A 115,343-nucleotide genomic window follows, 5' to 3' on the forward strand; every position below is an offset into this window, starting at 1 on the left:
GACAATACGACATCGGTCTCAACATCGATGCGGAAGAAGCAGACCGCCTGGAACTGTCACTGGACCTGATGGAAGCACTGGCGGCTGATGCGGAGCTGGCTGGCTATAATGGCCTGGGCTACGTCGTACAGGCTTATCAGAAGCGCTGCCCTTACGTTATAGACTACCTGACAGACCTGGCTCGTCGCAGCGGCACAAAGTTCATGGTGCGACTGGTCAAGGGCGCGTACTGGGATACTGAAATCAAGCGTGCACAAGTCGATGGCTTGTCCGGCTATCCGGTCTATACGCGGAAAGCGTATACCGACCTCTCTTACCTGGTCTGCGCGCAAAAACTGCTGGCTGCCAGCGATGTTATCTATCCACAATTTGCCACCCACAATGCGCTGACCTTCGCCACCATTTATCAACAGGCGCAGGCCATGCAAGTGACAGACTATGAGTTCCAGTGCCTGCACGGAATGGGCGAGACCTTATACGACCAGATTGTCGGCGCCGAACATTTGAATGTGCCCTGCCGTATCTACGCACCGGTCGGCACACATGAAACCTTGCTGGCCTACCTGGTACGAAGACTGCTGGAGAATGGAGCCAATTCATCATTCGTCAATCAAATCGTCGATGACAACATCAGCATAGCTGAGCTGTTGCAAGACCCGGTCGCACTCGCTGCACAGTTCGCAGGTCAGCCACATCCCGCGCTACCCTTGCCCGCCGATTTGTATGGCACGGAGAGGCGTAACTCAAGCGGTATAGACCTGAGCAATGAACATGCGTTGCGCGCACTCAGCGCCAGCTTAAGTGCATATGGCAAACAGCAATGGCATGCACTCCCGCTGACGGGCGCAGCGATATATGGCGCGGCGATCACGATACGCAATCCGGCAGATCACAGCGATGCAGTCGGCACTGTCGCCCACGCGAACAAACATGATGCCGGGCAGGCAATCGAGTATGCGTTAGCTGGCATGGCTACATGGCAAGCGCACACTGCAGGCCAGCGAGCCACCATCCTGCTACGTGCAGCAGACCTGTTCCAGCAACATACAGACGAATTCATTGCGCTGGCCGTACGAGAAGCTGGCAAAACCTTGTCGAATGCAATCGGCGAAGTGCGTGAAGCTATCGACTTCCTGCGTTACTACAGCGCGCAAGCGATCGCATCGGAAGCAGCCCCGCCGCTAGGAGTAGTCGCCTGCATCAGTCCATGGAATTTCCCATTAGCCATATTCACCGGACAACTCAGTGCAGCGCTAGCGGCAGGCAATGTAGTCCTTGCAAAACCAGCTGAACAGACACCACTGATCGCTTTCCGCGCGGTACAGCTATTGCACCAGGCTGGCGTGCCGGAAAATGCTCTGCTCTTCCTGCCCGGCAATGGCGAAACCATCGGTGCGCAATTGGTCGCGGATGCACGCATCTCAGCCGTCGTCTTCACTGGTTCGACGCAAGTCGCGAAAAGTATCCATCGCAAACTGAACCTACGCAGCATCGCGGAAGCCAGAGATATCCCGCTGATCGCAGAAACCGGCGGCCAAAACGCGATGATCGTGGATTCCTCTGCCTTGTGCGAGCAGGTGGTACGTGACGTCATTACGTCGGCATTCGATAGTGCCGGCCAACGTTGCTCTGCCTTGCGTGTCTTATGCCTGCAAAGCGACATCGCCGGGCAAACCCTGCATATGCTGAAAGGCGCGATGCAGGAACTACAAATCAACCACCCTGATCGCCTGCTGACAGATATAGGGCCGGTGATCGATGCAGAAGCACAAGGACATCTGCGCGCTTACATAGCGCAAAACGCAGATAAAAAAATCCATGAATTAGCTTTACCGGAAACAGCTGCAAACGGCACTTTTGTCGCGCCTTGCATCCTGGAGATAGACAACATCGCCGAATTGAAACGAGAAGTGTTTGGCCCGGTGCTGCATGTACTGCGCTATCAGCGCGACGACTTGCCACAGTTAGTTCGGGACATCAACGCCACCGGTTTCGGTCTGACTCTGGGCATACATACACGCATAGACGAAACCATAGATTACGTCGTGCGCCACGCCCATGTCGGCAATATCTATGTGAACCGCAACATCGTCGGCGCAGTAGTCGGCGTGCAACCATTCGGTGGCGAAGGCTTGTCTGGCACCGGCCCCAAAGCAGGCGGCCCTTTCTATCTGAAACGCCTGCAACATAGCAGTGCCGTGAATATAGAAAAAGCGGATGAAGAGGACAGAGAAGAAGCACGGCACATAGAAACTGCACTGGCGGAATTGCTGACATGGAGTATTCCGCACAAAGAACAAACACTCAGCCAGCTCATCGTCGAATACATACGTACCAGCCCGTCCGGGAAGATCATCCGCTTGCAGGGTGTCACCGGTGAAACCAACACCCTGCGTTTCGCTGCACGCGGTGCAGTCCTGTGCGTAGCTGAGACAACTCCGGCCTTGCTGAATCAATTGCTTGCCGTCTACGCCACCGGAAACCAGGTCGTCTTATTACAAAGTACTGCATTGCTGGTTCCGCCAGATTTTCCTGCGCACTTGCGCGCCAGCATGACTGTCATCGAGCATCAACACGTTGCTAAGGATTTGCGCCTCGCCCTGTTGGAACGCGGACAGCACAAAGCTGATCTGCGCACGGCGCTGGCAGAGCGCGAAGGCGCCATCGTGCAGGTCGTGACGACAGAATTCCCTCTCCCTATCCCGCTGTGGCGTCTCGTCCATGAACGGGCGCTGTGCGTCAATACAACCGCGGCTGGCGGCAATGCCAGCCTGATGACCATAGGCACCTGAGCGCCACATAAAAAAACCCGCCATGTGATGAACATGACGGGCTTTTTATTACTTCATGCAGTTAGGGATGCATTTACATCTTTTTGGTGAACACCAGTTCGCCATCTCTCACATCAAGCGAAATCACATCCTTGGGACCAAACTTCCCTTCCAGGATAGCCTTGGACAAAGGATTTTCGATCTGCTGCTGGATCGCACGTTTCAGGGGGCGTGCGCCATACACAGGATCGAATCCGGCTTCTGCGATTTTCTGCAAAGCGTCTTCGCTCACGTCCATGGACATATCCATGCGTGCCAGGCGTTGCTCCAGCACTTGCAACTGGATCTTCGCAATCGAACCGATGTTCTTCTCATCCAGTGCATGGAAGACCACGATTTCATCGATACGGTTGATGAACTCAGGACGGAAATGACCTTGCACTTCCGCCATGACGGCCATCTTGATCAGCGCAGGCTCATTGCCTTCCATAGCCTGGATCTTGTGCGAACCAAGGTTGGAAGTCATGACGATTACGGTATTCTTGAAGTCCACCGTACGTCCCTGTCCGTCCGTCATACGACCATCATCCAGCACCTGCAGCAAGACGTTGAAGACATCCGGATGCGCCTTCTCGATTTCATCGAGCAGGATCACCGAGTATGGCTTGCGACGTACCGCTTCGGTCAGATAACCACCTTCTTCGTAACCGACATAACCTGGTGGTGCACCGATCAGACGTGCGACCGAATGCTTCTCCATGAATTCACTCATGTCGATACGTATCAGCGACTCCTCGGTATCGAACATGAACGAAGCCAGGGCTTTACACAGTTCGGTTTTACCGACACCGGTAGGCCCGAGGAACATGAACGAACCATAAGGCCGATCAGGATCACCAAGACCTGCACGCGAACGACGGATCGCATCGGAAACCGCAACGATGGCTTCATGCTGGCCGACCACGCGTTTATGCAGCGCATCTTCCATCTGCAATAACTTCTCGCGCTCGCCCGTCATCATGCGCGAGACCGGAATACCGGTAGCACGCGACACGACTTCCGCGATTTCTTCCGCACCGACCTGAGTGCGCACTAGTTGCGGCTTGCCGCCGGATACTTCGCCTTTAACGGCATTCTTCAGTTGCGCTTCCAGTTGTGGCAAGGTGCTGTACTGCAGTTCCGAGACACGCTGCCAATCGCTCTTGCGCGTTGCCTCTTCCATCTGCAGACGGACTTTTTCAATTTCTTCCTTGATCTGCTGGCTGCCCTGGGCAGACGATTTTTCCGCTTTCCAGATTTCTTCCAGATCGGCGTACTCACGCCCCAAACGATCGATTTCTTCCTCGATCAGGGCCAGGCGTTTTTGTGAAGCTTCATCTTTTTCTTTCTTGATCGCTTCACGTTCGATCTTCAACTGGATGACGCGACGATCCAGCTTATCCATTACTTCAGGTTTGGAATCGAGTTCGATCTTGATCTTGGATGCTGCTTCATCGATCAAATCAATCGCCTTATCCGGCAGGAAGCGGTCAGTGATATAGCGATGTGACAATTCAGCCGCCGCGACAATCGCCGGATCGGTGATGTCTACGCCATGATGCAACTCATACTTTTCCTGCAAGCCACGCAGGATAGCGATGGTTGCTTCCACGCTTGGTTCAGCCACGATGATTTTCTGGAAGCGACGTTCCAGTGCAGCATCTTTCTCGATGTATTTGCGGTATTCATCCAGCGTGGTCGCGCCTACGCAATGCAGCTCACCACGTGCCAATGCAGGCTTGAGCATATTGCCGGCATCCATCGCACCTTCGGCCTTGCCTGCGCCAACCAGCGTATGCATTTCATCGATGAAGACGATGGTCTGACCTTCATCTTCGGCCAGCTCGGTCAGAACTGCTTTCAGACGCTCTTCGAATTCGCCGCGATACTTGGCACCTGCCAGCAGCGACGCCATATCCAGCGACAGCACGCGCTTGCCTTTCAGGCTATCCGGTACTTCACCGTTGACGATACGTTGCGCCAGGCCTTCGACGATGGCGGTTTTACCAACACCAGGTTCGCCAATCAGGACCGGATTGTTTTTCGAGCGGCGTTGCAATACCTGGATCGCGCGACGGATCTCGTCGTCACGACCGATAACCGGATCCAGCTTGCCGATACGGGCACGTTCGGTCAGATCCAGCGTGTATTTTTTCAGGGCTTCGCGCTGGCCTTCGCCATCTGCCGAATCCACTTTTGAACTGCCACGCACGGCCTTAATTGCGGCTTCCAGCGCTTTGCGCGTCAGGCCGTTTTCACGTGCAATTTTGCCGGCTTCCGATTTGTCTTCGGTCAGCGCCAGCAAGACCATTTCGGTAGCGATGAACTGGTCGCCGTGCAGTTGCGACTCTTTGTCAGCCAGGTTCAGCAGCGAGCTGAGATCCCGCCCTATCTGTACTTCACCGCCGTTGCCGGAAACCTTGGGCAGGCGATCCAGTGCGCTGCGCAGCGCGGTGGTCATGCCATTGATGTTGGCACCGGCACGCTGCAACAGCGAACGCGTGCTGCTGTCATCCTGACTTAACAGGGCGACCAGTACGTGTATCGGTTCTATATATTGATTGTCGTTACCGACTGCATGGCTTTGCGCATCAGCGAGCGCTTCCTGCAGCTTGGTAGTTAGTTTATCGAGACGCATTGCATACTCTCCAAAGAAGAATTCATTAATGGAAAGAAAATTGGGTCAAGCAACTACTTTTCAAGCGGGAGATGGTGGAATAGCTGTAATAAGCCCGCAGTATGGCCCCAAATGGGCAGAAATCGTGGAAAAAGACGCGATATCAGGTGATACAGCTGCAATCAGATTCCAGGCCAGTCCAAACGCGGCTGGCAGCGTCCATAGTAGTCTATGCCGCGAATGCGCGGTAGGTGGCAAAACCGGCAATACAGCAGGCGATCGAGCCAACTAGGTGCAGCGTGGTATGCGCCAGTGCCCACATATAATCACCGCGCTGCAGTAGCAGCACAGCTTCGGCCGAGAAGGTAGAGAAAGTTGTCAGGCCGCCGAGGAAACCGGTGATGGCAAACAGGCGCCATTCCGGCGGCACGCCCGGATGGCCGCTGAAGAAGGCAACCGCCAGACCGATCAGATAACCGCCGATCAGGTTGGCCACCAGCGTACCTAGGGGTACGAAATTATTGACTGCATTGAACCAGAGACCCAGCCCCCACCGCAGCCATGCCCCCAGTGCTGCACCGAGGCCGACTGCGAGCCAGCTCACTTGCCTGCTCCTGTCGCAGTGTCAGGCAGCTTCCATTTGGCTAATGCGGTGTCGTCGGTGGTACGGGCATCAACCCAGCGCGCGCCTTGTGGAGTTTGCTCTTTCTTCCAGAACGGCGCGTCGGTTTTCAGGTAATCGATGATGAATTCGCAAGCGGAAAACGCCTCACCGCGATGCGCAGAAGTAACCGCAACCAGCACGATTTGCTCGAGCGGCAGCAAAGGTCCGATGCGATGGATCACCAGCGCATCAAAGATCGGCCAGCGTGCCTTCGCCTGCTCAACGATGTTTTGCAAGGCTTTTTCCGTCATGCCGGGATAATGTTCCAGCTCCATTTCGGCCACGCTGGAGCCATCATTCATGTCGCGTACAGTACCGATAAAGGTTACGACTGCGCCGACCTGCGGACTATTTGCGCGCAAGGCAGCGACTTCCTGGCTGACATCAAAATCTTCGGTTTGTACACGTACTGGCATCTGCTCTGCTCCGTCTGATCAGCCGCCGGTTACCGGAGGGAAGAAAGCGACTTCACTGCCGTCTTCAATTGCGGTGTCAGCACCTGTCATTTCCTGATTGTAAGCCATGCGCAGGGGGCGGCTGTCCGCCAGTGCTTCAGCCCAGACGCCGCCGCGTTCACGCAGGAAGGCGCGCACATCGCCGACGGTTTTAACGGTGGCAGGCACGGTGACTGATTCTTGCGCCACCTTCAGCGCTTCACGTACGCTGGCAAAAAAACGAAGTTGAATATTCATATCACTATCAGTACATCAAATCGCTGAATGAAATAAAGCGCACGGTATCGCCAGCCGCTATCGTCTTGCCCGGCGGATGATCGATCAGGCCGTCGCCCCACACGGTAGAAGTCAATACACCGGAACTCTGGTTAGGGAATAAATCGAGGCCACCTTCGGCATTAATCTTCGCACGCAGGAACTCATTGCGCTTGTCGGCTTTGTTCAGGTTGAAATCGGCGCGCATCGGATAGACCTTGGGCCGCACGTTGTCCACACCTTGCAGACGCAAGATAAATGGTCGCACAAACAGCATGAAGGTGACGAAACTCGACACCGGATTGCCCGGCAAACCGAGGAAGTAGGCGGTACCAGTCTTGGCGCCACGATGCACTTCTCCGAATGCCAGCGGCTTGCCCGGTTTGACGGCTATCTGCCACATATTCAAATGGCCTTCGGCTTCGACCGCAGGCTTGATGTGATCTTCTTCACCGACAGAAACCCCACCGGAAGTAATGATCAGGTCATTTTCAGCTGCGGCACGGCGCAAGGTATCGCGCGTTGCGGCCAGCGTATCCGGCACGATACCGAAATCGCTGATGTCGCAACCGAGGTTTTCCAGCAGGCCACGCAGCGTAAAGCGGTTGGAATTATAGATAGCGCCTGGTTTCAGCACTTCGCCCGGCATCGCCAGTTCATCACCGGTAAAGAAAACAGCAACGCGCAGCTTGCGCACCACCGGCAATTGCGCCAGACCCACCGAAGCTGCCAGACCCAGTTCCTGCGCCCGCAAGCGCTGACCTGCAGTCAGGATGGTGCTGCCAGCACGGATATCTTCACCGGCACGACGTATCCATTCGCCCGAGACTGGACTGTGTTTAACCGTTACCAGATCGCCGTCCGCATCCTTGGATGCTACGCACACTTCCTGCATAACAACCGCATCAGCGCCTTGCGGAATCATGGCGCCGGTAAAAATGCGCGCGGCACATCCGGCTGCCAAAGGCTGGCCGACATGTCCGGCAGGAATACGCTGACTGACGCGCAAGACCGCTGTACCACTGGCGCAATCGGCTGCACGCACAGCGTAACCATCCATCGACGTGTTATCGACTGGCGGCACATTCAGTTGCGACTCCTGTGCGACGGCCAGGATGCGACCATTCGCATCCAGCGTAGCCAGGGTTTCAGTCTCGGTAATTTTTTGGGCGGAGGAAAGCAGGAAGTCGAGGGCTTCGGCCACACTCAACATCGGTTTAGGTTCACTCATGCTGGGCTCGCTAATGGTTCATAGGACGATAGTAAGCGGAAACATTGCATTCCGCTTGCCCTGTCGATTGCCGCGCTCGGTCTGTAATCCCGGTATTACAGACCTGTATGCGTAGCGATGAAGCTCTTCATCTGGTTAACATCCGCAGGCATGACTTCAAAACGCTGCGGCAAGTCTTCAATATTTTCAAAACCGGCCGGGCGGTCAGCATCACGTCCCAGCGCTTCGCGTATGGTTTCGTTGAACTTGGCCGGCAATGCCGTTTCCAGCACGATCATGGTGACACCCGGCGTCAGGTGCTCACGTGCAACTTTGACGCCATCTGCAGTATGCGTGTCTATCATCAGGTCGTACTTGTTCTGCAGGTCGCGGATGGTAGCGACACGATCGCTGTGCGTCGATTTGCCGGAAGCAAAACCAAACTTCGCAATATTCTTGAACTCATCTCCGTCGCTGCCCGGTTTGCCGGACAGATCAAAGCCGCCATGCGTTTCCACTTTCTGGAACAAGGCACGCACACGATCGCCATCACGATTGAGCAGGTCATAGACGAAGCGCTCGAAGTTGGACGCCTTGCTGATATCCATACTCGGGCTGGTGGTGTGATAAGTCTCAGCCGATTTACGTACGCGATACACACCGGTGCGGAAGAACTCATCCAGCACATCGTTTTCATTGGTCGCTGCGACCAGCTTATCAATAGGCAAGCCCATCATGCGTGCGATATGGCCTGCGCAGATATTGCCAAAATTACCGGATGGTACGGTGAATGATACTTTTTGTTCGTTGCTGGTGGTCGCGCTCAGGTAACCGCGGAAGTAGTAGATCACTTGCGCCACGACGCGCGCCCAGTTGATCGAATTCACGGTACCGATTTTTTGTTGTTGCTTGAAGCTGTGATCGTTCGAAACTGCCTTGACCATATCCTGGCAATCATCGAATACGCCTTCGACCGCGATGTTGAAAATGTTCGGGTCTTGCAGGCTAAACATTTGCGCAGTCTGGAACGCACTCATTTTTTTGTGCGGCGACAGCATGAAGACACGTATGCCCTTCTTACCGCGCATCGCGTACTCGGCCGCGCTGCCGGTATCGCCGGAAGTGGCGCCAAAGATATTCAATTCGGCGTGTTGCTTGGCCAGTGTGTATTCGAACAGGTTGCCCAGCAATTGCATAGCCATGTCCTTGAAGGCCAGCGTCGGGCCGTTCGACAAGGCTTGCAATACCAGTTTGCTGCCATTCTTTTCTTCTACCGTACGCAAAGGTGTGATGCGCGCAGCTTCTTCGCCATGACGCACATTGCGATACACATCGGCGGTATAGGTTTTATGCACCAGTGCCTTAAGGTCGGCATCCGGAATATCGGTCGCGAACTTGCGCAGCACTTCATAAGCCAGGTCGGCGTACGACAGGGTGCGCCAGGCATCCAGCTCAGCGTCACTGACCTGCGGGTAAGTCTCAGGCAGATACAAACCACCGTCAGGCGCCAGACCGCCCAGCAAAATTTCAGAAAACGACTGTGCCGGCGCCAGGCCGCGAGTGGAAATGTATTGCATAGAGTAATTGACTTGGTTGGTGGCCGACTTGCTCAGGAAACAGGATGATACCTGCAAGGCAGCACATTACATACAGGGCACTATTATAGCGTCCGGAACAGGCGTAGGGAGCAGAACAGGGAGAGTTGCCCGGGGCAGGCGAGCCAATTTCGATGAAATCAGCCGAATCAGCGATAAAGTTCGGGATAAACAGACACGCTGAAGCCGGATTTAGCCGGCTTCAGCGCTGATGACAGCAGGATCAGCTCAGGTGTTCCAGGCGGATCTTGGTCACTTTGCCGATAACGGTAGGCAAGGCTTCGATTTTCTTGATCGCTGCCTCGACGTTCTTCTCTTGCGTCTGGTGCGTCAGCATGATGATGTCGGTCTGGGTTTCACCCAGCGCTGGTTCCTTTTGCAACATGGCGTCGATCGAAATCGTCGAGTCCGCCAGGATGCTGGTGACATTTGCCAACACGCCCAGTTTATCCGCCACATGCATGCGCAGGTAGTAGCTGGTAGTGACTTCCGAAATCGGCAGAATAGGCGTATCAGCCATCGCATTAGGCTGGAATGCCAGATGCGGTACGCGATGCGCTGGTTCTGCATCAGCCAGGCGGGCGATATCGACCAGATCGGCAATCACAGCCGATGCGGTAGGCTCGGCGCCTGCGCCCTTGCCATAGTACAAAGTCGCGCCAACGGCGTCGCCCTGCACCAGCACAGCATTCATCGCACCTTCGACGTTCGCGATCAGGCGCTTGGCCGGGATCAGGGTCGGATGCACGCGCAATTCGATGCCTTGCGGTGTGCGCTTGGCGATGCCGAGCAATTTGATGCGATAACCGAGTTGTTCCGCATAACGGATGTCAACTGCTTCCAGCTTGGTGATGCCTTCCACGTGTGCCTTGTCGAACTGCACCGGGATGCCGAATGCAATCGCCGACATCAGGGTCGCCTTGTGCGCAGCGTCCACGCCTTCGATATCGAAGGTAGGATCGGCCTCGGCATAACCCAGGCGTTGCGCTTCTTTCAGAACGGTGTCGAAATCCAGGCCCTTGTCACGCATTTCGGACAGGATGAAGTTGGTGGTGCCGTTGATGATGCCGGCGATCCATTCGATGCGGTTAGCGGTCAGACCTTCACGCAAAGCCTTGATGATAGGAATGCCGCCAGCTACTGCCGCTTCATACGCAACCATCACGCCTTTGTCTTGCGCAGCTTTGAAAATTTCATCGCCGTGGGTCGCCAGCAAAGCCTTGTTCGCAGTGACCACGTGCTTACCGTTGGCGATCGCTTTCAACACCAGGTCTTTCGCAATGCCGTAGCCACCAATCAGCTCAACCACGATATCAATGTCAGGGTTAGAAACAAGCAGATTGCCGTCGTTCACCACTTCACAATGCGAACCAACCAATTCCTTGGCGCGTGCGACATCCAGATCGGCCACCATCACGATTTCAATACCATGACCAGCGCGACGGGAAATTTCTTCCTGGTTACGCTTCAGAACATTGAATGTACCTGCACCGACGGTGCCGATTCCTAACAAGCCAACTTTGATGGATTTCATAATCTCTGTATAAATAATGTCACATGAAAAACAGCGCTCTCCAAAACGGAGAGCGTGGTGACTGAAATAGAGTCCGGGGCTTAGCCCAGGCGCTTGCGATAGCCTTCAAGGAAATGCGCGATTCGTCCGATCGCGACCGTCAGATCGTCCGAATTCGGCAAGAATACTACCCTGAAATGGTCGGTCGTCGGGCAATTGAAGCCCGTACCCTGCACGATCAATACGCTTTCTTCTGCCAGCAATTGATGTGCGAAGTCCTGATCGTCCTTGATCGGATACATCTTCGGATCAAGGCGCGGGAACATGTACAAGGCCGATTTAGGCTTGACGCAGGTCACACCCGGGATCTCGGTCAGCAGCTTGTGCGCGAGGTCGCGCTGGCGCAGCAAACGGCCGCCCGGTGCGACCAGATCGTTGATGCTCTGGTAACCACCCAGCGCAGTCTGAATTGCGTATTGCCCCGGCACGTTGGCGCACAGACGCATCGAAGCCAGCATGTTCAGGCCTTCGATGTAATCACGCGCATGGCGTTTTTCACCGGAAACCACCATCCAGCCGGCGCGATAGCCGCAAGAACGGTAGTTTTTCGACAAGCCGTTGAAGGTGATGAACAACACATCATCCGCCAGCGATGCCAGCGATGTGTGCGTGTTGCCGTCGTACAGCACCTTGTCATAGATTTCATCTGCAAACACAATCAGTTGATGCTGACGCGCAACTTCAACGATCTGTTCCAGCAGCTCGACCGGATACAGTGCACCGGTCGGATTGTTCGGGTTGATGACGACGATCGCCTTGGTATTCGAATTGATCTTGCTCTTGATGTCTTCGATGTCCGGGAACCAGTCTGCCTGCTCATCGCAGACATAGTGCACCGGCTTGCCGCCGGACAAGCTGACTGCCGCCGTCCACAGCGGATAGTCAGGCGATGGCACCAGTACTTCGTCACCGGTATTGAGCAAGGCATTCATGCTCATGACGATCAGCTCGGACGCACCGTTACCGAGGTAAATATCATCGATAGTCACGCCGGTAATTTTCTTTTCCTGCGTGTAGTGCATGATCGCCTTACGCGGCGCAAACAAACCTTTGGAATCCGTGTAGCCCGAGGCGTTCGACATATTGCGGATCATGTCTTGCACGATCTCGTCTGGCGCATCGAAACCGAATACGGCGAGGTTGCCGATATTCAGCTTGATAATCTTGTGACCGTCTTCTTCCATTTGCCGCGCTTTTTCGAGCACGGGGCCGCGAATGTCGTAGCAAACATCATCCAGTTTTTTCGATTTTTGAATCGGTCGCACAGCTACTGTTCCTTGTGAATTTCAGAACTTGTCTTTACTAAGCTCTAATTGAAACGCCTGCTCCCTGCTATCTGTAGCCGCAGAGTATAGGCCTAGGGGCAAGCGAAAAATGACGGTGGCAATGGTGCACCGCGAAAGAGATCCATTTTGCCGAAAGGAAGCGATTTTATCAATCGATAAAGGCTGCTTTAAAGCTGAAAACGTTACAATAAGCCTTCTTTACCATCCAATTATTCGGAAACCTGCGGAAACCCGCTCCGACTCTCGACCGCCAAGCCATGAAGTTACACAGCACCGCTACCCAGCAATACCAGACCGTCACCTCGTATGATGAAAATGGCATTGAAATCAATTTAATCCCATTCAATTACAGTCTGGTCGTATTACCTGAAATCAAGCCGACTGCGTGGCCGGTGACTTCGTTCGACGCGCTGACGGCAGAGAATTTCGAGCAAATCAATGCCGTCGCACCGGATGTCGTCATCCTCGGTACAGGCGCCACGCAGCGCTTCGTCCACCCACGCCTGACCGCCTCGCTCACGTCCCGCCGTATCGGCGTCGAATGCATGGATAACCAGGCTGCCTGCCGCACCTACAACATCCTCATGGCCGAAGGCCGCAAGGTCGCACTGGCACTGATCCTGTAAGGCTGAGGCAAGCTGCAGGGATTAAACTCGATCACATTGCGAGCAGAACCAAGTCGGGAAATAATTGTCTTTTCAATAGTGCCCGACCTGTCTTAACGAATATTTCACGCATGAAATTAAATTAATTTCATTGCTTGAAGGATAAAAACTCGCCCCCATCTGTGTGCTCGGCCGTATTGCTCATTACGTATTTTTCCCATGCGTACGCCGAACTGGCAGCAAATCGATCGACCATCAGCCCTGCGCCTGCAGCGCTGCACTATCGGCAGAGAAAGTGAGATAAATGGATCAAGCCACTCCTGTAGCAGAACGCCCTTCTGCCCTGAACAAAATCGTACCGGATTTTTCCGCGCCCATGACTGGCGAGCAGACCTTTCAACTCGCTGATTACAAAGGGAAAAAGATCGTCCTGTACTTCTACCCGAAGGACAATACGCCGGGTTGCACCACTGAAGGCATACACTTCCGCGATCTCCATGAGCAATTCCGCGCCGCCAATGCAGAAGTGTTCGGTGTCAGCCGCGACAGCCTGCGTTCGCATGAAGGTTTCAAGACCAAGCTGGCACTGCCCTTCGAACTGATTTCCGACCCGGACGAAACGCTGTGCACCATGTTCGATGTCATGAAGATGAAAAATATGTATGGCAAAAAAGTACGCGGTATTGAACGCTCTACTTTTATTATTGACGAGTCAGGTAAATTGGTGAAAGAATGGCGTGGAGTGAAAGTGCCTGGACACATCGATGACGTACTGGAGTTTGTGAAGGCTCTTGCTTAGGTTTGCAAAACCCATTGAATTCAAAAGAATTTTTCTCGAAGAAAGCCGTTTGCGGATTAGGCCATGAGCCTTCCCAAACGGCTTTTTTACTTTTTGATTTGTACACCCTCATCCTGTCGGCATTTTCTTTTGCTGTTTTTTCTGTCCTACAACGATTTTCTGTGCCTGCATCACCGTTAGTACCCGTTGTAAATGTTCTCAAACTTTCTAGATCGAGGTCCTGATGCCCCTGCCTAAACTACCGACCAAGCCTGCCGCATTGCTGTCACCGCAAGACTATCCGAAGGCGGATAAGGACAAGATTGTCAAATCGCTGACTCTGATTGAACCGGTAGCACGCAAAACCGAAGCAGCCCCAGCCCCGACGCCTGTCCGCGCGAAAATCGCAGACAAAGCCCCGGCTACCAAACCGCGCGCCGCATCCTCTGCACAAACCGTCGCGCTGGCACCAAAATCCGGCACCCGTCGTCCAACTGATAAATCCGGCGTCACCAAGCTCTTTGTCCTCGACACCAACGTCCTGATGCATGATCCGACTTCGCTGTTCCGCTTCGAGGAACACGACGTCTATCTGCCGATGATGACGCTGGAAGAACTCGACGATCACAAGAAGGGGATGTCCGAAGTCGCACGCAGCGCCCGCCAGGTATCCCGTTCGCTGGACGCCCTGGTTAGCGGTGTGGAAGAAAACGCGATAGACGAAGGTATCCCGCTGTCCAAACTGGGCAACAAGGATGCCAAAGGTCGTTTGTTCTTCCAGACCAAGCTGCAAAACGTCTCGCTGCCGGAAGGCCTGCCTATGGGCAAAGCCGACAACCAGATCCTCGGCGTGGTACGTGCACTGGAAGCCCAGTATCCGGGCCGTGCCATCGTGCTGGTATCGAAAGATATCAACATGCGCATCAAGGCACGCGCCATGGGCCTGCCGGCAGAAGAGTACCTGAACGACCACGTACTGGAAGATACCGACCTGCTCTACTCCGGCATCATGCAATTGCCGGACGACTTCTGGATCAAGCATGCGAAAGGCATGGAATCCTGGCAGGAAAACAAACACGGTACCGGCTACACCTTCTACCGCCTGAGCGGCCCGGTCGTGCCTTCGATGCTGGTCAATCAGTTTGTCTTCATGGAACCGCAAAACGGCGAAGCGTCGTTCTACGGCCAGGTGCGACAAATCAATGGCAAGACCGCAGTCATCCAGACCTTGCGTGACTATGCACACACCAAGAACAGCGTCTGGGGCGTCACGGCGCGCAACCGCGAGCAGAACTTCGCCCTGAACCTGTTGATGGATCCTGAGTGCGACTTCGTCACCCTGCTGGGTCAGGCCGGTACCGGTAAAACCTTGCTGGCACTTGCTGCCGGCCTGGCGCAGGTACTGGAAACCAAGCTCTACAGCGAAATCATCGTGACTCGCGTCACGGTGCCGGTCGGTGAAGACATCGGCTTCCTGCCTGGCACGGAGGAAGAGAAAATGTCGCCATGGATGGGCGCATTCGACGACAACCTGGAAGTGCTGAACAAGTCCGACAATGATGCAGGCGAATGGGGTCGCGCAGCAACGCAAGATCTGATCCGCTCACGCATCAAAATCAAGTCGCTCAACTTCATGCGCGGCCGTACCTTCGTCAACAAATTCCTCATCATCGATGAAGCGCAAAACCTGACGCCGAAACAAATGAAAACCCTGGTCACCCGTGCAGGTCCGGGCACCAAAATCATCTGTCTCGGTAACATCGCTCAGATCGATACGCCATACCTGACCGAAGGTTCGAGCGGTTTGACCTATGTGGTCGATCGCTTCAAGGGTTGGGGTCATAGTGGCCATGTCACCCTGGCACGCGGCGAACGTTCCCGTCTGGCGGATCACGCCAGTGAGGTGTTGTAAGCATTACCTTGCTTCGGTACTGACAAAAAAGCCCGCATCAGCGGGCTTTTTTATTAAACGAGCATGATTACAAAATCATCGTTCCCAACCACCATGCAATCGCAGCCATAAACGCCGCAGCCGGAATGGTGAAGATCCAGGCCCAGATGATGTTACCCGCTACACCCCAGCGCACAGCCGACATCTTGCGCGAAGCACCGACGCCAACAATCGCACCCGTAATCGTGTGCGTAGTCGAAACCGGCACACCCAGCGCAGTCGCCAGGAACAGGGTAATCGCGCCACCGGTTTCAGCGCAGAAGCCGCCGACTGGTTTGAGCTTGGTGATTTTCTGACCCATGGTTTTCACGATACGCCAGCCGCCAAACAAGGTGCCCAGGCTAATCGCGCTGTAGCAGCTGATGACTACCCACCATGGCAACGGATCTTCAGCCGTGGTCGCACCAGCGGCGATCAACAGCATCCAGATGATGCCCATGGTTTTTTGCGCATCATTACCACCGTGACCCAGGCTGTACATCGCTGCCGACACCAGCTGCAGGCGCCGGAACCAGCGATCCACATTGCGCGGCGTCGATCTGACAAAGAGCCATGACACCAGCACCATCATCAGCGAACCAAAGAGGAAGCCAAGCAACGGCGACAAGACGATGAAGGCGATGATTTTGATCAGGCCGGACGCGATGAGTGCGTCGGTACCGGCTTTAGCTACCGCAGCACCAACCAGGCCGCCGATCAGGGCGTGCGACGAGGACGACGGCAAACCGAAGTACCAGGTCACGACGTTCCAGACAATGGCGCCGACCAGCGCACCAAAGACGACGTAGTGATCAATCACGATAGGGTCTATCGTGCCCTTGCCTATCATCGATGCGACTTTCAGGTGGAATACACCAATCGCGATGAAGTTGAAAAAGGCTGCCATCATGACCGCGGTCTGCGGTTTCAGGACGCCGGTAGAAACGACCGTCGCGATCGCATTTGCCGCGTCATGAAAGCCATTCATGAAATCGAAGACCAAAGCCAATATGATCAAAAAGGCCAGGACATAAAAGCTCATGTGAAGAGTTTGCATGGATATTTATTTCTTGTTGATTCTGCGTACGTCGCGGACAAATACGTCAGCAACCGCGAAACTTTATGGCACAGCCTTGCACGTTCAGACACCTGCGCAAGGCGGGCCGGGTTGCGCCGGACTTAAGCGTTCTCGACAATAATGCCTTCGATGATATTTGCTACGTCTTCGCAACGGTCGGTCACGGTTTCCAGCAATTCATAAATGGCTTTGAGTTTGATCAGGTTGCGTACGTCCGGCTCTTCACGGAACAATTTGGACATCGCTGCGCGCATGACGTGATCCGCATCCGATTCCAGGCGATCCACTTCCTGGCAGATGGTCAGGATTTCACGCGAGTTATCCATGTTGTGCAGCAGGCCGACTGCAGCCTTGACCTTTTCGGTACATGCCAGGCACAGCTCGGCCAGACGCTTGGCTTCCGGTGTGATGGCCTTGATGTCGTAGAGCGAGATCGTTTGTGCCGCATCTTCGAGCAAGTCGAGGATGTCATCCATGCGGGTAATCAGTTGATGGATGTCATCACGATCCAGCGGCGTGATGAAGGTTTTATGCAAGGCGTCCAGCGTCGCATGTGTCACCTTGTCTGCCTGTTTCTCGATGCCTTCGATCGCATGTACACGAATTTCCAGGTCATCGAAATTGGTCATCAATGCGACCATTTCACGCGCGCCCTTAACGCAAAATTCGGCATGCTCATTGAAGAGGTCGAAAAATTTACCTTCTTTCGGCAGAAGTCGTCCAAACATGATTACTCTCTTTGAATATTAAAATGTTGAAATACTGCGATGACCAGGACACAGATCCCGGCCAGAATTCCTAAAACAAACTGATATCCCGCAAACTGACACCCTGCTCAACTAAGCTATTAATCACCTTGATACAGGGCGGCGGTACCGGTGTAATTCTCAAACTTGGTGAACTGTCCGAGGAAGGTCAGCCGTACCGCACCAATCGGGCCGTTACGCTGCTTACCAATAATGATTTCGGCAGTACCTTTATCCGGCGAATCGGGGTTATAAACCTCGTCGCGATAAATAAACAGGATCACGTCAGCATCCTGCTCAATAGCGCCGGATTCACGCAAGTCGGACATGACGGGACGTTTGTTCGGACGTTGCTCCAGCGAACGGTTCAACTGCGAGAGCGCAATCACCGGGCAATTCAATTCTTTGGCCAGACCTTTCAAGCTACGCGAGATCTCGGAAATCTCGGTAGCGCGGTTTTCACCGGCGGAGTTGGCTGACATCAGTTGCAAGTAATCGATGATGATCAGGCCCAGCTTGCCGCATTGACGCGACAGACGACGCGAACGGGCGCGCAACTCGATCGAGTTCAAGGCCGGGGTTTCATCGATGTACAACTGCGCATCGTTCATTTTCTGGATCGCGTGCGTCAGGCGTGGCCAGTCTTCATCGGCCAGGCGACCGGTACGCAAACGATGTTGATCGAGACGACCGACCGAACCCAGCATACGCATCGCCAGCTGTGCGCCGCCCATCTCCATCGAGAACACAGCAACCGGCAACCCGCTTTCGATCGCCACCGTTTCACCAATATTGATCGAGAACGCCGTCTTACCCATCGAAGGACGACCGGCGACGATAATCAGGTCGCCCGGCTGCAGCCCGGAGGTCATGCGGTCAAGGTCAGCGAAGCCTGTCGGCACGCCGGTAATGTCGTTCTGAACGTCGCGGTTATACAACTCGTCAATACGCTCCACCACCTGCGTCAGCAAGGGCTGGATTTCCTGAAAGCCTTGTGCGCCACGGGCGCCCTCTTCCGCAATCGCAAAGATCTTGGATTCAGCTTCGTCCAGCATCTGCTTGACTTCCTTGCCTTGCGGATTGAAGGCATTGCCGGAGATATCGTCAGCAACAGTAATCAGTTTGCGCAACACACCGCGGTCACGCACGATTTCAGCATAGCGACGGATATTGGCAGCGGATGGCGTGTTCTGCGCCAGGGCATTGAGGTAGGCGACGCCGCCGACCTCCTCCGCTTTGCCGCTATTGGTTAATGCTTCGAATACGGTGATGACGTCAGCCGGTCTGGAGCTGTTAATCAGCTTGACGATGTGCTGGAAGATGATCCGGTGATCGTAGCGATAGAAGTCGTCCTGATTGACGAAATCGGCAATACGATCCCATGCCGCATTGTCCAGCAACAGGCCGCCGAGGACAGATTGCTCGGCTTCTATCGAATGCGGGGGTACGCGTAGGGATTCTAATTGCGGATCGGCACGGGTGTTCATGGCGCGAATTATACCTGTTAGGAGCCCACCCTTTCAGAAATTGGGCAATAAAAAAGCCGGGAAAACCCGGCTTTTTTATGGGCAACGAGTGCCCGAGGTACTTAGCGACGACTTAAGCGTGATCGCCGACTACAGTGATCGTTACATCAACGACTACGTCGGTGTGCAGAGCAACTGCAACAACGTGATCGCCAGCAACTTTCAATGGGCCGGTAGGCAGACGAACTTGCGCTTTTTCTACTGCAAAGCCTTGTTTCGTCAATGCTTCAGCGATGTCGGAGTTGGTAACGGAACCGAACAAACGGCCGTCAACACCCGATTTTTGCGTGATTTGAACGGTTTGACCGGTCAGTTTCTCGCCTTGAGCTTGCGAAGCTGCCAGTTTTTCTGCAGCGATTTTTTCCAGTTCTGCGCGCTTGACTTCGAATTCAGCGACTGCAGCAGCGGTAGCACGACGTGCTTTACGTTGTGGGATCAGGAAGTTACGTGCGTAACCGTCTTTGACTTTTACAACTTCACCGAGGTTGCCGAGATTAACGACTTTTTCCAACAGAATGACTTGCATGTTTTTCTCCTATTTCAAGTCGTTAATTACGCGTTGTGCAGATCGGTGTACGGCAACAGCGCGAGGTAACGTGCGCGTTTGATTGCTGTATCAACCTGACGTTGATAGATAGCCTTGGTACCGGTCAGGCGTGCTGGCATGATTTTGCCGTTTTCCTGAACGAAGTCTTTCAAGGTGTCTACGTCTTTGTAATCAACTTGTTCTACGTGTGCAGCGGTGAAGCGGCAGAATTTTTTACGCTTGAACAATGGGTTTTGTTGTTTGCGTTTTTCTTTGAGTTTGTTCTTGTCGAATTTTTTACCGAATGCCATTTTGGGCTCCTGTATCTAAATGTGGTTCTCGAAATCTGTGAGATGGAAAACAAGGCTTTTGCTGTTACGGCTCTTGCGCGCCAGAAATCCAGTGAACTGATATGTCCCGCCTAATTCGGCTTGATTGAATCGACCTGAAATTTCACCTGCAGCTATTGCAGTCATTTCAAACTCAACCAATCGTGGGATACCTGCTTCTATCTGTTGCGAACTGTGCAGCAAAACTGCTGACACTATCGGGACACCTGCCGGTGTGTAGCGCAAAATTTCACGCTCGGCGATGGTCGCAATAAATTGAAGCTGATTCACTCTCCGTCTGGTAACGTCAAAGGGCTATTAGGCAGCAGGTGCCTCGGCGCGATGGCTCTTGGCAGCATCTTCCTTCTGCACAGCCTTCATCATTGGCGATGGTGCGGTTTCAGCCTTCTTCATTTTCACTGTCAGATGACGCAGAACGGCATCGTTGAATTTGAAGCCGGTTTCGATTTCAGCCAGCGTTTCGCCGTCACATTCGATGTTCAGGCAGACGTAGTGCGCTTTTGCCAATTTCTGGATCATGTACGCCATTTGACGACGGCCCCAGTCTTCGACACGGTGAATAACGCCGCCGCGTGCGGTGACGATACCTTTGTAGCGCTCGATCATTGCAGGCACTTGCTCGCTTTGATCCGGATGAACGATAAATACGATTTCATAATGACGCATGTAAGCTCCTTTTGGTCGGATTGAAAATCGCCCACCTCGGCGTCAAGACGAGTGTGGGAAGAGGAAAACCCGCAATCATACGCGCAGATACAGGAAAACTCAATGCTTACACGGGTTTATCGCCGCAATCCCGCATGAATACGTCGCAAATTTGCACCGAAAGCACACAAATCAGCTTGCATTCAGGCATGCACTGTATAAAAATACAGACTGTTCATACAAACAGTTTACGGGCGTCGCATCTGCGCCCTCAACAAAACGGGCCTACGCAATGATCAAACTGACAGCACGCCAGGAACAAATCCTGAATTTGATACGCGATGCGATCGAAAATACCGGCTTCCCGCCGACCCGTGCCGAAATTGCAACAGAACTCGGCTTCCGCTCGGCCAATGCGGCAGAAGAACATTTGCAAGCCCTGGCGCGCAAAGGCGCGATTGAAATCTCGCCTGGCACCTCGCGCGGCATCCGCCTGCGCGACATGGGCCACGGCGATGATCGCTCCTCCGCTCGCCAGATGGCCTTGCCACACCCGGCACTGATGCAACTCAGCCTGCCGCTGGTCGGCCGCGTTGCTGCCGGCTCCCCTATCCTGGCACAAGAACATATAGAAGCCACCTACGATGTGGATCGTTCCCTGTTCTCGGCCAAACCCGACTTCCTGCTGAAAGTACGCGGTATGTCCATGCGCGACGCCGGCATCCTCGACGGCGACCTGTTGGCGGTCAAGAAAATCGATACCGCGAAAAATGGTCAGATCGTGGTTGCACGCCTGGGTGAAGAAGTCACCGTCAAGCGTTACAAGAAATCCGGCTCATTGATTGAATTGTTGCCGGAGAACCCGGACTTCGAACCGATACGCGTCGACCTGACGCACGACGAGTTTGCACTGGAAGGCCTGGCGGTTGGCCTGATGCGTACCTGGAACTGAGGCAAGCGCCTCAGTTTTTATCTCCACCTTTATTCTTCTGCGCCAATATCTGCCTGGCGATGCCACGCAGGATATTGACCTCTTCTGTCTCTAGCTGGGTACGGGAAAACAGGCGCTTCAGACGGGGCATCAGCTTCTTCGGATTATTTGCATCAAGGAAGTCGATCGCTACCAGCGCCTGCTCCAGATGGGCATACATGCCGTCGATCTGCGCCATGCTCGCAGCCTCTCCCTGGAAGCCGATTTCAGTCACGGCACGCGTCTCCCCTACCGCCGCCATACGCGCTTCATAAGCCAATACCTGCACCGCCTGGGCCAGATTCAGAGATGAATAGTCCGGATTCGCCGGAATATTGATCAACACATTGCACTTTTCCACGATTTCATTCGGCAAGCCGAAACGCTCATTGCCAAACACCACTGCTGCATGCAAATTGCTCTCTTCAACCAGTCGTGTCGCCAATGCTCGCGGCGAAATCACCGGTGGCGAGAATTCGCGCAAGCGTGCCGTCACCGCTGCTGCAAAGTTGCAATCAATCAGCGCCTCCTCGATCGAACCGACGATGCGGGCTGACTGCAGGATGTCCTGTGCACCACTGGCAAATGCCACTGCCTCTTCCTGTAAAGCAGCGTCCGGAAAGCGTGGATTGACCAATACCAGCTCGGTAAAACCCATGTTTTTGATGGCACGCGCGGTGGCCCCGATGTTGCCGGGACGGCTGGTTTCCACCAGGATAAAACGAAGTCGATTGAAAAGAGGCGTGTCGGATTGTGGCTGCATCATTTAAAATAGCGGCATTGCGCGGTAGGAATCATGTCAGAAATGGCAACTCTATACCGCATCGCTCATTAATTTCAATTTAGGTGGTTCTGCTCGCCCTGCGGCGTAAGGATCGCCATTTTAACGGAAACTCTATGCATCCCATGCTTAATACGGCGGTCAAAGCTGCTCGCCGCGGCGCTGCCATCATCAATCGCGCGTCCTTCGATCTGGACCGTATCAAGGTCACCGAAAAAAAGCCGAACGACTTTGTCACTGAAGTAGATCAGGCCGCTGAGCAGGCGATCATAGAAGTTCTGAAATCCGCTTACCCCGACCACGCCATCCTTGCCGAGGAATCCGGCGCATCGGCTAATCTGCACGACGAAAACGACAACGTCTGGATCATCGATCCACTCGACGGCACCACCAACTTCATCCACGGCTTCCCGCAGTACTGCGTATCGATCGCCCTGCAACAACGCGGCCAGATCACCCAAGCTGTCGTCTACGATCCGACCCGCAATGACTTGTTCACCGCGACCAAAGGCGCAGGCGCTTATCTGAATGAAAAGCGTATCCGCGTCACCAAACGTGACAAGATTGCTGACGCGCTGATCGGCACCGGCTTCCCGTACCGCGCCGGCGATAACATTGATGAATACATGAAGATGTTCAAGATCATGACGCAAAGCTGCGCTGGCCTGCGTCGCCCTGGTTCAGCTGCGCTGGACCTGGCCTATGTCGCTTGCGGTCGTCTCGATGGCTTCTTTGAAAAAGGTTTGCAACCATGGGACATGGCAGCAGGCTCCTTGCTGATCACTGAATCCGGCGGCATCATGGGCACCTTCGATGGTGAATCCGACTACCTGTACAAAGGCGATGTCATCGCCGGTACGCCTAAAGTATTTGCGCAAATGGTTTCGTTGCTGAGCCCATACGCCAAGTAAGCAGCTCTGCACTGACAAGGGAAGTATCGCTGGCGGATTGCGCAGCATATACTTCCCTTTTTTCTTTCCGCGTTTCCTTTGCTGCATTCAGATGTAAACAACGCAGCGGCAAGTAATCCCCGGTTTCAAGGCCACTACTGCTATACTCGCGGCACACGGCATACCACCAGTCACCTTGCCGCTGTCCTGCGACTTCCGCACCCTAATCCCCGTTTGCCTGCGACTGGCGCCCACTGCGGCGACAGGCCGATAATTTTCTATTGAGTATTCATGTCTTTTTCTGACCTCGGCTTAGCCGAAGGAATTGTTCGCGCCGTTACTGAAAGCGGTTATACCAACCCTACCCCGATCCAGGCACAGGCGATTCCCGCTGTTCTGGCAGGCGGCGACTTGCTGGCCGGTGCACAAACCGGTACCGGCAAAACTGCAGGCTTCACGCTGCCGATTTTGCATCGTCTGGCAACCAGCGGCACGCCGCATGCATCCACTACCGCACAACGCCCTATCCGCGCACTGGTGTTAACGCCCACCCGCGAACTGGCGGCGCAAGTCGAAGAAAGCGTACGCACTTACGGCAAATACCTGAATCTGAATTCCGCCGTGATCTTCGGCGGCGTCGGCATCAATCCGCAAATCAAAATGCTCAAGCATGGCGTCGATATCCTGGTTGCGACACCAGGCCGCCTGCTCGACCATATGCAACAAGGCACGGTTAACCTGAACCACATCCAGATCCTGGTGCTGGATGAGGCAGATCGCATGCTGGACATGGGCTTCATCAAAGACATACGCCGTGTCCTCGCCGCCCTGCCGAAGAATCGTCAAAACCTGTTGTTCTCCGCGACCTTCTCGAACGAGATCAAGGCACTGGCAGACGGCTTGCTGAATTCGCCCGCGACCATCGAAGTGGCACGTCGCAATTCGACTGTGGAAATCATCGAACAAAAAATCCATCCGGTGGATCGCGACAAGAAGCACCCTATGCTGGCGCATCTGATCAAGAGCAATAACTGGTCGCAAGTACTGGTCTTTACCCGTACCAAGCACGGCGCCAACAAACTGGTTGAGCAACTGGAAAAAGACGGCATTAGCGGCATGGCCATCCACGGCAACAAGAGCCAGTCTGCACGTACCCGCGCCCTCAGCGAATTCAAGGACGGCAGCCTGCAAGTGCTGGTTGCGACCGACATCGCTGCGCGTGGTATCGACATCGATCAATTGCCGCATGTGGTCAACTATGACTTGCCGAACGTACCGGAAGATTATGTCCACCGTATTGGTCGTACCGGTCGTGCTGGTGCCACCGGTGAAGCCGTATCGCTGGTTTGCGTCGATGAACTGGAAATGTTGAAAGACATCGAGAAGCTGATCAAACGCAAACTGCCGTCCGAAGTTATTCCAGGCTTTGAACCGGATCTGAACGCCAAGCCGCAACCTATCCAGCGTCGCAGCAACGATGCGCCTGGTCGTCGCCCGCAAGGCCAGGGCCGCAATGCACCGGCTAAATCCGGCAAGGCACCGGCACCAAAACCGAACGGACCGTCACGTGGCGGCTTCGGCGGCAATTCGAACGCACGTCCATCCGCACCGCACCGCTCAGGCGGGCGCGGACGCTAAACCGCTAAGCTGATACCGGCCCGCCCCTTAGCGGTGTCGGTATCAGTTCATGCCCTGCTTTTCTTCCATACATCTGGCTCCACGCCTGTCTCCGCTGCATCTGATTGCCACCGCACAGTTGATTTTGGCGACTTTAAAATTTATGATGATTGCTCTTGCGCATCGCCCCTTTTCCCCTCCTAGGTGAATACCGCCTTCGTTACACGGAAGCCCTGCAAGCAATCCCATATTCATTTTTACCGTCAGGAACCATACGATGGATTACGCAATTGATTTTCCGCCTGTCACGACCTTACCCGTGACTGGAAGCGATAAACCGTTTCCGGTCGGCCGCATTTACTGCGTCGGTCGCAACTATGCAGAACACGCCCGTGAAATGGGCCACGATCCGGATCGCGAACCGCCATTTTTCTTCATGAAGCCTGCTGATGCTATCGCAGCCAACCATGCCACCATTACCTATCCGACACTGACGCAGGACTTGCACCACGAAATCGAAATGATCGTGGCTATCGGACGCGGCGGTGCGAATATTCCGGTCGAACAGGCGCTGGATCACGTATTCGGTTACGGCGTAGGACTGGACATGACACGCCGCGACATCCAGGGCATCGCCAAAAAAATGGGGCGTCCGTGGGAAATGGGTAAAGCCTTCGACAACTCGGCCCCCTGCACCGGCATCACACCAGTCACACAAATAGGTCATCCGGACAAAGGCGCAGTCTGGCTCAAAATCAATGGTGAACTGAAACAAAAAGGTGATCTGGCCGACCTGATCTGGAACGTGCCGGAAACCATCGCCTACCTGTCGAACATGATCACGCTCCGCCCGGGCGACCTGATCATGTCGGGCACACCGGCTGGTGTCGGCCCGGTACAACGTGGCAATCAGTTAGTCGGACATGTGGACGGACTGGAAGAACTGGTCGTCACTTACGCCTGACCAGGTGACAAGCGGCTTGCAGATATGTGAGCCGCCGAAATCTCTGAATGTATCAAAGAGAGCCGCGATATAGCTCATGCGCAGCAAGGCATTCTCGTACAATGATCAGCTGTTTGCCCCGCCCTCAGCACACCGCATTTACATGACAACAAGCATATGAAAACCATCAAGCCTCAGACACCAGAGGTCAGCGAAAAACATACTCCGATGATGCAGCAATACTTGCGCATCAAGGCCGAGTACCCGACCACGCTGGTGTTTTACCGCATGGGCGATTTCTATGAACTGTTTTTCGACGATGCGGAAAAAGCCTCGCGCCTGCTCGGCATCACGCTGACCCAACGTGGCGCGTCAAACGGCAACCCGATCAAAATGGCAGGCGTGCCCTTCCATGCAGTCGATCAATACTTATCCAAGCTGGTGAAGCTGGGTGAATCGATCGCCATCTGCGAACAGATAGGCGATCCGGCAACCAGCAAAGGCCCGGTCGAGCGCAAAGTCTTGCGCGTGATTACACCGGGTACCCTGACCGACTCCGACTTGCTGCCGGAGAAATCGGAGCAGCCTTTGCTCGCGCTGTACAGCACCACGCAACGCAAGACCACCACTATAGGACTGGCCTGGTTGTCGATGGCCAGTGGCGCATTGAAGCTAATGGAGTTTGCGACCGATGCGCAGAATGCAGACACGCGTCTGAAGCATGAACTGGAACGTATTGCGCCTGCAGAAATTCTGATCTCGGGCGCGGTCAATGACCTGTTCAACGAATACCCATTTGCCAAGAACACGACCGTACCCGACTGGCACTTCGATATCGCACACGGCACCAAGGCTTTGTACGAACAACTGAATGTAGGCACACTGACCGGCTTCGGTGCAGAAAACCTGAGCGCGGCCATCGGCGCAGCCGGTGCCTTGCTGCGCTATGCACAATCCACACAGGGCAAAGGCTTGCAGCATGTGCGCATGCTGACGGTAGAAACCGAAAATGAATTCATCGGGCTCGACGCCGCGACACGTCGCAATCTGGAGCTGACGGAAACCATACGTGGACAGGATGCGAATGCCGCGACCCTGTTTTCCTTGCTCGATCACTGCCGCACGGCGATGGGCTCACGCCTGTTGCGTCACTGGCTGCATCACGCACGGCGCGATCAAAGTGTGGCGATCGCACGTCATACCGCCATCAATGCGCTAATGCATGCCGATGCCTGCAGTGGCCTCGCCTCTACGCTGGCCTCGGTGCCGGATGTCGAACGCATCACCACACGCATCGCGCTGATGTCAGCACGCCCACGCGACCTGGCGGGTATGCGCGGCGGCTTGCAGCAACTGCCGTCGTTGCGCGCTTATGTATCGCTGTGCAATGCCGATGCACCATTGCTGAAGACCATACACGAGGCACTCGCAACACCCAGCGACTGCCTGGATCTGGTCGAGCGCGCAATCGCAATGGAGCCTGCAGCGATGGTGCGCGATGGCGGCGTCATCGCTCGCGGCTTTGATGCAGAACTGGATGAACTACGCGGCCTGTCGGAAAACGCAGGTCAATTCCTGATCGACCTGGAAACACGCGAGCGTGCACGTACCGGCATCAACAACCTGCGCGTTGAGTACAACAAGGTGCATGGCTTCTATATCGAAGTCACGCATGGCCAGACAGATAAGGTGCCGGACGACTACCGCCGTCGCCAGACATTAAAAAATGCCGAGCGTTACATCACGCCTGAACTGAAGGCATTTGAAGACAAGGCGCTGTCGGCACAGGAACGTGCATTGGCACGTGAAAAGTATTTGTACGAACAGGTCTTACTGCAAATGACGCAGCACATTGCCACGCTGCAAAATATCGCGCATGCACTGGCACAACTGGATACCCTGGTCGCCCTGACCGAACATGCATTGCGCCATACCTGGTGCGCACCGCAACTGGTCAGCGAGCCGACCATCACGATAGAACAAGGCCGTCACCCTGTCGTTGAAAATCATATAGAGCGCTTCATCGCCAACGATTGCCTGCTCTCCAGCGAATGCAAGTTGCTGCTGATTACCGGCCCGAACATGGGCGGTAAATCGACCTATATGCGCCAGGTGGCACTGATCACCCTGCTCGCCTACGTCGGCAGCTTCGTGCCCGCGACAAGTGCCGTGATCGGCCCTATAGACCGTATCTTTACCCGTATCGGTGCGGCCGATGACCTGGCAGGCGGACGCTCCACCTTCATGGTTGAAATGACCGAGTCGGCAGCGATCCTGAATGGTGCGACAGAGAATTCACTGGTGTTGATGGATGAAGTCGGACGCGGCACTTCGACCTTTGACGGGCTGGCGCTGGCCTGGGCGATCGCCAAACACCTGATCGATAACACCAGGAGTTTCACACTCTTCGCCACCCACTATTTCGAACTGACACAGTTGCCTGAAGTCCACCCGACTGCGGCTAACGTTCACTTATCGGCAGTGGAACATAAAGACAGTATTGTGTTCTTACATGCAGTACAAGCCGGACCTGCGTCGCAAAGTTACGGTTTGCAAGTAGCGCAGCTGGCAGGTGTGCCACAGCAAGTAATCCGGGCTGCACGCAAACATCTGGCTTCGCTGGAAGCGAATTCGATGCAGGCGACACCGCAATTTGATTTATTTTCCGGTGGCGGCAGTACTGCAGGGACAATAGACAGCGCGTCCGAACCACAAGCACCTTCGGTGCTGGATGAAGCGATCGCTGCCCTCAATCCGGATGCCTTGTCGCCGCGTGAAGCATTGGATGCACTGTATCGACTGAAGGAACTGAGCAATCAGTAAATGACTGCATGAAACTCGCTGCTACACAATTGCTGCTTAGCATTGCACTCGTACATCCGGTATGGGCGCAGGCGAACGACACGGCACCATTCAGCTTTGGCGTGATTGCGAAACCGATCAAAGCCAGCGATAGCGAAATCGTGTTGCGTGAAGCGATTACCGAGAGCGATGCCGACAACCTCGCCTTCGTGGTTGCCAGCGGCATCAAGGCAGCAGAAGAACCGTGTAGCGACAATCTCTACCGCAGCCGCAAGACCTTACTCGATAGTGCCAAGAACGGCGTAGTCGTCGCAGTCAGCGGCAATGACTGGACACGCTGCGTCAACACCAAAAATCGTTTGATCGCAACGGACCGCATGAATCGCTTGCGTGACTTGCTATTCAGCGGAGATCTTTCACTCGGCGACAGCAAGATCCCCTTGGTACGGCAGTCGACCATGCCGCAATTCCGCAGCTATGCCGAGAATATGCGCTGGCGTATCGGCGACGTGATGTTCGCCACCATCAATGTCCCGGCGAATAACAATAATTACCAGAATGCCGCAGGTCACAATACCGAATTCGAAGACCGCCAGACCGCCAATAGCGACTGGCTGAAACGACTGTTCATCACGGCAAAAATCAGCAAAGTCGATGGCGTTGTCATTTTTTGTGACGGCAATCCCTTGCTGCAGGCCGAACACTCATCGATGTTCTCATCCGGCAAACGAGAAGGCTTCGCTGATCTCCGACGCCAGATACTGGCATTCGGCGAAAAATTCCATGGCAAGATTCTGATCGTGCATAGTGATTACAACACGCGTGCTAGCGCATCGCCGAAAGGCATCAGCTGGCGCGGCAATATAGGTGCACTGCGGATAGAACCGCCATGGCGCAAGATCCATGTCAATCCTGCATCTGGCGATGTGTTCACACTCATCAATCCGATCACGGTACAAGCTGCACGTCATTAGGCCACGATCATGCGCACCCAATAAAAAACGGATGCCCAGGCATCCGTTTTTTTATGCAAGTTCCCTTTTGTTCAGGGACGCAGAATCAACTATCAGTGAATAGGATGGCTGCGGAAATGATCGCCCGCTTCGCCTTCATCATCTTCGTCGCCGTGGTGGTGACCATGTGCACCATGCACATGCTCATGGGCAATTTCTTCTTCAGTCGCAGCACGTACTTCAGTTACTTTCAGTGTGAAGCGCAGTGCCATGCCCGCCAATGGGTGATTGCCATCCAGCACAACTTTATCGTCGGCAATATCGGTCACGGTAAAGATCAGCGGCTGCTCATCTTCATCTTCGGTTTCCGGCGAACCTTCGAACTGCATGCCTACTTCCAGCGGCTCCGGCAAACGGTTACGTGGTTCGATCTTAACCAGGTTGGCATCGTATTCACCGAAAGCATCTTCAGGTTCAACCTGGATCGTATCTTCAAAGCCGGCTTCCTTGCCTTCCAGCGCTTCTTCGATCTTAGGCAGGGTATTTTCATAGCCGCCGTGCAGGTACACCATAGGCTCACGGCCTTCTTCAATCAAATCGCCTTGCGCGTCTGACAATTTGTATTCCACGGTCACGACCGTATTTTTGGCAATCTTCATGATGATCCTTTCATTAAATATGGCCGCAATTATACTCGCGCACTTATTCCGTGACACGCCAACTCTGCACTCCGGGCAAATACAGCAGCCTATATAATGGCGCCATGAAAAAATTGACCTTATTAGGCGGGATTACCGCCGCAGAATTCCTCCGCGACTACTGGCATAAAAAGCCATTATTGATCCGCCAGGCCATTCCAGATTTCCAGCCCCTGCTGACACGCGACGAACTATTCGAGCTGGTGCAGAGCGAAGACGTTGAGTCACGCCTGATTACACATGTCAAACGTGTATGGAATATGGACAACGGCCCGTTTGAAGAAATGCCGTCATTGACGCAAAAAGACTGGACCTTACTGGTACAAGGCGTCAATTTGCATGACGAAGCGGTCGATGCACTGATGCGCGAATTCAGCTTTATCCCGGATGCGCGACTGGATGACCTGATGATCAGCTACGCCACCGAAACCGGCGGCGTGGGCGCGCATTTCGACTCCTACGACGTGTTCCTGTTGCAGGCACATGGCCACCGCCGCTGGCGCATAGGTGCGCAAACCGACCTCACACTGGTCGATGGCATGCCTTTGAAGATCCTCAAGAACTTCCAGCCGGAAGAAGAGTTCATACTCGCTCCGGGCGATATGCTTTACCTGCCGCCGCAGTATGCGCACGAAGGCGTGGCGATGGACGAATGCATGACCTACTCCATCGGTTTCCGTGCACCGTCGTATCAGGAGCTGGGCGAAGCCTTCCTGGAATCGATGATAGATACCATCGACCTGCCTGGCCGCTATGCCGATCCGGATCTGAAACCAGCCAAACATCCTGCCGAAATCAGCAGCGCCATGCTGTCACGTATCGCGGCAGAATTGAACAAAGTCCGCTTTACGCAGGAAGACATCGCACTCTTCGTCGGCGAATATTTGTCCGAACCCAAGGCGCAAATCTATTTCGACGCGCCGGAAGAAAACCTGACCCGTGCCCGTTTCCTGCAAAATGCAAAGAAAAGAGGCGTTAAGCTTTCTCTTAAAAGCCTGATGCTGCATCGCAGCAATTACGTCTTCATTAATGGCACTTCGTTCGAAGTCGGAGATGAGGATTTGGCTGTTTTGAAGCAGTTGGCGAATGCCAGACACCTGAGTGGAACGCTTATCACTACGTCTTCAGACGATGTTCTTGACGCCTGCCATACCTGGTATAAAGACGGCTGGTTACTGCTGGGATGATGACAAATCACGACACAATTCATACATATTTTGTTACAAACTAGTACTTACCAAAATGTAAAAGTGTTGTGTCACGAACAAAAAGAAGCGCTATAATTACCGGTTAGGAAGGTTTCGTTTCATCGCACCGCAACATTATGGTTCGAAATACTACGAAGCACCCTATAGAGCGATAATTACCGGTAATTATTCATCGCAATTAATATCAACCTAGTTATTGAAAGATAATCATGACAAAATCCTTGCTGATCGCATCCCTGTTGGCTATCGCTTTGACCGCTTGCAGCAAAAAAGAAGAAGCTCCAGCAGCACCAGCAGCAACTGAAGCTCCAGCAGCTGCTCCAGCAGCAGAAGCTCCAGCAGCACCAGCAGCTGCTCCAGCAGCAGAAGCTCCAGCTGCTCCAGCAACTGAAGCTCCAGCAGCTCCTGCAGCAGCTCCAGCTGAAGCACCAGCAGCTAAGTAATTAATCCAGTTTCTGGATGAAAAAGCCGACCCTCGGGTCGGCTTTTTTTATGTCCGCAGCATACGTTCGCATCGCGCTGCTCAGCTCACGGCATCACGGATGCGCGACCTCGACCCAGCCGAAGCCCTCTTCCTGGCATGCAATCATGACCTCGGCCTGATCGGCCAACACTCCGGTCAAGGCTGCCCGCGCCAGCTCCGGCGTATTGTTTTTCAGGCTGAGATGGGCACCCACTATCCTTTGCAGCCGTGACTTGTCCAGCGCTGCCAGTATCTCCCCCGCCGCATGATTCGACAGATGGCCGTACTCGCCGCCTATACGCTGCTTGAGTGACGGTGGATAAGTGGAATTGATGAGCATGTCGCGATCGTGATTGCACTCCAGCATCAAGGCATCACAACCGTCCAGCGCGGCTATCATATGCGCCGTACCATGCCCGGCATCAGTCAGCACTCCCAGGCTGCGTGCGCCGTCTCTGGCAACGTATTGCACCGGTTCACGGGCATCGTGCGGCACGGTATAGGGCGACAGCTCCAGGTCACCTATCGCAAAGCGCTCACTGTCACGACAGAAGTGCAGTTGCACGCCGTCACACTTATCCTGTACCGCCTGATATGTGCCATAGGTCAGCCAGACCGGCAACTTGTGACGACGGGCGAACTTGAATACGCCGCCTACATGATCCTGATGTTCGTGGGTAACGATAATGCCGGAGAGATCCGTCGGGAGCATCTGCAATCTGGCCAGACGTCTTTCGGTTTCCTTGATGCCGAAGCCGCAATCCAGCATCAGCGTAGTACGCGTGCTGCCGGATTGGGTAGAAATGAGTAAAGCGTTTCCTTCACTGCCACTGCCGAGGCTGGCAAATTTCATGCGCAGGCCTCGTCAGCGGGCATTACCACAAATTACTTCAGTTGCTCGTTCAACAGACTCAGGATACGTTCGCCTGTTTTCGACGATTCCAGCTTGCCGTCGCTGTTCAGCACAGTGATCTGGCTGGTATCGCCGGAGCTCTTGATGGCGACGCGATAGCGCGCTGCGGCTTTATCCTTGTCTGCCTTGGAAGAACCAAAGGTGAACAGATTCGCGAAGAAACCTTTTTTCTCGGTGTTTTTCGCATCATCGCCCTGATCTACGTAACGCACGAAGTACAGACCCTGACTGCGATCACGATCTTCGACAGTGAAGCCGACGCGATCCAGCGCCAGGCCAACACGACGCCATGCACGTTCAAAGCTTTCATCGACCTGTACGTAATTGCCGCTAGGCGCCTTGATTAGTTTGGCGCGCGAAGATTGCGCCACGACGTTGGCAACAGCTGCTTTGGCACGGGTATCTTCAGCACCCAGCGCAACCATCAGGCGCGACAGGAATTCCGCTTCCAGATCAGGATCCGAAGCACGCGCGGTCCACACGGTGGTTTCCTTGTCGGTGCCGGTCAGCACTTCTTCGGCGCCGCGGTGGCTGATGTAAATCTCGGTCGTGCCGCTGGTGCCGCGTTCCAGACGGGTACGGAACTTGTCGCGCTCACCGGTCGAGTACAGCGAATCGAATACTTTGCCCAGAGTCGAGCGGATAAAATCTTGCGGGATTTTGGCGCGGTTTTCTGCCCAATCGGTTTCCATCACGCCGGATTGTGGTGCTTCCAGGTTGATCAGGAAGCCGTTGTCTTGCCAGAAATCCTTAACCTTCGGCCACAAGACTTCAGGCGCCTGATTGACCACCAGCCAGCGCTGCGAACCATCGCGCTCTACGCGAATATCGTTGAAAGCCTTGGGTGCAACAGTAGCAGCCTGTTCCGCCGGACGTGTGGTCTGTTGCGCGTTATACGAAGAAGCCGTGGCAGTACCACGGTTTGTATCCGGCAAGGCGTAACGGTTTTCACGTTGCAACTGGGTCAGATCAGGAGGAATTTCCAGCGTAGGCGTCTTTTTCACCTCGCTTTTGTAGTCGATGCGTCCTGGCTCGAGGATCGAATTGATGGAACTGCATCCAGCCAGACCACCAGTGAGCGCGAGCAAGTAAATCATTCCACGTTTTGCGAAGCTACTTTGAGCCATGTAAGAAATCTTCCGAGTAATTATGTTGAATACTTAAAAAGCTAGTTCAGCTGGCAACTTCGGCTGCGAACGTCAAATCAAGGCTGATTGAGCGGGCTTATTGTAATACACCCGATTCACGCAGCGCGGCACGCACAGTTTCGTGAAACTCTGCAGCCAGCGGCACGATAGGCAAACGCATGCCCGACGAAATCAATCCCATCTCAACCATTGCCCATTTCACAGGAACCGGATTTGGTTCGATGAACAGCTTGTTGTGCAATGGAATCATTTTGTTGTTGATTTCGACCGCTTCAGCGACGCGCTGGTTCACTGCCGCATCACACAACTGATGCATTGCACGTGGGGCGACGTTGGCTGTGACAGAGATATTGCCTTTGGCACCGCAGAACATCAGCGCCATTGCGGTTGCATCGTCACCTGAATACACCGCGAAATCTTTACCTACCTGGCGCAGCAATTCAGTGCCGCGACCGATGTTGCCGGTTGCATCCTTGACGCCGATGATGCCTGGTACTTTCGACAGACGCACGATAGTGTCGTTCGACATGTCGGCTACGGTACGACCAGGGACGTTGTACAGGATCACAGGCAAATCAACCGCTTCAGCGATTTTTTTGAAGTGCTGGTACATGCCTTCCTGGGTCGGACGGTTGTAGTAAGGAACAACCTGCAACGACGCATCTGCGCCCACATCCTTGGCGAACTGGGTCAGCTCGATCGCTTCAGAGGTCGAGTTACCGCCGGTACCGGCAATGACAGGGACGCGCTTGGCGGTGTGCTCTACCGCGACGCGGATCAGCTCGCAATGTTCTTCAACTGAGACTGTCGGCGATTCACCGGTAGTACCGACGATCACGATGCCGTCCGTACCTTCTGCGATGTGCCAATCAATCAATTTACGCAAGCCTGGTATATCGAGTGTACCGTCGGCGTGCATGGGAGTAACGATTGCGACTAAGCTGCCCTGAATCATAGTAGTGTGTGAGCGAAAAAATTGGAGAATATTAGATTGTAGCGGATCGCCTGCTTATGTGGTGTGCTCTTGCAAAGAATAGAAGCTCAATTTAAGCGCAGATTGGTGGCTTTCGGGCCTTTATCGGCCTTAATCAGGCAAATTCTTTGCACCATGGCTGGTTTCGGCTCATCGACATAACCGTCCTCATAAGCCACCACTTGCAGCCCGTACTGCCGCGCAACCTCCAGCAATTCCCCGTGCGCCAGCAGGAAATCCGGGTTGGACGGCTTGCCAAACTGCTCATTTCCCAGCGCGAAGGTTTCGTAGATCAGCACGCCATGGTCCGCCAGGCTGGCCACCATGCTGCCCCAGAGCGGGCGATGCAGGTAGTTGGTGACAACGATGCCGGCAAACCTGGCTGCGGCAAACGGCCAGGTTGCGGCCGGATCATCGGTTTCCAGATCAACTTGCATGGTCTGGATACCGGGACCCGCGGCCAACGCCAGCGCTTCTGCATTCCGGTCGACTGCCAGTACCGCATGTCCATGCTGCGCCAGCAAACGGCTATGGCGCCCTGCTCCGCAAGCCAGATCCATCACCTCACCAGCCGGAATCAGCGGTGCAAAGCGTGTGACCCAGGCTGAAGCCCGGTCCATTGCATTATGTGCGTTAGTGCCTGGCATCTGCATCATCGGTTGTTGTGACACGCAAACTCAGTTCAGTAAAAAAGTAAGGGGAGAAATCAATAGCAACAAACCGGTCTCGGCTATCGTCATGACCGGCACCATCCAGAAATGCAGCACCTTCAAAAAGACCAGCGCCAGCACGATAAAGAAGCCATATGGCTCCAGCTGCGCAAACTTGTACGCATATTTATTCGGCAGCAGACTGGTCATGATGCGCCCGCCGTCCAGAGGTGGAATCGGAAACAGGTTAAACGCAAAAATCACCAGGTTGGTCAGGATCCCGGCCTGCGCCATGCGCATGAGGAATTCTTCGGTAGAACCGAAAGCGTGCAGGAAGACTGCCAGCAACATCCACATCAGGGCCATCACCAGATTCGCAGCCGGGCCGGCCAGCGCGACAAAAGCCATCTGCTTCTTGGGATTGCGCAAATTACCGAAATTGACCGGCACCGGCTTCGCGTAACCGAACAGAAACGGGCTACCTGCGAAATACAGCACGATAGGAATCAGCAAGGTACCGATAGGATCGATGTGCTTGATCGGGTTCAGGCTCATGCGCCCTTGTGCATAAGCAGTAGTGTCGCCGAAGTATTTGGCAGCATACGCATGCGCAGCTTCATGCAAGGTAATCGCAAACACGATAGGCAATGCATAAACGGAAAAGGTTTGAATAAGATCGTTCATCGGCAGAATTTTATCAGAGGGGATGCCGTCGTTTGTGACAACGGCGTAAGCAATCGGATATATACCCCCTCAGCACAGACATGGCGGCATACAAGACGCGCTTACCGGCCAGAGCCGACAAGCGCGATGGGAAAGGTTAGAACCCGAAGGGAACGGGCTATTTGGGCGTATTGCTGCGTTGCGCCGCTTGCCAAGGGGGCCACCCTTGGCGGCGCGACACGCCTTGCACTACCTCCCAAATAGCCGCGTTCGCACGCGCGGATATTGGTGAAATGAGTTCTCATTACAGACCGAACAGTGCAACATCGCCGCGCCCCTGGCGCTGCAATACGGGTTCACCGCTGGTCAGATCGATCACGGTAGTCGGCTCAAAACTGCAGGCGCCACCATCTATCACCAGATCCACCACCTTGTTCAGGCGGTCGCGCACCTCTTCCGGATCGGTCAGCGGCTCATCTTCACCCGGCAGGATCAATGTGGTGCCCAGCAAAGGTTGCGCCAATTCTTCCAGCAAGGCATGCACGATGCGGTTTTCCGGCACACGCAAACCTATCGTCTTGCGCGACGGGTGACTGAGGCGACGCGGCACTTCCTTGGTCGCTTCGAGGATGAAAGTGTAAGCACCCGGCGTGGCCGCTTTCAGCAAACGGTACTGCTGGTTATCCACTTTGGCGTACAGAGAAATCTCACTCAGGTCACGGCACAGCAGCGTCAGGTGATGCTTGTCGTCGACATTACGGATGCGACGCAGGCGCGCCACGGCATCCTTGTCGTCAAGATGACAGACCAGCGCATAGCAGGAATCCGTCGGCAAGGCGACGATGCCGCCATCTCTGACGATTTGCACAGCCTGATTAATCAGGCGCGCTTGCGGATTGTCCGGATGAATTTGAAAAAATTGGCTCATAAAATAAGAGCGGCGGCAGCTATTAAGCCACCGCCGCCACGCGTTCCTTTTTTAAAAAATTATCGCAGGTTACGCAATGCGGCAATACGATCTTCGATAGGCGGATGACTGGAGAACAAGGCAGCAAATCCAGGCTTATCGTTGATACCCAGCGAGGCCAGACCTTCAGGCAAGCTGGTCGGCTCTATGCCGCCCAGACGCGCCAAAGCTTTCATCATCGGTTGCGGGCTACCCAGCAATTTGGCGGCACCAGCATCCGCACGATATTCGCGATGACGCGAAAACCATGCGACGATCACCGAAGCGGCAATACCGAACACGATTTGCGACACGATCACGGTAATCGTATAACCGATGCCCTGGCTGTTATTGTTGTCACGCGAGATCGCACGATCAACAAAGTAACCAACCACACGCGACAGGAACACAACGAAGGTATTGACCACGCCTTGTACCAGCGTCATGGTCACCATGTCGCCATTGGCAACGTGGGCTACTTCATGTGCGAGCACGGCTTCAACTTCTTCCTTGGTCATGCTTTGCAGCAGTCCGGTCGACACCGCAACCAGGGCGGAATCACGGAAAGCGCCGGTCGCGAATGCATTCGGCTCGCCATCGTAAACAGCGACTTCCGGTGTGCGGATACCAGCACGTTGTGCCAGCTTGCCGACGGTGTCAACCAGCCACAATTCAGTGCTCGACGACGGCGCATCAATGACGCGTGCACCAGTTGACCACTTCGCCATCGGCTTGCTGATCAGCAGCGAGATGATGGAACCGGTAAAGCCAACCACCAGCGAGAATACCAGCAGCATAGGCAGGTTCAGTCCAGCCTGCGAGATAAAGCGGTCTACGCCCAGCAGTGACAGAACCACAGACATCACCGCGATAACTGCAATATTCGTCGCGATGAACAGGAAAATACGTTTCATTCAATAGCCTCCAGAGGGGGGTTAAGAGCGATTCCTAAATAAGACCGCAATCGAAAATTTCAATAGTGTAACTCACTGTTTTTAACGAAATCTTCACAACTTTTACCACCCCCAGTTATGCCATACCGGTTTGACACCCGTTGGCAACGGCGGCAAGCCGCCCAGATCAACGCGCGATTCGCCGGGGCCATGAAAATCGGAACCGCGTGAAGCGAGGAAATCATAATCCTTTGCCACCTTCGCATAAAAATCATATTGGTCGACGGTATGACTACCTGTCGTCACTTCGATTCCGACACCGCCGAAGGATTTAAATTCCTTAAACAAGGCGTCAAATGCGAGATCAGTAAATTTATAGCGTCCAGGATGCGCAATCACTGCGATGCCGCCGGCAGCACGTATCCAGTCCACCGAGTTCTGCAAACTGGCCCAGCGATGCGGGACAAAGCCAGGCTTGCCTTCCCCCAGATAATTAGCAAAAACATCATGCAGGTTATTGCACAAACCCAGTTCGATGATGTAACGCGCAAAGTGGGTACGTGAAATCAGGTCGGGATTATCGACGAATTTAAGTGCACCTTCATATGCACCTTTGATACCTATTTTTTCCAGTTGCGCGGCAATCTCACGCGCACGTGGTTCGCGCCCGCCACGGGTACTGGCCAGACCCTGAACCAGGGTTTCATTGGTTTCATCTATCTGCAAACCAACGATGTGCACGGTCTGTCCGGACCAGGTGATCGAAATCTCCACGCCCGCGACAAAGGGTAAATCCAGCGCGGCAGCAGCAGTACGTGCTTCCGCCAGGCCGCCGACTTCATCGTGATCGGTCATTGCCCATACATCGACGCCATTTTCCTTGGCGCGTGCAGCCAGAGCCGTCGGCGTCAAAGTACCGTCAGAAAAAATGGAGTGGCAGTGTAGGTCAGCGTTTAACATGCAGATTCAATAGTGTTGCGCCAGCAGAAGCGCATAGTAGGATTGTACGCGTGATGGCGCTGATTTGCTGTACGGCAAAAGACGATAGACGGCTTCAGGCCAGGAATTGTTCCATCGCAGCAGCCAGTTTTTCCGGTTGGTCATGTTGCAGCATGTGCCCCGCATCATCGAGCAGCACTACCTGCGCATCGGCAATACAGGCGATCCGTTCAGCGATCACCGCACGCGGATCAGTACCGAAACGCGCCAGCAGTTCACTCTGCTTGCCCTCCACCCATAAGACCGGCGCCGTAATCGCACGCCAGCAAGCCAGCACCTCTTCAATGCGATACAGATAAGGATTCGATAATCGATGTGCAGGATCAGCCTGCAACTCCCACCGCCCGTCCTTATCAGGTACCGCCCAATGGACAGATAAAAATGCCGCACGTTCATTATTCAGACGCGGATTATTCTTTTGCAGACGACGCGCCACCTCAGCTGAACTGCCATAGTTACGGAGTAGCGGCGGCTCACGCAGCTCATCCAGCCAATTGGTAAATCGCGCAGGCGCATCCTGCGCTTGCGTCGCCGGCATGCCAAAACCCTCTAGCAAAACCAGGCGCTTTACCCGTTGCGAGCGCACACCTGCATAAATGCCAGCGACGTTCGCACCCAGGCTATGTCCGAGCAGATTGACCGCATGCTCCGGTGAATAATGCTGCAGGATGGCATCCAGATCGGCCAGGTAATCAGGAAACCAATAGTTACCGGCAGCGTGATCCGTCAGACCGAAGCCGCGCCAATCCGGTGCAATCACATGCCACTCACCTTGCAGGCTATCGACCAGGAACTGGAACGAAGCAGACACATCCATCCAGCCATGCAACATGAACAGGACAGGTGCATCGGGCTCGCCCCAATGCCGTATGTGGTATTGCAAACCGCGGATAGTGATCCATTCTGAATACGAAGACTTCATGCTGAATTCAATAAAAAAAACGTGGGTAAAAATATCTCTGCAAAACGACTTGCAGTGGCCGCGCATGACTACTAAGCATTTTACATTCCAGCCACAGTCATATCTGGTCCGCGTAACCGCACCAGCGTAAACAAACAAAGCGCGCCGACAGCAGAACTGGCGGCGCGCTTTGCTGATAACTGATGTTATTTGCTGGTGTTGTCTTTAGCCGAGTCTTGCATTTTCACGCCGACTTCTTCGACCTTTTTACCGGCAGCGTCAGTCATGTTTGCCGCGCCCTGGGTGATGTCAGCCTTGGCTTTTTCTGCTTCGGCACTAACCTTGGCAGCGGCTTCATCTATCTTCTGTCCGGCAGCGGCTGCAGCCTGGTCAATCTTCTGACCGGTAGTTTCCGCCGGGCCACCGCTGACTTCTTCTTTTTTCTGACAAGCGGCCAGTCCTGCGATCAACACACTTGCTGCCAGTAGCGAAATGATAGTTTTGCTTGAATTCATGATTTTCCCTTTTTATGAAGTGATACGAACAAGATGTCTCAAACCAAATTGCACTGGCTGAGAGACACCCCTACGCATTGCGATTATCGATACGACAATCTTTCCATCAGACTAAGAACGTTGAATCAAGTTTCCATTTATGCAGTAACAGGGTGTAACAAATGCAAACAACAGGTGAAGCAGAAATCTAACGTGGGTCGCCTTGCAGCGCCTCCAGCTCCAGCTCACTGAAACCGGCCGCCCTGCGCGCATCCAGATTGAAAGGCCCACGTAAAACAGGTGCTTTGTAGTGCAAGGCCAAATCAGCATAACTTGTCACCGGATCAATCCCGCGCTCATCGCACAGCACTTTATACCAGTGATTGCCTATCGCCACGTGCCCTATCTCGTCGCGCAGGATGATATCCAGTATCTCTGCCGCCGCCTGATCGCCGGCCTGCGCCAGCTTGGCCCGGGTCAGTGGTGTCGCATCCAGCCCGCGTGCTTCCAGCGTACGCGGCACCAGCGCCATGCGCGCCAGGATGTCGCCGCTGGTTTTGTCTGCCATTTCCCACATACTGTTGTGTGCCGGGAAATCGCCATATTGATGACCCAGTATCTGCAAATGCCCGGCCAGCAGCGAGAAATGCAGCGCCTCTTCACCCGCCACCTGCAACCAGTCTGCGTAGTAAGCCGCCGGCATACCGGCAAAGCGCCAGATGGCGTCCAGCGCCAGGTTGATCGCGTTGAACTCGATATGCGTCAGCGCATGGATCAGCGCAGCGCGTCCTTCGGTCGTGCGCATAGAGCGATGTTTAACAAATTTGGGCGAGATCAGCTCGGGCAAGAGCGGGCGTCCCGGTATGCTCACCTGTGCCTCTAAATTGGCACCCGGATCCAGTCCGATCATCCCCTCACCCCAGGATTTTGCCAATTCGATCACACCTACAGCCTTGGCGGTGGCGTCAGTCTGCCCGGCCCAGTGCAAGGCCAGTGCGCGCAATTCAATATGTGCGCCGGGCGCGGATGCGAGGATATTCATGTGAGTGACGTAAAATAGCGCTTTACGCTTTACTTTATTAAAGCAGCCAGGCCCGGCGCCTAAATTCATCCGGCGCGGGACTTCCAATTCAGGAATGCGACCCCATCTGGGGAGATTGATCCGGCTACGGGACTTGTAGCCTTGCCTTCAGGCACGATTAAAACCTTACTATTCTACTGACAACATGGCCATCTACCAATTAGGCGAGCACGTCCCCGATATTGCCGCCAGCGCGTATGTGACGGATACCGCCACCGTAGTCGGACGCGTCACGATCAAGGACAACTCCAGCGTCTGGTTCCAGGTTGCCATCCGCGGTGACAACGAAGACATCACGATAGGCCGCAACTGCAATCTGCAGGAAGGCGCTGTACTGCATGCAGACCCCGGCTTTCCGCTGACACTGGCAGACAATGTCAGCGTCGGACATCAGGCCATGATACATGGCTGCAGCATAGGTGAAGGTTCATTAGTCGGAATCCAGGCCATCATTCTGAACGGCGCAAAAATCGGCAAGAACTGCCTGGTCGGTGCCGGTGCACTGGTCACCGAAGGCAAGGAATTCCCGGATAACTCGCTGATCCTGGGCGCACCTGCCCGGGCCATACGCACACTGAATGAGGCGGACGTCGCCAACTTGCAGCGCATTGCCAACAGCTATGTAGAACGTGCGCGCGAATTTAAAGATAAATTGAAACGGATAGGATAAGCATGACCGATACACTACAAAAATTCATGTTCGAAAACACTGCGGTACGCGGTGAACTGGTCGATGTTTCCGAAACATGGAAGCATGTGCAGGCACGACGTGAATATCCTGCAGCGGTGAAAACAATACTCGGCGAAATGCTGTCGGCCGCTGCACTCCTGTCCGCCAACCTGAAATTCAACGGCGCCATCGTGATGCAAATCCACGGCGACGGTCCGCTGCGTTTGCTGGTGGTTGAATGTGACTCCGACCTGAATATGCGCGCAACGGCCAAACTGTCGGACACCGCAGTCATCGCCGACGATGCAACCCTGCCGCAACTGGTCAACCAGAATGGCGGCGGCCGCTTTGTCATTACACTGGATCCGAAAGATAAACTGCCGGGCCAGCAAGCGTATCAGGGCATCGTACCGCTGGATGGCGAATCGGTAGCGACCGTCATCGAAAACTACATGATGCGCTCAGAACAGCTGGACACCCGCCTGTGGCTGGCGGCTGACGCCCATGTCTCACGTGGTTTGCTGCTGCAAAAATTGCCAGGCGAAGGCGGCATCAAGTCGGCCAGCGGTGAAGAGATGGAACCATGGGATCGCTCCGTGATGCTGGCGTCCACCCTGCGCACCGAAGAATTGCTCTCGACTGATATCGAAACTGTGATGCGTCGCCTGTTCTGGGAAGAAGACATCCGCATTTTCGATCCGAAACATCCGAACTTCCTGTGCACCTGCACACGCGAAAAAGTCGGCTCCATGCTGAAGATGCTGGGTCAGGCGGAAGTGGATTCGGCGTTAGAAGAAATGGGGAAACTGGCGATAGACTGCGACTTCTGCGGTCAGCATTACGAGTTCGATCCGGTCGATTGCGCACAACTGTTCGTCAGCGAAGCACCGGTAGAAACCCTGATTCCGGCCAGCCCGATCAAGCACTGATGCAAAATACGATGCGTGTCATGCGACACGCATCATTCAACGTTTTTCTTTGGGTTCTATGACAGGCGGGGGAATGGCGACGAAGTTGGATTTCTTGCTAGGGTCAAGAATCTGCACGAACACTTCGTTTTCCTTGATCATGCCCAGCTCGTAACGGGCGCGTTCTTCAACGGCGCCGGTACCTTCCTTCAAATCCTGCACTTCAGAATTCAGCTTGGCGTTACGCGCCTTGAGCTCATCATTCTTTTTCTGTGCCGCGACCACCTGGTGATCGAGATCCCATACGCGCAGCCAGCCGCCCTTCCCCAGCCAGAGCGGGAATTGGATCAGCACTACCAGCGCTGCGAGACAAAGAATAATGAGGCGCATCAGACATCTACAAGGAAATTCCGGTCATTCAGCAAAGCTGCATGACCGGATAGCGCTTACTTCAGATTGTAGAATGCACCGCGACCTGGATAGCTCGCGATATCACCCAAATCTTCTTCTATGCGCAGCAATTGGTTGTACTTCGCCATACGATCCGAACGCGACATCGAGCCGGTTTTGATTTGCAGCGAATTGGTGCCAACTGCGATATCCGCAATGGTCGAATCTTCGGTTTCGCCCGAGCGATGCGAAATCACAGCGGTGTAACCAGCACGTTTCGCCATTTCAATCGCAGCGAACGTTTCGGTCAGGGTACCGATCTGGTTGATCTTGATCAGGATCGAGTTAGCGATGTTTTTCTGGATGCCTTCACGCAGGATCTTGGTGTTGGTCACGAACAAATCGTCGCCGACCAATTGCACTTTTTTACCCAATGCGTTGGTCAGTGTCGCCCAGCCTTCCCAATCGTTTTCAGCCATGCCGTCTTCGATCGAGATGATAGGGTATTTGTCGCACCAGGTGCCCAGCAGGTTGGTGAAGTCAGCGCTCGACAAGGTCATGCCTTCGCCGGACAGATTGTATTTGCCATCTTTGTAGAATTCGCTGGCTGCGCAATCCAGGCCCAGAGCGATCTGTGTACCTGGCTCGTAGCCGGCTTGTTCGATCGCTTGCAGGATCAGTTTGATCGCTGCTTCGTGATTTTCCACCGAAGGAGCGAAACCGCCTTCATCACCTACCGAAGTTGGCAAGCCTTTGTCATTGATGATTTTTTTCAGGGTGTGGAACACTTCCGCACCGTAGCGGATGGCTTCGCGGAAGCTAGGCGCACCGACTGGAATAATCATGAATTCTTGCAAATCCAGATTGTTGTTTGCGTGTGCACCGCCGTTGATGACGTTCATCATAGGCACAGGCATTTGCATTGCGCCGGAACCGCCGAAGTAGCGATACAGTGGCAAGCCGGACTCTTCAGCCGCTGCTTTGGCAACTGCCATCGACACTGCCAAAGTAGCGTTTGCGCCCAGGCGCGATTTGCTTTCGGTACCATCGAGATCGATCAGGGTACGGTCAAGGAAAGCCTGTTCGTTGGCATCCAGGCCCATGATCGCTTCGGAGATTTCGGTGTTGATGTTCTCACATGCCTTCAACACGCCTTTGCCGAAATAACGACTCTTGTCGCCATCGCGCAATTCGATTGCTTCGCGCGAACCGGTCGACGCGCCGGACGGTACGGCCGCACGGCCCATGACACCGGATTCCAGCAAGACATCGCATTCAACGGTCGGATTGCCGCGTGAATCAATTACTTCGCGACCAATGATGTCAACAATTGCACTCATCTAATTCTCCTAAATTACAAATTCTTTTAACGTTTGTATGAATATGGAAGCTGCTTCGATACTCGTTGCCGGGTTTATATCCCCTTTACTTCTTGGCCTGCCCTGCATGTTTGTGTGCCAGCGCCGCCTTGATGAACGAGATGAACAACGGATGTCCGTCACGCGGGGTTGACTTGAACTCAGGGTGATACTGCACGCCGACATACCAAGGGTGCGCGGTACGTGGCAATTCCATGATTTCACACAGGGATTCGGTTGGTGTGCGCGCCGAAACAATCAGGCCTGCATCTTCAACACGACCAAGATAATGATTATTTGCTTCATAGCGATGACGGTGACGCTCGGTCACTTCATTGCCATAGATTTCTGCTGCCAGCGTACCCGGCTTGACTGCACAGGTTTGCGCACCCAGGCGCATGGTGCCGCCCAGATCGGAATTGGCATCACGACGTTCTACTTTGCCGTCATGGTTTTGCCATTCATTGATCAGTGCTACCACTGGTTGTTCGGTGTCCGGATCGAACTCGGTCGAGTTGGCTTTAGTCAGACCAGCCACATCGCGCGCATATTCAATCAGCGCGACTTGCATGCCGAGGCAGATGCCGAGGTAAGGGATTTTGCTTTCGCGGGCAAAACGGGCAGAAGCAATCTTGCCTTCTACACCGCGCTTGCCGAAGCCGCCAGGTACCAGGATCGCATCGTACTTGGCCAGGCATTGCGGACCGGTCGATTCGATTTCTTCCGAATCCAGGTACTCGATATTGACGCGGCTTTCGGTATGAATGCCGGCGTGACGCAATGCTTCCGTCAGCGATTTGTACGACTCGGTCAGGTCGACGTACTTACCGACCATACCGATGGTGACGCTGTCTTTTGGATTTTCCAGTGCATGTACCAGTTTGGTCCAGATCGACAGATCGGCCGGTTTTGGCGACAAGGCGAGTTTTTCGCAAACGATGCGATCCAGGCCCTGGTCATGCAGCATTTGAGGAATCTTGTAAATCGTGTCGGCATCCCAGACCGAGATAACCGCGTCTTCCTGTACGTTCGAGAACAGCGAAATCTTCGCCCGTTCATCATCAGGAATCTGGCGATCTGCACGGCACAGCAAGGCGTCTGGCGAAATACCGATTTCACGCAGTTTTTGTACGCTGTGCTGGGTCGGTTTGGTTTTCAGTTCACCGGCAGACGCGAGGTAAGGAACCAGGGTCAGGTGCACAAATGCGGCAGCGTTACGGCCGGCGCGCAAACTCAGTTGACGGGCAGCTTCGAGGAAAGGCAACGATTCGATATCGCCGACCGTACCGCCGATTTCCACCAGAGCAACATCAAAACCTTCAGCGCCACGATGGATGTAATCCTGGATCTCGTTGGTGATGTGCGGAATAACCTGCACCGTCTTGCCCAGATACTCACCGCGACGTTCCTTGCGGATCACGGATTCATAAATCTGGCCGGTCGTAAAGTTATTCACCTTGCGCATCTTGGCGGTGATGAAGCGTTCATAGTGACCGAGATCGAGATCGGTCTCGGCGCCGTCTTCGGTAACGAAGACTTCACCGTGCTGGAACGGACTCATCGTGCCTGGATCAACGTTGATATACGGATCGAGCTTGAGAAGAGTGACTTTGAGGCCGCGCGATTCGAGGATCGCAGCGAGAGAGGCGGCGGCTATCCCTTTACCGAGGGAAGACACAACGCCGCCAGTGACGAATACAAACTTGGTCATTACAGAAGGTGCCGAATGGCACGTGCGGGAAATTCAAATTATACCGCAAACCCACCTGGTTCTTCGAGGTTTTCAGATGAATTTAAAGCCGGCGAAACAAATTCTCCGGTTTCCCTCCTGCCGCGTTCAGGCCTGTATCGGCAAAACCTTGTGGCACAAGGCTTTGCGCAAAAAACCAGTGACAGTACAAAAATCGCAACGCCAGCCGAAGTACCCTGTCAACGGCCATACCAGTAGCGCGCATGCTCGCTGCGATAATCGCTCACTTGCAGCTGCTGGCCGAAATGCAGGCTGATGGCGCCGGTATCATCGCTGCGCAGGCGTGAAATCCCCAAAGCGCCGTAGCGATCATAGACTTCCTGCTTGGGATGACGGTAACGGTTGCGGTAACCGACCTGGAACACTGCAAATTGCGGATCGACGGCACGCAGGAAAGGCTCGGTCGATGAGGTACCGCTGCCGTGATGCGGCGCCAGCAATATATCGGCGCGCAACATATCTGCCTGATTGGCGACCAGCTCCGCCTCCTGCCGCGCTTCTATATCGCCAGGCAACAGGATGGCGTGCTCGCCCAGCGTAATCTTCAGCGTGCAACTGCGCGCATTTGGCTTCCACTTGCTGCTCTCGTAACTATCAGTTGACGGATGCAACACCTCAAACCGCGCACCATCCCACTCCCAAGTCTGCCCGGCCGCACAACGCTGGTGCGGCGGCCCGCTATTCACTATCGGGTGATCGAGCGGCAGCGAACTCGACAGCTGCGCGACTTCGACTTCCTTCAATATTGACAAGGCTCCGCCCGAATGGTCGTTGTCGCTATGCGAAATCATCACACCGTCGAGCCGGTTAATCCCGCGCGCATGCAGATAAGGCAGGATGACGCGATTGCCGCCGTCCGATTCCGGCGCGTAAACCGGCCCGGTATCGTAGAGCAGGCGGTGTTTTTCCGTTTCCACCAGCAAGGCCATGCCCTGCCCTACATCAAAGGCCGTCACCCACATTTCACCCGCACGCGGATGAGCCGCAGTATTCAACAGCAAGGGCAACCAGGCAAATGCGCCCAGGTATCGCGCAGGCCAGCCACGCGGCGCCAGCATCCAGACCGTGCCAGACAGGGCCAGCGCAAACATCCACCATGCAGGAATAGGCACAGTCCAGACGGCCAATTGCCAGCCACTCATCCAGCCCAGCAATTGCGCCAGCTCCCGGATCAGGAAATGCGCAAACTCCAGACACCAGCCGGATAAAGGCGCGGGCAACACGCTGCCTGCCAGTGCCAGCGGCGTAACAAAGAAACTGACTAGCGGTATCGCCACCGCATTGGCGATCGGACTGACCAGTGAAGCCTGGCCAAACAACAATACGGTAAACGGCACCAGCCCTATCGTGACTGCGTATTGCGTCAACCCGGCGTTCTTCAATGCAACACGCCAACGCGATTGTGCAGACTGGGCGGGTGCCCGCGCCCGTCCGACGCTGACATACATGATCACTGCAACAGCGCCGAAAGAGAGCCAGAAACCCGGCCCCAGTACCGCCCAAGGATCAAGCACCACCACCACACCCAAGGCTACACACAAGACATAAGAAACGCTGGTAATCCGGCCGTACCACAAGGCCAGCGCCACCACCGTCAGCATATACAGCGTGCGCTGCGCAGGCACTCCGGAACCGGCCAGCAAGACATACACCAGAGCTGCCAGACCGCCCGCCAGCGCCGCGGCTTTTTGCGCCGGCAGCAGCAAAGGCAACCTGGCTAAAGTGAAAAAAGAACGCCGCCACAATGCAAAGACCAGACCGGCAAACATGGCGGCGATCATGGTGATATGCAAACCGGAAATTGAGATCAGATGAGAGACGCCGGTCCGGTTGAATACCGCCCAGTCCGATTGGCTGATAGCGCGCTGATCACCCACCACCAGCGCCACGATCACACCCGCATAGGGCTTCCCATCCAGCGTTCGTTCAATACGTTGCCGCAACCAGCCGCGACTACGCTCGACCACATTATTGAAACTGAACACAAACGGAGAGAGTCGCTGATTCTTCAGCTCGGCTTTTTGATCCGGACGCACATAACCAGTGGCACGGATATTCTGCTCCAGCAACCAGCGCTCGTAATCAAAACCATACGGATTGGCATTGCCATGCGGGCGCTTCAGTCGCAAGGTCAGCTGCCAGCGCTCACCGGCATGTATCTCGCTAATTGGTGTCGCATCCGCCGGATTAAAGGATGAGTACCAGGACAAAGCCAGCTTGCCCGGTATGGTCGGCACCACGCCTTCCAGCGGCAAAACTTCTTCAACCGCAAAGTTGAAACGCACACCACGTTCAACATAATTCGGCAGGCTGGAGATCGTTCCAATCACGGTGATGTCCTTGCCCTCCAGATCCTTCGCCAACTCATGCGACAAATAATATTGCGCGAATAAAGCTGCCCAGATGAAGCCCAGGATCGCACCAAACAGTACGAATAAAGGGGGCTTGAGTTTTTGCAAGATGGAGTGACGCGCCAGTGCGATCAATACACAGGCAGCAATCAGAAGCAGCAGGATGGTGAAATATTGCGGCAGCGTAGCGCGTGTTTGTAGCCAGGCGGCCCCTATGACAAAGCCGAGGATTGCACTACGCATGCCTGCAGCTAGATAAAGCCGCCCAGCCGCGGCATCACGGCAAGCGCATTGGCGGTCGTCTGGCGTGCGACGACGTCCAGCGGCAGTTCACGCAATTCAGCCAGCACCTGGCCTATACGTGGCAATTGCTCAGGACTATTGCGCTCAGGGTGCAACCAGGCCGGAGAAATATCGGGCGCATCGGTTTCCAGCACGATGGCTTCAATCGGCAAGGTCGCCGCCATGCGCCTGATCTGCAGCGCACGCGTAAAAGTCATGGCACCGCCAAAACCGAGTTTGAAATTGAGAGAGATAAAGGTTTCAGCCTGCTGGAAGCTGCCGTTGAAAGCATGTGCAATGCCGCCGACCACTTTTATGCGACGCAAGTATTTCAGGATGCTGTCCTGCGAACGCCGCACATGGAGCAACACCGGCAAGTCAAAATCACGCGCGATCTTGAGCTGTTCTGCATAAAAGAATTCCTGCTTCTCGCGCATCTCCGGCGTGGTCAGCATAGGCACAAAAAAATCCAGGCCTATCTCACCCAATGCGACAAAACGGGGATCGTTCATCGCAGCAGCCACCGTCTCGCGCAACAGCGCGAGATCACTCTCCTGTGCCTGCGGTACATAGATGGGATGGATGCCGAGGGCGTAACTGCAATTGGCATGCTTGCGCGCCAGCTCAGCCACCGTCACGAAGTTGTCGCGCGCAACCGCCGGGATCACGATCATGCTGACCTCACTTTGCGCCGCACCGACTGCAATGGTGTCTTCAACACCCGCAAACTCAGCCGCATCCAGATGACAGTGTGTATCTACCCACATATCAACGATGCGCAATCAGATGATAGAAGTGCAAATCATCCATAGCTATCCCGAAAATCAATCCGTATAAGGCTGCAGCCCCTCATCCGACAAACGCAGAATCCGGTCGCAGTGCGTCGCCAGCTCAACATCATGCGTCACGATGATAAACGCGGTGCCCAAAGTACGTGACAACTCCAGCATCAGGTCGAAAGTTTTTTGCGCAGTCGCTCTATCCAGGTTACCGGTAGGTTCATCTGCCAGTACGCAAGCCGGTTGCGTCACCAGCGCCCGCGCCAGTGCCACCCGTTGTCGCTCACCACCGGACAACTCACCCGGCACGTGTGTGACGCGATGCTCAAGACCGACCCGCGCCAATATTTTGCGCGCTGTTTCATGCGCTTCCGCACGTGGCACACGCCGTATCATCAGCGGCATCGCCACATTATCCAACGCAGAAAACTCTGGTAAGAGATGATGGAACTGATACACAAAGCCCAGCGACTGGTTACGCAAGTCACCACGCTTCTTTTCATCCAGCGTCGCAAAGTCCTGCCCCAGCAAGGTCACCGAACCTTCACTAGGCGTATCCAGGCCACCTAGCAAATGCAGCAAGGTTGATTTGCCGGAACCAGAAGCGCCGACGATGGCCACGCGTTCGCCCTTGACGATATCCAGGCTGATGCCTTTCAGCACATTGACCGCATACTTCCCTTGCGTGAAAGTCTTAGCCAGATCGCGACACGCCAATACTTGATCACTCATAACGCAATGCCTCCGCAGGTTTTACGCGGGCAGCCCACCAGCTTGGGTACAGCGTCGCAACAAAAGAAAGTACCACGGCCACGCTACCGATCGTCCAGACATCGTTCCAGCGCAAATCGGATGGCAGTTCGCTAATCAGATAAATATCCTTAGGCAGGAACTGCACCTGCAGCAAGCGTTCGATGAACGGCACGATCACATCGATATTCGAAGCGATCAGCACACCACCACCGACACCCAGCGCAGTACCTATCAGACCGACCAAAGCGCCCTGGATCATGAAGATCTTCATGATGGAACGCGGCGAAGCACCGAGGGTACGCAGAATTGCGATGTCGGCTTGCTTGTCGGTCACTGTCATCACCAAGGTAGACACCAGATTGAATGCCGCTACCGCGATAATCAGGGTCAGAATGATGAACATCATGCGTTTTTCTGTCTGCACCGCAGCGAACCAGTTACGGTTCTGACGCGACCAGTCACGTATCAGCACATTGCCGCTGATGACTTGCGTCAAATCCATCGCTACCTGCGGCGCCTGTTGCATATCCTTGATCTTCAGGCGCAAACCGGAGGGCGCCGGCAGCTTGAACATGGTCATCGCATCATTAATATGGATGAAGGCCAGCGTCGAATCGTATTCAAAGTGACCAGAATCAAAAATCCCGGCCACGGTAAATTGCTTGAGACGCGGGATTACACCTGCTGGCGTAACCTGCCCTTGCGGCGCGATCATCGTCACCTTGTCACCCAGTTGCGCGCCCATGCTGCGTGCCAGCTCATTGCCCAGCACGATATTAAATTCACCTGCGCGCAAATTATTCAGACTGCCCTGACGCACCTGTGACGCGACGTCCGAAACTTTAGGCTCTTCTGCCGGCAACACACCACGCACCGCGACACCACGCAAAGTGTCATCACGCGTCATCATGGCCTGTGCATCCACATACGGTGCAGCGCCCAGTACTTCTTTATTGGTGAAGGCTTCACGCGCAGTCGCCTGCCAGTCCGGCAACGCACCTTGCGGCTCAAAGATTTCTATATGTGAGAGCACCGACAGCATGCGGTCACGCACTTCCTTCTGGAAGCCGTTCATGACCGACAACACAATAATCAGTGCCGCCACGCCGAGCGCGATACCCGCCATCGAAATCAGCGAGATAAATGAAATAAAGCTGTTACGACCACTACGTCGTCCGGCACGCGTATAACGTATGCCGACCAGCCATTCGAAAGATAGGTTTTTTATGATGCTCAAAGAGGGCTCCTGAATGCAGCACGCAGTTTGCCATACATTCCCCCTTGCCAGCACGGCACAAGGTTGAAAAGCGGCAAGCGTACCAGCGATTGACTATGCCATATCTATTTACGTTCCCGGCAGATACAAATGCAGATAACGGTCCAGACAACGATCCAGATAGCAGCGGATCACGCAATTGCCCTACAATCGCGGCATGACTCAACTTGCACTCCTATTACCGTACGCCCTGCCACAGAAAGAATTGGCACGCGACCTGCTGCGTGAGCTGAAAACGCCCGCACTCGCCACCCTGCTCGGACGCGGCGATATAAACGAACATCAGGTATTGGACGGCTTTGCCCGCAGCCTGCCGCATGAAGCCTGGCTCGCGCAGCAATTCGGCCTGGACAGCGCGGACGACACCAGCCCCGCGGCAGCACGCAATGCCATGGCCGCTTACGGCCTGCCAGCCACCGACGGTGCCTGGTTCATCCTGCAGCCGGTGCATTTACATATCGCCCGCGACCATCTGGTCCTGACCGATCCGCAACAATTGCAATTGGCTGAAGAAGACGCACGCGCCCTGTTTGACGTCGTGCAGCCCTTGTTTGCAGAAACCGGACAAGCGCTGCTGTATGGCGATGCGCAAACCTGGTTCCTGCGCGCCGACGACTTATCTGCTTTGCAGACGTCAACTCCGGGCGCAGCCTGCGGTCACAACATCGACATCTGGATGCCCAAGGGCGAAAAAGCGCGTGACTGGCGGCGCCTGCAAAACGAAGTACAAATGCATTGGCATGCCCATCCGACCAATGAAGCACGTGAAATGCGCGGCCTGAAACCAGTCAACTCAGTCTGGCTATGGGGCGCCACAAACAGCAATAATACGGCTCCGGCACAGAAATTTGAAGAAACGTTCAGTTTATCTGCCGAGCACAATCCGCTGGTCGGCGCAGAGCTGAGGCAGCGTGCCGTGAGCTCCGCCGCCGAGCTGCTGGCCACCCACCCGCAGCGCGGACTGCTCACACTGGACAGCCTGATTGCCCCGGCCATGGCTGGTGACTGGGCGGAATGGCTGGTGCGCCTGCAAGCGATGGAAAGCATCTGGTTCGCACCTTTGCTGGAAGCACTGAAGAATGGTCAGCTCGATCAGCTCAGCATCACGCTCAGCAATAACACCGCCTTATCGACCATCACCAGCAGCAAATCATCGTTGCGCAAATTCTGGCGCAAAGCATCACTCGCACGACTGGCACCATGACCCGTATCACGACTCGCCCCTACCCCTTCCGCGACGCCGAACGCATGCTGCAAAGCGGCGTGCACCCGGTCATGGCACGTCTGTATGCCGCACGCGGCTTGCTCGACATCAAGGAATTGAATAGCGAACTGACTGCTCTGATTCCACCGCCCGGTTTGCTGCAAATAGACGTCGCAGCCAGCTACCTGGCCGACGCGATTGCCGCCAAAAAGAAACTCGTCATCGTCGCCGACTACGATTGCGATGGCGCGACCGCCTGTGCGGTTGCGCTGCGTGGTTTGCGCGCGATGGGTGCCATCGTCGACTTCATCGTGCCGAATCGCTTTGAATACGGCTACGGCCTGACGCCGGAAATCGTCGCACTCGCGGTCCGCGAAAAAACACCCGACGTCATCGTCACCGTCGACAACGGCATCGCCAGCATAGACGGCGTCGCCGAAGCCAATCGCCGCGGCATCGACGTGGTCGTGACCGATCATCACTTGCCCGCAGACACCTTGCCAGCAGCGCGCGTGATCGTGAACCCGAACCAGCCGGATTGCGGCTTCCCGAGCAAAAACCTGGCCGGCGTCGGCGTCATGTTTTACGTGCTGCTGGCCTTGCGTGCCGAAATGCGCAAACGCGGTGTCTTCGATGCGCAGACGCAACCCAAGCTGGATACCCTGCTCGATCTGGTCGCCCTCGGCACCGTGGCCGACGTGGTCAAGCTCGACGCCAACAACCGCATCCTGGTCGCCCAAGGTTTGAAGCGCATGCGCGCCGGACGCATGCATGCAGGCGTTGCCGCCCTGTTCCGCGCGGCAGGACGTGAAGCACGTCGCGCCTCACCGTTCGACCTTGGCTTTGCACTGGGGCCGCGCCTGAATGCCGCCGGTCGCCTGTCGGACATGTCGCTAGGCATAGAATGCCTGACCACTGATGACGAAGGCCGTGCCTGGGCTATCGCGCAGCAACTCGATGAAATCAATCGTGAACGTCGCACCATCGAAGCGGATATGCAGGACACCGCACTGCTCTTGCTGGAAAACTTCAATCCGCAAGACAAGACCACCATCAGCGTGTTTGATCCGAGCTGGCATCAGGGTGTAATCGGTATCGTTGCTTCACGCCTGAAAGACAAGTTTTACCGCCCGACGATTACCTTTGCCGATGCTGGCGATGGCTGGATCAAGGGTTCAGGTCGCTCAATTGCTGGCTTCCATTTGCGCGACGCGCTAGACCTGGTATCCAAGCACGCGCCCACACTGATAGATAAATTCGGCGGCCATGCGATGGCGGCTGGCTTGACGATACGGGCAGATGCGCTGGAAGCGTTTACGGCAGCGTTTGAAGCGGTAGGCAAGGACTGGCTGGATCAGAATCAGCTGGAACGCGTAGTGGAAACCGACGGCCCGCTGGAAACCGCTTACTTCACCACGCAATTCATAGAATTGATGGAAGCACAGGTTTGGGGTCAGGGCTTTGCGCCACCGGTTTTCTGCGATGAGTTCCGCGTCGTCAATCAACGCATCCTGAAAGAACGCCACCTCAAGCTGACACTGGAAAAAGATGGTGCCAGCTATGACGCTATCTGGTTCGGGCACATAGACTCACTACCGAGTCGTGCGCGTGTAGCCTTCCGTCTGGATGCAAATGAATTCAATGGCAGAACCCGCGTCCAGTTGCTGGTCGAGCATGCGGAAGCTGCCAGCTAAATCTGTTCAAGCAAGCAGGTGTCAACGCACCGGCAGAAATTGCAGGAAGGAACCACCGATCAGGTTTTGCACATAGGTGATACCGGCGCGGCGGTACTTCTCAGTCAGGAACTCGGCCATCAGGTCGAGTCGACCAACTACCTTGCCGAATTCCCGCTCAAAGCTCAGGTTCCGCCCGTTTTCGCTGATATCGTCCGCCAGCAGCAAGACCTTGCCATTACTGTCGCGCCTGCTGCCCAGCAGCCACACCGCGATTTCGATATTGCGCGCTGCATTGTAGATATGCTGCGCGTCCAGCCCGTCTATCAGGAAAAATTCGGTTTTGCCGTCATGTGCGGCAACGATCATGTCGGCACTGCTGTAAATCAGCGCCGCCACCCGGTCGCCGCTGAACTCAGGGCTCAGAGCCAGGGACAAGGCCTTGATGTCGCGCTGCCCCTGCAAGCCCGGCCAGGCCTGACGCTGCGCCACCGCCGCCCGCACCCGCTTGATGCTTTCTTCGCGGCTGGTGCCGGTTTTACGCCATTCGGCAGGATTGCGCCGGTACAGCTTATCCATCAGCAGGTACAAGCTTTCCAGATTGTCACGCATGGCGATGGTCGCGATCCGGTTGGTATCCGACTGCGCCATCTCTTTACCGCTGGCTGACATACCCTTGACTTCCCCGCGTGGCGCCGGGGTCGTGGAACAGCCTGTCAGTACCGCACATACGCAAAAAAACGCGCAAATGTGTCGCGACCGCTCCATATTTGTTACTCCCTGAGTAATATTTATCAGTAGTCTTAATATTGAAAAAACGATATCCCAAGCCAGTTTGCCCTAGAAACTGGCTTAAAAGCAAACACTAGCTCAGGTATAATTCACGGTTTGATTGCTGAAGAAATATCATGGAAGCTGAACGCTTAAACTCCCTCGAATCCCTGCTCGCCGATCTCACGACTCGCGCGGCTGAACTCCGGAGGTATCTTTGACTTCGATGTGAAGTCAGAGAAACTCGACCAGGTCAACGGTGAACTCGAAGACCCGGATGTCTGGAACGACCAGAAACGCGCCCAGGATCTGGGCAAAGAAAAGAAATCGCTGGAAGCGATTGTCCACACGCTGATCAAGATCGATGCAGAGCTGAACGACGCCCGCGATCTGTTTGAAATGGCGCGTGAAGAAAAAGACGAAGACACCATCGCCGCCATCGAACAGGATGCACAGGAACTGCTGAAGCTGGTCGAAGGCATGGAATTCCGTCGCATGTTCAACAATCCGATGGATGCCAACAACTGCTTTATCGATATCCAGGCTGGTGCCGGCGGTACCGAGGCGCAGGACTGGGCGTCGATGCTGCTGCGCCAATACCTGCGCTATTGCGAACGCAAAGGCTTCAAAGTCGAAATCCTCGAACAATCCGACGGCGAGGTTGCAGGCATCAAAACCGCGACCCTTAAGGTTGAAGGCGACTACGCCTATGGCTTCCTGCGCACCGAAACCGGCGTGCATCGCCTGGTGCGCAAATCGCCGTTCGATTCTGCCAACGGTCGTCACACCTCGTTCTCCAGCTTGTTCGTCTACCCTGAAGTCGACGACTCGATCGAGATCGACATCAATCCGGCCGATGTCCGCATCGACACCTATCGTGCGTCCGGCGCGGGTGGTCAGCACATCAATAAAACCGACTCCGCTGTGCGTCTGACGCACGGTCCGTCCGGCATTGTCGTGCAATGTCAGAACGACCGTTCGCAGCATCGCAACAAAGCCGAAGCATGGGACATGCTGAAAGCCAAACTGTTTGAACTGGAATTGCGCAATCGCATGAGCGAACAGCAAAAGCTGGAAGACTCCAAAACCGACGTCGGCTGGGGCCACCAGATCCGTTCCTACGTACTGGATCAATCCCGCATCAAGGATTTGCGTACCAACTTTGAAACCGGCAATACCAAGGCGGTACTCGACGGCGACATCGACGATTTCATCGCCGCATCGCTGAAGCAAGGCGTATAAGCAGCACCGAGTACCTCCGTCAATAAAACACATTTACATACAGATTGTTGCCTCCCATGACTACGCACAACGACGACGCTGCAGCAGCGCTACCGCAAGACGAAAACAAAATCATCGCCGAGCGCCGCGCCAAGCTGAGCACCTTGCGTGAACAAGGTATCGCGTTCCCGAACGACTTCCGTCCACAACATAAAGCAGCCGACCTGCACGCGCAGTACGACAGCAAGACGCGCGAAGAACTGGAAGCCGAGCCGGTCACCGTGACGCTGGCAGGCCGCATGATGTTGAAACGTGAAGCAGGCAAGAAAGCGGCATTCGCGACATTGCAGGATGCATCCGGACCGAAAGCCGATGGCCGTATCCAGATCTACGCAACACTGGATCTGACCGGTGAAGCGGCGATGGCAGCACTGCATCACTACGATCTGGGCGACATCCTGGGCGTAGTCGGCACCCTGTTCAAAACCAAGACCGACGAATTGACCATCAAGGTCAGCGAACTGCGTTTGCTGACCAAGTCGTTGCGTCCTTTGCCGGATAAATTCCACGGCCTGGCCGATCAGGAAACCAAGTATCGCCAGCGTTACGTCGATCTGATCATGAATGAAGATACACGCCGTACCTTCAAGGCACGTACCGCTGCAATCGCATCGATACGTCGCTTCATGGCGGAGAACGAGTTCATGGAAGTCGAAACGCCTATGCTGCATACGATACCTGGCGGTGCTGCGGCCAAGCCTTTTGTGACGCATCACAATGCGCTCGACATGGAAATGTTCTTGCGTATCGCACCTGAGCTGTACCTGAAACGCCTGGTCGTCGGCGGCTTTGATCGCGTATTTGAAATCAACCGTAACTTCCGCAATGAAGGCGTTTCGATACGCCACAATCCGGAATTCACGATGATGGAATTCTATGCGGCGTACACCGATTACAAATGGCTGATGGACTTCACCGAAGCCGTTATTCGTCAGGCTGCTATCGATGCGCACGGCACTGCAACACTGACCTACGGCGGTCGCGAACTGGATCTGGCCAAGCCATTCCATCGCCTGACCATCGTCGGCGCCATCAATAAATACGCACCGCAATACAGCAACGAACAATTGCATGACGCAGAATTCATCAAGGCTGAACTGAAAAAATTCGGCGTCAAGCCACATGCACATTCCGGCCTCGGCGCACTGCAACTGGCACTGTTTGAAGAAACGGCAGAAGCGCAGCTGTGGGAGCCGACTTACATCATCGACTACCCGGTTGAAGTATCGCCACTGGCACGTGCTTCGGATACCGTCGAAGGCATCACCGAGCGCTTTGAGTTGTTCATGGTTGGTCGTGAAATCGCCAACGGCTTCTCCGAGTTGAATGACGCCGAAGACCAGGCAGCACGCTTCCAGGCACAGGTAGCCGCCAAGGATGCCGGCGATGAAGAAGCAATGTACTACGACGCTGATTACATCCGTGCACTGGAATACGGCATGCCTCCGACCGGCGGCTGCGGTATCGGCATCGATCGCCTGATGATGATCATCACCGACTCGCCGAATATCCGCGATGTGCTGCTGTTCCCGCACTTGCGTCGCGAAGACTAAGTTTCTATCCGAAAACAAAAAAGGACTGCTGCGGCAGTCCTTTTTTTATTGCGAGAAACTAAATGTTGTTTTCAGGTGTGTATCGTTACATAGGCTTACATTTGACACAGGTTTCGGCTTTTTATTTAACTGGTGGCAGGCAATACTGCAGCTACTCGAACAATAACCACTAGCTGGGGGAACCATGGAAACGAACAACACAACTAGTCGCATACACCCGCTGATCGCCGCAGCTGCCGTCGCAGTACTGCTGGTCTGCCTGGTCGGGATCGCCGCAATGACCGGCATGCTGCCCAGCTCAAACAGCTCGGGATCACAAAAAGAAGCGATCGCTGCGCTGGAAAAAGATGCAGCCGATAAAGCTGCTGCAGCACAAGCGGCGGAAGAGCGTGCCGACCAGGCGCGTCGTGAAGCAGATGAACGTCAGGCAGCTGCCGCCAAAGCTACGAAGCAGGCTCAGGCACGTGAAAACGCAAACAATAAGCTGGCACAAGCACCTGCCCAGGTTTGCGGCAACTGCGGTCGCATCGAATCGATACGTAGCGTACAAACTGCAGCCAAACCTAGCGGTGTCGGTATCGTCGGCGGCGCTGTAGTCGGCGGCTTGCTCGGTAACCAGATCGGTAACGGCAACGGCCGCAGCCTGGCAACCGTAGCTGGTGCCGTCGGTGGCGGTTATGCCGGTAACGAAATTGAAAAACATACCCGCACCACCACTACCTATGAAGTGCGCGTGCGTATGGATGATGGCCGTATCCGCACCTTCCCGTACAACAACCCACCTAACTGGAGCAACGGTGATCCGGTTCGTGTAGTAGATGGTTATCTGCGTCCGCGTTAATCCTTGATGGCCATAAAAAAAGCGACCTGCGGGTCGCTTTTTTGTTGTCGGCTGAACCGACCGAAGAAATTATTGCGCTTCTTCTATCCAAGCCATCTGGATTGCTTCGAGGATCTTTTCACCTGAATGATCGGGCGCATCATCAAAACCGTCGAGCTCACAAACCCAGCGATGCAGATCCGTAAAACGTATCGTCAAAGGATCGATATCTGGGAATTTATCGTTCAATTCTTCCGCAATGCGGATGGTATCTGTCCATTTCATCTCAGCTCTCCCGGGAATAAATTTTAGTGATTTTCGCTGGCATGATTAATTGTATAGCGTGGAATCTCGACCACCAGGTCTTCTTCCGCGACGATAGCCTGGCATGACAGACGCGATGACGCCTCCAGCCCCCAGGCCTTGTCCAGCAAATCCTCTTCAGTTTCACCGGCTTCGTTCAACGAAGAAAAGCCTTCGCGCACGATCACGTGGCAAGTCGTGCAGGCGCAGGATTTCTCGCAAGCATGTTCGATATCAATATCGTTTTCCAGCAGGACATCACAGATCGACTTGCCTGCAGGCGCTTCTATCACGGCGCCGTCCGGGCACAAAGCATGGTGGGGAAGAACAACGATTTGGGGCACTTGGTTTACCTCGAAAGTTTAAGTTTTAATGCGCACTGCTTAGCCTGACTACTCTTCATCCACCGGATGAAGGGCGATGTATCAAATCTCGTCCAGTTTCTTGCCGGAAAGCGCAGTCCGCACACTGCGGTCCATACGACGTGCTGCGAATTCTTCCGTACCTTGCGCCAAAGCTTCCACAGCCGCCTTGATCGCATGGTGGTCGCTACCACTGCTGCTTTGCTGCACGGCAGCCAGCAAGCTGGTAACAGACTCGCGTTCCTCATCAGACAACAAGCCGCCATCTTCCGACAGCGCAGATTGTGTAGCCAGTACGATGCGTTCGGCTTCTACCTGCTCTTCGCGCAAGGCACGCAAAGCCATGTCGACATCTGCCGACTTGAATGAATCCTGCAACATCTGAGCAATCTGGTCGTCTTCCAGGCCGTAGGATGGCTTGACGCTGATCGATGCTTCGACGCCGGAACGCAGTTCACGTGCGGAAACAGAGAGCAAGCCATCAGCATCCACCTGATAGGTGACGCGTATGCGTGCCGCACCTGCTGCCATCGGCGGAATGCCGCGCAATTCAAAGCGTGCCAGAGAGCGGCAATCGCTCACCAGTTCACGTTCACCCTGCACGATATGCACCGCCATCGCGGTCTGGCCATCCTTGAAGGTGGTGAATTCCTGCGCACGCGCGCATGGAATGGTCGAGTTACGTGGGATGACTTTTTCCACCAGGCCGCCCATGGTTTCGATACCGAGCGACAAAGGAATCACATCCAGCAACAGCCAGTCGTCGCCTGCTGCACGATTACCAGCCAGCAAATTGGCTTGCACCGCGGCGCCAAGCGCCACGACTTTATCCGGATCAATATTCGCCAGCGGCGTGGCCTGGAAAAACTCACCGACCGCTTTGCGGATATGCGGCATGCGTGTTGCACCACCCACCATCACGACGCCATCGACGTCATCTACGGTCAGGTCAGCATCGCGCAATGCTTTCTTGGTAGGCGTAATGGTCTTCGCCACCAGATGCTGCGTCATTTTGACAAACTCTTCAGCCGTCACTGTCAGATGCACCTCTTCGCCCGAACCCAGCGCCGCGTCTATGCGTGTTTCTGCCTTGGTCGACAGCAATTCTTTCGCTTCACGCGACTTCACCATCAGGACGCTGAGGTCTTCATCGGACAAAGGCGACAGTTTGGCTTGTTCGATGATCCAGCACAGCAGGCGATGGTCGAAATCGTCACCACCCAGTGCGGAATCGCCACCGGTAGACAGGACTTCAAATACGCCCTTGGTCAGTTTGAGTATCGATACGTCGAAGGTACCGCCGCCCAGATCGTAGACTGCGAACACGCCTTCAGAGCCATTATCGAGGCCATAGGCAATCGCAGCTGCCGTCGGCTCATTCAGCAGACGCAAGACGTTCAGACCAGCCAGCTTGGCTGCATCCTTGGTCGCCTGGCGTTGTGCATCATCGAAATACGCGGGCACGGTAATCACCGCACCGACCAGCTCATCGCCCAGCGCATCTTCGGCCTGCTGACGCAAAGTAGCGAGGATCTCAGCCGAAATTTCTACCGGGCTTTTGACACCGGCCACAGTTTTCAACTGCACCATGCCCGGTGTGTCGAGGAAATCGTAAGGCAGGTTTTCGACGTAGGCGATGTCTTTCAAACCACGGCCCATGAAACGCTTGACCGACGCTACCGTGTTTTTTGGATCAGTATTTTGTGCTGCCAGCGCCTTGTAACCGATTTGCGCGTGACCGTTCTTCATGTAGTGCACGACGGACGGCAGCAAGGCGCGCCCTTCTTCATCGGTCAATACTTCAGGAATACTGTTGCGCACTGTCGCGACCAGAGAATTGGTAGTACCGAGATCAATACCGACTGCCAGCCGATGTTGATGCGGCGCAGTAGACATGCCGGGTTCGGCGATTTGAAGAAGAGCCATATTCGTTTGTAACTTATCTCAAGATGGGATGATGGTCATACTCCGGCCATCATCGTTAGCGCGTGATTGCTCGCTACGCGCATTAATCGGTTTTACTGCACTCGATGTACTGCCAAATCAATCCGGCAAGGCATCCAATGCATAAGAAACTTCTTCGGCAAATTTTTCCAGGAACATCAGCTGGCGCACCAGTCCGGCCGCCTGCGTAAAGTCATCGGCATCCAGCAAGGTACTTATTTCGGTTACCGTGGTTTTACGTGCCGCGCGGATTGCGCTGTCCAGTTCGTCCAGCTCATCGCTGCTTTTGTGTGCGCGTGCATCGTCCAGTGCTTCGCGCCACTCCATTTGCTGCATCAGGAATTCAACCGGCATTGCGGTATTGGATTCGACCTGCAGATCGACGCCGTTCAGTTCACACATGTAAGCCGCGCGCTTGAACGGGCTCTTTAGTGTCTGATAGGCCTCATTCGCACGGGTCGCCCACTGCATCGCCACGCGCTTTTCGGCGTCCGACGCATGCGCAAACTTATCAGGGTGAACCTGACCCTGCACGCTGTGATACGCACCATCCAGTGCCTTCAGGTCGACGGCAAAGCGCTGCGGCAGGTGGAAGAGTTCGAAGTGATTTTGCATTCTTGTGCGCTGGCTATGGGCTGGCTTTTAGTGCGATGCAATTCGTCGCATCATGGAATACTCAGGGAATATCCGGTTTATTAAATAAAAAAGCCTGCGCACATTCGACAGGCTCTCTCTAAAGAAGGCATTCCTGCCGGAGCGCACATGCTCCTGCAGCCAGCGATCAAATACGGAAGCTTTCGCCGCAACCGCATTCATCCTTGACGTTCGGATTGCGGAATTTAAAACCTTCGTTCAGACCTTCACGTGCGAAGTCCAGCTCGGTACCGTCGATGTACGGCAAGCTTTTCGGATCGACAAAGACTTTGATGCCATGCGATTCAAACACGCTATCTTCATTGGCGCTTTCGTCCACATATTCCAGCTTGTAGGCCAGACCGGAACAACCGGTCGTGCGCACGCCGAAACGAAGGCCGATACCCTTGCCGCGCCGTTCCATGTAGCGAGTAATGTGCTTCGCTGCTTTTTCAGTCAGTGTAATTGCCATGATCTTTGCTCTAAAAGATTGTCCGGACTGTGCCACGCGCATCCGCAAGGACACGCGTCGCACAGACGCTTAAACAAGCTTAAGCCGCTTCTTTCGATTCAGCTACGCCGTGCTTGGTTTTGTAATCCAGCACTGCAGCCTTGATCGCATCTTCTGCCAGAATCGAGCAGTGAATCTTGACTGGCGGCAAAGCCAGTTCTTCCGCGATTTGCGTGTTCTTGATCGACATTGCCTGATCCAGGGTTTTGCCTTTGACCCATTCGGTCACCAGCGACGACGAAGCAATCGCCGAGCCGCAGCCGTAGGTTTTGAACTTGGCATCCTGGATCACGCCGTCAGCGCCGACCTTGATTTGCAATTTCATTACATCGCCGCAAGCCGGCGCACCGACCATGCCGGTACCGATGGTTTCATCGCCTTTGTCGAAGGCACCCACGTTACGTGGATTTTCGTAGTGATCGAGAACTTTGTCTGAGTAAGCCATTTTGATACTCCTTGTTAAGCCTAATTCCTGCCATTCAGCGACAGGAACGAGAACGATATTAGTGCGCTGCCCATTGGATCGTGCTGATATCGATCCCGTCTTTATACATATCCCACAGCGGCGACAATTCGCGCAGCTTGTTGACTTTTTCCTTGATCAGCTTGATCGTGAAATCCACGTCCTCTTCCGTCGTAAAGCGACCGAAAGTGAAACGAATCGAGCTGTGTGCCAATTCATCGCTGCGACCCAGCGCTCTCAATACATAAGATGGTTCCAGACTGGCCGAAGTACAAGCCGAACCTGAAGAAACAGCCAGATCCTTGATCGCCATGATCAGCGACTCGCCTTCAACGTAGTTGAAGCTGACGTTGAGGTTATGCGGTACGCGGTGATCCATATCGCCGTTGATATAGACTTCTTCCATATCCATCAGGCCTTTGGCCAGACGGTCGCGCAAACCCTTGATACGGACGAGTTCTTCATCCATTTCTTCGCGTGCAATACGGAAAGCTTCGCCCATGCCGACGATCTGGTGGGTAGCCAGCGTGCCCGAACGCAAGCCGCGCTCGTGGCCACCGCCGTGCATTTGCGCTTCGATACGGACGCGTGGTTTGCGACGTACGTACAAGGCACCGATACCTTTAGGACCGTAGGTTTTGTGTGCAGTAAATGTCATCAGGTCGACTTTGGATTTTTCCAGGTCGATCTTCACTTTGCCGGTTGCCTGTGCAGCGTCGCAATGGAAGATGATGCCCTTGCTGCGGCACAATTCGCCGATTTCATCGATAGGCTGAATCACTCCGATTTCATTGTTGACCAGCATCACGGAAACCAGGATGGTGTCAGGGCGGATCGCTTCAGCCAATTGCTCGATGGTGATCAGGCCGTTGTCTTGTGGTTGCAGATAAGTTGCTTCAAAACCCTGGCGCTCCAGTTCACGCACGGTATCCAGCACAGCCTTGTGCTCGGTCTTTACCGTGATGATGTGCTTGCCCTTGGTCTTATAAAATTGTGCTGCGCCCTTGAGTGCGAGGTTGTTGCCTTCCGTTGCGCCCGAAGTCCAGATGATTTCACGTGGGTCAGCGTTGACCAGTGCAGCGACTTGCTCACGCGCATCCTCAACTGCCTTCTCAGCCGTCCAGCCATACATATGGCTGCGCGAAGCCGGATTGCCGAACTGCTCACGCAGGTACGGAATCATTTTGTCAGCGACCCGTGGATCGATAGGCGTAGTCGCCGAATAATCCATATAAATCGGGAAATGCGGCGCCTTGATCGTATCAATCAGGCTTTTGTCTAACGGGGCGTTCATCTTTTAAGCTCCAATAATCAAACGGCTGCGTGGTTGCGGTGCACAACCACCACGCATTGTTCAGAAATCTTTTGTTTTTGCTGGTCAACCAAATCTTTTAACGACACAGAATCGAGATAATCCACCATTTTCGCATTTAGCGTTGCCCACAGGTCGTGCGTCATGCAGCGGCCACCGTGTTCATGCTCAGGGCTGTGGCAGTTTTCCTTGCCACCGCACTGTGTTGCGTCCAGAGGTTCATCGACGGCAATAATGATGTCTGCCACCGTCACGTCTTCTGCACGACGTGCCAGGTTGTAACCACCACCTGGTCCGCGCACGGACTCAACGATCTCATGACGGCGCAACTTGCCAAACAACTGCTCCAGATACGACAGCGAAATCTCTTGTCGCTGGCTGATTCCGGCGAGCGTGACCGGACCATTGTCCTGGCGCAATGCCAAGTCAATCATTGCTGTTACAGCAAAACGTCCTTTAGTCGTCAAACGCATGAATCTTGCCTCCAGTGATCAACAGGAATGAATAAACCGAGTGGTTGATCGATTCACTCAAGTATAACAAACTTGACTGAATCTGTCAGGTACCCGCTTTTTCCAATTTGCCGGGATACAACAAGGCTTTCCCGCCAACATTTCCAAGTCGATATTTTATAAGTCACCTGGCCTGACAACATTGACCAGCGTCACTAAGCCGGATATTGCATCGCAGAAAAATCAGGTTTTTATGCACCAGCAAATGGCCGCGTGATAGCCAGCCAGACGCATGCAAACCCGGGCCGCAACCGACCCCGAATCGCCAAATCCATCTCAAATATCATTAACTCAATGCACCATTTGAATGATTATTCAATCAATTTAACTGGGTTTTCCAGAGCAAAGCCAAAAACATCAGCAATAGAAGGAAACGCATTTCACCATGGCTTATTACAAATATGACTTTGAACGAATATTCAATTTATAATTGACCCTTCGTTAATTGACTGAAACTTCGTTTCGATATCTGCAATGGCCACACGCATTTCCAAGACCCCGCAATCGCCTACCCAAAAAGCCGATAAAAAACGAATCGAAGTCCTCAAGGCAGCCGGCAAATGCTTCCGCAAAACCGGCTTCCACCAAACTTCCATGCAGCAAATCTGTGCTGAAACCGGCCTCGGTCCGGGTGCGGTGTATCGTTATTTCACTGGCAAGGAAGCCATCATTGAAGCGATGGTGGAAGATGAGCGCCGCCAGACCCGCGCCATGCTGCTGCAGATGCGCGATGCCGAATCACTACAACAAGCACTGAACAACACCACTCGGCTGTTTGCGGAACGGTATCGCGCAGGCGGCGACGCCAGCCTGATGACGGAAGTCTATGCAGAAGGTATGCGCAGTAAACGCGTAGGCACGGTGTTGCGCAAGATAGAAGCGGAATGGATCATGGGCCTGACCAACCTGTTGCGGGTTGCGCAGGCACGCGGACAAATGGATGCTTCACTGGATGCAGCGCAAACAGCCTTGTTCCTGACCGGGATGTGGGATGGGATGGTGATACGCCAGCATTTCCACGCGCATGATGATCAGCACGCGTTACCAGCGTTCTTTGAAACCATGATTTCGCGTCTGCTGACACGTGAAAGCAAACCGGAAAAACCAGGCAAAGCTGCAGCGACGCAAGCCAATGCCGCCACTCCGGCGCATGAAGCTAAAGAGCTGGCAGAAGCTACCGACCTGCGCCAGCTCAGCCTGATTTAAAACAACGCTATTTCTGCAATAAATGCATAGGGCCAAACAGGTCCTGCATCACCGCATTCGCGATAAAGCTCAGGTTATACGGGTGCTCGGAAACCTTCTTCGGGAAGCGCCCACTCTCAGGCAAAGCCTCCAGTTGCACCGCAATCTTGCCCCACAGGACCAGTGTCGGCGCAGCCTGACCTGCATGTTGCCCATGATCTGCCAAAGCGGCCAGCACCGTTTGCAGGAACGGCAACCAGGCTTTCGCATCCTTGACCGGCGCCACGTGGGCGCGGAATACCAGCGACGCATTCAGCAAGAGGAAGCCGTGCTGGGTCAGCTTGCCCTGCAACTCAGGCAAAGTCTGGATCACTTTAGTCGGTGCCGCCTGTGCCTTCTGCGATACACCCGCCAAAGCATCGCCAGTAGTCTGCTCTACCGCCAGCTGACCATCCGCGACCAGCAGCATTTTCATGAAATTGCGCAGCGAAGTGGCGCGATTGACCTGCTTGGACAAACCTTTGTCCGACCACAGCGACGACACCGCACCGTCCATAAAACAAACCCCGGTCGCACTATCCGGACGTGGATAAGGCCCCTCGCCCACCAATACATAACGCACAGCAGCCAGCGGCTGCTTGAAAGCAGCAAACAGACGACCGCCATTCGGCAGGAAATCATCACCGGCCAGCGCAGGCAAATAATCGGGAGCCGCTTGATGGACTGCTTGCAGACCAGCCAGCAGAGTAGGACGCCAGGATGCGTCAGCGGCATCCAGCATGGCAATAAAGGTAGGAGGAATTGTGTGCGACATAGCTTGATAGCGAGCGGGCGAAAGCAGCGATTGTAGCTGCTAGTTCGCCCGACACAAGCCTAAATCGCTATTGATTACCCGCCAGCGGTGTGACGTTATCAGCACCCGGCGCGCCGAACAGCTGCTCCTTGAGGATGCGCAATTGATCCCGCATCTGCGCTGCCTTTTCAAACTCCAGGTTCTTCGCGTGCACCAGCATTTGTTTTTCCAGGCGCTTGATTTCCTTGCTGACCTGCTTCTCGCTCATCGCCTCATACTTGGCGTGCTCTTGCGCTACCTGCAACTCGAGACGCGCTTCCTGCGGACTGTAGACGCCATCTATCAACTCACGGATATTCTTTTTAATACCCATAGGCGTGATGTTATTGGCGGCATTGAAAGCAATTTGCTTGGCGCGGCGCCGCTCGGTTTCATCAATGGCGCGGCGCATGGAGTCAGTCACCTTGTCGCCATACAGTATCGCCATCCCGCTCAGGTTACGTGCGGCACGACCTATGGTCTGGATCAGGCTGCGCTCGGAACGCAAAAAGCCTTCCTTATCCGCATCCAGGATCGCCACCAGAGACACTTCCGGCAAATCAAGCCCTTCGCGCAACAAGTTAATCCCGACCAGGACGTCGAACGTACCCAGGCGCAAATCGCGGATGATCTCGACCCGCTCGACCGTATCGATATCGCTGTGCAGGTAACGCACTTTGACGCCGTTATCCGTCAGGAACTCGGTCAATTGCTCGGCCATACGCTTGGTCAGCGTGGTCACCAGTACGCGCTCATTCTTCTTCACGCGATCGGTAATCTCCGACATCAGATCATCCACCTGGGTCGATGCCGGGCGCACGCTGATAATAGGATCAACCAGTCCGGTAGGACGCACCACCTGCTCGACCACCTGGTCGGCATGCGTATTCTCATAGTCGGCAGGCGTCGCCGAGACGAACACCATCTGCCGCATCTTGCCTTCGAACTCATCAAAGCGCAGTGGGCGGTTATCCAGTGCCGACGGCAAACGGAAACCGTAATCGACCAGGTTTGTTTTACGCGCCCGGTCACCGTTATACATACCGTTGAGCTGCCCCATCAGGACATGCGACTCATCCATAAACATCAGCGCATCCGGCGGCAAATAATCCACCAGCGTCGGCGGCGGATCACCGGCCTTGGCGCCACTCAGGTGACGTGAATAGTTTTCGATGCCTTTGGTAAAACCAATTTCCTGCATCATTTCCAGGTCGAAACGGGTACGCTGCTCGAGACGCTGCTCTTCCACCAGTTTGCTTTCCTGACGGAAGAATTCCAGGCGCTCACGCAGCTCATCCTTAATCGTTTCAATGGCGCGCAGCACGGTGGCGCGCGGCGTCACGTAATGCGAACCAGGGTAAACGGTAAAACGCGGGATCTTTTGTTTGACGCGGCCAGTCAACGGATCAAACAGCTGTAAACTTTCAATCTCATCATCGAACATCTCCAGTCGAATCGCCAATTCGGCATGTTCAGCCGGGAAGATATCGATGGTGTCGCCACGCACACGGAAGGTGCCGCGACCAAAATCGACCTCGTTGCGCGTGTATTGCATGGCGATCAGGCGCGCAATCACATCTCGCTGGCTGACCTTGTCCTTGGCGCGCAGGGTCAGGATCATCTGGTGGTATTCGCTCGGGTTACCGATACCGTAAATCGCCGAAACCGTCGCAATAATCACTACATCGCGCCGCTCCATCAGCGATTTGGTGCAGGACAGGCGCATCTGCTCGATGTGCTCATTGATGGACGAATCTTTCTCAATGAACAAGTCGCGCTGCGGTACGTATGCTTCCGGCTGGTAATAATCGTAGTAACTGACGAAGTACTCGACCGCGTTTTCCGGGAAAAACTCGCGGAATTCACTATATAACTGCGCCGCCAGCGTCTTGTTTGGCGCAAACACGATGGCCGGACGCCCCATGCGGGCGATCACGTTAGCAACTGTATAAGTCTTGCCGGAGCCGGTTACCCCCAGCAGTGTCTGGTAAAACAGGCCGTCTTCGATGCCCTCGGCCAATTTCGCGATTGCGGTCGGCTGATCCCCGGCCGGCGGGAACGGCTGATGCAGGCGAAACGGGGAGTTCGGGAAGGTAACGATTTTCGATTCGTCAACTGGATTGGAAACCTGGGATAAATCAGCCATTTAAATCCGACCTTTGGTAAAATAGTGAGTCGCATTTCCCGCAAGACTTTTGGCCTTGCGCTTCATACAACCCGTCTGCAACACCACCGTTTGCAGCTAACTTTTGATGTTATCACGATGAACGCACCTCTTCCTGCTTCGCTCCTCAACGCCATCGAAATGGCGCCCCGTGACCCGATTCTTGGTATTACCGAAGCATTCAATGCAGACAAGAATCCAAACAAAATCAATCTTGGTGTCGGCGTATACAACGACGACAACGGTAAGTTGCCGCTGCTGGAATGCGTACGTAAAGCCGAAGTGCTGCTGGCAGAAAAACTGTCGCCACGCGGTTACCTGCCTATCGACGGCCTGGCTGCTTACGATAAAGCAGTACAAGAACTCGTATTTGGTGCCGATAGCGCAGTAGTCAAGGAAAAACGTGCAGTGACCGCGCAGGCAATCGGCGGCACCGGCGCATTGAAACTCGGCGCTGACTTCCTGAAACGCTTCGCACCAAACGCACAAGTCTGGATCAGCGATCCAAGCTGGGAAAACCACCGCGCATTGTTTGAGTCGGCTGGTTTCGTAGTTAACAACTACCCATACTACGACGCAGCAACCCGCGGCGTGAACTTCAGCGGCATGCTGGACACCCTGAACGCGATCCCAAGCGGCTCCATCGTTCTGTTGCACGCTTGCTGCCACAACCCGACCGGCGCAGACCTGACCGACGCACAATGGGCGCAAGTCATTGAAGTCGTATTGAAACGCGGCCTGATTCCATTCCTCGACATGGCTTACCAGGGCTTTGGCGACGGCATCGAATCCGACGGCAAAGTAGTTCGTCAATTCGCAGAAGCTGGCGGCCCGGTATTCGTTTCGAACTCCTTCTCCAAATCGTTCTCGCTGTACGGCGAACGTGTAGGCGCATTGAGCATCGTTGCAGTCAGCGCAGAAGAAGCAGCACGCGTCCTGTCGCAATTGAAACGCGTCATCCGCACCAACTACTCCAACCCACCTATCCACGGCGGCCAGGTCGTTGCGACCGCACTGGCAACACCAGAACTGCGTGCACTGTGGGAACAAGAGCTCGCTGACATGCGCGTACGTATCCGTGACATGCGTCAAGCGTTCGTACAGAAGTTGAAAGAGCAAGCACCAGCGCACAACTTCGATTTCGTTATTCAACAACGCGGCATGTTCTCGTACTCTGGCCTGACCAAAGAACAAGTCAACCGCCTGCGTGACGAATACTCGATCTACGCTATCGACACCGGTCGTATCTGCGTCGCAGCTTTGAACACACGCAACATCGATTACGTCGTTGGCGCGATCGCGAAAGTCATTTAATACGTAGTAGTAAAAGCGCGATAAATATTTTTGCAAAAAACAAAGAAATTTATCGCGAAAGCTTTGACAAGTGAGAGTTCTTGATACATAATCTCTCCTCTGTTCCCTGATAGCTCAGTCGGTAGAGCGACGGACTGTTAATCCGCAGGTCCCTGGTTCGAGTCCAGGTCGGGGAGCCATCAGAATTAGTAGTAGGAAATCAAGGGGTTATCGATAAATTCGATAACCCCTTTTTCTTTGTACTATGAACCATTTCTCTTATCTCTTAACTTTTCTGGCAGTGTGACTACAAGATAACTTGTGGTCTCTCGCGTTTCGGAATTCGTTAAGCTGTAATGTTCTATTGCGCCTTCCCTTATTTCTAAATCACGACGAATCAACTTAGGAGCTTTTTCTCCTCGACTCTTTAGATCTGTAGCCATTTTAAGATCGCGATACCTGACACCTCTGTCACCCTCAAAAGCCATTGTGTGATCAAAATCACCGTCGTATATTTTTGCCGGAATACCTTGAGGGAAAGTCTTGCACTTCTTTTTCGACAATTGGTAGTGATCGCATTTTAAACACTGGATCTTAGTCAATGGCACAGTTCCCTTCTATCACTGCTTTAAGTTGAGCACATTGAGAATTAATTTCTCAATGGTGCCGTATACAAAGTTGAATGAACTACGGTCACCCGTTGGGTGACTCTATATTAGCGCGGGACTAATTCAGGGGAGCAGGTCAAAGACTCTATGTATTAGAGAAATAGTAACTTGATCGAATAAAATCGAATGCAAGAGTACAAATTCAGATGCATCGGTTAATGCTAAAAAATTCACGCCTTTACCAATAGGGAAACACGCATCAAAAAAACGAAAGTTTGAAACTGGAAATTATTAATAGAAAACTACTCAATCGGAGTCGCTATGCCTTCATCACCATCTTTACAGGACACATGCTTAACTCTGGTAGAGATTTGGTACCTACGCGATGGCAATGAATTCAACGGATTACCATTGCAGACTTTGTGTACTACCTTAGAGAAAAATTGGATCGATCTTAGGAGCGCTGTTATTGCACTGGTCAAACAGAATGACGTCAATTTATTGTGGGAAAACATCAGTGAAAACCCCCACATAAATCGATTAGGCTTTCCGCCGAAAGATCAGCAAATCGAATACCTCCTCAGTGCAATACCCCCTCTTCATCATGCATGTCTTTATCCTAGTAATAAAGTGCTACAAAAAGAAGTAAGCATCAAGGAATATATAGGCTGCCCGTATGTACTAGAAATGGCATACGGTGCGGCGCAGTTAGACTTTAAAACATTTGATTTACATGTTCTTGAAACTTACAGAAATGATCCACGATATCGGTACGACTGTTCAGATATCGGTGGGTCCATTTCGTTTACTACCGATGAATCTGGCGAGTGTGGAATTGCGAAGTCGGATCAAATCTTTCTAAAAACTTTTGGATTTGCCTATGATGACGATAAAAATAGAGTAGTTTGTGTATTCCTTCGATACCTTAGCAAACTTTCACCTGAGCACCAGCAAATCTGGAAAGCCAGAGAGGTTCATGGCTCTTATAAGCTCCATCCGGATTATTACAAAACATCTATTCTTGGTCATTGGCCGGATTATGTTTCCTTGTTCGATGCATTTGGTATGGAACTACGACTCATAAACCAAATGACTATTGCAGTCTCTGGCAAGCCTATGTTTAAGTTAGATTTTGGTGAGAATGGAGAAAATAGGCCCAAAAAATTTGCTCATCTTCTTCGCCCCACTTCCGAGGAATTCCATGCCTTTGCTCTTTTGCTTGACAAACTTTTGAGCGACAACTTATCTAAAGATTTTTTTCAAGGCGTTATTTCACTCGAAGAAGAAGTAGTACGTAAAGACGGAAAAATAGAAGTAAGAAACAAAGGTACGATTACTCTGCTCGATGAGTACATCAGAAAGAACATCAAGGCTACGGATTGGGAGCCACTGGTAGATTGCATCACTGCATTGAAGACCATAAGAAAGATAAGACAACGACCAGCTCACGCTGTCGATGAAGATAAGTTTGATCTCGAATTCATCAAAAAACAAAGAAATCTCGCGCTTCAAGGATATGAAGTTCTAAGCTTTATCCGAAACATATTTGAGCGCCATCCAGCTGTAATACGTGCTGGAATAAAAGTACCTCAACCACTAGCCGATGAGAATATTTGGCTTATTTAATGTGGAGTTTGATGACTAGCGTTACTCCCGAAATACTTTGAGCGCTACCAATAAAAAATCCCCGAATATTCGGGGATTTTTTATTCATTCAAAAACTATTATGCATGCGCGATAACATTTAAATCCAGACCTAGTGCACGGGTCAGTTTCACCACAGTGTCATAACGTGGCTTTGCACCAGGTGTGAGTGCTTTATAGAGACTCTCGCGGCCAAGGCCTGCTTTTTCCGCAACACTAGCGATGCCTTTCGCTTTGATGACGTTGCTAAGAGCAATCATTAATGCATCAGTTTCGCCTTCTTCAATGGCAGCATTTATATAGGCAGCAATTGCCTCTTCGCTATCAAGAAATTTAGCGGTGTCGAATGCTCCGATTTTAGTAACCATGATTATTTCTGCTCCTTTTGGATTTCTTCCCACATTACTTTCGCACGCTTGATGTCGGCCTTTTGCGATGTTTTATCGCCGCCATTCAACAAGAGATAGACCACACGGCCTTCGCGTACGTAATAAACCCGATATCCGGGGCCAAAATCAATTTTCATTTCCGATATCCCATCACCTACAGGTTCTGAGTCACCAAAATTCCCGCACTTTACGCGGTCAATACGGGCTAATATTTTTGCCCTGGCAATCAAATCCTTTAAGGATGCGAGCCAATCGTCGAATTCTTCTGTGCTGTGAATGTCATTCATTAGAGAACATAGTATCCGATTGGATACATAAATCAAGGAATAATTACAGATTCGCAAATTGCATTTTTGCAACATCGTGGTTATTGCAATACAGTTCCAATGGGCCTCACAATTCTCTTGAATAAAAAGCAACCAAGATGTGCGTTAATCGTACGCCCAATTGCGAGTACTACACGAACCGATATTTCCACCAGCAATATTGAGGTTTCTTGACTCAAGCAGCCCGGCATGCAGAGAGACGTTTGGGTAAAAGGACAACTAGACTAACGAGTAGTCTGGTTCGGGGCAAGAAATGTTCGGGGAGCCACAGAATATGAAGGGCCTAGTTGAAAAACTAGGCCCTTTTCTTTTGTCCGAACGCGGCAGTACAAAACTGGCTTTTAGTTCGCAGCTTCTAGCCTCCTCCTCCCCAAGCACACTTCATTGTTACCGCACATCGCATGTCCCATGATCTGGGGATGGCAGGATGACAGAGTTCGTGTGAAACTTCGCCTCGCCAGATGTAACGTCCAAACACGACTATTTGGTATTGCGTCGGTTGGATCAGCGTTTCCCGGCTTGTCACTCCACTTCCATTTCCTTCACATGAAAAAAACAATCCTTCAGTTGTTTGCAATATCCGTTTTGATATCCCTCACGCTATCCGCGCATGCAAAGGAAGAGAGCCGGCTCCCTGATCAAGGGATTGAACGCCTGACTCAGGATGGAAATGCCACCTATGCTGTTACACCGATCTTTAGTCAAATCCTCCTACATTTACGTCCCAAAGGCTTTACCGATGTATTTGAAGATATCAACCCCAGGGGATACATACGGGAAGCAGTACTGCAGGGCGAAACGCTGAACAACTGGACGCAAATGATTACGCTTACAGGCGTAAAAGATCTTGCGTTAAATCGCGATATCACACCCAGGCAAATGACCCACTCGGTAGGGCAGCGTTTTTATGCGGCTTGCCCCAACTCTTTTACTGCTTTCGCATTACCACCACAAAAATTTAGCGGACATGACGCTTTCGCTGCTGTCTACGGATGTGGAAAGTCACCCACGGCGTTCGGGGAAAAAAGTGAAACAACATTGGTGATCTCGATCAAAGGCTTGCGGGACTATTACGCCATTCAGTGGGCGGAAAGAAATGATCCTTCCGATACACCCATCCCGGCAGATCAAGTGAAATGGACGGAACGAATGAACGCCTTGTTGCCTGTCCGCCTTTGCAACAACACACCGAATGACAAGACTGCTTATGCTCGCTGCCTGGACAACAAGGAATAAGCATTTAGCGAGACGGCAAGGTGATACCGTACACAAGCACTTTAATTAAGACTTGAATAAACGACGCTACAGAAAAACAAATACGCCGTCTGATGCACAAATCAGTGACACTCGCGCTCATCTCTGTCCCTTATAAACACACGGAACATATGGATCTCATCGTTTTATTTCTTTGCGGGACGTTTGGTATGGCTGCATTGGCATACTGCCTCTATTCTTTACTTATGGGTATGAGCAAAGAACCACTGGAGAATTTCGGTGACAAGCTCAACTATCTGACGACAGCTGAACGGGGAGATATGAATGAGCAGCTCAACTTCAAGTTACGAATCGCCGCACACGGCTCAGCCTTACTGACCATAGTGTTCGCCGTTGGTGCCTTACACAACATCATCCACTATCTGTTTTAAATACGGCCATCGTCCAGCAGCTGAATTACTCATTCATATGAGGATACAAAATGGGAAGAAGTCCCAAAGTCTTTTGAATTACTTTGTTATAGATACTGGGAGTCGCGTATGTACGCTTCACACCCATGATGTAGACTCCTCCTCTTTACAGCCACATCCAACTTTCCAGCAAACAAAACGAAAGCCCTCATGGAAATCACGCCTCAAGAATTCACCGATAAAATTAATGCACTTGCCACCGACCCTCAGTACCCGGGCAGCAACCCTGACTACGGCGTTGAGCTGGTACAAAAGCCATTCGGCTACGATCTGCAAGCACTAGGCGATACAGACATGCAATTCATACGTGAGTGCTACCGCGACGTGTACAAGGAATTCCAGCCCAAACCGACGGTTCTGTTCCCCAAAGCATAGTCAACGTACACACCTGTAAATTCACACACGTTTATAGCGTGTGGCCTCATACGCGGCTTGCGCGCTCACAAGGAAAAGCAGGCCGCCGCACTCCTCCACCCAAGCGGCTATTACCAGCCACCACCTGGTAATAGCATCCAAAATATCGACTCACTTGACAGCATACCTACTAGTATGTAGAGTGCTTGAAATGAAAGCGAACAACACTTCCGAAGAAATCATCAATTGCGCCCGGTCGCTGATCGTTTCCGGGGGCTATAACGGCTTCAGCTATGCCGATATTTCCAAGGTAGTTGGCGTACGCAACGCGACCATACATCACCACTTCCCGACCAAATCCAATCTTGTACGGACGCTCGTCGTTAATTACCGATGGGAAGTTCAGCTGGGTATGGCCGAACTGGAGCGCAATGTTCCGGAACCCGTTGCACAGCTACGCGCTTACATCCAGTACTGGGAATCCTGTATCGCAGACGGAACTGCACCGTTCTGCGTGTGTGCATTGCTCGCGACGCAGTTGCCCGCCTTGCCGGAAGAAGTTGCACTTGAAGTCAGCGCCCATTTCCGCACTTTGTCTGACTGGCTGTGCTCGGTCCTGGAACGCGGTGTAGCGAATGGCAGCATACGACTGAGTGCGTCGGCCAAGGATGAAGCGGAAGGCTTTATGGCTACGGTACATGGCGCCATGCTCTCGGCACGGGCTTATGGTGACGCGCAGATATTTGGCACCATCACTCAGCCGTTATTACTGCGCCTGTTGAAAGCCTGAGACTCTCAATGTAACTGGGAGTCCATTTTTTTCACCATCATACCTACCAACTAGTAGGGAGTTTTGTTGAGTAAATTGATCTTGAATTAGCCCTGTCTTTTAGTCAAAAACGAAAGGAATCATCATGTTTGGAATATCACCTTTAGGCTGGTTACACACACTAGGCAGCCTGCCTGCTATTCCCCTCGCCCTGTATATGTTGCTACGCTATGGCAGAATCACGCCGCGGAATGGGGCCGGCACCGCCTACTTTATTTCGATGCTGATAGGTGCCGTTACCGTATTTCTTGTTGCACACCAATCCGTAAGCTACGGCATCGCCGTTGCCACCATCCTGCTGCTGGTGACGGGCTATGGAATCGCGTTTATTCGCTTCGCAGGACGTGCTGCGATTTACATCGAAACGATATGCCTGAGCCTGACCGTCTTCCTGTTGATGGTACCCAGCGTCAGTGAAACCTTGCGTCGCGTACCCGATGGTCATCCGTTCGTAACTGATCCAAAATCACCGCTGCTACTCGGATCGCTGGGCGCACTCTTCATCATTCTGATCGTTGGCGTGACCGCGCAAATACTATTCCTGCGCAAAAAGAAGAAGACTGCTGCATTTCCGTCCTAAGGTTGCGCACAGAATCACAAAATCTAAAGGCCCGTTTTTTAACGGGCCCTTTTGTTTGCTTCCTTACTACCAGAATCCCTCATGCACCTTGGCTGCCTCGTCTTCCAGCAACGGCCCCACCACCTCTACCTGGCGCTGGCCGCGCACGAAAACTTCACGGCACGGCAGCGAAAAAGTCGGGTTTTCCGGATGATCTCCGGTCAGTCCAAGCAAATTATGTTCAGACAAGGCGTACACGACACGGCCGATGCCTGTCCAATAGATTGCGCCAGAACACATACAGCACGGCTCCGCACTGGTGTAGAGCGTGCTTTTGGCAAGCTGTTCAGGGCTCAGTTTCTGGGCAGCACGTGCGGCGGCGATCAGCTCAGCATGCTGGGTCGGATCACCTTCCGGTGGCATTGAGTTATTCCCCGCCGTGACAATGACATTGCCATGTTCATCAGCCACCAGCGCGGCAAACGGATGGCGGCCACGTTGCTTCGATTCTTCCGACAGCGTGATCGATTGACGCAACAGTTCCAGATCACGGATAGACACATTTGAGGTTTCTGCGTTGCTGTCGCTATTCATTACCTGCTCCTGCTAAAAGGTTGTTGATCAAAGGATTCTTGCCTGCTACCGCATGATTCACCTTACCTGGCTGCTTTGCGTTTCTTCCGGCACTTGTGCTTGCCCGTCGCTCCCGTTGAGCAGCACATTAAGTAGTACTGCGCTCATCGCGTATCAATTACTATCAATTCGGGCTCAAACGACGTTGACCCGATCAAGTTCATTGACGGAAACCCCGGCTTGATCCAGCCATTTTTTGCGACGAGCAAACAAATCAGGCGAAGCATCATTGACTTCGGAGATAAACGCGCCCAAGTCCGCATGTTTAAGTTTGCCGTTTTCGACCAGCACCCGTCCGGCCACCATGGTCATGTCCACATCACCGCCTTGTACCGCATGCACCAGATTGTGATGAAGGTTGGCCAGCGGGCCACGCGTAATGAGTGGCGTCATCCTCGGCGTGTTGGTGCGTACAGCAATCATGTCGGCGGCCTTACCGACCTCCAGCGAACCGATCTGTTGCTCCATACCCAGTGCTCGCGCTCCGTCTATCGTAGCCATACGGCATATCGACCACGCATCCAGTGCTGCGGCGTTCAGGTTCGCGAACTTAGCCAGCAAAGAGGAGACCTTCATCTCCTCGAACATATCCAGGTTGTTGTTCTCTTTTTCACCATCGGTACCCAGGCCAACTGCCACGCCTGCTGCCAACAATTTTTCGACCGGAGCCGCACCGGATGCCAGCTTCATGTTGCTGATCGGATTGTGCGCCACACCGATATTGCGTCTTGCCATCAGCGCGATCTCGTCATCGTCGACCCATACGCAATGAGCAAGAAGAACCTTGCTGACATCGAGCAAGCCGAACTTCTCCAGTGCCTGTATCGGGCGTATTCCATAACGCCTGAGGGTTTCCTCGACGTCAAAGCGACTTTCATTGCTATGCGTATGGAAGCCGACTTGATTGGCTTTGCAGATATCCACAATACGTTTGTATGCCTGCGGCACGGCATAGAACATATGCTCCAGGCCCACCCATACACTGATGCGGCCATGCGCACCGCCATGCCAACGCTCAATCAAAGCCTCGTTGCCATCGAGGGTCTCAAAATAATTATGGTCGGGGTGTTCGGCTACGTAGGGCACCAACACCGCACGTATGCCCAGCTCGTTGGCGGCCTCTGCACTACCGTGCATATAGCGCCACATATCGACTATCGTGGTCGTGCCGGACAGTAATGCTTCGCTGTAGCACAGCATGGAAGACAAGCGCGCCTCAGCGGGTAGCAGCACCCGGTGCATGGGATCGATAAACTGCTGCAACCAATCCCATACCGGCAAGCCCTCTGCCGTCCCCCGGAGCATGCCGGAGTGGCAATGGGTATTGACCAGCCCCGGCATCAATAAACGATCGGCCATGTTGCGTACCGAAACCGCAGGATGCCGCGCGAGCAGCTCCTGGGCAGGACCGACATCGGCAATCACACCGTCCTTCACATAGACCGCGCCATCTTCGATCATAGTGTTGTGAGCATCCATGGTGAGGACGAGATCGGCCCTGATGAGTTCATTAGTCATCTTATTCATTCCTTTTTTGTTGGTTATTTTTTGCTTGTTTGTTCATTCAGCTGTCGCTCAAGGCTGCCGTACGGGCGGCCACTACTTCCGCCTCATCGTTCCTGCCGAGCCCGTTGAACAGAATATTGAGCATGAGTGCACTGCAAACGCTCAGGACAATCCCGCTTTCGGTAAAGACCCGGCTCCAGTCAGGTAAATGGTGAAAGTAACGCGGCGCAACCATAGGGATCATGCCTATACCCACACTGGTGGCCACAATCAAAAGGTTGTAACGCGAACGTTCGAAATCGACGGTAGAAAGAATACGTACACCCATCAGCATGACCATGCCGAACATCACCATACCGGCGGCACCGAGTACATACTGCGGCGTGGAAGCAACGATGTAGGCCATCTTGGGAAATAGCCCCAAGCCGATCAGAATCAGCGCGCCGGCCATACACACATAGCGACTCTTGACACCGGTCATGGTCACCAGGCCGATGTTTTGCGAGAAAGATGTATACGGAAAGGCATTGAACACGCCGCCGAGAACGGCACCCAGGCCATCCGAACGCAACCCGCGTACCAGGCTTTGACGTGTAGTCGGACGGTCAACCATCTTGCCCAGCGCGAGAAACATTCCGGTCGATTCGACCATGGTGACCAACATCACCAGGCACATGGAAATAATCGCGACTATGTCGAATTTCGGCATACCAAACGCGAACGGCGTAATCATCGAGAACCACGGAGTCTCATGTATGCCGTCAAGCACGATATCACCGCGAAAGAAGGCAATGAAGAAACCAACCAGGACGCCCAACAGCACCGCAATATTAGCAATGAATCCTTTTGCGTAACGGTTGATACCCAGGATAAGGATCAACTGTAAAAGTGAAATTGCCAGGTAAACCGGATTGCCATAATCGGGATTGGGGCTACCATCGGCCAATACCGGCTGCCCTCCTGCTGACCAGTCGATACCGACACGCATCAGACTAATACCGATCACCAAAAGCACGGTACCGGTCACCAACGGCGGAAAAAAACGCAGCAAACGCCCCATGACCGGAGCGAACAGAATACCGAACAGGCCGGATACGATAATTGCACCGTACACCCCTTGCAGCCCCAGATTCGGGTTCACGCCTATCGCGATCATTGGTGTGACCGAAGCGAAGGTCACGCCCATCATGATGGGCAGTCGTATGCCAAAAAATCGATTCCCTGCACATTGCACGAGTGTCGCCAGGCCTGCAGCAAACAAGTCGGCATTGATGATCAGGGTTAATTGGTCCTTTGGAAGTTGCAGTGCCGCACCAAGTATCAGGGGTACGATGATGCAGGCTGAATACATCACGAGTACATGTTGCAAACCATAAGTGCCTAGCTGGCCTAATGGCAGCATCTCATCAACTACATGAACGTCCTTTTCCTTGCTCATTTGCATCTCCTTTTTTCGTATAGATACGAAACCCGGGCGGCAGCGATTGCCGCCTCTGGTAGCGCTTGGCTATTTGTTCCTTCTGGCGGGAACAATTAGCTGATCGGCCCCGTTGATCTGTCGTCAATATCCGGGGACACGCCATCATCTATCGAAAGGAATCGATAATAAAATCAGTTACTATCGCTTTGATCGATAAGTAAATCAGGGGAGACAATGCGATTTTCTTTAGAACAACTTGAGACGTTTTTACTGGTGGCGGAAACCGGGTCTTTCTCTGCCACTGCAAGGAAACTCGGTAAAACACAGTCGACTGTCAGTGCCGCGATCGCGAATATCGAAATTGATATGAACCTGTCCCTGTTCGATCGCACAACGCGCAAGCCAACACTCACGGCAGCCGGAAGTAAATTGCTGATTGAAGCCGAAGCGGTCATGGAGCGCTGCATCGCATTGGAGGCGCATGCAGATAGCCTGAGTGACAGCAACCCGGCAGAACTCAGATTGGCAATCGAGATCCCGTACAACACGGTCATGCCGGTACTAAGCGCTTTTGAAGCAGAGTTTCCTTTTATCGACCTGACTATTCGCAATCCTGTTTATGGTGATGTCAGCGAACTGGTACTCAAGGGAGAGGCAGAACTGGGCATTGCTTTTGCCCAACCAGGCTACCCCAGCGAGTTGAACTTCACCCAGTTGGGCAGGCTCGTCATGGTACACATCACTCATCCTGATCATCCTCTGGCCAAGTTGAAAAAAGTTAGTTTTAGTGATCTGCACATACACCGTCATCTCGCCTTCAGCGCGCATGCCAACAAGCTCCCTACCACCGAATACCTGAGGGCCACAAAAGTATGGCAAGCAGAAAGCTATCTGGCCTTGATAGAAATGGTGCGCGCCTGCCTGGGCTGGGCCACATTGCCGCGGCAATTAATCCATCGTGAATTGGAACAAGGAGAACTGGTAGAGCTGCAACTGGAAGCCTACCCATTTACGGACTGGCTTGTCGGCGTAGATCTACTGTGGCAAAAACGCCGACATCCAGCAGAGGCAGAACGATGGTTACGAGAACAATTCCAGCAAAACAAAGTGTTTGAATTCGATAACTTCGGACAGACCACCGCACGCTAAAAGGCAGTACAACTTCCCATTACTATCCGTTTGATCCGGCATGAATCCAATTTAAAATTTCCAACAGCATTCCTTCCATCAATACAAAAACGCAAAGGTAAGCTTCATGAAAAATCATAAAATTGCAGTCATCGCCGGCGACGGCATCGGCAACGAAGTGATGCCGGAAGGTTTGCGTGTGCTGCAGGCAGCGGCACGCAAATTCAATATTGCTCTTGAGTTCACAACGATGGAATGGGCTAACTGTGAGTACTACCTCAAGCATGGACAGATGATGCCGGATGACTGGCGTCAACAGCTGGCAGGTTTTGAGGCTATTTACTTTGGTGCGGCTGGGATGCCGGCATTGGTTCCGGATCATATTTCCTTGTGGGGCTCGCTCATCAAGTTCCGCCGTGACTTTGATCAGTACGTTAATTTGCGTCCGGTACGCCTGATGCCTGGCGTGCCTTGCCCGCTGGCGAATCGCAAACCCGGCGACATCGATTTCTATGTAGTGCGCGAGAACACAGAAGGAGAGTATTCGGCTGTAGGTGGCAAAAGTTTTGATGGCACTGAGCATGAATTCGTATCGCAGAATGCGATCTTCTCGCGTCGCGGTACTGATCGCATTCTCAAATACGCATTCGAACTGGCGCAAAGCCGACCGAAGAAACATCTGACCTCGGCCACCAAGTCGAACGGTATTTCGATCAGCATGCCTTATTGGGACAGTCGCGTCGAAGCGATGGCGCCAGCATATCCGGATGTGCGTTGGGACAAGTATCACATCGATATTTTGTGCGCACGTTTTGTACTTTCACCTGAACGCTTTGATGTCGTAGTCGCGTCCAATCTGTTCGGCGATATTCTGTCCGATCTCGGGCCAGCTTGCACCGGTACCATAGGCATCGCACCATCTGCCAATCTGAACCCGGAGCGCAAGTTTCCTTCACTGTTTGAACCGGTGCATGGTTCAGCACCCGATATCTACGGCAAGAATATCGCCAACCCTATCGGTATGATCTGGTCCGGTGCGATGATGCTCGACTTCCTTGGCAATGGCGATGCGAATTACAAGGCAGCGCACGATGCCATCATGCACGCGATAGAAACGGTACTGGTGCAAGGCCCGAATACGCCCGATCTAGGCGGCAACGGCAATACGTCCGATGTTGGAAAAGCGATTGCTGCAGCAATCTGATAACCCCCCCGCTCTTCAGCACCACGAATTTTCATGACGGGAGCGTCCCTCAGAATAGAACTTCGATTTTGAGAGACGCTCCCGTCATTCATACGGTTCTTACTCAGAATCCTGCGCACCCACATCCAAATTCCCATATTCATGGGATAAAAATATACCGTTATCAGACGTTAATAGTGGAACACCCAGGAAAGTCCAGGCGATGCGTCTCATATGATGACTAACGTCAACACTTTTCTTTGAGCATGTTTCAAAAGAAGTTATATTAAAAATACATTTGCATCTGTCAGCGTCTTTGAACGGAAATTTCCCATGAAATGTCCTCCCATTCCGCCGGATGAAATTCAACGCCTGCAGGCGTTGACCGCTTATGGTTTAAGCACCGACCGGCCCCTTCCTTCCCTTGATCCTGTGGTTCAGATTGCGTCACGCATGTTCGGCATGCCTGTCGCTGCCGTCAATATGATAGGCAACGATCACGTGTTTTTTGCCGCCAGTTCAGGTGTTGGCGAAGTCGATATGTGCCGTGATGTTTCCTTCTGCGCGCATGCCATCTTGCGGAACGAGGTGATGGTGATACCCGACTCGCATCTGGATGAACGCTTTCATGACAATCCACTGGTTATCGGTCCGGCCAATTTACGCTTTTACGCTGGCGTACCCTTGCTGTCACCGGACGGTTACGCACTCGGTGCCTTATGTGTGATTGATGGTCAGCCACGGGAGTTTTCAGATGAAGACTGTGAAAGATTGCGCGAGCTGGCGAAGATGGCGGTCGATCGCCTGGAACTACGCCGCATCGAATTATCAATGGAAAAAGCACGTCCTTCGTTCGAAGAATTCGCCCGCAACTCACCTACCGCCGTAGTCTGGTTTGATGAGCAGCGCAAGATCGTCAACTGGAACCAGGCCGCAGCCGCATTGCATGGTTATACGCTGGAAGAAGGCAATGGTATGTTGGCCGATGCGCTCATGCCGGAATGTGCGCATGCTTTGTTTCAGGAGCTGGTACGAGAGGCCGTGATCAAGGGGACATTTGACGGCCTGGTGATACCCGATACGATTTATGGATTACGGAAAGATGGTACGGAGTTCCAGTTAGGCTTGTCGCTCTTTTGCTGGCAAGAGCGAGGCCAGCTGATTTTTAATGCGCACCTGCAGGATATCTCGGCAAGAAAACGCGAAGAGGCCGAACTGCATCGTCTGGCCAATACGGATCCTCTGACCGCACTTGCCAACCGCGCCTGCCTGTATCGGGAGGTTGAACGGTTGCTTGTGCTTGGCACACCCGCCTCCGTCCTGATGCTGGACATCGATGGCTTCAAGGATATGAATGACACGCTTGGTCATGCGGTCGGCGATGCGATCCTGTGTGAAGTGGCGCGCCGGCTTGAGTCCGTCATCGGCAAAACCGGTCTGGCTGCACGGATAGGTTGTGATGAGTTCGCCGTATTGCTGCCGGAAACGAGCGATTCGACATGGGTGCAGTGCATGGCGCAGGCCATCATCGATCATATCAGCACCGTTCTCCTGATCGAGGATCACTCCATACGCGTGACAGCCAGTTGCGGTTTCGCCACCGCTCCCGAGCATGCGGAAGAAGCGCTGGAGTTGATCAGCAATGCTGATTTGGCCCTGTTCCAGGCAAAACGTCTGGGTGGTGCGCAAACCTTCATGTATGTGAATCACTTGCGCATGGAAGCCGTAGCGCGTCATCTATACGGACTGGAACTGCAACGCGCCTTGCATCAAAGTGAGTTCGTGCTGTTTTACCAGCCGCAGATCCGCCTCTCCGATAATTCACTGGCTGGGGCCGAGGCTTTGCTGCGATGGCGCCATCCCGAACGCGGCATGCTGTCACCAGCCGCCTTCCTGCCTGCATTGCAAAGCGGCCCTCTGGCTGCAACGGTCGGTACCTGGGTGCTGAATGAAGCCTGTGCTCAGGCCGCCGAATGGATGCGATTTGGCGTCCGTGATTTCCGTATGGGCGTTAACTTATTTGGTGCGCAATTCCGGATGGATGACCTGGCCAGTCGGGTGATCACCGCGCTGGAAAGACATGGCCTGCCACCGGAGGCACTGGAACTGGAAATTACCGAAGACATCGTGCTCGATCATGATGATCTGGTACTTGAATCACTGCAGCTCTTGCGCAATAAAGGCGTAGGCGTCGCGTTTGATGATTTCGGCACCGGGTACGCATCGCTGAGTTTGCTCAAGCGCTACCCGCTTAGCCGTATCAAGATTGATCGCTCGTTCGTACAGGGCATGATCGCTTCGCCGCAAGATAAGACCGTGATCGCGGCAGTGCTCGATATGGCGGATGCATTTAAACTCGAAACGATTGCCGAAGGCATAGAAACTGAAGAACAACGTTCAGCCTTGCTCGCAATCGGCTGTGCGGAAGGACAAGGTTATCTGTTTTCACGGCCGCTGCCTGCTACCGAGTTTGCCGAGATTTACGATATAGCGGGCCCGCTGCAACAGCGGGCTTAAAACGGACATGCGCTGATACCGCGCATGCGTTCTCCGCTGAGCGGATGATCAAACTCCAGCGTCATCGCATGGAGCAATAGCCGGCTCGCCATATGCGCACTCTCAGGCGTACCGTAGAGATCGCATCCGAGTATCGGATGCCCTATTCCCGCACTGTGGATGCGTAATTGATGAGTGCGCCCTGTATGCGGCGTGAACAGGACACGCGTCGTGTCTGCCTGTCTGTCCAGCACTTCGTAATGACTACTGGCTGGTTTTCCGGTGTTGAAGCACACCTTCAATTTCGGAAAGTTGACCGGATCTTTAGCGATGGGTAATTCGATGTCGCCACTATCGGCAGTCATGTGTCCGGCTAATACTGCCTGATAGGTTTTGTTGACAGTACGTAACTGGAACTGGCGGTTGATGTGAGCGGCAGCGATTTTGTTCAGCGCGACTACCAGCAAACCCGAAGTGCCCAGATCCAGTCTGTGTATCATCAACGCACCCGGGAATTGCTGTACCAGACGATAATGTACTGAGTCCAGGTTCAATGGATTCTTCCCCGACAGTGTCAGCAAACCGCTGGGTTTATTGATCAGCAAGATAGTCTCATCCTGGTAGATGATTTCTATTTCATCTACGCATGGTGGTGCGACAAAGTTATCTGTGCTGACGGACATTATTGGGAAACCATCTCTGATTTAAGTACGCTGGAACCCGGCTATTGCATATGGTTCATGCAACAGTCAGGCCTTACCAGCGCACATCTTACAGAAGATATCCGTAAGCACCGTCATTCCGGGTGAAATGTACTCACCCGCAACTGTGTCAGCGATTTAGAAATCGATAGACGCAGACAACAATACCGTACGAGGCGCACCTAAAGTAATAAAGCCGCGCGATACCGAGTTCCAATAGTTTTTATTAGCCAGGTTGATCACATTGCCGCGGAAGGTCACTGCCTTGCCTGCCACTTGCGTGACATAACGTGCACCAACATCCAGCGTATGCCAGCCCGGGATACTTTGCGTATTCGTTGCATTCGCCTGTGCCCCACTGAATGCATTGATACGGCCCGTGAGGGTGACACCCTGCAGCGATTCAAGATCATATTCACCGTTCAGCACGACATTCACCTTGGGTACACCGATGGCATCCTTGCCGTTATTGGCGCCATTTAAGGTTTTGCTTTGTACCGCATCAATCAGGGTAATACCACCGAGCAGACGGACACCACGCAATGGCTGGCCGAAGGTAGATAACTCGAGACCACGGTTGCGTTGCTCACCATCAGCCCCGAATACGCCATTTGAATTGGTAAACGCGTTAGGCTGAGTTATCTGGAACACAGCTGCCGTGACACCAAAGGTCCCCGCGTTGTATTTGACGCCGCCTTCCATTTGTTTGGTAACAGAAGGAGCCAGAATTGTGCCTACGTTGGATGAACCGGCAGGTGCCGTCGCCCCTTGTGCCAGACCTTCGCTGTAATTGGTATACAGCGAGTAGCTACCCAGTTTCACCAGTAAAGCAGCGGCAGGTGTGACTTTGCTTTCGTCATAATTTTTGGTTCTGATACCCCCCGTAAACACACCACTAAACAACTCCTGCCGACGCAAACCCACAGTCAGCAACACATTGTCATTCATAAAGCCAAAGGTATTGACCAAGCCTACGCTGCTTAATTGCAGATCGCCATTTTGCGGGATCGTGCCATAGTTCACGACCGGGCGTGGACGATTAGGTACGTTGTAAACATTGCCGGTGTATTGCGGGGTTGCATGCACTGTCAGGCCATAACCGGTCCGACTAAAGTCGCTGTAGGAAAGCGCATAGTTATTGGAAACATCACCCAGCATAAACTTGCCGCGCATACCCAATTCATACGTATCGACTTCGTATGAGCCTTTGAAACCACCTGCACGCGCAGTAAAATCGCCAGCGCTATTGATGAACTTGCGGCCTTGCGTACCACCATAGTAGTACTCTTCGTTACCCCTGGACTTGCCATAGTTTGCGTAAGCGGTAAACGTCGGACTGAATTCGTACTCCACGTGTGCCATCAAATATTTCGCATTGGTTTTGATGTATTCCCAATCATCGACGTAATTCTTGTCAACTTGCGGCGGTCTGGGCAAAGCGAAACCACTATCGTAGGTAATGTTCGCCGAGTATCCATTCGTCAGACGATCCTGATTCGCAACGTCCAGGCTGGCTTTCAATTTCTTGCCGCGATAATCCAGTGCCAATGCGGCATTTTTCATATGATCGTCCTGACGATCTATCGGCGTATCGCCGTCGCGCTTGAGTACATTCAGGCGCACACCCCAGACATTGTCTTCACCGAAGCGACGTCCCAGATCCAGATGCACACCAAATTGACTGTCCGATACATAACTCCCCGTCACCCGTGTCAACGGCTTGTCATCCGCACGCTTGCTGGTCAGGTTGATGTTGCCGCCGACCACACCAAACGGGCTGATGCCGTTCAGCATGGCTGCAGGTCCTTTCAGCACATCAACACGCTCATAGAATTCCGGCGTGATGCGGCGGCTCTCGGTCATGCCATACAAACCATTCACACCGACCTGATTCACGAACACCGGAAAGCCGCGAATGATGTAGGTTTCACTATCGCCGTATTCCGCCATCGCACTGCGTATCGACGGATCAACCGAGATGATGTCGGCGACGCGGCGCGATTGCTGGTCTTGCACGAATTCTTCGGTGTAGCTTTGCGTACTGAATGGCGTATCGAATATATCCACATTTCCCAGAATACCGACACGGCTGCCCTTGGCAACCTGGCCACCCGCAAACGGCTTAGGCAAGTCGCTGGCCGAGCCGACGTCGCTGGTGACCGTCACGGCAGGTAAAGTCGCATCGGCCATCGCTGCAACACGCAGTACATAGCTCCCGTCAGGCTGCAGGATGGCCTCCAGACCGCTACCAGCCAACAGACGTGTAATGGCTTCCGGCACGGATAAATTACCCTGTACTCCTGGACTTTGCTTGCCATCAGTCAGTGCGCCATTGACCGAGACATAAGTGCCTGATTGCGCGGAAAAACGTGCAATCGCGCCACTCAGCGGACCTGCAGGAACGGCGAAGTTGCGCGTGGCAGCTTTGGCTGCGGGCAGTGGTTCTGCTGCGTAGGTATCCGCTGGCAAGGCGCTCAGCATTACCGCTCCGGCAAACAAGACGTGTATTGCAAGCGCGGCGGGTTTCAACCTGAACTCAGTGCGGAATGAGGTGATACGGCTGGGGACTTCGTATTTCATGATCGAATCTTTCGGAAAAAGTAATGGCAGTTACTGAGCCTTCAAACTGTTTTCCGTGCGAGATCAGAAAAGGGGAACCGATTGGGTGAATTTATTTTTCCGCGAGCGATGGCCGGGCACGTATCGTTACCCACCATGGAAAAGTTTCATGTACCTTGACCGGGAGCGATGCTTCCAGCATGGCCAGCGCCTGGTCGCCCCGGTTCAGCGGGAAACCGCCTACCACGCGCAAATCGGCAACAGCCGGATCGCAGGCGAGATAACCGGAGCGATAACGCGCCAGTTCTTCAACGAAATCGCCGAGAGACATATTGTCTGCCACCAGCAAACCCTGGCTCCACGCTTGCTGCGTCGGTTCAACGGCTATCGCCGGCGCCACTTCACTGCGATTGAAATCGACTTGCTGGCCGCTTTCTATGATCCTGCTGCCAGCCTGCGTATTGAGCGGAGTAATCTCTACCCTACCCTCAAATACACTGAGGCGGGTTTTACCATCCAGCTGGCGCACACTGAAACGCGTACCTATAGCGCGCAGACTGCCTTCCGCGCTATAGACGACAAACGGCCGTGGTGGTGATTGCGTATCGGGATGCGTCGCGATCATGACCTCCCCCTTGCGCAGGGTGACCCGCCGCATGCGTGCGTCATATTGCTGATCCAGCGAACTATTCGTATTAAGCCAGAGCTCACTGCCATCAGCCAGCGTCAGATTGCGTATCTCGCCGACCGCGCTCCGGTAATCGGCATTCAGGTCGGCCAGCACCGTTTGTATCGCACTGCTACGGCTCACGCCATAAGCGGCCAGGCCGGTCACGGCAAACAAGGACAACATCTTCAAGGTGCGCCGACGTTGCAGCACCGCAGCACTCAAGGCCGCGCTGGCAGCTTCCGGTGCCGCTTTCGGTAACGATAAGCCATTGCTGATCGCCTCTACCCTTTGCCACGCCAGGCGATGTTCTTCGCGCACATCCAGCCATGCATGCCACTGCCGTCGCTCCTCATCCGTCACTGCACCGGAGCGCAGCACGGCAAACCACTCGGCCGCCTGTTCCAGCGTGGCAAATTCAAATTCCTGATTGACGGGAGCAGTCCCTGCGACACTTATGCTCATGCTTAAACCAGCGCCTCTTTGAACGCTGCACCATGCATCAGGCAATGCAGCATGGCTTGCGCCATATATTTTTTGACCATGCGTTCGGAGACCGCCAGCACGCCGGCGATCTCGGCATAAGTCATATCGTGCAGATGCGCGAGCAGCAGAGCGCGGCGCGGTTTTTCCGGTAACTGCGCGAGCAGGCAATCAACTTCGATCAGTGTTTCTATGATGATGGCCTGATGCTCGGCCGAGGGCACGACAGATTCAGGATGCGCAGCCAGCGTCGCCAGCCAGGCCCGCTCGATTTCCTGACGGCGCCACAAATCGACGACCAGACCTTGCGCAATCTTGGTCAGATAAGCACGCGGATCGTAGGCACTATCCAATTGGCGTGGCCGGATGATCAGACGTAAAAAAGTATCATGTGCCAGATCCTCGGCCTGATGCGCGCAGCCCAGCTTCTTGCGCAACCAGCCATGCAACCAACCATGATGGTTGCTGTATAGCGTATGCATTTGCTGCTGCAAAGCTGGTTCGAGGGAAGACATGAAGGGAAATTCAGCGAAGATTGATGTTAATGAGAACCATTCTCATATTAACTCAAGCGAACTGCGCTACGCAATTTCTATCGCGGCAGTGTTGTTTTGCGAGCGAACCCCACGCGCGACAGCTATTTGCTATCCAGCGCGCCCTTCAGCTTCAACGCGATGCGCCGCGCATCCTTCTCGTCCGCAACATTGGCAAAACCCAGCAACAAACCCTGTTGCGGCTTCACGTTGATGTACCAGCGCGATAAGGGGTGCAAAGCCAGGCCTGCTTCACGCGCCCGGTCTGCCAACAGGATGTCGTTTTCGTGTTCCCCGAGTTGCGCCAACATGTGCAAACCGCCGGGACGCAAATCGATACGTATGCGCTCACCCAGCACCTGCTGAAATACCTGCTGCGTCACCTGCCGGCGTTCGGCATAGAGCGTGCGCATTTTTTTCAGGTGACGGGAGAAATGACCTTCCGCAATGAAGTCGGCAACGCTGGCCTGGAACAAATACGGACACCCCGCATTCAGGTTGTAAGAAACAGCCTGAAAGCGCGGCACCGCACTCACAGGTGCAACCACATAGGCCAGGCGCAAGCCCGGGAACATCACTTTGCTGAAGGTCCCGCTGTAAATAACCCGATCATTTCGGTCCAGGCTTTTCAACGCCGGCAGCGGCCTGCCCTGATAACGAAACTCACTATCGTAATCATCTTCAATGATCCAGCTCCCGGCGCTACTGGCCCAGTCCAGCAAGGCCATCCGGCGCTCCAAAGATAACGTTACGCCCAACGGACTCTGGTGTGACGGCGTCACCATCGCGAACTTCGCATAGGGACTGAGACGCTTGCCCTCCTCGACCATCAGGCCGTGCGCATCAACCGGTACCGGCACTACCTTGACGGCGGCATTTTGCAGAAAGGGGCGCGCCAGAATATAGCCCGGATCCTCAAACCAGAACGCATCGCCGGCAGTCGAAAGACTGCTCAGTGTCAGTTCCAGCGTATTGCGCAAACCGGTTGTGATGAAGACTTGTTCCGGCAGGCAGCTCACGCCGCGCGACACGCCGAGATAGGTTGCAATCCGCTCGCGTAAACGATCGTAACCAGCCGGATCGGGATAGCCCAGCCGTGCTGGTTCACTACCACGTAATCTATGCCCTACCAGTCGATTCCAGACCTTGCGCGGGAATGCATCCAGGGCAGGTAACCCCAGTTGCAAGGGCTTGGGAGCTTTGCCGTCGTGATCGAGAAAGGCGGATATGGTTTGTCCCGGCACAGGCGTTGGCGGCTTGACCGCCGCAGGCTGCGGCAACGAAGGTGAGACAACAGTCCCGGCCGCTCCCCTGACCTGCAAATATCCTTCATCAGTCAGAATACGGTAGGCCATCTCCACCGTGCCACGTGCCAGGTTCAACTCGGTCGCCAATGCCCGTACTGCCGGCACGCGATCACCTGCGCGCAAATGCCCTTGCTCTATTGCCGTCTTGAAACGCTGGCAAATCTGCATATACATGGGCAGTTCGAGCGTACGATCTATGCTCAGGTCGAGCGCAGGCCTGGATTTTTTCATGGACTAGTCCTTTTTGCATTTCTTGGCCCTTCTAACACGGCCATGATATTCGCATACTACACATCAAGGACACGCCATTTTTAATTAAATCAACCTGACTCAGGAGTTACACATGCAAACTCGCCTCGACTTCCTCACTACCGATAAAGACGCCATCCGCGTCATGATGGGTGTAGAAAACCAGATTGCCAAAGGCACACTGGACATCCTGCTGAAAGAACTGGTACGCCTGCGCGCTTCACAAATCAACGGCTGCGCCTTCTGCCTCGACATGCACGTTACCGACGCACGCAAGGCTGGCGAAATAGAACGCCGCCTGGCAACCGTAGCAGCCTGGCGCGAAGCGCCTTTCTTCAGCGATAAGGAACGCGCGGCGCTGGAGTGGACAGAATCGCTGACACTGGTCGCACAAAGCCATGTGCCGGATGCAGTATGGGAAGCGGTACGCCCGCACTTCACCGATGCAGAACTGGTCGAGCTGACCTTGTTGATTACATCCATTAACAGCTGGAATCGCTTCTCTGTCGCGTTCCGCAAAATGCCGAGCTGACTTAAAGCACACCTCAAGCAAACCCTACAAGCACACTCAGTCCCGCACGCGCGGCGGGCAGACACAGAAAGGTTGATATGAAAATCCTGGTTATCGGCGGTAGCGGCCTCATAGGCTCCAAAGTTGTCAGCAATCTGCGCCAGCTTGGTTATGACGTACTGGTCGGCTCGCCGAGCAACGGCATCAACATCGTGACAGGTGAAGGCCTGACCGATGCAGTCAAGGGAGCACAAGTCGTGATCGACCTGAGCAACTCCCCTTCCTTTGAAGACCAGGCCGTACTCGACTTCTTTGAAACTTCCGGACGCAACTTGCTGGCAGCAGAGGAACAAGCCGGTGTCAAACACCATATCGCCTTGTCGGTGGTCGGTACTGACCGCATGCAGGAGAGCGGCTACTTCCGCGCCAAGATGGCTCAGGAAAACCTCATCAGGCAATCCAAAGTGCCATACACCATCGTACGTTCTACCCAGTTCTTTGAATTCCTTGGTGGTATCGCACAGTTCGGCACTGTCGGTAATGAGATCCGTCTGTCGCCTGCGCATGTGCAACCGATCTCCTCCGACGATATCGCAGCGGTGGTTACCGACACGGCACTGGAACAGCCTATCAATGACAGCTTCGATGCTGCCGGTCCGGAAAAAGTCGGACTCGCAGAATTGATGAAGCGTTACCTGGCTGCACTGGGCGACCAGCGTGTTGTCGTTAGCGATCCTGAAGCGGCTTATTACGGCGCACAGATTAACGATCAATCGCTGACCCCGATTGGTGAAGCAAAGATTACGACGACCGGATTCTCAGCCTGGATCAGCAAGTCGCAGGCAGCGAAATAATTCAGGAGCTAGACATGCCAGCCGAAGTAGATATCAGACATATAGAAAGCGACGCCGACCTGGCGGCGTCGTTTGCAGTGATGCAGGAATTGCGACCACATCTGACAGACAGCGCAGCTTATGTGGAACAAATCAAGCGCCAGTACGCACAGGGCTATCGTTTGCTGGCAGCATGGCGTGAAGGCCGCATCGTCGGACTGACCGGGTATCGCTTGCAGGAGAGTACGATATACAGCCGCTTCGCATACGTCGATGATCTGGTGGTCACCAGTACACTGCATCGTTCCGGTATAGGTGAGCTGCTATTGCAATCGGCACGCCAGCAAGCCGCCATGTCCGGCTGCAAAAACTTTGTGCTGGATACCGGCTTGCATATGGCGCTGGCACAACGCTTTTACTTCCGGCAAGGACTGCTGGCGCGCGGCATGCACTTCGTAGAAGCGCTTTAGAAGCGCGGTAAAAACGCGATAAGTTCACCTTCAACTTTCTTCAAGATTGTTTTACAGGAATCCCATGACACGTATTTTGTTACTGAACTGCGGCCCGCACAGCGACACCAGCCACGGTTACCGCCTCGCAAGAGAAACACTGGCTGCATCCGGCATCAGCGATATACACATCACGGAACGAGATCTGGTGCAGACACCACTTCCTGCGATCGGGCGCGACTATGCACTGGCCATTACCTCGAACGCGGCGCATGACGTCAGCGAGCTGCAATGGTCGGAGCAACTCATCGCCGAGCTGGAACAACACGATGTACTTCTTATCGTCACACCGATGCACAACTTCACGGTACCGGCAGCACTGAAGCTATGGCTGGATCATGTGATCCGCATCCATCGCAGCTTCGCCGCGACGCCACAGGGCAAGGTCGGTCTGATGAAAGATCGCCCTACCCTGGTATTGGTAAGTTCGGGGGGATTCTTTGCCGGGGAACGCGCCAGGCAGGCAGACTTCCTCACACCTTATCTGCGCTATGCGCTGGCATCGATAGGTATCAACGACACCTACTTCTACCCGTTGCAAGGTCTGGTCTTCGGTCCGGATGCAGTGGCACAAGCGGTGAATGAAGTACGCCAGCCATTGTCTGAAAAATTGCTACAGGCGCTGGCGGCAAACTAAAGCAAGCATTCCGTTTAGCCGTACTTGCCGGACTCAACGTATTGCAGAGGCCGGCTCCTGAGATGCTTGCGCCTCCATCCTTTGAAGCCGCTCCAGCCTCAAGCGCTCATCACGCCTGATCTGGGCGATTTCATGATCCTGCTTCGCTTGTATTGCTCTTTTTTCCTGCAGTTTCTGCCGCTCCAGTCGCACCTGTTCGGCCAGTGCAAGTTGTTCGGCACGCTCCGCTTCCGCCTCGGCTTTCTGCACTTCCAGCGCTGCCACTTCGACTTCGGCTTTATCTGCCTGCACCTGATAAACATAAAGACAGCCCACTACCAGCATCATGGCTGCGATGATCCTGGTCCACGGGAATGGTGCACTGACGATGGCAGACTCGGTCGGCCGCACCTTGCTTCTTAATTTTTCATCGTAGGCCGCGCGCCGGTGCGGCGAAGACAAAATGGTGTAAGCCTCGCGGATGACTTTTTCGCGGATGTCGCGCTCTTCGATATTCAAGGTCGGCGGTTCTATCGCCAGCGCCGCCAGCGTGACTATATGCGCTCGCTCGATTTCAGCTGATGTCGCCTGCCGACTTACGCCCAACACTTCATAAAGCGTTCCCATAGTCCCGCCTTTCGTGGTTTTTGTTATCGTATTTATAATATATTTATTACGATAAAACCATCCCATATATATGGCACGTCACCTGAGTCTAAAACCCGCAAGATTGCCCATAAGAAAATATTGAGGCTTGGTGCAGGTCAAGTGATTAACTGAAAAAATTTTCACTACGGATTGCTGTTGAAGTTCGCCCAGCCCAAAGAAATTACGGTCATAAGGAAGTGAACTAAGCCACGCAAAATAGCCTACGCACATGCGTAAGCCATTTGTACTACCGGGTTGCCACTTGCACTAAACGGCCGTTGCTAAAGCTTAGAAGCGATAACCGACACCCACACCAATCAGCCACGGATCAATCTTGACCGCACTCAACTGACCGGCCGCAGTATTCACATCACTCCTGATCTGCACTTTTTTCACATCCAGGTTAATCGACCAGTTTTTATCGATCTTGAAGTCAACACCTGCCTGCAGTGCCAGACCCACACTGTTCTTCTCCAGACGTGCAGCGCCATTCAGGATATCAACGCTCGATATGCGCGTATAGTTGATACCGGCACCGACGTACGGGCTGATAGTTTTCTCAGGCGTGAAGTGGTACTGCAAGGTCAAGGTAGGCGGCAAGTGTTTGAAGGTACCGATCTGCGCGCCATCAAGTGCAACCTTTTGTTTTTGCGGATACGTCAGCACCAGCTCTGTCGCCCAGTTCGGTGTGAAGAAGTAGCTGATGTCGAGTTCCGGTATGACTTTGGAATTAATGGTGAGGCGATCCGATGCGCCCACGCCGCCTATCGGATCAGACTTGTTCGCCGGATCGAGATTGACTGCACGCACACGGACCAGCCACGAACCTTCTTGCGATTGCTGGGCAAATGCCTGTGAATTGAGAGCGGCCAAAGAGCACAGGGCGACGGCCAATACCGATTTCTTCATGATTACCTTCTTGGTTGGATGGGAACGCTTCTACGTTACGCCTCCGCCATTTAGGGTATTTGATATCGATCAAGTATTGTGTGAATTGCTGCGCTCAGCCAGCGCAACGAAAATGCCGCACCCTTGCACACGTGGCAAGGGTGCGGCACGAATGGCTCTGCTCAGGAAGCAGCGTAGATATCGCTACGTGTCAGCGGCACTGCTGCTTCTGCACCGCCCGGTTTGGAGGCGAGTATCTGATAGATGCCAGTGCCGCCATATTCAAACTCCAGCGCGCATGCAGCCATGTATAAGCGCCAGACGCGGTAGGCTGATTCGCCGACGTATTGCAATGCGTCTTCGCGGCGCTCTTCGAGCCGCTTGACCCATTGCCTGAGCGTGAGTGCGTAATGTGGCCGCAAGGCTTCCACGTCGTGAATTTCAAAACCGGTCTGCTCCATGCGACGCTGGATGTTGCTGACCGTATCCAGCTCCCCGTCCGGGAAGACATAGCGGTTGATGAATTCGGTATCTATCGTACGTTGCCAGCCTTCTTCATCATGCGTAATGCCGTGGTTGAGAAAGAGTCCGCCCGGACGCAATACACGCTTGATGGTCGAGTTGTACACCGGCAGATTGGCCAGGCCTACATGTTCAAACATGCCGACACTGGAAATCTTGTCGTAGACAGATTCACCTTCGAGGTCGCGATAGTCACGCAACTCTACCGTGACCAGATGCCCCAGTCCTTCCGCTTGTATGCGTGCCTGTGCATATTCATACTGCTTCTCGCTGAGGGTAATGCCATGCGCCTTGACGCCATAGTGACTTGCAGCCCAGCACACCATCGCGCCCCAGCCGCAACCCACGTCGAGGAAGCGCTCGCCCGGTTTCAGCCGCAGTTTGCGGCAAATGTGATCAAGCTTGTTTTCCTGCGCCTGTTCCAGCGTGTCGTCCAGTGAGTGGAAGTAAGCACATGAATACACCATCTGCTTGTCCAGCCATAGTTGATAGAAGGAGTTGGAAACGTCGTAATGAAAAGAGATCGCGGCCTGATCACTGCTTTTCGAGTGCTTGTGCGCGAATTCGCCCGAACCAAAAGGCGTGGTCGGCAGATTCCTCGGCCTGGACGGCAAACGCCAGGCATCACGCAAGAGCGCCCAGCGTGTTGCGAGTGAGAAGTCAAAGGAAGCGAAGTATTGTTTGAGTCCCAGCGCCGCATACAGATCGCCATCGATGTCGATCAGACCGTTGATGTATGCATCGGCCAGCGGCAAGGGACTGCGCCCGAATACCAGCTTGCGCAGCACCGTAGGATCACGCAATAACAGTGTGAACTTCGGTGTGGCAATTTCGATCTGGTCGAGTTTTTCGCCCAGGACACGGAATGCAGTGGCACCCGGGAAGTTGTGCAACAGATGTTTCAGTATGCGCAGCGCTGCTTCTATCTGCGCATTACTGAAAGAGTCAGCCAGTAGTGTTGCTGGTGTGACGAGTTGATTGTTTCGATCGTTCATCGCTTAAGCCCTATCTGAAAAATTCATGACGGGACCGCACACGTTCGTGCGGCGGCAATAAGTATGGTGTAGACAAGAAACGCGGCTCGATGTTCATTGAGCCTGTGAAGAATTGCCGCCGGTACTGGGCAGACAATATGTGCCCTCCAATCCGCAGAACGAGGCGGAGGACTTAATCCAGGTAAGCAAACAGATTTCATGTAACGCTCCCCCTTTAAAACTCATTTCAAAAATGAGTTCTCTAAAAGCAGAAAAACGATTACTTCGACCTAATGCGACACTGAAATGGCTGAGCTGGCTGCCTGCGCAGTGCCTTTTACATAAAGATTAAATTAGCGCGATCACCACCGGGCCACGGAGATGGCAAGGTGGTAAGCAGAAGCGATTATACGATCATGTTTGCAAGTGTGCATTGCAGGGCAATATACACACGAAGCGGGAGCGATCAGCAGGCGGGCAAGGGTGGATTATTTACTGCGGGCATCTATATCGGCCAGGCATTCCAGGCCTTTTTCCGTAATTTCGTGGCCACCATCTTTCGCTACGATATGCCCTTTTTTGCCGAGAAAGGTTTGCACATCGGATTTCAAAACCGTTGCAGGATCAGTCGCAATGGCACGCAAGCCATTGATACAGCTCTTGATGAACAAGGTTTGCTTACCTTTGTCAGTCAAGGCCAACTGACCGTTTTTGGCGTATTCGATATATTTGAGACCGAGCAGACGCTTGGTATTCCTTGCTACACAAGCAGATGGCCGTTCTCCGTGCTTGATACCAGCGACTATCTGCGCCAGTGCGTCGAACTCATCCGTCGTTAAATCACCACCCATTACTGCTTCCAATCTCAAATATATATGTCACTGCCGCCTGGCGACAGTTCAGAATCGTGGCAAATCTGCCAGTGTACGGCCCGGGACATCGTGGTCTATCGTGTCGATGTCTTCAATGCCGTGCTCATGTATCACGATGTGGACGCGCGGGCCCAGCACCATTTCATTCCCAACCTTGAAAGCGGTTGCCACTTCATCACCAAAGTGCAGCGCATCGACGACCAGGCTGACGTCATGCTCCGTTGTTACCGCTTCCCAACCCGGGGAGCCGTCACCTTTACGATGGCCACGCCCCATTTTCACCGCTTCTACCCTGTCGCCTGCCTCGTTAAAACGAACTGCTTCAATCAAGTGAACTGACATTGATGTCTCCATAAAAAATGTCATTGTTTTATGGCTTCATGGTACGCGTCCCATAGCCTGACAGCAAGACGCAGATGCAGGCAAACCAGGTCGGCGCAAAAGAAAAATCCTCGACCGCAGGCCTCAAGCTATCGTTTTATGGCTGGCGCGGAGCAGTAGCCGGATCTGCGCCGAAGCAGCTAAAAGTAAAGCTGGCGCGGGATAGCGCACCCTCACAGGAACAATATCATGTGAGATAAATGTTAATTTAGATGCCAATTGATTAAGACCCGCATCGATTTAACTGGCGTAATTGTTAAATTTAAAATTAAAAAAATATACAGCCGCAGCCATCTGAGCAAGCCGCAGGACGGTTTTCCCTATAGGCAACATTCATCCGCAAAATCAAATCAGTCGCATTTGTTAATTAAAGTGTCATACCACCTATTTCTCCCATATATATGGGATAACAGCAATATTTCCTAATGGCTACACTTGGTCGCTTTCAAGCATGTACGCCTACGAATAGCGGGGACAAAATCGTCGCTATAGCAGTGATCCATGTGGCACCAGACTTATGCAAAGAGACAGATAGATATTTAAATAATTATTTAATAGACAAGCTCGCTGACAACGAGAAACAGAAACGCAAGAACCGTTCTTCGACCTCCCGGACTGCACATTCGTCAGTTCCATGAGCAAGCGCAGAGTCGCATTCTTTCGCTATCGCTCGCTTACCTCGTCTAGTTTCCATCACAGAACGTAACCTATGCCCGGTTGATTATTCTTATGCATGCGAAAAACCAAGGTGATTACCCGCGCGATAGCTCACCGAAAATCAGCTTCATCCAACGGCATTTACGTCTGCTGATTCTGTGGCCGCTGTCGGCCCTGCTACTGATGGCCCTGCTGTGGGGTGTGGTTTATTCCAAGCTGGAAAACGACAAACGCATCCTGCAGGAAAATGCAGCCAAACAAGCCGTCTCCATCTCCAAAGCCTATGCGCAATACCTGACCAGGAGCATAGAACAACTGGATCAACTGGCGCAGCAAATCAAATACGGCTGGGAACAATCGAAGGGTTATCTCGGCTTTGAAGAGATGATAGGCAAAGGTTTGCTGAACGTGCCGCAGTTCTCATCCGTCGCCATTTATGACGTGGACGGCCACCCGCTCACCACCAGCATTCCGGTCACACAAATGTTCACAGTTGCTGACCGCGAGTATTTCAAATTCCATGCGCAGAACACCTCTACGGAATTGCGCATCAGCACACCGACCATAGGACGCCTCAGCAAGGAAAGAATAGTCCAGGTAACGCGCCGTCTGGAGAATGCAGACGGCACCTTCGCCGGTGTATTGGTATTAGGCCTGGCGCCTGAGTTCTTCACCCTTTTTTCCGAAGACCCTATCCTCGGACACGACGGCGTGCTGGCCTTTATCGGCAATGACGGTATTGAGCGCGTCGCACAAATGCGCGGGCGCAAAGACGACGCCTTATCGCTGGTTTCCTTTCCACTGCGCGCCGAGTACACGACACCCAACGTTATCGGCAATGCGCGTCAGTATTCAGACATAGACACCCACTTCATCGCGACACAGAAACTCAAAGGCTATCCCTTTTATGTAATGGTGGGCCTGAGCAAGGAAGACATCCTGCTGCCGTATGAAAACAATCTCGCCATGTATCGCAAGATCGCCATCGTCGGCAGCATGCTCCTGCTTTTGTTTGCCGGCACTGCGATGTGGATGTCGATCCGACTGGCATGGCGCAAACAGCAAGCGGATGCGATCCGCGAAACCTATCGCATTGCGACTGAAGGCGGCAACGAGGGTTTTTACATTCTGCTGCCAAGCCGCGATCGCAACGAATACATCACCGACTTCCAGGTCGTGGATTGCAATGAAAAAGGTGCGTCCTTCTACAATATGAGCAAGGACAAGTTCACCGGCGTCCGGGTATCTGATTTTTACTCCGGCGCATACTTTGACAACGTGATGCAGGCTTATCGTATCGCGATGGAAACCGGCTTCTTCGAAGACGATTATGAAGTCCCGCCCGACAGCCCGGTCGACGCCGAGTGGCTGAAAAGAAAATTTGTGCGCTCCGAAGACGGTCTGGCAGTCACACTGCGCGACATCAGTGAGCCCAAGCGCCATGAACGGGAAATGGCGCGCCTGGCGACAGAAGACGGCCTGACTGCCCTGCCCAACCGTCACTGGTTCATGGCTTATCTGCCAAAGGCACTGGAGCACGCCAAAGCAAATCAAACCATGCTGGCGATACTCTTCATTGACCTTGATGACTTCAAGAACATCAACGATACGCTGGGTCATTCGGCAGGCGATCAATTGCTGTGCACAGTCGCGCAACGCCTGCGCTCGGTGCTGCGCCCGACAGACAAGGTCATACGCATAGGCGGCGATGAATTCACCGTGATTCTGGAAGCCATACACAGTGAAGAAGAAGCCGCTCACATCGCGTTCCGCATTAACCAGGTTTTGCGTGAACCATTCGATTTCGCACGAGGTAACGGTTCGCAAAAAAATAAAATCGGCGGCTCCATAGGCATCAGCATCTTCCCGCGTGACGGCCAGGATGTGGAAACCCTGATCAAGAATGCCGACATTGCAATGTATGCCGCTAAAACCGGCTCCAAAGGTCAATTCCGCTTTTACGATCACACGCTGTATGAAAACATCAAGCTGCGGATCAATACAGAACAGGAATTGCAGCAGGCAATCCGTGAAGATCAATTCATCATTTACTACCAGCCACGGGTACATACCCAGACCGGCAAATTGCTGGGCATAGAGGCATTGATACGCTGGCAGCATCCGACCCGCGGCCTGGTGATGCCGAACGACTTTATCAGCCTGGCGGAAGAAACCGGGCTGATCAATCAGATTGGTGAACTGGTGGTTGATAAAGTCTGCGCACAATTGGCGCACTGGCTGAAACAAGGTGTGGACGCAGTACCGGTTTCGGTCAATGTCTCACCGCATCAATTCAATGAAGGCAAGGTCAAAAAATCGCTGGCAGCCAGCCTCGCGAAGTATGCCGTACCGGCATCGCTGCTTGAGATCGAACTGACTGAATCAGCGATGATGCGCAACATCGGCGATATCTTTGACGAACTGACCGCCATCAATCAAATGGGTATCAGGGTCCACGTTGATGACTTTGGCAGCGGTTACTCATCGCTGTCACTGTTGCAAAGACTGGATATGGACATCCTCAAGATCGACCAGGCCTTCACCTCCCAACTGGGACGCGGCAAGGATGGCGAAATCTTCTTTACGGCCATCGTCTCCATGGCCAAGGCGCTCGGCATGCGCGTGGTGGCGGAAGGCGTGGAAACTGTGGAACAACTGCGCATCCTGCAAACCCTGTCCTGCGATGAAGTACAGGGTTACTACGTGGCGTGGCCGCTACCGGCGGACAACATTGCCGACATGATACGCAAGCAAAACCTCTTCCCCTGAGCCTGCCCCGCCCTTTCCGGATCGGGCTTGCCGATTCGGCTCTTATGCCGCAGTCGCGGCTATAATGGCGGGCGCAACGCGTCTGGCGAGCTAGTCCGGTTCAATACTTGAACCTATCATTTTTTCAGGTTGCTTAAGCTGGTGTAATTTCCCCGTGGAATACACTTGTACAAGCACCATGTTTAAAGAGTTAATCAGCACTATGAATACTTCCAGTTCCCGCCCTGTCGTCCTTTGCCTTTCCGGCCATGACCCCAGCGGTGGTGCAGGCCTGCAGGCCGATATCGAGGCACTGATGGCGCAAGGCTGCCACGCAGCCCCTACCGTTACCGCACTGACCGTACAAAACTCGGTCGACGTTTCCGATTTCCGCGTACTGGATTCGGCCTGGGTACTGGCGCAAGCCGAAGCCGTGATTACCGACTTGCCTATCGCCGGCATCAAACTCGGCATGCTGGGCTCGGTTGAAATGGTGGACACCGTTGCCAGCATTTTGCAACGCCTGCCGAATGTGCCGGTAGTGTGCGATCCTGTCTTGCGCGCTGGCGGCGGCGGCGCACTGGGTAAAGATGAAGTCGGTTACGCGATGCGTGAACGTTTGCTACCGCTGGCAACCGTGGTCACACCGAATCTGCCGGAGGCACGCATACTCGCTGAATTGCCGAATGGTACGGCAGATGAATGCGCGGCAAAATTACTGCCGTTCTGTCAGCACTTGTTGATTACCGGCGGTCACGGTGATGAACAGGAAGTCCATAACCGCTTGTACTCCCGTGACGGTAGCTCGCATACCTTCACCTGTGATCGCTTGCCTGGCAACTATCACGGCTCGGGTTGCACATTGGCGAGTACGCTGGCAGGTCGCCTGGCTCTGGGCGAAGCGCCTGTACAAGCGGTAGAGAATGCCCTGGCTTATACCTGGCGCACGCTGCGTGATGCGGATCGCTCGGGTAAAGGACAGCACTTCCCACGACGTTTGCCCCTGGATTTCTGCGCTTAACAAGTAAGCGAAGCGCGCAAAACAAAAAAGCCTGACGAATAATCGTCAGGCTTTTTTAATTGAATCCTGGTGGGAAGTACAAGTTTCGAACTTGTGACCTATCGCGTGTGAGGCGATCGCTCTACCCCTGAGCTAACCTCCCGGAGTGGTCAAATTATCTCATAAAATAGTAGCCGCTCAGGATTCTGCTTCAGGCTCCGCTTCCAGCTTGCGCCAGACGGATTGTCCCTTCACTTGCTTGTCCAGGCTGTCCACCATCGCTGTATGGGCAGCGAGTTCTTCTTCGGTCGCCAGCTGCAATTGCACCGGCGCAATCGCGACCAGTTCCAGGACTTCGCCATCGCTGCCTACATCACCCGCACCCAAATCCATGCTAAGGCTGTTCTGGCCACGCGTCATCGCCAGATAGACTTCAGCCAGTAACTCCGCATCCAGCAACGCGCCGTGCAATGCACGGTGCGCATTCGAGATACCGTAACGATCACACAAGGCATCCAGCGAGTTACGTTTGCCCGGATGCATTTCCTTCGCCTGTACCAGCGTATCGATCACTTCGCCTACATGTTCCTTGAATGTAGGCGTGTTAACACGCTTCAACTCCGCATCAAGGAAGCCGATATCAAACGGTGCGTTATGGATGATGACGTCCGCACCAGCAATGTAGTCGCGGAATTCATCGGCGATTTCTGCAAACTTCGGTTTGTCGCTGAGGAATTCAGTGGTCAATCCGTGCACTGCCAGCGCACCCTCTTCCGAGTCGCGTTCCGGATTGATGTAGTGATGGAAGTTATTACCGGTCAGGCGTCGATTCACCAGTTCGACGCAACCGATTTCAATGATGCGATCACCCGAGCGCGGGTTCAGCCCTGTCGTTTCGGTATCGAGAACAATTTGTCGCATGCTTAATCAGTATTCAAAGTGTAAAAAATAATCACTGCACTCAGGCAGCGACTTCAACGCCACGGTTAGCAAGTGCATCGGCGCGCTCATTACCGGCATGGCCATTATGGCCACGCACCCAGCGCCATTCGATTTTATGACGCGCCTGCGCGGCATCCAGCTCCTGCCACAGATCCACATTCTTGACCGGTTCCTTGGAAGCGGTTTTCCAGCCGCGTGCTTTCCAGCCGTGTATCCATTCGCTGATGCCTTTTTGTACGTACTGGCTATCGGTATGCACGACCACTTCGCAGGGACGGGTCAACAGGTTGAGCGCTTCGATGACTGCCTTCAGTTCCATACGATTGTTGGTGGTGTTGAGTTCGCCGCCGAAAATTTCTTTCTCGTGTTCGCCCATCACCAGCAACGCGCCCCAGCCGCCACGGCCAGGATTGCCCTTGCACGCGCCATCGCTATATATATCTATCTTGTCCATGCTGCTTTCTTTTCTCTCTGCTACTTATTTGTGTGACTTATGTATTTTGTTGGTCGCCGGCACGCCTTGCGGCGCAGTGGCTTTTTGTGTTTTCCAGGTCGGGCCTATCAGGTGCATGCCACGCACACGCTTGACTGCCTGCACCACATAGACTGCACCAAGGTAAGGCCACCAGCGCTCACCTATGTTTTCCAGGAAATTAAAGCGATCCAGCCATTTTTGGGTTTCACACGGCGGCGCATAGCAACCGAAGTAACCACCGCTGACTTCCATATTCAACAACTTCAGCCAGTCCTTCACACGCGGCAGGCTGATGAATTCGCCTTGCTGCGGCAGGAAATACGATTCGCTCAGACGCCCGATGATTTGTCGCGCGCCCCAGAAGCTATACGGATTAAAGCCGCAGATGATGACCTGCCCTTCCGGAATCAGCACGCGCTCGACTTCACGCAGAACCTGATGCGGCTCCTTCGCGAACTCCAGTGCGTGCGGCAGAATCACCAGGTCTATGCTGGCCGATGCATACGGCAATTCTTCAAAATCCTGCACCACCACCAGCGGATGCGCTTCGTTGTCATGCCCTTTAGCCGGGAAGCCGGTATCGGTCAGCCAGGTGTGCGGCATGCGGTTGGCACGCAAGGCCTGGATCTGCGGCAAGCCGATCTGGGTGGCGTTGAAGCCAAAGATGTCTACCGTCAACTCATCCAGACGCGCGTGCTCCCAATCCCGCACATAGTTGCCGGTCGGTGTCTCAAGCCAGGGCCCGAGGGATATAATGGATTTTTCTGTAGAAGATGTTTCCATGCGTATGTTGAGTGTACTGACTGTTCCCGCTTTTAACGACAATTACCTGTGGATTATCCACGATGGCGTCCATGCCGCTGTGGTTGATCCGGGCGATGCCCGACCGATACTTGCCGCGCTGGAAGCGCATAAACTTTCCCTTGTCGCTATTCTACTGACTCATCACCATAGTGACCATGTCGGCGGTGTATCAACTTTGTTGCAGCATTTCAAAGTTCCGGTCTATGCGCCACGCAAAGATCCTATTGCCAACGTCACGCAAGCACTGGATGAAGGCGATATCGTCACCGTTCCTGAGCTCGGCCTGAAATTGTCGGTACTGCATGTACCCGGCCACACGCTGGGCCACATCGCTTACGTCGCGCCAGAGCAAGGCTGGCTATTCTGCGGTGACACACTGTTTGCCGGTGGTTGCGGTCGCATCTTTGAAGGTACGCCAACGCAAATGCTGGCTTCGCTGGACAAGCTTGCAGCGCTGCCGAATGACACCAAGGTGTACTGCGCCCACGAATACACCATCTCCAACCTGCGCTTTGCACTGGCCGCAGAACCGGCCAATACCGTACTGGCAGAACGCTTCGAGGCTGAACAGGCCAAGCGCAAGCAAAATATTCCGACCGTCCCGTCAAATATCGGCCTCGAAAAGTCGACCAATCCCTTCCTGCGTGCCCGTGAACCGGCTATCGCCAGGCAAATGGTAGCCGACGGTCGCGCCAAGAATGCTGATCCGGTCGCTGTCTTCGCTGCGCTGCGTGAGTGGAAAAACAACTTCTAGGCCATTGCCAGCACTATCAGTATTTTCTTAGCAGTACCCCGAATAATTCCCCATGAGCAAGCAAAGACCGGCAAATGCCGGTTTTTCGTGAGAAATATTATCTTTTTGATATCCGCCTTTAGTGGAAAAACAGGCGATAAACACTAGCTGTTGTGTAAATTGTCTTGACTAGCAAAATGCGCATTACTTACACTCGGCCATTATCCTTTTCAACCGGCTGCTCATGGGTCGGTATTTTTGTGAGATCCCATGCCTACATCCGATTTTAAAGTGCCCTACAAAACCATTACTGCCGCCGTCTTGCTAAGCTTCGCCGGCCTCTCCCACGCCAGCGATCTCTCGCTACCGCCCTACAACTGGGTAAAAGACGCAGCCCTGCAAGACAATCCCGCCCTCGCCAACGATCCCCTCAGTGAATTTGTTGTCACCAGTGAAGATGACGTCTGGGGACGCATCCGCAAAGGCTTTGGCATACCTGACCTGACCGACAACCAGTTGGTGATCAACCAGACGATCTGGTACAGCTCGCGCCCTGACTATATCGGCCGCACCACCAAACGTGCTTCGCTGTATCTGTACCACGTGGTTGAGGAACTGGAAAAACGCGGCATGCCGACCGAACTGGCCTTGCTGCCTTTCATCGAATCCGCATTCAACCCGCAAGCCTACTCAACCGCCAAAGCGGCAGGCATGTGGCAATTCATTCCATCGACTGGGCGCGACTTCAACCTGAAACAAAATATGTTCAAGGATGAGCGTCGCAGCGTACTGGCCTCGACCGATGCTGCGCTGACTTACCTGCAAAAGCTGTATGGCATGTTTGGTGACTGGCAACTGGCGCTGGCTGCATATAACTGGGGCGAAGGCTCGGTCCAGCGCGCCATCAAGAAAGCTGAAGCAGCGGGCGTAGGCACCGACTTCAACAGCCTGTCGGCCTACATGCCGGCAGAAACCCGCAACTATGTACCGAAGCTGCAAGCGGTCAAGAACATCATCGCCTCACCGGATGCCTACGGCATTACCCTGCTGAAGGTCGATAACCAGCCTTACTTCGTCAGCATCGCCAAAACCCGCGACATCGACGTCAAGCTGGCGGCGCAACTGGCTGAGTTGCCTATGGATGAATTCAAGGCCTTGAATCCGCAATTCAACCGCCCTGTGATTACCGGCAGCAGCAACACCCAAATCCTGCTGCCACAAAGCAATGCAGAGAAGTTCAAGGCCAACCTGGCAAAATGGAGCCATGCGCTGTCGTCGTGGACTGCGCACAAGGTCACCAATGCACGTGAACGCATAGAAACCATTGCAGCGAAATTCCATACCACGCCGCAAATCATCCGCGAAGTGAACAACATTCCGCCTAAGATGGTGTTGAAAGCTGGTTCGACCGTGCTGGTACCACGCACTGAGGACAGCGCACAGAAAGACATTACACAGGAAGTCGCCGACAACGCGACGCTGGCCATGGCGCCGGACGTACCGGATACCAAGCGCATCAATGTGACTGTCAAGAAAAAGGAAACCATTAATACGCTGGCGAGCCGTTACAAAGTCACCATCGCGCAAATCAAATCATGGAATAACCTGAGCCACGACAAACTGGCCAGCGGTCAGAAACTGGAATTACACGTACCGTACAAAGCCGCAGTCGCAAGCAACAACAAATCAAAAGCAGCACCGAGCAAGTCAGTCGCGAAATCCACCAAACAGGCCAGCCGCACACCTGCCAAATCGACCAAAGCTAAAACCGCAGTCGCTTCCAACAAATCTGGCAACAAGACACCCGCCAAAATCAGCGTTGCATCCGCCAGCGGCAAAATTAATCTGAAATAAGCAAACCCGAAGTAAGCAAGCTCAAGTAAGCGTCGTGCCCGACGCTTACACTGCCACCTCATCTGGACGGGCGTAGACCGAAGCAGCCAGCAAACGCTGGGTATAAGCTTGCGTCGGCTTCGACAATACCGCTTGTGTCAGGCCCTGCTCCACTACCTTCCCGTCTTTCATCACCATCACACGATGTGCCATCGCGCGTATGACGGCCAGATCGTGGCTGATGAAGATATAAGCCATACCGTACTTCTTCTGTAAGTCCGCCAGCAGCAACAGCACCTGATGCTGTACCGACACATCCAGTGAAGACGTCGGCTCATCCAGCAAAATCAAATCCGGCTTCAGTACCAGCGCACGCGCAATCGCAATCCGCTGCCGCTGGCCACCGGAGAATTCATGCGGGTAACGCGTCATCATCTCGGCCGACAAACCCACTTCCTGCAAACCGTCTGCCACCGCCTTGCGTATGCCATGCGGCCCAAGCTGCGGCTGATGCAAAGCCAGTCCTTCGCCAACGATCTGCTCTACCGTGCGGCGCGGTGACAGTGAAGCGAACGGATCCTGAAACACGATCTGCATGCGCGCACGCAAAGGACGCAAGGAATCGCGACTCTGGTTGGTAATCGACTGCCCTGCAAAACTGATTTCACCTTTTACATGCGCACTCGACAGGCGCAGCAGCGCCAGGCCCAGCGTCGACTTGCCGGAGCCGGACTCACCGACTATGCCCAGCGTCTCGCCCGGCCGCACCTGCACATCGACCTGATCGACGGCGACAAAAGGAAGCTTTTTGAACCAGCCTTTTTTGATATCGAAGCTACAGCTGACCTGCTCGGCCTGCAGCAAAGGCGTCGCCGCCTCACTCACCTCATTCACCAATTGATGCGGCTGGCTGGCCAGCAGCTTCTTTGTATAGGCTTCACGCGGCGCGCTGAATAATTGCTGCGTCGTCGCCACTTCCAGCAAGCGCCCTTTTTCCATCACGCCGACGCGATCAGCGAAATGGCGCACCAGATTCAGGTCATGCGTAATCATCAGCACGGCCATATTCTCTTCGCGCTGCAACTGATTCAGCAGCTCGACGATCTGCACCTGTATCGTGACATCGAGTGCCGTGGTCGGCTCATCGGCGATCAGCAGCTTGGGCTTGCAGGCCAGCGCCATCGCGATCATCGCGCGTTGGCGCTGACCACCGGACAATTCATGCGGATACGATAAGGCACGTCGTTGCGGTTCCGGAATACCAGTCTTTTCCAGCAATTCAACCGTACGCAAGGCGGCCGCTTTCGCGCTGATGCCTTCATGCAACATCAGCACTTCGGCAATCTGGTTACCTATCGTGAACAAGGGATTCAGTGCCGTCATCGGCTCCTGGAAGATCATCGCGACATCATTGCCGCGCACCGAGCGCATCGCCGCTTCGGTCTTTTGCAGGATGTCCTGACCTTCAAACAGAATCTTGCCGCCGTATGTCGCGTCCTGGTTTAGACGCAGCAAAGACAAGGCCGTTACCGTCTTGCCGGAACCCGACTCACCGACCAGCGCAAACTTTTCACCAGCTGCAATGCTGAAGCTGACATCGTTGACCACCTTGCTGGTATCAAACGATACCTGCAGGTTTTGTATATCGAGCAGACTCATGCCTTCCTCCGCACATCCAGCGAATTGCGCAAGGCATCACCTATATTCGTCAGCAGGAGCAGCATCATGGTCAGCACCACGAAGGTGGACAAGGCAATCCACCATGCATCCAGATTGTTTTTACCCTGCGCCAGCAACTCACCGAGGCTGGCGGTCGAAGGTGGCACACCCAGCCCGAGGAAGTCCAGGCTGGTCAACGCCAGAATCGCGCCGCTCATACGGAACGGCAAAAAGGTCACGACCGGGGTCAGGCTATTCGGCAAGACATGACGCCAGATGATTTGGCCGTTCGACAAACCGAGCGCACGCGCCGCCTGTACATATTCCAGATTACGATTACGCAGGAAATCGGCGCGCACATAATCCGACAAACCCATCCAGCCGAACAGTGACAGCAGGATCAGCAGCAAGCCTATGCTGGGCTGGAAAATCGACGCGAAGATGATCAGCAGATACAACTCAGGCATCGCGCCCCAGATTTCCATGAAGCGCTGGAAGAACAAGTCCGTCTTGCCCGCGAAGTAACCCTGGATAGCACCTGTAATCAAACCCAGTAACACGCCGGTGAATGTCAGCGCCAGGCCAAACAGCACGGAGACACGGAAGCCATACAGCAGGCGCGCCACCACGTCGCGCCCCCGGTCATCGGTACCCAGCCAGTTCTCGGCAGACGGTGGCGCCGGATTCGGCGATGTCGCGAAGTAATTCAGCGTGTCGTAGTGATAGCGGTTGAGCGGATAGATGGCCCAGTTGCCGTCCTTCTCGAACTGTTCCCGGATAAAGGGATCGAGGTAATCAGCGGGCGATTCGAAGTCACCGCCGAATTTCTTTTCCGAATAGGTCTGCAGTATCGGGAATACCAGCTCACCGTTGTAGCGTGCCACCAGCGGCTTGTCGTTCGACAGCACTTCCGCCAGCAAACTGATGACTACCAGCACGCTGAAAATAATCAGGCTCCAGTAGCCGCGACGATTCTTTTTAAAGCGCAGCCAGACCCGGCGTCCCGGTGAAACCGGCGCTGCGGTAGCGAGTTGGTTCATGAGTTCAGGCTTTCAAACTGCAGGCGCGGATCAGCCCAGACGTAACACAGGTCGCCCAGCAACTTGACCACCAGGCCGATCAATGTGAACAGATACAGCGTCCCCATCACCACCGGATAATCGCGTCGTATCACCGATTCATACGACAGCAAACCAAGGCCGTCGAGCGAGAACAGGGTTTCGATCAGCAAGCTGCCGGTGAAGAAGGCGCCAATGAAGGCGGCCGGAAAACCGGTCACCAGTGGAATCAGCGCATTGCGGAATACGTGCTTATACAAGACCTTGTTTTCGCTCAGACCTTTGGCGCGAGCGGTCAGCACATACTGTTTGCGTATCTCTTCGAGGAAGGTGTTCTTGGTCAGCATGGTCATCACCGCAAACGAGCCCGCTACCGATGCCGTCACCGGCAAGGCGATGTGCCACAAGTAATCGAGTACCTTGCCGATCAGCGACAGCTGCTCCCAGTTATCCGAAGTCAGACCGCGCAAAGGGAACCATTGCACGAAGCTGCCGCCGCCAAACATCACCAGCAGGAACACGCCGAGGATAAAGCCCGGGATCGAATAACCGATCAGCACCAGCATGGTAGTCAGTGAATCAAAGCGGCTGCCTTCGCGCACTGCCTTGGCGATGCCCAGCGGCAGCGAAATAAAGTAGGTCAGGAAAAAGGTCCACATCCCTATCGTGATCGATACCGGCAATTTGGATACCACCAGATCCCATACATCCTTGTGGTGATAAAAGCTTTGTCCCAGGTCGAAGGTCGCGAAGCCTTTCAGCATTTGCCAGAAGCGCTCTATCGGTGGCTTGTCGAAGCCATACAGTGCCTTGATCTCGGCCACGCGCTCCGCATCTATACCCTGCCGTCCGCGATACTGCGCACCACCACCGCCACCGCCCACGTCTCCACTGGCACCAAACTGTCCCTTCAGTTCGACCAGCGCCTGTTCAACCGGGCCACCGGGGACGAACTGGATCACGGCAAAGGTAATCGCGATCACACCCAGCAAAGTGGGCAGCATCAGCAATACGCGCTTGATTATGTAAGACCACAGATTCATCGCGGCATCCTCATTTAGCTTTGTCCTGCCACCAGGTTGAAATCACATACGGATCCGGCTGGTAATACAGCGGCAGCTTGGCCGGCATGCCGAAACGATTCCAGTAGGCGATCCTGTGCGTCGATGAATACCAGTGCGGAATCACAATGTATTTATTCAGCAGGACTCTATCCAGTGCGCGCGCTGCGCCTTGCAGCTCGGGGCGGCTATTGGCTGCGACCAGCGCTTCGACCAGGCGATCAACGGCCGGATCTTTCAGCCCCCAGAAATTACTCGAACCTTTTTCATCGGCAGCCTTCGAGCCAAACATGTCGAACATTTCATTGCCCGGCGTGCTGACATCCGGGAAGCGGATGCTGGTCATATCGTAATCAAACTCTTCCATGCGCTTTTGCAGCAGCGCATAGTCAGCCGTACGCTGCGTCACCTGTATGCCCAGCTTTTGCAGATTGCGGACATAGACGCTGATCACCCTGCTCATCGCCGACTGGTCATCCATGATTTCAAATGCAAACACTTCGCCCTTGGCATTACGCAAGGCGCCGTCGCGATATTCCCAGCCAGCCTGGCGGAACAATTCGACCGCTTTCAGCAGATTGGTACGCAGGGACCCCGGAGGATTGGTATTCGGCGGGACAGGTGCAGCACCGAATACGGCCGGATCCAGTTTCTTGCGCAGCGGCTCCAGAAACACCAGCTCTTCAACCGACGGCAGGCCGGTCGCCGCCATCGGACTGTTGTTGAAGAAAGAGTAGATGCGCTTATACGAGCCGAAGAATAACTGGCGATTCATCCATTCGTAATCGAGTGCCAGCGCCAATGCCTGCCGTACCCGCACATCCTGGAATTGCGGACGCCGCAGATTCATCAGGAAACCTTGCATGCCAGCGCCGTTGGAGTGCGCCAGCTCACGCTTGATGATGCTGCCGTTATTGAATTTAGGCCCGATGTAACTGCGCGCCCAATTCTTTGCACTGTTCTCGACCACCAGGTCGAACTCACCGGCCTTGAAGGCTTCCAGCCGCGCTACATTATCGTTATAGAAGCGATAGTTGATGCGATTGAAGTTGTACATACCCTTGCGCGTCGGGATATCTGTGCCCCAGTAGTTCGGGTTCAGCTTGTAGCTGATCGAGCGACCCGTATCGTAACGGTCTATCAGATAAGGTCCGGTCGTGATGGGCGCAGTCAGCTGGATCTTGTCGAAGTCTGTCCCTGCGGCCCACTTACGCGAGAACACCGGAACACTGCCGACGATCAGTGGCATTTCACGATTCAGCGTCTTGAAATCGAAGCGCACGGTACGCTCATTCAGCACTACGCATTGCTTGACGTTCTCAAGCAATGATTTAACCTGCGGCGCGCCTTTGGCGACCAGCGTATCGAAGGAATGCTTGACGTCTGCTGCCAGCACGGGATCACCGTTATTGAAACGCGCCTTGGGATTGAGGCGGAAAGTCATCGCCATACGGTCCGGTGCCAGCTCCATATCCTCGGCCAGCAAACCATACATGGTCGCCACTTCATCGGTAATCGCTTCAGTGCCGCTGGAAGTCGTAGTCAGGCTTTCAAACATCAGCGTGGTCAAACCTGCTGCCGACACCCCCTTCATCGAGAAAGGGTTGAATTTATCAAAGCTGGTACGACGATCCGGATTGGCCAGGAATAACTCGCCGCCCTTGGGCGCATCCGGATTCACAAAATCAAAATGCGTGAAACCGGGCGGATACTTGGGTGCGTCGTAGAGGGAGAATGCATGCGCGGCAAAGGCAGCGGCGCCGGGCAAGGAAAGGAAACTGATCAGCAGAAAAGAAGGAAGTAATTTAGCCATACACCTGTCACTGGAATTCATTACACAAATACCCGCGCATGCAGATGCAGATATTGATGCTGATTACATGCTGATCGCCATGCTGGCCATGCTGGCAGCCAATATTGACGTTCTGGCTATTCTACAGAAACAGGCGGCCACTGGCACTGCCGATGTAGCCCGGCAAATGCCCCAAAAAGCAAAGAATCACGACAAAAGTTGCCGTTGTGCCTGCTAGCCCCTACAATCTTGCCCATTCCGCGCTTATTCCCGCGTACTTAATTAAGAAGACACTGGAGTCGTTCATGGCATTTTTGCAAGGCAAAAAAATTCTCATCACCGGTTTGTTATCGAACCGCTCCATCGCATACGGCATCGCTGCCGCCTGCAAGCGCGAAGGCGCTGAACTCGCATTTACCTATGTCGGTGAACGCTTCAAGGACCGTATCACCGAATTCGCCAAAGAATTCGACAGCTCGCTGGTATTCGATTGCGACGTCGGCAGCGACGAACAAATCACCGCCTTGTTTGCCGACCTCGGCAAATCCTGGGATCACCTCGACGGCCTGGTACACGCGATCGGTTTCGCACCACGCGAAGCGATTGCCGGTGACTTCCTCGACGGCATCTCGCGCGAAGGCTTCAAAATTGCGCACGACATCTCGGCTTACAGCTTCCCGGCGATGGCTAAAGCAGCCTTGCCTTTGTTGCGTCCAAACGCAGCATTGCTGACCCTGACCTATCTCGGTTCGATGCGTGCCCTGCCTAACTACAACACCATGGGTCTGGCCAAGGCATCGCTGGAAGCCAGCGTGCGTTACATGGCTGAATCGCTGGGCCCGAAAGGCGTACGCGTCAACGGTATCTCGGCTGGCCCGATCAAAACGCTGGCAGCCAGCGGCATCAAGGACTTCAGCAAAATCCTCAACTTTGTCAAAACACATGCGCCACTGCGTCGCAACGTCACGATTGAAGACGTCGGCAACACTGCGGCCTTCCTCCTGTCCGACCTGTCGGGCGGCATTACCGGTGAAATCACTTACGTCGACGGCGGCTTCTCGCACGTAGTCGGCGGCATGGGCGGCCTGGAATAATCCATTCCCCCCCTGTGCAAATGAAGGACGCGGCAGAGTTTTTGCCGCGTTTTTTATTGGCAGAGACACAATTGATTGCAGGTGCACACTTCCTGCTCTTCCCCGTCCATTCGAGTACATGACTCGACAGCAGGGGCATTCCGTACTATAATGCGCGCTGTGCTTTGTACAGACATCGCACTTTGCAGCATCGCGAACCCGTTAGCATTAACGATAAAGCCCTCCCGCCTTCTGGTGTTGAATCTTAGACACCGTCCCGGCGCAAAGCTTTTGTGCCGAAATCTCTCTGAGCTTTCTTAGCTGTTTCGTTGGTTAGCGTTGCATTTTTTGCGCACTCGCAGACATTCATCGTGGACACAATCCATGATGCGCGCTGTCGCGCTGATATACACGAAAGAAAAATAATGACTTTTGAATCACTAGGCCTCCACGCGTCCATCATCAAAGCACTGACCGAATCCGGCTACACAGCCCCAACTGGTGTGCAAGCTCAGGCGATCCCTGCA

At 53.9% G+C, this 115,343-nt stretch carries 109 protein-coding genes and 2 tRNA genes (2 of these 111 cut by a window edge); 41 read left to right on the top strand and 70 right to left on the bottom strand.

The features are described 5' to 3' along the window. Positions 1 to 2,792 carry the 3' portion of a bifunctional proline dehydrogenase/L-glutamate gamma-semialdehyde dehydrogenase PutA gene (gene putA, locus DBR37_RS14375; RefSeq protein ID WP_124575168.1) on the top strand. 919 nt of this gene lie to the left of the window's left edge, so only the last 2,792 of its 3,711 coding nucleotides appear in the window; its start codon lies off the left edge, out of view; its stop codon occupies positions 2,790 to 2,792. Positions 2,793 to 2,865: 73 nt separating this feature from the next. Here the strand turns inward: putA and clpB are convergent, their stop codons facing one another. The 8 genes from clpB to DBR37_RS14415 form a co-directional block, all read right to left on the bottom strand. Beyond that, positions 2,866 to 5,448, bottom strand: a complete 2,583-nt coding sequence (gene clpB, locus DBR37_RS14380) for an ATP-dependent chaperone ClpB (protein ID WP_124575169.1) — start codon at positions 5,446 to 5,448, stop codon at positions 2,866 to 2,868. A gap of 208 nt (positions 5,449 to 5,656) precedes the next feature. After that, positions 5,657 to 6,031 (bottom strand): fluoride efflux transporter CrcB, encoded by a 375-nt coding sequence (gene crcB / locus DBR37_RS14385; protein ID WP_124575170.1) that lies wholly within the window; start codon positions 6,029 to 6,031, stop codon positions 5,657 to 5,659. Further along, positions 6,028 to 6,507 carry a molybdopterin synthase catalytic subunit MoaE gene (moaE, locus tag DBR37_RS14390; protein ID WP_124575171.1) on the bottom strand — a complete coding sequence of 160 codons (480 nt, stop codon included), beginning with the start codon at positions 6,505 to 6,507 and terminating at the stop codon, positions 6,028 to 6,030. Before moaE ends, crcB begins: the two co-directional genes overlap by 4 nt. An 18-nt stretch (positions 6,508 to 6,525) precedes the next feature. After that, complete coding sequence (gene moaD / locus DBR37_RS14395; protein WP_124575172.1) at positions 6,526 to 6,783, bottom strand: molybdopterin converting factor subunit 1; 258 nt, start codon at positions 6,781 to 6,783, stop codon at positions 6,526 to 6,528. Between the two features lie 7 nt (positions 6,784 to 6,790). Further along, complete coding sequence (gene glp, locus DBR37_RS14400; protein ID WP_124575173.1) at positions 6,791 to 8,032, bottom strand: gephyrin-like molybdotransferase Glp; 1,242 nt, start codon at positions 8,030 to 8,032, stop codon at positions 6,791 to 6,793. Between the two features lie 95 nt (positions 8,033 to 8,127). Then, on the bottom strand, positions 8,128 to 9,588 hold the full coding sequence (gene thrC / locus DBR37_RS14405) for a threonine synthase (protein WP_124575174.1): 1,461 nt from the start codon (positions 9,586 to 9,588) through the stop codon (positions 8,128 to 8,130). Between the two features lie 241 nt (positions 9,589 to 9,829). After that, positions 9,830 to 11,140: a homoserine dehydrogenase gene (locus DBR37_RS14410; protein WP_124575175.1), complete on the bottom strand. Its 1,311-nt coding sequence runs from the start codon at positions 11,138 to 11,140 to the stop codon at positions 9,830 to 9,832. Positions 11,141 to 11,220: 80 nt separating this feature from the next. Further along, a complete protein-coding gene (locus DBR37_RS14415) occupies positions 11,221 to 12,444 on the bottom strand; it encodes a pyridoxal phosphate-dependent aminotransferase (protein ID WP_124575176.1) in 1,224 nt (407 codons plus the stop codon). Positions 12,445 to 12,722: 278 nt separating this feature from the next. On the opposite strand from DBR37_RS14415, the gene DBR37_RS14420 reads away from it, so the two are divergent. The 3 genes from DBR37_RS14420 to DBR37_RS14430 all read left to right on the top strand — a co-directional run bounded on the left by DBR37_RS14420 (position 12,723) and on the right by DBR37_RS14430 (position 15,760). Next, positions 12,723 to 13,091, top strand: a complete 369-nt coding sequence (locus DBR37_RS14420) for an Mth938-like domain-containing protein (RefSeq protein WP_124575177.1) — start codon at positions 12,723 to 12,725, stop codon at positions 13,089 to 13,091. A gap of 283 nt (positions 13,092 to 13,374) precedes the next feature. Next, positions 13,375 to 13,869, top strand: coding sequence for a peroxiredoxin (locus DBR37_RS14425; protein ID WP_124575178.1), 495 nt, complete (start codon positions 13,375 to 13,377; stop codon positions 13,867 to 13,869). A gap of 223 nt (positions 13,870 to 14,092) precedes the next feature. Beyond that, on the top strand, positions 14,093 to 15,760 hold the full coding sequence (locus DBR37_RS14430) for a PhoH family protein (RefSeq protein WP_199739127.1): 1,668 nt from the start codon (positions 14,093 to 14,095) through the stop codon (positions 15,758 to 15,760). 67 nt (positions 15,761 to 15,827) lie between these two features. Here the strand turns inward: DBR37_RS14430 and DBR37_RS14435 are convergent, their stop codons facing one another. The 7 genes from DBR37_RS14435 to rpsF all read right to left on the bottom strand — a co-directional run bounded on the left by DBR37_RS14435 (position 15,828) and on the right by rpsF (position 20,670). Further along, positions 15,828 to 16,835 carry an inorganic phosphate transporter gene (locus DBR37_RS14435; RefSeq protein WP_124575179.1) on the bottom strand — a complete coding sequence of 336 codons (1,008 nt, stop codon included), beginning with the start codon at positions 16,833 to 16,835 and terminating at the stop codon, positions 15,828 to 15,830. A 122-nt stretch (positions 16,836 to 16,957) separates the two neighbouring features. After that, positions 16,958 to 17,584 (bottom strand): DUF47 domain-containing protein, encoded by a 627-nt coding sequence (locus DBR37_RS14440; protein ID WP_124575180.1) that lies wholly within the window; start codon positions 17,582 to 17,584, stop codon positions 16,958 to 16,960. Positions 17,585 to 17,703: 119 nt separating this feature from the next. Then, positions 17,704 to 19,089 (bottom strand): replicative DNA helicase, encoded by a 1,386-nt coding sequence (locus DBR37_RS14445; RefSeq protein ID WP_124575181.1) that lies wholly within the window; start codon positions 19,087 to 19,089, stop codon positions 17,704 to 17,706. Positions 19,090 to 19,201: 112 nt separating this feature from the next. Then, positions 19,202 to 19,654: a 50S ribosomal protein L9 gene (rplI, locus tag DBR37_RS14450; RefSeq protein ID WP_124575182.1), complete on the bottom strand. Its 453-nt coding sequence runs from the start codon at positions 19,652 to 19,654 to the stop codon at positions 19,202 to 19,204. Between the two features lie 26 nt (positions 19,655 to 19,680). Beyond that, positions 19,681 to 19,965 carry a 30S ribosomal protein S18 gene (gene rpsR, locus DBR37_RS14455; protein WP_012079160.1) on the bottom strand — a complete coding sequence of 95 codons (285 nt, stop codon included), beginning with the start codon at positions 19,963 to 19,965 and terminating at the stop codon, positions 19,681 to 19,683. A gap of 15 nt (positions 19,966 to 19,980) precedes the next feature. After that, entirely contained in the window at positions 19,981 to 20,274 is a 294-nt protein-coding gene (priB, locus tag DBR37_RS14460; protein WP_124575183.1) for a primosomal replication protein N, read from the bottom strand. A gap of 27 nt (positions 20,275 to 20,301) precedes the next feature. Further along, entirely contained in the window at positions 20,302 to 20,670 is a 369-nt protein-coding gene (gene rpsF / locus DBR37_RS14465; RefSeq protein ID WP_012079158.1) for a 30S ribosomal protein S6, read from the bottom strand. A 271-nt stretch (positions 20,671 to 20,941) separates the two neighbouring features. Here rpsF and lexA point away from each other — a divergent pair, with 271 nt between their 5' ends. Further along, positions 20,942 to 21,601: a transcriptional repressor LexA gene (gene lexA, locus DBR37_RS14470; protein ID WP_124575184.1), complete on the top strand. Its 660-nt coding sequence runs from the start codon at positions 20,942 to 20,944 to the stop codon at positions 21,599 to 21,601. Positions 21,602 to 21,611: 10 nt separating this feature from the next. Here lexA and DBR37_RS14475 read toward each other — a convergent pair whose 3' ends face one another. After that, positions 21,612 to 22,385, bottom strand: coding sequence for an RNA methyltransferase (locus DBR37_RS14475; RefSeq protein WP_124575185.1), 774 nt, complete (start codon positions 22,383 to 22,385; stop codon positions 21,612 to 21,614). A gap of 131 nt (positions 22,386 to 22,516) precedes the next feature. Between DBR37_RS14475 and DBR37_RS14480 the strand changes: the two genes are divergently transcribed. The 5 genes from DBR37_RS14480 to DBR37_RS14500 all read left to right on the top strand — a co-directional run bounded on the left by DBR37_RS14480 (position 22,517) and on the right by DBR37_RS14500 (position 29,626). Then, positions 22,517 to 23,311, top strand: coding sequence for an inositol monophosphatase family protein (locus DBR37_RS14480; protein WP_124575186.1), 795 nt, complete (start codon positions 22,517 to 22,519; stop codon positions 23,309 to 23,311). Positions 23,312 to 23,581: 270 nt separating this feature from the next. Further along, complete coding sequence (locus DBR37_RS14485; RefSeq protein ID WP_124575187.1) at positions 23,582 to 24,928, top strand: DEAD/DEAH box helicase; 1,347 nt, start codon at positions 23,582 to 23,584, stop codon at positions 24,926 to 24,928. A gap of 256 nt (positions 24,929 to 25,184) precedes the next feature. After that, a complete protein-coding gene (locus DBR37_RS14490) occupies positions 25,185 to 25,871 on the top strand; it encodes a fumarylacetoacetate hydrolase family protein (protein WP_124575188.1) in 687 nt (228 codons plus the stop codon). Positions 25,872 to 26,027: 156 nt separating this feature from the next. After that, positions 26,028 to 28,673 (top strand): DNA mismatch repair protein MutS, encoded by a 2,646-nt coding sequence (gene mutS / locus DBR37_RS14495; RefSeq protein WP_124575189.1) that lies wholly within the window; start codon positions 26,028 to 26,030, stop codon positions 28,671 to 28,673. Positions 28,674 to 28,681: 8 nt separating this feature from the next. Further along, a complete protein-coding gene (locus DBR37_RS14500; RefSeq protein WP_124575190.1) occupies positions 28,682 to 29,626 on the top strand; it encodes a hypothetical protein in 945 nt (314 codons plus the stop codon). Positions 29,627 to 29,718: 92 nt separating this feature from the next. On the opposite strand, the gene DBR37_RS14505 is transcribed toward DBR37_RS14500, so the two are convergent. Next, entirely contained in the window at positions 29,719 to 30,264 is a 546-nt protein-coding gene (locus DBR37_RS14505; protein ID WP_124575191.1) for a peptidylprolyl isomerase, read from the bottom strand. Between the two features lie 104 nt (positions 30,265 to 30,368). On the opposite strand from DBR37_RS14505, the gene DBR37_RS14510 reads away from it, so the two are divergent. Both DBR37_RS14510 and DBR37_RS17435 read left to right on the top strand, forming a co-directional pair. After that, positions 30,369 to 31,490 carry a cupin domain-containing protein gene (locus DBR37_RS14510; RefSeq protein ID WP_124575192.1) on the top strand — a complete coding sequence of 374 codons (1,122 nt, stop codon included), beginning with the start codon at positions 30,369 to 30,371 and terminating at the stop codon, positions 31,488 to 31,490. Positions 31,491 to 31,720: 230 nt separating this feature from the next. Further along, a complete protein-coding gene (locus DBR37_RS17435) occupies positions 31,721 to 31,954 on the top strand; it encodes a hypothetical protein (RefSeq protein ID WP_124575193.1) in 234 nt (77 codons plus the stop codon). Positions 31,955 to 32,047: 93 nt separating this feature from the next. Here DBR37_RS17435 and DBR37_RS14520 read toward each other — a convergent pair whose 3' ends face one another. The 11 genes from DBR37_RS14520 to DBR37_RS14570 all read right to left on the bottom strand — a co-directional run bounded on the left by DBR37_RS14520 (position 32,048) and on the right by DBR37_RS14570 (position 41,596). Further along, positions 32,048 to 32,827 carry an MBL fold metallo-hydrolase gene (locus DBR37_RS14520; RefSeq protein ID WP_124575194.1) on the bottom strand — a complete coding sequence of 260 codons (780 nt, stop codon included), beginning with the start codon at positions 32,825 to 32,827 and terminating at the stop codon, positions 32,048 to 32,050. A 32-nt stretch (positions 32,828 to 32,859) separates the two neighbouring features. Next, a complete protein-coding gene (bamC, locus tag DBR37_RS14525) occupies positions 32,860 to 33,984 on the bottom strand; it encodes an outer membrane protein assembly factor BamC (RefSeq protein ID WP_233588390.1) in 1,125 nt (374 codons plus the stop codon). A gap of 127 nt (positions 33,985 to 34,111) precedes the next feature. Further along, positions 34,112 to 34,990, bottom strand: coding sequence for a 4-hydroxy-tetrahydrodipicolinate synthase (dapA, locus tag DBR37_RS14530; protein WP_124575195.1), 879 nt, complete (start codon positions 34,988 to 34,990; stop codon positions 34,112 to 34,114). Between the two features lie 86 nt (positions 34,991 to 35,076). Then, positions 35,077 to 35,655, bottom strand: coding sequence for a class I SAM-dependent methyltransferase (locus DBR37_RS14535; RefSeq protein WP_370454266.1), 579 nt, complete (start codon positions 35,653 to 35,655; stop codon positions 35,077 to 35,079). Between the two features lie 30 nt (positions 35,656 to 35,685). Continuing rightward, on the bottom strand, positions 35,686 to 36,342 hold the full coding sequence (locus DBR37_RS14540; protein ID WP_124575196.1) for a site-2 protease family protein: 657 nt from the start codon (positions 36,340 to 36,342) through the stop codon (positions 35,686 to 35,688). Between the two features lie 283 nt (positions 36,343 to 36,625). After that, positions 36,626 to 37,249 carry an L-threonylcarbamoyladenylate synthase gene (locus tag DBR37_RS14545; protein ID WP_124575197.1) on the bottom strand — a complete coding sequence of 208 codons (624 nt, stop codon included), beginning with the start codon at positions 37,247 to 37,249 and terminating at the stop codon, positions 36,626 to 36,628. A gap of 59 nt (positions 37,250 to 37,308) precedes the next feature. After that, positions 37,309 to 38,181 (bottom strand): protease HtpX, encoded by an 873-nt coding sequence (gene htpX / locus DBR37_RS14550; RefSeq protein ID WP_124575198.1) that lies wholly within the window; start codon positions 38,179 to 38,181, stop codon positions 37,309 to 37,311. A 102-nt stretch (positions 38,182 to 38,283) separates the two neighbouring features. Continuing rightward, positions 38,284 to 39,120, bottom strand: coding sequence for a 3',5'-nucleoside bisphosphate phosphatase (locus DBR37_RS14555; RefSeq protein WP_124575199.1), 837 nt, complete (start codon positions 39,118 to 39,120; stop codon positions 38,284 to 38,286). Between the two features lie 94 nt (positions 39,121 to 39,214). Then, positions 39,215 to 40,081 (bottom strand): alpha/beta fold hydrolase, encoded by an 867-nt coding sequence (locus DBR37_RS14560; RefSeq protein ID WP_124575200.1) that lies wholly within the window; start codon positions 40,079 to 40,081, stop codon positions 39,215 to 39,217. Between the two features lie 185 nt (positions 40,082 to 40,266). Continuing rightward, the gene (locus tag DBR37_RS14565) at positions 40,267 to 40,575 is read right to left on the bottom strand and encodes a hypothetical protein (protein ID WP_124575201.1); all 309 of its coding nucleotides are present in this window, start codon (positions 40,573 to 40,575) and stop codon (positions 40,267 to 40,269) included. Between the two features lie 187 nt (positions 40,576 to 40,762). Beyond that, complete coding sequence (locus DBR37_RS14570; protein WP_124575202.1) at positions 40,763 to 41,596, bottom strand: ferritin-like domain-containing protein; 834 nt, start codon at positions 41,594 to 41,596, stop codon at positions 40,763 to 40,765. A 184-nt stretch (positions 41,597 to 41,780) separates the two neighbouring features. Between DBR37_RS14570 and DBR37_RS14575 the strand changes: the two genes are divergently transcribed. Further along, entirely contained in the window at positions 41,781 to 42,305 is a 525-nt protein-coding gene (locus DBR37_RS14575) for a gamma carbonic anhydrase family protein (RefSeq protein WP_124575203.1), read from the top strand. Between the two features lie 2 nt (positions 42,306 to 42,307). Further along, complete coding sequence (hslO, locus tag DBR37_RS14580; protein WP_124575204.1) at positions 42,308 to 43,234, top strand: Hsp33 family molecular chaperone HslO; 927 nt, start codon at positions 42,308 to 42,310, stop codon at positions 43,232 to 43,234. A gap of 36 nt (positions 43,235 to 43,270) precedes the next feature. Here hslO and ftsB read toward each other — a convergent pair whose 3' ends face one another. The 7 genes from ftsB to DBR37_RS14615 form a co-directional block, all read right to left on the bottom strand. Then, positions 43,271 to 43,603: a cell division protein FtsB gene (ftsB, locus tag DBR37_RS14585; protein WP_124575205.1), complete on the bottom strand. Its 333-nt coding sequence runs from the start codon at positions 43,601 to 43,603 to the stop codon at positions 43,271 to 43,273. A gap of 56 nt (positions 43,604 to 43,659) precedes the next feature. Further along, positions 43,660 to 44,943 carry a phosphopyruvate hydratase gene (gene eno / locus DBR37_RS14590; protein ID WP_124575206.1) on the bottom strand — a complete coding sequence of 428 codons (1,284 nt, stop codon included), beginning with the start codon at positions 44,941 to 44,943 and terminating at the stop codon, positions 43,660 to 43,662. Positions 44,944 to 45,028: 85 nt separating this feature from the next. Further along, entirely contained in the window at positions 45,029 to 46,672 is a 1,644-nt protein-coding gene (locus tag DBR37_RS14595) for a CTP synthase (RefSeq protein WP_124575207.1), read from the bottom strand. Between the two features lie 218 nt (positions 46,673 to 46,890). After that, positions 46,891 to 49,305, bottom strand: coding sequence for a DNA internalization-related competence protein ComEC/Rec2 (locus DBR37_RS14600; RefSeq protein WP_124575208.1), 2,415 nt, complete (start codon positions 49,303 to 49,305; stop codon positions 46,891 to 46,893). An 8-nt stretch (positions 49,306 to 49,313) separates the two neighbouring features. Continuing rightward, the gene (locus tag DBR37_RS14605) at positions 49,314 to 50,111 is read right to left on the bottom strand and encodes a TatD family hydrolase (RefSeq protein WP_124575209.1); all 798 of its coding nucleotides are present in this window, start codon (positions 50,109 to 50,111) and stop codon (positions 49,314 to 49,316) included. 57 nt (positions 50,112 to 50,168) lie between these two features. Beyond that, entirely contained in the window at positions 50,169 to 50,855 is a 687-nt protein-coding gene (gene lolD, locus DBR37_RS14610) for a lipoprotein-releasing ABC transporter ATP-binding protein LolD (protein ID WP_124575210.1), read from the bottom strand. After that, entirely contained in the window at positions 50,848 to 52,113 is a 1,266-nt protein-coding gene (locus DBR37_RS14615) for a lipoprotein-releasing ABC transporter permease subunit (RefSeq protein WP_124575211.1), read from the bottom strand. Before DBR37_RS14615 ends, lolD begins: the two co-directional genes overlap by 8 nt. A 196-nt stretch (positions 52,114 to 52,309) precedes the next feature. On the opposite strand from DBR37_RS14615, the gene DBR37_RS14620 reads away from it, so the two are divergent. Next, positions 52,310 to 53,356 (top strand): hypothetical protein, encoded by a 1,047-nt coding sequence (locus tag DBR37_RS14620; protein ID WP_124575212.1) that lies wholly within the window; start codon positions 52,310 to 52,312, stop codon positions 53,354 to 53,356. Further along, positions 53,353 to 55,050, top strand: coding sequence for a single-stranded-DNA-specific exonuclease RecJ (gene recJ, locus DBR37_RS14625; RefSeq protein WP_124575213.1), 1,698 nt, complete (start codon positions 53,353 to 53,355; stop codon positions 55,048 to 55,050). The genes DBR37_RS14620 and recJ overlap by 4 nt, the downstream gene beginning before the upstream one ends. A 21-nt stretch (positions 55,051 to 55,071) precedes the next feature. Here the strand turns inward: recJ and DBR37_RS14630 are convergent, their stop codons facing one another. Further along, positions 55,072 to 55,797 carry a hypothetical protein gene (locus DBR37_RS14630; RefSeq protein ID WP_124575214.1) on the bottom strand — a complete coding sequence of 242 codons (726 nt, stop codon included), beginning with the start codon at positions 55,795 to 55,797 and terminating at the stop codon, positions 55,072 to 55,074. 140 nt (positions 55,798 to 55,937) lie between these two features. On the opposite strand from DBR37_RS14630, the gene prfB reads away from it, so the two are divergent. The 3 genes from prfB to DBR37_RS14645 all read left to right on the top strand — a co-directional run bounded on the left by prfB (position 55,938) and on the right by DBR37_RS14645 (position 59,475). Continuing rightward, positions 55,938 to 57,042, top strand: a protein-coding gene (gene prfB / locus DBR37_RS14635) for a peptide chain release factor 2 (protein ID WP_124575215.1) whose coding sequence is annotated in 2 segments (ribosomal slippage) — positions 55,938 to 56,018 and positions 56,020 to 57,042 — 1,104 coding nt in all. Because the reading frame shifts where the segments join, the coding sequence is not laid out codon by codon here. Between the two features lie 56 nt (positions 57,043 to 57,098). Then, entirely contained in the window at positions 57,099 to 58,634 is a 1,536-nt protein-coding gene (gene lysS / locus DBR37_RS14640; protein ID WP_124575216.1) for a lysine--tRNA ligase, read from the top strand. 184 nt (positions 58,635 to 58,818) lie between these two features. Next, a complete protein-coding gene (locus tag DBR37_RS14645; protein ID WP_124575217.1) occupies positions 58,819 to 59,475 on the top strand; it encodes a glycine zipper 2TM domain-containing protein in 657 nt (218 codons plus the stop codon). A gap of 69 nt (positions 59,476 to 59,544) precedes the next feature. On the opposite strand, the gene iscX is transcribed toward DBR37_RS14645, so the two are convergent. The 8 genes from iscX to iscR form a co-directional block, all read right to left on the bottom strand. After that, positions 59,545 to 59,739: a Fe-S cluster assembly protein IscX gene (gene iscX, locus DBR37_RS14650; RefSeq protein ID WP_076591809.1), complete on the bottom strand. Its 195-nt coding sequence runs from the start codon at positions 59,737 to 59,739 to the stop codon at positions 59,545 to 59,547. A gap of 23 nt (positions 59,740 to 59,762) precedes the next feature. Then, on the bottom strand, positions 59,763 to 60,101 hold the full coding sequence (fdx, locus tag DBR37_RS14655; RefSeq protein ID WP_124575218.1) for an ISC system 2Fe-2S type ferredoxin: 339 nt from the start codon (positions 60,099 to 60,101) through the stop codon (positions 59,763 to 59,765). Positions 60,102 to 60,182: 81 nt separating this feature from the next. Beyond that, positions 60,183 to 62,045: a Fe-S protein assembly chaperone HscA gene (gene hscA, locus DBR37_RS14660; RefSeq protein WP_124575219.1), complete on the bottom strand. Its 1,863-nt coding sequence runs from the start codon at positions 62,043 to 62,045 to the stop codon at positions 60,183 to 60,185. 117 nt (positions 62,046 to 62,162) lie between these two features. Next, entirely contained in the window at positions 62,163 to 62,678 is a 516-nt protein-coding gene (gene hscB, locus DBR37_RS14665; RefSeq protein WP_124575220.1) for a Fe-S protein assembly co-chaperone HscB, read from the bottom strand. A gap of 166 nt (positions 62,679 to 62,844) precedes the next feature. Continuing rightward, positions 62,845 to 63,168 (bottom strand): iron-sulfur cluster assembly protein IscA, encoded by a 324-nt coding sequence (gene iscA / locus DBR37_RS14670; protein ID WP_012079111.1) that lies wholly within the window; start codon positions 63,166 to 63,168, stop codon positions 62,845 to 62,847. A gap of 79 nt (positions 63,169 to 63,247) precedes the next feature. Further along, the gene (gene iscU / locus DBR37_RS14675) at positions 63,248 to 63,652 is read right to left on the bottom strand and encodes a Fe-S cluster assembly scaffold IscU (RefSeq protein WP_012079110.1); all 405 of its coding nucleotides are present in this window, start codon (positions 63,650 to 63,652) and stop codon (positions 63,248 to 63,250) included. Positions 63,653 to 63,710: 58 nt separating this feature from the next. Next, on the bottom strand, positions 63,711 to 64,964 hold the full coding sequence (locus tag DBR37_RS14680) for an IscS subfamily cysteine desulfurase (RefSeq protein WP_124575221.1): 1,254 nt from the start codon (positions 64,962 to 64,964) through the stop codon (positions 63,711 to 63,713). A 17-nt stretch (positions 64,965 to 64,981) separates the two neighbouring features. After that, the gene (iscR, locus tag DBR37_RS14685) at positions 64,982 to 65,455 is read right to left on the bottom strand and encodes a Fe-S cluster assembly transcriptional regulator IscR (RefSeq protein WP_012079108.1); all 474 of its coding nucleotides are present in this window, start codon (positions 65,453 to 65,455) and stop codon (positions 64,982 to 64,984) included. A 513-nt stretch (positions 65,456 to 65,968) separates the two neighbouring features. Here iscR and DBR37_RS14690 point away from each other — a divergent pair. Further along, positions 65,969 to 66,700 (top strand): TetR/AcrR family transcriptional regulator, encoded by a 732-nt coding sequence (locus tag DBR37_RS14690; protein ID WP_124575222.1) that lies wholly within the window; start codon positions 65,969 to 65,971, stop codon positions 66,698 to 66,700. 7 nt (positions 66,701 to 66,707) lie between these two features. Here DBR37_RS14690 and DBR37_RS14695 read toward each other — a convergent pair whose 3' ends face one another. Next, positions 66,708 to 67,493, bottom strand: a complete 786-nt coding sequence (locus DBR37_RS14695) for a uracil-DNA glycosylase (protein WP_124575223.1) — start codon at positions 67,491 to 67,493, stop codon at positions 66,708 to 66,710. Positions 67,494 to 67,560: 67 nt separating this feature from the next. After that, complete coding sequence (gene uvrB / locus DBR37_RS14700; protein ID WP_124575224.1) at positions 67,561 to 69,657, bottom strand: excinuclease ABC subunit UvrB; 2,097 nt, start codon at positions 69,655 to 69,657, stop codon at positions 67,561 to 67,563. Between the two features lie 117 nt (positions 69,658 to 69,774). Here uvrB and DBR37_RS14705 point away from each other — a divergent pair, with 117 nt between their 5' ends. Together DBR37_RS14705 and DBR37_RS14710 are read left to right on the top strand one after the other, a co-directional pair. Continuing rightward, positions 69,775 to 70,989, top strand: a complete 1,215-nt coding sequence (locus DBR37_RS14705) for an amino acid aminotransferase (protein ID WP_124575225.1) — start codon at positions 69,775 to 69,777, stop codon at positions 70,987 to 70,989. A 103-nt stretch (positions 70,990 to 71,092) separates the two neighbouring features. Then, positions 71,093 to 71,168: transfer RNA gene (locus DBR37_RS14710), tRNA-Asn, on the top strand. A gap of 63 nt (positions 71,169 to 71,231) precedes the next feature. Here the strand turns inward: DBR37_RS14710 and DBR37_RS14715 are convergent. Next, positions 71,232 to 71,570 carry a hypothetical protein gene (locus DBR37_RS14715; protein ID WP_124575226.1) on the bottom strand — a complete coding sequence of 113 codons (339 nt, stop codon included), beginning with the start codon at positions 71,568 to 71,570 and terminating at the stop codon, positions 71,232 to 71,234. Positions 71,571 to 71,897: 327 nt separating this feature from the next. On the opposite strand from DBR37_RS14715, the gene DBR37_RS14720 reads away from it, so the two are divergent. Beyond that, a complete protein-coding gene (locus DBR37_RS14720; protein ID WP_124575227.1) occupies positions 71,898 to 73,202 on the top strand; it encodes an AAA family ATPase in 1,305 nt (434 codons plus the stop codon). A gap of 98 nt (positions 73,203 to 73,300) precedes the next feature. On the opposite strand, the gene DBR37_RS14725 is transcribed toward DBR37_RS14720, so the two are convergent. Next, positions 73,301 to 73,588, bottom strand: coding sequence for an addiction module antidote protein (locus DBR37_RS14725; RefSeq protein ID WP_124575228.1), 288 nt, complete (start codon positions 73,586 to 73,588; stop codon positions 73,301 to 73,303). Between the two features lie 2 nt (positions 73,589 to 73,590). Then, positions 73,591 to 73,896, bottom strand: a complete 306-nt coding sequence (locus DBR37_RS14730) for a type II toxin-antitoxin system RelE/ParE family toxin (RefSeq protein WP_124575229.1) — start codon at positions 73,894 to 73,896, stop codon at positions 73,591 to 73,593. 585 nt (positions 73,897 to 74,481) lie between these two features. Here DBR37_RS14730 and DBR37_RS14735 point away from each other — a divergent pair. The 5 genes from DBR37_RS14735 to DBR37_RS14755 all read left to right on the top strand — a co-directional run bounded on the left by DBR37_RS14735 (position 74,482) and on the right by DBR37_RS14755 (position 77,383). After that, positions 74,482 to 75,171 carry a hypothetical protein gene (locus DBR37_RS14735; RefSeq protein WP_148089229.1) on the top strand — a complete coding sequence of 230 codons (690 nt, stop codon included), beginning with the start codon at positions 74,482 to 74,484 and terminating at the stop codon, positions 75,169 to 75,171. A gap of 149 nt (positions 75,172 to 75,320) precedes the next feature. Further along, positions 75,321 to 75,581: a hypothetical protein gene (locus DBR37_RS14740; protein WP_124575231.1), complete on the top strand. Its 261-nt coding sequence runs from the start codon at positions 75,321 to 75,323 to the stop codon at positions 75,579 to 75,581. A gap of 189 nt (positions 75,582 to 75,770) precedes the next feature. Further along, entirely contained in the window at positions 75,771 to 75,995 is a 225-nt protein-coding gene (locus DBR37_RS14745; RefSeq protein ID WP_124575232.1) for a hypothetical protein, read from the top strand. 190 nt (positions 75,996 to 76,185) lie between these two features. Further along, positions 76,186 to 76,764 carry a TetR/AcrR family transcriptional regulator gene (locus tag DBR37_RS14750; protein WP_124575233.1) on the top strand — a complete coding sequence of 193 codons (579 nt, stop codon included), beginning with the start codon at positions 76,186 to 76,188 and terminating at the stop codon, positions 76,762 to 76,764. A 124-nt stretch (positions 76,765 to 76,888) separates the two neighbouring features. Next, on the top strand, positions 76,889 to 77,383 hold the full coding sequence (locus DBR37_RS14755) for a hypothetical protein (RefSeq protein WP_124575234.1): 495 nt from the start codon (positions 76,889 to 76,891) through the stop codon (positions 77,381 to 77,383). A 66-nt stretch (positions 77,384 to 77,449) separates the two neighbouring features. On the opposite strand, the gene DBR37_RS14760 is transcribed toward DBR37_RS14755, so the two are convergent. The 3 genes from DBR37_RS14760 to DBR37_RS14770 all read right to left on the bottom strand — a co-directional run bounded on the left by DBR37_RS14760 (position 77,450) and on the right by DBR37_RS14770 (position 80,939). Further along, complete coding sequence (locus DBR37_RS14760) at positions 77,450 to 77,956, bottom strand: deaminase (protein WP_124575235.1); 507 nt, start codon at positions 77,954 to 77,956, stop codon at positions 77,450 to 77,452. Between the two features lie 174 nt (positions 77,957 to 78,130). After that, a complete protein-coding gene (locus DBR37_RS14765; RefSeq protein WP_124575236.1) occupies positions 78,131 to 79,513 on the bottom strand; it encodes an amidohydrolase family protein in 1,383 nt (460 codons plus the stop codon). Between the two features lie 46 nt (positions 79,514 to 79,559). Further along, positions 79,560 to 80,939, bottom strand: a complete 1,380-nt coding sequence (locus tag DBR37_RS14770; protein WP_124575237.1) for a nucleobase:cation symporter-2 family protein — start codon at positions 80,937 to 80,939, stop codon at positions 79,560 to 79,562. A gap of 216 nt (positions 80,940 to 81,155) precedes the next feature. On the opposite strand from DBR37_RS14770, the gene DBR37_RS14775 reads away from it, so the two are divergent. The 3 genes from DBR37_RS14775 to DBR37_RS14785 all read left to right on the top strand — a co-directional run bounded on the left by DBR37_RS14775 (position 81,156) and on the right by DBR37_RS14785 (position 85,749). Further along, positions 81,156 to 82,070: a LysR family transcriptional regulator gene (locus DBR37_RS14775; RefSeq protein WP_124575238.1), complete on the top strand. Its 915-nt coding sequence runs from the start codon at positions 81,156 to 81,158 to the stop codon at positions 82,068 to 82,070. A 106-nt stretch (positions 82,071 to 82,176) separates the two neighbouring features. Then, positions 82,177 to 83,253 (top strand): tartrate dehydrogenase, encoded by a 1,077-nt coding sequence (locus tag DBR37_RS14780; RefSeq protein ID WP_124575239.1) that lies wholly within the window; start codon positions 82,177 to 82,179, stop codon positions 83,251 to 83,253. Between the two features lie 312 nt (positions 83,254 to 83,565). Beyond that, entirely contained in the window at positions 83,566 to 85,749 is a 2,184-nt protein-coding gene (locus tag DBR37_RS14785) for a bifunctional diguanylate cyclase/phosphodiesterase (protein WP_124575240.1), read from the top strand. Here DBR37_RS14785 and DBR37_RS14790 read toward each other — a convergent pair. The 5 genes from DBR37_RS14790 to DBR37_RS14810 form a co-directional block, all read right to left on the bottom strand. Beyond that, positions 85,746 to 86,411, bottom strand: coding sequence for an RluA family pseudouridine synthase (locus tag DBR37_RS14790; protein WP_124575241.1), 666 nt, complete (start codon positions 86,409 to 86,411; stop codon positions 85,746 to 85,748). The genes DBR37_RS14785 and DBR37_RS14790 overlap by 4 nt on opposite strands. Before the next feature lie 156 nt (positions 86,412 to 86,567). Beyond that, on the bottom strand, positions 86,568 to 89,009 hold the full coding sequence (locus DBR37_RS14795; protein WP_124575242.1) for a TonB-dependent receptor: 2,442 nt from the start codon (positions 89,007 to 89,009) through the stop codon (positions 86,568 to 86,570). Between the two features lie 91 nt (positions 89,010 to 89,100). Then, the gene (locus DBR37_RS14800; protein WP_124575243.1) at positions 89,101 to 90,120 is read right to left on the bottom strand and encodes a FecR domain-containing protein; all 1,020 of its coding nucleotides are present in this window, start codon (positions 90,118 to 90,120) and stop codon (positions 89,101 to 89,103) included. 2 nt (positions 90,121 to 90,122) lie between these two features. Next, entirely contained in the window at positions 90,123 to 90,653 is a 531-nt protein-coding gene (locus DBR37_RS14805; RefSeq protein WP_199739129.1) for a sigma-70 family RNA polymerase sigma factor, read from the bottom strand. Between the two features lie 122 nt (positions 90,654 to 90,775). Then, complete coding sequence (locus tag DBR37_RS14810; RefSeq protein ID WP_124575244.1) at positions 90,776 to 92,209, bottom strand: PLP-dependent aminotransferase family protein; 1,434 nt, start codon at positions 92,207 to 92,209, stop codon at positions 90,776 to 90,778. A gap of 112 nt (positions 92,210 to 92,321) precedes the next feature. Between DBR37_RS14810 and DBR37_RS14815 the strand changes: the two genes are divergently transcribed. From DBR37_RS14815 to DBR37_RS14830, 4 genes are all read left to right on the top strand, one after another. Next, positions 92,322 to 92,759 (top strand): carboxymuconolactone decarboxylase family protein, encoded by a 438-nt coding sequence (locus DBR37_RS14815; protein WP_124575245.1) that lies wholly within the window; start codon positions 92,322 to 92,324, stop codon positions 92,757 to 92,759. 77 nt (positions 92,760 to 92,836) lie between these two features. Next, positions 92,837 to 93,592, top strand: a complete 756-nt coding sequence (locus tag DBR37_RS14820) for an SDR family oxidoreductase (RefSeq protein ID WP_124575246.1) — start codon at positions 92,837 to 92,839, stop codon at positions 93,590 to 93,592. A 14-nt stretch (positions 93,593 to 93,606) separates the two neighbouring features. Continuing rightward, positions 93,607 to 94,041, top strand: a complete 435-nt coding sequence (locus tag DBR37_RS14825) for a GNAT family N-acetyltransferase (protein WP_124575247.1) — start codon at positions 93,607 to 93,609, stop codon at positions 94,039 to 94,041. A 64-nt stretch (positions 94,042 to 94,105) separates the two neighbouring features. Continuing rightward, positions 94,106 to 94,717 (top strand): FMN-dependent NADH-azoreductase, encoded by a 612-nt coding sequence (locus DBR37_RS14830; RefSeq protein ID WP_124575248.1) that lies wholly within the window; start codon positions 94,106 to 94,108, stop codon positions 94,715 to 94,717. Positions 94,718 to 94,750: 33 nt separating this feature from the next. Here DBR37_RS14830 and DBR37_RS14835 read toward each other — a convergent pair whose 3' ends face one another. From DBR37_RS14835 to DBR37_RS14855, 5 genes are all read right to left on the bottom strand, one after another. Further along, complete coding sequence (locus DBR37_RS14835; protein ID WP_158610257.1) at positions 94,751 to 95,323, bottom strand: DnaJ domain-containing protein; 573 nt, start codon at positions 95,321 to 95,323, stop codon at positions 94,751 to 94,753. A gap of 309 nt (positions 95,324 to 95,632) precedes the next feature. Further along, positions 95,633 to 96,253: an OmpW family protein gene (locus DBR37_RS14840; protein ID WP_124575250.1), complete on the bottom strand. Its 621-nt coding sequence runs from the start codon at positions 96,251 to 96,253 to the stop codon at positions 95,633 to 95,635. 161 nt (positions 96,254 to 96,414) lie between these two features. Further along, entirely contained in the window at positions 96,415 to 97,749 is a 1,335-nt protein-coding gene (locus tag DBR37_RS14845; RefSeq protein WP_124575251.1) for a cyclopropane-fatty-acyl-phospholipid synthase family protein, read from the bottom strand. Between the two features lie 467 nt (positions 97,750 to 98,216). After that, positions 98,217 to 98,579: a hypothetical protein gene (locus DBR37_RS14850; protein ID WP_124575252.1), complete on the bottom strand. Its 363-nt coding sequence runs from the start codon at positions 98,577 to 98,579 to the stop codon at positions 98,217 to 98,219. Between the two features lie 48 nt (positions 98,580 to 98,627). Then, the gene (locus DBR37_RS14855; RefSeq protein ID WP_233588391.1) at positions 98,628 to 98,942 is read right to left on the bottom strand and encodes a hypothetical protein; all 315 of its coding nucleotides are present in this window, start codon (positions 98,940 to 98,942) and stop codon (positions 98,628 to 98,630) included. A 768-nt stretch (positions 98,943 to 99,710) separates the two neighbouring features. Between DBR37_RS14855 and DBR37_RS14860 the strand changes: the two genes are divergently transcribed. Continuing rightward, on the top strand, positions 99,711 to 102,407 hold the full coding sequence (locus DBR37_RS14860; protein ID WP_124575254.1) for an EAL domain-containing protein: 2,697 nt from the start codon (positions 99,711 to 99,713) through the stop codon (positions 102,405 to 102,407). Positions 102,408 to 102,609: 202 nt separating this feature from the next. Continuing rightward, positions 102,610 to 103,407: a hydroxymethylpyrimidine/phosphomethylpyrimidine kinase gene (locus DBR37_RS14865; RefSeq protein ID WP_124575255.1), complete on the top strand. Its 798-nt coding sequence runs from the start codon at positions 102,610 to 102,612 to the stop codon at positions 103,405 to 103,407. A 67-nt stretch (positions 103,408 to 103,474) separates the two neighbouring features. On the opposite strand, the gene DBR37_RS14870 is transcribed toward DBR37_RS14865, so the two are convergent. From DBR37_RS14870 to DBR37_RS14885, 4 genes are all read right to left on the bottom strand, one after another. Further along, positions 103,475 to 103,549, bottom strand: a tRNA-Val gene (locus DBR37_RS14870). Positions 103,550 to 103,584: 35 nt separating this feature from the next. Further along, positions 103,585 to 104,307, bottom strand: coding sequence for a DNA polymerase III subunit epsilon (dnaQ, locus tag DBR37_RS14875; protein WP_124575256.1), 723 nt, complete (start codon positions 104,305 to 104,307; stop codon positions 103,585 to 103,587). A 40-nt stretch (positions 104,308 to 104,347) separates the two neighbouring features. After that, positions 104,348 to 104,782, bottom strand: a complete 435-nt coding sequence (gene rnhA / locus DBR37_RS14880; protein ID WP_124575257.1) for a ribonuclease HI — start codon at positions 104,780 to 104,782, stop codon at positions 104,348 to 104,350. A 24-nt stretch (positions 104,783 to 104,806) separates the two neighbouring features. Next, positions 104,807 to 105,586, bottom strand: a complete 780-nt coding sequence (locus DBR37_RS14885) for a class I SAM-dependent methyltransferase (protein ID WP_124575258.1) — start codon at positions 105,584 to 105,586, stop codon at positions 104,807 to 104,809. A gap of 4 nt (positions 105,587 to 105,590) precedes the next feature. Here DBR37_RS14885 and gloB point away from each other — a divergent pair, with 4 nt between their 5' ends. After that, positions 105,591 to 106,361 carry a hydroxyacylglutathione hydrolase gene (gene gloB / locus DBR37_RS14890; protein WP_124575419.1) on the top strand — a complete coding sequence of 257 codons (771 nt, stop codon included), beginning with the start codon at positions 105,591 to 105,593 and terminating at the stop codon, positions 106,359 to 106,361. Positions 106,362 to 106,610: 249 nt separating this feature from the next. Continuing rightward, positions 106,611 to 108,194 (top strand): transglycosylase SLT domain-containing protein, encoded by a 1,584-nt coding sequence (locus DBR37_RS14895; RefSeq protein WP_124575259.1) that lies wholly within the window; start codon positions 106,611 to 106,613, stop codon positions 108,192 to 108,194. 45 nt (positions 108,195 to 108,239) lie between these two features. Here DBR37_RS14895 and DBR37_RS14900 read toward each other — a convergent pair whose 3' ends face one another. Genes DBR37_RS14900 through DBR37_RS14915 form a run of 4 tightly spaced genes read right to left on the bottom strand, consistent with a single transcriptional unit; the run spans position 108,240 to position 113,764 of the window. After that, positions 108,240 to 109,832: an ABC transporter ATP-binding protein gene (locus DBR37_RS14900; protein WP_124575260.1), complete on the bottom strand. Its 1,593-nt coding sequence runs from the start codon at positions 109,830 to 109,832 to the stop codon at positions 108,240 to 108,242. Beyond that, positions 109,829 to 110,872, bottom strand: coding sequence for an ABC transporter permease (locus DBR37_RS14905; protein ID WP_124575261.1), 1,044 nt, complete (start codon positions 110,870 to 110,872; stop codon positions 109,829 to 109,831). Before DBR37_RS14905 ends, DBR37_RS14900 begins: the two co-directional genes overlap by 4 nt. Further along, positions 110,869 to 111,933 (bottom strand): microcin C ABC transporter permease YejB, encoded by a 1,065-nt coding sequence (locus DBR37_RS14910; RefSeq protein ID WP_124575262.1) that lies wholly within the window; start codon positions 111,931 to 111,933, stop codon positions 110,869 to 110,871. Before DBR37_RS14910 ends, DBR37_RS14905 begins: the two co-directional genes overlap by 4 nt. A gap of 10 nt (positions 111,934 to 111,943) precedes the next feature. After that, complete coding sequence (locus tag DBR37_RS14915; RefSeq protein WP_124575263.1) at positions 111,944 to 113,764, bottom strand: extracellular solute-binding protein; 1,821 nt, start codon at positions 113,762 to 113,764, stop codon at positions 111,944 to 111,946. A gap of 284 nt (positions 113,765 to 114,048) precedes the next feature. Here DBR37_RS14915 and fabI point away from each other — a divergent pair, with 284 nt between their 5' ends. Further along, positions 114,049 to 114,837, top strand: a complete 789-nt coding sequence (fabI, locus tag DBR37_RS14920; RefSeq protein WP_124575264.1) for an enoyl-ACP reductase FabI — start codon at positions 114,049 to 114,051, stop codon at positions 114,835 to 114,837. Between the two features lie 404 nt (positions 114,838 to 115,241). Next, positions 115,242 to 115,343: the start of a DEAD/DEAH box helicase gene (locus DBR37_RS14925; protein ID WP_124575265.1), read on the top strand. Its footprint extends 1,293 nt past the window's final position; the window shows 102 of its 1,395 coding nt (coding positions 1-102); its start codon is at positions 115,242 to 115,244; its stop codon lies off the right edge, out of view.

This window comes from Herminiimonas sp. KBW02, assembly GCF_003852535.1.
Classification (GTDB): Bacteria; Pseudomonadota; Gammaproteobacteria; order Burkholderiales; family Burkholderiaceae_D; genus Oxalicibacterium.

Coding starts and splice junctions, on each gene's coding strand:
- clpB (WP_124575169.1), bottom strand. CDS start 5,448: ATGCGTCTCGATAAACTAACTACCAAGCTGCAGGAAGCGCTCGCTGAT.
- moaE (WP_124575171.1), bottom strand. CDS start 6,507: ATGCCAGTACGTGTACAAACCGAAGATTTTGATGTCAGCCAGGAAGTC.
- moaD (WP_124575172.1), bottom strand. CDS start 6,783: ATGAATATTCAACTTCGTTTTTTTGCCAGCGTACGTGAAGCGCTGAAG.
- glp (WP_124575173.1), bottom strand. CDS start 8,032: ATGAGTGAACCTAAACCGATGTTGAGTGTGGCCGAAGCCCTCGACTTC.
- thrC (WP_124575174.1), bottom strand. CDS start 9,588: ATGCAATACATTTCCACTCGCGGCCTGGCGCCGGCACAGTCGTTTTCT.
- DBR37_RS14410 (WP_124575175.1), bottom strand. CDS start 11,140: ATGAAATCCATCAAAGTTGGCTTGTTAGGAATCGGCACCGTCGGTGCA.
- DBR37_RS14420 (WP_124575177.1), top strand. CDS start 12,723: ATGAAGTTACACAGCACCGCTACCCAGCAATACCAGACCGTCACCTCG.
- DBR37_RS14425 (WP_124575178.1), top strand. CDS start 13,375: ATGGATCAAGCCACTCCTGTAGCAGAACGCCCTTCTGCCCTGAACAAA.
- DBR37_RS14430 (WP_199739127.1), top strand. CDS start 14,093: ATGCCCCTGCCTAAACTACCGACCAAGCCTGCCGCATTGCTGTCACCG.
- DBR37_RS14435 (WP_124575179.1), bottom strand. CDS start 16,835: ATGCAAACTCTTCACATGAGCTTTTATGTCCTGGCCTTTTTGATCATA.
- DBR37_RS14440 (WP_124575180.1), bottom strand. CDS start 17,584: ATGTTTGGACGACTTCTGCCGAAAGAAGGTAAATTTTTCGACCTCTTC.
- DBR37_RS14445 (WP_124575181.1), bottom strand. CDS start 19,089: ATGAACACCCGTGCCGATCCGCAATTAGAATCCCTACGCGTACCCCCG.
- rplI (WP_124575182.1), bottom strand. CDS start 19,654: ATGCAAGTCATTCTGTTGGAAAAAGTCGTTAATCTCGGCAACCTCGGT.
- rpsR (WP_012079160.1), bottom strand. CDS start 19,965: ATGGCATTCGGTAAAAAATTCGACAAGAACAAACTCAAAGAAAAACGC.
- rpsF (WP_012079158.1), bottom strand. CDS start 20,670: ATGCGTCATTATGAAATCGTATTTATCGTTCATCCGGATCAAAGCGAG.
- lexA (WP_124575184.1), top strand. CDS start 20,942: ATGATCAAACTGACAGCACGCCAGGAACAAATCCTGAATTTGATACGC.
- DBR37_RS14475 (WP_124575185.1), bottom strand. CDS start 22,385: ATGATGCAGCCACAATCCGACACGCCTCTTTTCAATCGACTTCGTTTT.
- DBR37_RS14480 (WP_124575186.1), top strand. CDS start 22,517: ATGCATCCCATGCTTAATACGGCGGTCAAAGCTGCTCGCCGCGGCGCT.
- DBR37_RS14485 (WP_124575187.1), top strand. CDS start 23,582: ATGTCTTTTTCTGACCTCGGCTTAGCCGAAGGAATTGTTCGCGCCGTT.
- DBR37_RS14490 (WP_124575188.1), top strand. CDS start 25,185: ATGGATTACGCAATTGATTTTCCGCCTGTCACGACCTTACCCGTGACT.
- mutS (WP_124575189.1), top strand. CDS start 26,028: ATGAAAACCATCAAGCCTCAGACACCAGAGGTCAGCGAAAAACATACT.
- DBR37_RS14500 (WP_124575190.1), top strand. CDS start 28,682: ATGAAACTCGCTGCTACACAATTGCTGCTTAGCATTGCACTCGTACAT.
- DBR37_RS14505 (WP_124575191.1), bottom strand. CDS start 30,264: ATGAAGATTGCCAAAAATACGGTCGTGACCGTGGAATACAAATTGTCA.
- DBR37_RS14510 (WP_124575192.1), top strand. CDS start 30,369: ATGAAAAAATTGACCTTATTAGGCGGGATTACCGCCGCAGAATTCCTC.
- DBR37_RS17435 (WP_124575193.1), top strand. CDS start 31,721: ATGACAAAATCCTTGCTGATCGCATCCCTGTTGGCTATCGCTTTGACC.
- DBR37_RS14520 (WP_124575194.1), bottom strand. CDS start 32,827: ATGAAATTTGCCAGCCTCGGCAGTGGCAGTGAAGGAAACGCTTTACTC.
- bamC (WP_233588390.1), bottom strand. CDS start 33,984: ATGATTTACTTGCTCGCGCTCACTGGTGGTCTGGCTGGATGCAGTTCC.
- dapA (WP_124575195.1), bottom strand. CDS start 34,990: ATGATTCAGGGCAGCTTAGTCGCAATCGTTACTCCCATGCACGCCGAC.
- DBR37_RS14535 (WP_370454266.1), bottom strand. CDS start 35,655: ATGCCAGGCACTAACGCACATAATGCAATGGACCGGGCTTCAGCCTGG.
- DBR37_RS14540 (WP_124575196.1), bottom strand. CDS start 36,342: ATGAACGATCTTATTCAAACCTTTTCCGTTTATGCATTGCCTATCGTG.
- DBR37_RS14545 (WP_124575197.1), bottom strand. CDS start 37,249: ATGAGCCAATTTTTTCAAATTCATCCGGACAATCCGCAAGCGCGCCTG.
- htpX (WP_124575198.1), bottom strand. CDS start 38,181: ATGAAACGTATTTTCCTGTTCATCGCGACGAATATTGCAGTTATCGCG.
- DBR37_RS14555 (WP_124575199.1), bottom strand. CDS start 39,120: ATGTTAAACGCTGACCTACACTGCCACTCCATTTTTTCTGACGGTACT.
- DBR37_RS14560 (WP_124575200.1), bottom strand. CDS start 40,081: ATGAAGTCTTCGTATTCAGAATGGATCACTATCCGCGGTTTGCAATAC.
- DBR37_RS14565 (WP_124575201.1), bottom strand. CDS start 40,575: ATGAATTCAAGCAAAACTATCATTTCGCTACTGGCAGCAAGTGTGTTG.
- DBR37_RS14570 (WP_124575202.1), bottom strand. CDS start 41,596: ATGAATATCCTCGCATCCGCGCCCGGCGCACATATTGAATTGCGCGCA.
- DBR37_RS14575 (WP_124575203.1), top strand. CDS start 41,781: ATGGCCATCTACCAATTAGGCGAGCACGTCCCCGATATTGCCGCCAGC.
- hslO (WP_124575204.1), top strand. CDS start 42,308: ATGACCGATACACTACAAAAATTCATGTTCGAAAACACTGCGGTACGC.
- ftsB (WP_124575205.1), bottom strand. CDS start 43,603: ATGCGCCTCATTATTCTTTGTCTCGCAGCGCTGGTAGTGCTGATCCAA.
- eno (WP_124575206.1), bottom strand. CDS start 44,943: ATGAGTGCAATTGTTGACATCATTGGTCGCGAAGTAATTGATTCACGC.
- DBR37_RS14595 (WP_124575207.1), bottom strand. CDS start 46,672: ATGACCAAGTTTGTATTCGTCACTGGCGGCGTTGTGTCTTCCCTCGGT.
- DBR37_RS14600 (WP_124575208.1), bottom strand. CDS start 49,305: ATGCGTAGTGCAATCCTCGGCTTTGTCATAGGGGCCGCCTGGCTACAA.
- DBR37_RS14605 (WP_124575209.1), bottom strand. CDS start 50,111: ATGTGGGTAGATACACACTGTCATCTGGATGCGGCTGAGTTTGCGGGT.
- lolD (WP_124575210.1), bottom strand. CDS start 50,855: ATGAGTGATCAAGTATTGGCGTGTCGCGATCTGGCTAAGACTTTCACG.
- DBR37_RS14620 (WP_124575212.1), top strand. CDS start 52,310: ATGACTCAACTTGCACTCCTATTACCGTACGCCCTGCCACAGAAAGAA.
- recJ (WP_124575213.1), top strand. CDS start 53,353: ATGACCCGTATCACGACTCGCCCCTACCCCTTCCGCGACGCCGAACGC.
- DBR37_RS14630 (WP_124575214.1), bottom strand. CDS start 55,797: ATGGAGCGGTCGCGACACATTTGCGCGTTTTTTTGCGTATGTGCGGTA.
- lysS (WP_124575216.1), top strand. CDS start 57,099: ATGACTACGCACAACGACGACGCTGCAGCAGCGCTACCGCAAGACGAA.
- DBR37_RS14645 (WP_124575217.1), top strand. CDS start 58,819: ATGGAAACGAACAACACAACTAGTCGCATACACCCGCTGATCGCCGCA.
- iscX (WP_076591809.1), bottom strand. CDS start 59,739: ATGAAATGGACAGATACCATCCGCATTGCGGAAGAATTGAACGATAAA.
- hscA (WP_124575219.1), bottom strand. CDS start 62,045: ATGGCTCTTCTTCAAATCGCCGAACCCGGCATGTCTACTGCGCCGCAT.
- hscB (WP_124575220.1), bottom strand. CDS start 62,678: ATGCAAAATCACTTCGAACTCTTCCACCTGCCGCAGCGCTTTGCCGTC.
- iscA (WP_012079111.1), bottom strand. CDS start 63,168: ATGGCAATTACACTGACTGAAAAAGCAGCGAAGCACATTACTCGCTAC.
- iscU (WP_012079110.1), bottom strand. CDS start 63,652: ATGGCTTACTCAGACAAAGTTCTCGATCACTACGAAAATCCACGTAAC.
- DBR37_RS14680 (WP_124575221.1), bottom strand. CDS start 64,964: ATGAACGCCCCGTTAGACAAAAGCCTGATTGATACGATCAAGGCGCCG.
- iscR (WP_012079108.1), bottom strand. CDS start 65,455: ATGCGTTTGACGACTAAAGGACGTTTTGCTGTAACAGCAATGATTGAC.
- DBR37_RS14690 (WP_124575222.1), top strand. CDS start 65,969: ATGGCCACACGCATTTCCAAGACCCCGCAATCGCCTACCCAAAAAGCC.
- DBR37_RS14695 (WP_124575223.1), bottom strand. CDS start 67,493: ATGTCGCACACAATTCCTCCTACCTTTATTGCCATGCTGGATGCCGCT.
- uvrB (WP_124575224.1), bottom strand. CDS start 69,657: ATGGCTGATTTATCCCAGGTTTCCAATCCAGTTGACGAATCGAAAATC.
- DBR37_RS14705 (WP_124575225.1), top strand. CDS start 69,775: ATGAACGCACCTCTTCCTGCTTCGCTCCTCAACGCCATCGAAATGGCG.
- DBR37_RS14720 (WP_124575227.1), top strand. CDS start 71,898: ATGCCTTCATCACCATCTTTACAGGACACATGCTTAACTCTGGTAGAG.
- DBR37_RS14725 (WP_124575228.1), bottom strand. CDS start 73,588: ATGGTTACTAAAATCGGAGCATTCGACACCGCTAAATTTCTTGATAGC.
- DBR37_RS14730 (WP_124575229.1), bottom strand. CDS start 73,896: ATGAATGACATTCACAGCACAGAAGAATTCGACGATTGGCTCGCATCC.
- DBR37_RS14735 (WP_148089229.1), top strand. CDS start 74,482: ATGAAAAAAACAATCCTTCAGTTGTTTGCAATATCCGTTTTGATATCC.
- DBR37_RS14740 (WP_124575231.1), top strand. CDS start 75,321: ATGGATCTCATCGTTTTATTTCTTTGCGGGACGTTTGGTATGGCTGCA.
- DBR37_RS14745 (WP_124575232.1), top strand. CDS start 75,771: ATGGAAATCACGCCTCAAGAATTCACCGATAAAATTAATGCACTTGCC.
- DBR37_RS14750 (WP_124575233.1), top strand. CDS start 76,186: ATGAAAGCGAACAACACTTCCGAAGAAATCATCAATTGCGCCCGGTCG.
- DBR37_RS14755 (WP_124575234.1), top strand. CDS start 76,889: ATGTTTGGAATATCACCTTTAGGCTGGTTACACACACTAGGCAGCCTG.
- DBR37_RS14760 (WP_124575235.1), bottom strand. CDS start 77,956: ATGAATAGCGACAGCAACGCAGAAACCTCAAATGTGTCTATCCGTGAT.
- DBR37_RS14765 (WP_124575236.1), bottom strand. CDS start 79,513: ATGACTAATGAACTCATCAGGGCCGATCTCGTCCTCACCATGGATGCT.
- DBR37_RS14770 (WP_124575237.1), bottom strand. CDS start 80,939: ATGAGCAAGGAAAAGGACGTTCATGTAGTTGATGAGATGCTGCCATTA.
- DBR37_RS14775 (WP_124575238.1), top strand. CDS start 81,156: ATGCGATTTTCTTTAGAACAACTTGAGACGTTTTTACTGGTGGCGGAA.
- DBR37_RS14780 (WP_124575239.1), top strand. CDS start 82,177: ATGAAAAATCATAAAATTGCAGTCATCGCCGGCGACGGCATCGGCAAC.
- DBR37_RS14785 (WP_124575240.1), top strand. CDS start 83,566: ATGAAATGTCCTCCCATTCCGCCGGATGAAATTCAACGCCTGCAGGCG.
- DBR37_RS14790 (WP_124575241.1), bottom strand. CDS start 86,411: ATGTCCGTCAGCACAGATAACTTTGTCGCACCACCATGCGTAGATGAA.
- DBR37_RS14795 (WP_124575242.1), bottom strand. CDS start 89,009: ATGAAATACGAAGTCCCCAGCCGTATCACCTCATTCCGCACTGAGTTC.
- DBR37_RS14800 (WP_124575243.1), bottom strand. CDS start 90,120: ATGAGCATAAGTGTCGCAGGGACTGCTCCCGTCAATCAGGAATTTGAA.
- DBR37_RS14805 (WP_199739129.1), bottom strand. CDS start 90,653: ATGTCTTCCCTCGAACCAGCTTTGCAGCAGCAAATGCATACGCTATAC.
- DBR37_RS14810 (WP_124575244.1), bottom strand. CDS start 92,209: ATGAAAAAATCCAGGCCTGCGCTCGACCTGAGCATAGATCGTACGCTC.
- DBR37_RS14815 (WP_124575245.1), top strand. CDS start 92,322: ATGCAAACTCGCCTCGACTTCCTCACTACCGATAAAGACGCCATCCGC.
- DBR37_RS14820 (WP_124575246.1), top strand. CDS start 92,837: ATGAAAATCCTGGTTATCGGCGGTAGCGGCCTCATAGGCTCCAAAGTT.
- DBR37_RS14825 (WP_124575247.1), top strand. CDS start 93,607: ATGCCAGCCGAAGTAGATATCAGACATATAGAAAGCGACGCCGACCTG.
- DBR37_RS14830 (WP_124575248.1), top strand. CDS start 94,106: ATGACACGTATTTTGTTACTGAACTGCGGCCCGCACAGCGACACCAGC.
- DBR37_RS14835 (WP_158610257.1), bottom strand. CDS start 95,323: ATGGGAACGCTTTATGAAGTGTTGGGCGTAAGTCGGCAGGCGACATCA.
- DBR37_RS14840 (WP_124575250.1), bottom strand. CDS start 96,253: ATGAAGAAATCGGTATTGGCCGTCGCCCTGTGCTCTTTGGCCGCTCTC.
- DBR37_RS14845 (WP_124575251.1), bottom strand. CDS start 97,749: ATGAACGATCGAAACAATCAACTCGTCACACCAGCAACACTACTGGCT.
- DBR37_RS14850 (WP_124575252.1), bottom strand. CDS start 98,579: ATGGGTGGTGATTTAACGACGGATGAGTTCGACGCACTGGCGCAGATA.
- DBR37_RS14855 (WP_233588391.1), bottom strand. CDS start 98,942: ATGTCAGTTCACTTGATTGAAGCAGTTCGTTTTAACGAGGCAGGCGAC.
- DBR37_RS14860 (WP_124575254.1), top strand. CDS start 99,711: ATGCATGCGAAAAACCAAGGTGATTACCCGCGCGATAGCTCACCGAAA.
- DBR37_RS14865 (WP_124575255.1), top strand. CDS start 102,610: ATGAATACTTCCAGTTCCCGCCCTGTCGTCCTTTGCCTTTCCGGCCAT.
- dnaQ (WP_124575256.1), bottom strand. CDS start 104,307: ATGCGACAAATTGTTCTCGATACCGAAACGACAGGGCTGAACCCGCGC.
- rnhA (WP_124575257.1), bottom strand. CDS start 104,782: ATGGACAAGATAGATATATATAGCGATGGCGCGTGCAAGGGCAATCCT.
- DBR37_RS14885 (WP_124575258.1), bottom strand. CDS start 105,586: ATGGAAACATCTTCTACAGAAAAATCCATTATATCCCTCGGGCCCTGG.
- gloB (WP_124575419.1), top strand. CDS start 105,591: ATGTTGAGTGTACTGACTGTTCCCGCTTTTAACGACAATTACCTGTGG.
- DBR37_RS14895 (WP_124575259.1), top strand. CDS start 106,611: ATGCCTACATCCGATTTTAAAGTGCCCTACAAAACCATTACTGCCGCC.
- DBR37_RS14900 (WP_124575260.1), bottom strand. CDS start 109,832: ATGAGTCTGCTCGATATACAAAACCTGCAGGTATCGTTTGATACCAGC.
- DBR37_RS14905 (WP_124575261.1), bottom strand. CDS start 110,872: ATGAACCAACTCGCTACCGCAGCGCCGGTTTCACCGGGACGCCGGGTC.
- DBR37_RS14910 (WP_124575262.1), bottom strand. CDS start 111,933: ATGAATCTGTGGTCTTACATAATCAAGCGCGTATTGCTGATGCTGCCC.
- DBR37_RS14915 (WP_124575263.1), bottom strand. CDS start 113,764: ATGGCTAAATTACTTCCTTCTTTTCTGCTGATCAGTTTCCTTTCCTTG.
- fabI (WP_124575264.1), top strand. CDS start 114,049: ATGGCATTTTTGCAAGGCAAAAAAATTCTCATCACCGGTTTGTTATCG.